The sequence below is a fragment of the Mycobacteriales bacterium genome (assembly GCA_035533475.1).
In the GTDB taxonomy this organism is placed as follows: Bacteria; Actinomycetota; Actinomycetes; order DATLTS01; family DATLTS01; genus DATLTS01.
The window spans coordinates 1-112,783 of sequence record DATLTS010000048.1 but is presented as its reverse complement, the minus strand read 5'-3'; the positions used below and the strand labels follow the sequence as shown (position 1 = coordinate 112,783).

The following is a 112,783-nucleotide window of genomic DNA, read 5'->3' as shown; positions in this document are numbered from 1 at the left end:
GGCGATCAGCTCGGCGATCTCGTCCAGCGTCTCCGCTGTGCTGCGCCGCAGATTGCGCCGGTTGTGCACGTCGGAGGCCGACACGACCGCCTCGATTTCCGCGACACCGGCCGCGAGCGCGCGGACCGCTCCCCGCAGGTTCGGGACCAAAGCGGAGTACCGGACCAGCGGATCCCGACGGATCGCCTGCCAGACCGCGTCGGCATCGGCCATCTGCGGAACCGCGCCCGGGTGGACGAAGGAAACCGCCTCGATCCGCCGAACCCCGGTCCGGGACAGCGCGTCGATGAGCCGAACCTTCGCCTCGGTCGGCACCGGGTCCTCGTTCTGCAGGCCGTCGCGCGGCCCGACCTCGCGCAGGCTGATCGACGCGGGAAGCTCGCTCACGCCGCGCCCCGACCCGTCTGCATCGTCGGTCTGCCAGCGCCGGTCACAGCTGGAGGCTACCGGCGCCGCGGCCACCGGTTCGTCATGGCGCTGCCGGGCGGCGGCGCAGCCGGGTCGGCGCCAGGTGCTCGTAACCGCCGACCGACCGGCGTCGCATGGGTCGCAGGTCGAACCGCTCGTCGTCGGCCAGCGCCGCAGCCAGCTCCAGATCGACGAGGACCGTATCGGACCGAGCCAGCGACGTCAGGCGACTGGCGATGTTCACCACCGAGCCGTAGACGTCCCCGAGCCTGGTCAAGACGGTCCCCCTGGCCAGGCCGGCCCGGACCGGCGGGAGTACCGGATCGGCCGCCATCTCCTCCACTAGCCGCAACGCGATCTCGGCGGCGGCTGCTGGGTCGTCGGTCACGAAGAGCACCTCGTCGCCGACGGTCTTGACGATGCGGCCACCGATCTGGGCGACGACGTCCGAGCTGACGCTCTCGAACCGATCGACGAGCACCGCCAGCCCGTCCTCGTCCAACTGGCGGGTCACGTCCGTGAAGCCGACCAGATCGGCGAAGCCGACCACCAGCTGGCCGGGGGACAGCTCGTCGGTGGAGGCAGCCAGCGCCCGGCCCGCCGCGGCCGCGAGCTTGCGCCGCCAGACGTAGACGAGCAGCCGCTCCATGATCGGGACGAGCCGCTGGGCAATGGCGAGCGCTTGTTCGGCGCTCGGCGGCTCGGCACGCTCGTTGAGCAGCACATCGAGCTCGCCGAGCTGCCAGTCGGCGAGTCGCGCCAGCGACTGGCCGAGCGCCCGGGTCATTGCGATCCGGGTCCGCTCGTCGATGAGGTTGTCCTCGGACAGCTCGAGCACTGTCCGCAGGGCATCGATGTCGCCGTCGGTGAAGACGACCGCGTCATCCTCGACGTCGGCGAAACCCATCGCCCGCCACAACCGCCGGCTCTCCGGCGGGGCAACCCCGGTGATCTCCGCAACCTGCTGGCGGGTGTAGCGCCGCTCGCCGCCGAGCAGGGCGCTTTCCAGCTCGGCCGGGCCGATCTCGCGGGCCGGCTTGGTCACCTGGGCACCTCGCCGGATTCGGTGACCCGGGCGCCGAGCCGGCTCTCCAGCAACTCGAGCAACGTGGTGTGCACCGACTCGACTCGCGGCACGTCGGTCACCACCACCCGGCCGGCTTCGCCGGTGGTGTCTACGACCAGCGTGCCGGAGCGCCAGATCCGTTCCACCAGGCGCTGTTGGAAGGACACGTCGCTGATTCTCGCCAATGGGATGTCGCGGCCACGCCGGGACAGGACGCTGACCCGGACCAGTACGCGCCGGTTGGTCACGAGGAGCCGGGTGCCACGCCAGCGCAGCCATGGGCGCAGGGACCCGAATGCGAGGACGAGCACGGCGACGAGCAGGACGGAGATGCGTTCCGCGGACCGAAGGCGCCCGGCGGGCATCGCCGCGAGGCCGTAGGCGGCCAGCCCGACGACAACCGGAACGAGGGCGGCCGGGCCGGCCAGCCGGCGCGGGTGCGGACGCAGGTCGAGGACGATCTCCTCGCCGCTGACCAGGCCGGCCCGCATCTCAGCCCGCCGGCCGGACGTGGACGACGTCTCCGCTGGCGAGGTGGTGCGGCTGCCCGGAGCCGTCCAGGACGACGAGACGGCCGAGGCCATCGACGTCGACCGCATCTCCGACCACCACGCCGCCCCCGGGGAGCTCGACCCGCACCGCCGCCCCGATTGTCCGGCACACCGCTCGGTAGTCCGGCCGGACCGCCTCCGGCGCGCCGCCGGACGCGACCCACGCGCCATACCGCGTTCCAAGCTCGTCCAGGACGGCGAGCAGCAGCGCCGTCCGGTCGCCGTCGACGCCCTCGGCGGCCACCGAGGTGGCCCCTTCCGGCAACCCGGCGAGGTCGTGGACGTTGAGCCCGACACCGACGACGACGGCCCCACCGGCCACGCGCTCGGACAGCAGCCCCGCCAGCTTGCCCCGGGACCCGTACACGTCGTTGGGCCACTTGAGTGCCAGCGGGAGACCGGTGCATCGGGCCACCGCGGCCTGGACCGACAGGCCGGCGAGCAGGGGCAGCCAGCCGAGCCGGTCGTCGGGCACCGAGGGGCGCAACACGACCGACACGGCGATCCCGGCGCCCGCCGGGCTGAGCCAGCGACGACCGAGCCGGCCGCGGCCGGCGGTCTGCCGATCGGCGATGACAACGAGGCCCTCCGGCTCGCCGGCGCGGGCCGCGGCGACGGCTGTCCGGTTCGTCGAGTCGATCTCGTCGAGGACGACCGGAGACCGCCAAGGCGGAGCGACGCCCGCGGCAAGCCGCGCCGCGTCGAGGTCGGAACGGTGGGCGTTCACGTCCCCGTACAGTACGGCGACGGAGGTGCACCATGGCCAGCGTCGCAGCCGACGACCCGTCCACGCCTGACGCCCATTCGACCGCCGGCAAGCTCGCGGAATGGCGTCGACGCACCGACGAGGCGTCTCATGCCGGTTCGGCCCGTGCGGTCGAGGCCCAGCACGAGCGCGGGAAGATGACCGCCCGCGAGCGGGTCGAAGCCTTCCTCGACGCCGGGTCGTTCGTGGAGACCGACGCCTTGGCGCGGCACCGGGTCACGGCGTTCGGGCTCGCCGAGCGCCGGCCCTACGGCGACGGCGTGGTGACCGGCTACGGCACGGTCGACGGCCGACCGGTCTGCGTGTTCAGCCAGGACTTCACCGTCTTCGGCGGATCGCTGGGCGAGGTCTTCGGCGAGAAGGTCGTCAAGATCATGGATCTCGCCCTGAAGACGGGCTGCCCCGTCGTCGGCATCAACGATTCCGGCGGTGCGCGAATCCAGGAGGGGGTCGTATCCCTCGGGCTCTACGGCGAGATCTTCTACCGAAACGTCATCGGCTCCGGGGTGATCCCGCAAATCTCGATCATCATGGGTCCGTGCGCCGGCGGCGCGGTCTATTCCCCGGCGATCACCGATTTCATCGTCATGGTCGACCAGACCTCGCACATGTTCATTACCGGGCCAGACGTCATCAAGACGGTCACCGGTGAAGACGTCGAGATGGAGGAACTCGGGGGGGCGCACGCCCACAACACCAAATCCGGCGTTGCCCACTTCCAGGCGGCCGACGAAAAGGACGCCCTGGCGATCGCCGCCGGGCTGTTGTCGTACCTGCCGTCGAACAACCTCGAAAACGCGCCCACCTACCGCGGTTTCCCCGACGAGATAGAGATCACTGCTGCGGACCTGGAACTCGACACCTTCATTCCGGACTCCTCGAACCAGCCCTACGACATGCACCGGGTCATCGAGCACGTGCTGGACGATGGTGAGTTTCTGGAGGTCCATGCGCTGTTCGCGCAGAACATGATCTGCGGCTTCGGCCGGGTAGACGGTCACTCGGTCGGCGTGGTCGCCAACCAACCGATGCACTTCGCCGGCACCCTCGACATCGACGCTTCGGAGAAGGCGGCGCGTTTCGTCCGAACCTGCGATGCGTTCAACGTGCCGGTGCTCACCTTCGTCGACGTGCCCGGCTTCCTGCCCGGTGCGGGGCAAGAGTGGCAGGGAATCATCCGCCGCGGTGCCAAACTCATCTACGCCTACTGCGAAGCGACCGTTCCTAAGGTCACCGTCATCACCCGCAAGGCCTACGGCGGCGCGTACGACGTCATGGGGTCGAAACACCTGCGCTCGGACATGTCCTTCGCCTGGCCGACCGCCGAGATCGCCGTCATGGGCGCCGCGGGGGCGGTCAACATCCTCTACCGACGCGACATCGCCGACGCGCCCGACCCCGACGCCCGACGAGCCGAGCTGATCACCGACTACACGGACCACTTCGCCAACCCCTACATCGCCGCCGAACGGGGCTACATCGACGCGGTCATCCCCCCCTCGCAAACCCGCCGGGAGGTTGTTCGTGCCCTGCGCCTCCTGCGCACGAAGCGGGAGTCGATGCCACCGCGCAAGCACGGGAACATTCCGCTGTGACGACGCCCGAGCAGCCGGCGATCCTCACCGTCGTGCGCGGCAATCCGACCGACGACGAGGTGGCCGCGCTCGTCATGGTGATCGCGGTTAGCGCCGCGGAGACGGCGACGGTGGAACCCGATCCGGTCGGGGGTTGGTCCGACCCGCAAGCCGCCGTCCGTGCCCCGGTCACCGTCGGGCCGGGCTCCTGGGTCGCCGCGGGCCGCGTCAGGGGATCGCGGACCCGAGCCGCTTGGTAGGTGGGTGTCCGGCACCGCGACCGGCCATAGGCGCGCCGGGAACCCTACCCACCACCTCAGGGACCCTCGTGCGCGCCCGCAACAACCTGATCGTGGCCTTGGCGCTCGATCTGCTCGCCGGCTGCTCCCCGGCTGCTCCCCGGCAGCGACGCCCACGGCCCGCCCCGCGCCACCCTGCCGGGGGCTGCCGAACCGGCCCGGAGCGGCAGCCCCACTCCGGAGGGGCTCTCGCCGCTGTCCGGGGACCGGGGTCACCCGGTGAGGATCCCGCGGTCCAGCTCGGCGATACCGGCGCATCCGCACAGCGCGAGGGTCAGGTCGAGATCCGCGAGCAGCGACCGAATGACGTGGGCCACGCCGGCCTCGCCGGCCAGGGCCAGCCCGTAGGCGTAGGGGCGGCCGATCAGCACGGCGTCCGCACCGAGCGCGAGTGCCTTGATGACGTCGGCGCCGCTGCGCACCCCACTGTCGAGTAAGACCGCCGCGCGCCCCGCAACCGCATCCACCACGGCGGGCAGCGCGTCGAGCGACCCGACGGCGCCGTCGACCTGCCGCCCACCGTGGTTGGACACGACCACGCCGTCCATCCCCACGTCGAGCGCCTGCCGCGCGTCGTCCGGGTGCAGCACACCCTTGAGCACGATCGGCCCGGACCAGTGATCCCGCAGGAAGGCGAGGTCGCTCCAGCTAGTCGTCGGGTCGTTGAACATGGCGAGGAAGTGCAGGACCGCGGCGCCGGGGTCCTCCTCGGGGGATTTCGCCAGCCCCGCGCGGAATGCGGGGTCGGACAGGTAGTTGGCGATCCCCTCGCTCTGCAGGAAGGGCAGATAGGCGAGGTCGAGATCGCGCGGACGCCAGGCGAGCAGCCTGGTGTCGAGGGTGACGAGGAGCACCTGGTAGCCGGCGGCGCCGGCTCGGGCCAGCAGGCTGAGCGTGACCTCCCGCTGCTTGGGCCAGTACAGCTGGAACCAGCGCGGGGTGTCACCGAGCGCGGCCGCCACGTCCTCGAGGGTCCGCGACGATGCGGTCGAGAGCACCATCGGGATTCCGACCTCGGCTGCCGCCCGCGCGGTGGCAAGCTCACCGTCCGGGTGCAGGATGGACTGCACCCCGACCGGCCCGAGCAGGATCGGCGCCGCCAGCGGCGTGCCGAGCACGTTGCGGGACAACTCCCGGACCGCAACATCGCGGAGCACCCGGGGGACGAGCCGCCACCGGTCGAATGCGTCCCGGTTGGCCCGGACGGTGGCTTCGGTCCCGGCTCCGCCCGCGACGTAACCGAACGGCCCGGGGGCGAGCCGCTCGGCGGCCAGGGGTTCGAGCCGGTCGAGGTTGGTCGGGATCTCCGGCCGTTCCCCGCCGAGGCCGCGCAGGTAGATGTCGTTCTGGTAGTTCGCGAACGGAACGGTCACCGGCACAGCATGGCGCAACCGTCGGCCGGAGGACGTAGCAGGCTCGCCTAGACTCGGCGACGGCGTCGGGACGGGAGATTCGCGTGCGCAAGGTGCTCATCGCAAACCGCGGGGAGATCGCGGTGCGGGTGATCCGAGCCTGCCGGGACGCCGGCCTCGGCAGCGTCGCGGTCTACGCCGACCCCGACCGGGAGGCGCTGCACGTACGCCTGGCCGATGACGCCTTCGCACTCGGTGGCGACACCGCGGCGGAGAGTTATCTGGACGCGGCCAAGCTCCTCGACGCCGCCCGGCGGGGCGGGGCCGACGCGGTCCACCCCGGGTACGGGTTCCTCGCCGAGAACGCCGAGTTCGCCCAGGCCGTGCTCGACGCCGGCCTCACCTGGATCGGCCCCCCACCGGCGGCGATCCGGGAACTCGGCGACAAGGTTCGAGCCCGGCACATCGCGACCAAGGTGGGGGCGCCGCTCGCGCCCGGCACCGCCGACCCGGTGACCGGCGCCGAGGAGGTACTCGCTTTCGCCCGGGAGTTCGGGCTGCCGGTCGCGATCAAAGCGGCCTTCGGGGGTGGTGGCCGTGGGCTCAAGGTGGCCCGGGACATGGCCGAGATCAGCGAGCTCTACGACTCCGCGGTCCGCGAAGCGACGGCGGCGTTCGGCCGGGGCGAGTGCTTCGTCGAGCGCTACCTCGACCGGCCCCGCCACGTCGAGACTCAGATCCTCGCCGACAGCCACGGCAATGTGGTCGTAGTCGGCACCCGGGACTGCTCCCTCCAGCGGCGGTACCAGAAGCTGGTCGAGGAGGCTCCCGCACCGTTCCTCGGGGAAGGGCAGATCGAGACGCTGTACTCCGCCAGTCGGGCGATCGTGTCCGAGGCCGGCTATGTCGGGGCCGGGACCTGCGAGTTCCTCGTCGGCCAGGACGGGACCATCTCCTTCCTCGAGGTCAACACCCGGCTGCAGGTCGAACACCCGGTGACCGAGGAGACGAGCGGGGTCGACCTGGTCCGTGCGATGTTCGCGATCGCGGATGGGCAGCATCTGGAATCCGTCGACCCGCAGCCACGCGGGCACGCCTTCGAATTTCGGATCAATGGCGAGGACGCCGGGCGAAACTTCCTGCCCACCCCGGGCGAGGTGACCGTCTGGCGACCGCCGGCCGGGCCCGGAGTCCGGATGGACTCGGGGGTCGAGGCCGGCAGCGTAATTGGGCAGAACTTCGACTCGCTGCTGGGCAAGCTCATCGTCACCGGGGCCGATCGGGAGCAGGCCCTCGAACGGAGCCGCCGCGCGCTCGACGAGTTCGTGGTCGAGGGCATGGCGACCGCGCTGCCGTTCCACCGGCTCGTCGTGCGGGATCCCGCCTTCACCGACGCCCCCTTCCGCGTGCACAACCGGTGGATCGAGACCGAGTTCGCGAACACCGTCGAACCGTTCGCCGGGACCACCTCCGCCCCGCTGACCGAGCCGGTCGAGCGCGAACGGGTGACCGTTGAGGTGAACGGGCGGCGACTCGAGGTATCCGTTCCGGCTGGTCTGGCGGGCACCCGGTCGGGGCCGAAGCCCGCCGCACCAGTGCGCCGACGAGGGCCCGCCGGCCCAGCCGCCGCGACCGGGGCCGGGCTGACCAGCCCGATGCAGGGGACCATCGTGAAGGTCGCCGTCGAGGAGGGGCAGGAGGTCGCCGCCGGGGAGCTGGTGGTAGTCCTCGAGGCGATGAAGATGGAGCAGCCGCTGACCGCCCACAAGGCGGGCACCGTGAAGAACCTCGCCGCCGGCCTCGGCGATGTGGTGCAGAGCGGGGCGCTGATCTGCGAGATCGCCGACTGAACCGGCCGGCTGGGAGCCCGAGCAGGCCCGAGCGGTTGCGCTACGCCCTGGGCGGCCGGTTGCCGCGGCGCCGGGAGTGGGTCTACCACGACCTGACCGACGCCGGCTGGCGGATGCGTGCGCTCGGCCGGCTGCTCGTCCAACTCGCGCCGGTCGTCGTCGTGCTCGCGCTGTTGCCGGGGCCCGGCTTCGTGCACTGGATGCTGCCGCTGTTCGTCGTGCTCACCAGCGGGTTCGTGGCGCTGGCCTACGGCGAGGACCTCAGGGATCGGCGGCTGCGCCAGCACGGGCTCGGGCCTAGGTCGGGGTCTGTTCCATGAGCTGGCGGGCCGCCTCGGTGAGACTCCCGGAAAGCGAGGGGTAGACCGCGAAGCTGTGCGCCAGCTGACCGACGGTGAGGGCGTTCTGCACGGCCATCGACAAAGGCAGGATGAGCTCACTAGCGTGCGGCGCCACGACGACGCCGCCGAGCACCGTCCCCGTCCCGGGCCGGGAGTACAGCTTGACGAACCCCTCGGCAATGCCCTGCATCTTGGCCCGGGCATTGGTCGCCAGCGGCAGCGAGACGACCCGGGCTTCGACGCCGGCCGCCACCGCGACATCCCCGGTGACCCCGACCGTGGCGATTTCCGGGTCGGTGAACACGGTGGCCGCGACGGTCGAGAGCCGCAGCGGCGCCACCGCGTCGCCGAGGGCATGCCACATCGCGATTCGACCCTGCATCGCCGCGACCGACGCGAGCGGGAGGACGCCGGTGCAGTCGCCGGCGGCGTAGATCCCCGCCGCCCCGGTGCGCGAGACCCGATCCACCGGCACGTATCCGCCGCGGTCGACGGTGATGCCGGCCAGCTCGAGCCCGAGCCCACCGGTGTTCGGAACCGAGCCGACCGCCATCAGCGCGTGCGAACCTTCGATCCGGCGACCATCCTCGAGCTCGACGACGACCCCGTCCGCCCGGCGGAGCACCCGGGCCGCCCGGGACCGGTCGTAGATCGTCATCCCCCGGCGACGGAAGACCCCCTCGACGAGCAGTGCGGCGTCCTCGTCCTCACCGGGCAGCAACCGTTGCCGGCTAGAGACCAGGCTGACCTCGACGCCCATCGCCTGGTAGGCGCTGGCGAACTCGGCGCCGGTCACACCCGAGCCGACGACCACCAGCCGCTCAGGCGGCTCCGGCACGTCATAAAGATCGCGCCAGGACAAGATCCGCTCGCCGTCCGGCTCGGCGCCGGGGATCACCCGGGGGGTCGCGCCCGTGGCGATGAGCACGACGTCGGCTCCGAGCTCCCGTTCGGCACCCGAGGCATCGCGCGCGAGGAGCCGACCGGGACCGACGAACCGTCCGGTACCGCGGACGACGCGCACCCCCTCACGGGCGAGCCGCGCCTCGATGTCCGCGGACTGGGCACGCGCCAGCGTCTTGACCCGGGCATTGACCGCTGGCCAGTCCACGGTGAGCCCCGTCGGTGCCCCCGCCGTGGCGCCGAGCCGCTCGGCAGCCGCGGACCCGAGCGTCTCGGTGGCCGCGATCAGCGTCTTGGATGGGACGCAATCGGTGCGGACACAGGAGCCGCCCAGCCCGTCGGGATCGACGACCGTGACCTCGGCGCCGAACTGGGCAGCGACGAGCGCGGCTTCGTAGCCCGCCGGCCCGCCACCGACGATCACGATCCGGGTCACCGCGGCATTGTCCCGTGCCCTCTAGTCTTTCCCCCCGTGACCCTGTACGCGGCGTACGGGACGAACCTCGATCCCGATCAGATGAGCGAGCGCTGCCCGCACTCGCCGTCGCGGGGGACCGGCTGGCTCGATGGCTGGCGGCTGACCTTCGGCGCCGAGGAACTCGGCTGGGAGGGGGCTCTCGCGACCGTGGTCGAGGATCCGGGCTCCCGGGTCTTCGTCATGCTCTACGACGTAAACGAGCGGGATCAGTCTGGCCTGGACGGACTGGAAGGCGGCGACACCGGCCTCTACCGGCGGATCCGGGTCAGGGTGGCCACCCTGGACGGGGAGATCCTCGCGTGGCTCTACGCGCTGGACGGCTACGAGGGTGGTGTTCCATCAGCCCGTTACCTCGGGCTGATGGCCGATGCGGCCGAGAAGGCGGGCGCGCCCGACGACTACGTCGCGGACTTGCGCCGCCGGCCCTGCCGCACGGTCGGGCTGTGACCGTCGGCAGCGGTCAGAGCAGGTCGCTGTCGGCGAGGTTCCGCTCGCGGGCGGCTTCGTCGGCGAAGACCGGTTGGGTCACCCCGGAGCGGGCCCAGGCCGTGGTCATGGCCCGGGCACGGTGGAAACGCTCGACATCGTCGAGTCGGTCATTTCGAAGCAGTCGTGGCGCCCAGACGGCAAGCCCGAGAGCGACGGCAACGGCGACTAACACCCAGATCACGGCATATTCCTCACAGCAGACGGCGGGGACGTCGCGCCCAGCCAAACACGCCGCCTCGGGGGTGCGTCAAGTCGGCGGCCGGGTCAGAACGTGTCTGGCGGCCGATATGTGCCCCAGACCTCGCGCAATGCCGAGCACACTTCACCGACCGTGGCCCGGGCCGCCAGGGCGGCCTTCATCGGGTAAAGGACGTTCGCGGTCCCCTCGGCCGCCGTCCTGAGCTGGTCGAGCCGCTCGTCGACCGCGGCGTTGTCCCGCGACGAGCGCAGCTCGGCGAGCCGGGCGCCCTGTTCCTTCTCGATCTGCGGATCGACGCGCAGTGGCTGGTACTCGTCATCCTCGGCCACGGTGAAGCGGTTCACCCCAACGACGGTTCGGGTGCGCTCGTCGATGCCCCGGGACACCTCATAAGCGGACTGCTCGATCTGAGCCTTTTGGAAGCCACGTTCGATCGCGGCAACCGCACCCCCGAAGTCCTCGATCCGAGCCATCAGGGCGCGCGAGGCGTCCTCCACCTCGTCGGTCAGTCGCTCGATGGCGTAGGAGCCGGCCAACGGGTCCACGGTGGCGGTCACGTCGGTCTCGAAGGCGAGGACCTGCTGCGTTCGCAACGCGAGCCGGGCCGCTTTCTGGGTGGGCAGCGCGATCGCCTCGTCGTAGGAATTCGTGTGCAGGGACTGGGTGCCCCCGAGGACCGCGGCGAGCGCCTGGACCGTGACCCGGACCAGGTTGACTTCCGGCTGCTGGGCGGTGAGCTGGACCCCAGCCGTCTGGGTATGGAAGCGCAGCATCATCGACTTCGGATCGCGGGCGCCGAACTCCTCGCGCATGATCGAGGCCCAGATCCGGCGGGCGGCCCGGAACTTCGCCACTTCCTCAAGCAGGGTTGTCCGGGCCACGAAAAAGAAGGCCAGCCGGGGCGCGAAATCGTCGATCTCCTGCCCGGTCTCGACCGCGGCGCGCACGTACTCGATGGCGTTGGCCAGGGTGAACGCGATCTCCTGGACCGGCGTGGCACCCGCCTCGGCCATGTGGTAGCCGGAGATCGAGATGGTGTTCCACTTCGGGATCTCGGCCCGGCAGTATCGGAAAATGTCGGTGATCAGCCGCAGTGACGGTTTCGGCGGGAAGATGTAGGTCCCGCGGGCGATGTACTCCTTGAGCACGTCGTTCTGCACCGTTCCGGTGAGCCCGGCGGCCGGGACGCCCTGTTCCTCCCCGACCAGCTGGTAGAGCAGAAGGAGCAGGGCCGCCGGGGCGTTGATGGTCATCGAGGTCGACACCTGGTCGAGCGGGATCTCGTCGAACAGCAGCCGCATGTCCTCGATCGAATCGATCGCGACACCGACCTTGCCTACCTCGCCGTGCGCCACCGGGTCGTCCGAGTCGTAGCCCATCTGGGTCGGCAGGTCGAACGCGACTGACAACCCGGTCGTTCCGGCCGCGATCAGCTGGTGATAGCGCTCATTGGACTCGCGCGCGGTCCCGAAACCGGCGTACTGCCGCATCGTCCATGGCCGCCCGGTGTACATCGAGGGGTAAACCCCGCGGGTGAATGGGAACTCGCCTGGCTCACCGAGCCGGCGGGCGGGGTCCCAGCCGGCCAACGTGGCCGGTCCGTAGAGGGGCTCGATCGGCAACCCTGACTCGGAGTTCCGGGTCACCGGCGGGCCGCCTGCGCACCCCGGGAGCTACCCACCCGGGAAGTATCGCCTGCGTGCGACCGGGCGCCTGGACCCGGTACCCTCGGCCGGATATGCGCGACCTACCCGCTCGCCGCGCGGCAGCCGCCGGGGCGTTCGTCCTCGCGGCGCTCACGGCGGGACCAGCCCTCGCGGTCGACTCCCGACCGATCGGCCTGGCGCACGCGCCCCTGTCCGGCCCGGTGGGCGGCCCCCTCCTCGGCTCGACCGGAGTCGTCGTGGACGGGTCGCCGGGGGTGCCGCGGCTGCCGGCCGGGATCACCGCATCCTCCTGGCTGGTTGCCGACGCCGGCAGCGGCGCCGTGCTGGCGGCCCGGGACGCGCACGGCCGCTTCCTGCCGGCGAGCACGCTCAAGGCGCTCACCGCCGTCACCCTGATCCCAATGCTGGACCCGAACCGGATCGTCACCGCGACGTTCGACGACGTCAACGTGGACGGCAGTAAGGTGGGCCTCGTCGAGGGTGGACGCTATCCCGTGCGCATGCTGTTCACCGCGATGCTGGTCGTGTCCGGCAACGACGCCGCCAACACGCTCGCCGACGCGGCCGGGGGGATCCCCCGGACCCTGAACCTGATGAACGCCGAGGCTCGGCACCTCCATGCCGACGACACCGTCGCGAAGACCCCGAGCGGGCTGGACGGCCCGGGAGAGTCCTCGTCGGCGTATGACCTCGCGCTGATCGCCCGGGCCGGACTCGCGATGCCGGCCTTCCGGCACTACGTCGCGACGGTCCTGTCCTACGTCAGCCAACCCCACGGCAAGCCGTTCCAGATCTACACCCATGACTATCTGCTGACCAGTTTCCCCGGGGCGATCGGAGTCAAGAACGGCTATACGGTGGCCGCCCAGGGCACCTACATCGGCGCCGCGACGCGTGGCGGACGGACGATCCTCGTCACGCTGATGCACACGAACCCGGACTTCTGGCCGGAGGCCCGGGCGCTCCTCACCTGGGGCTTCGCCGCCGACCCGGTAGCCACCCCGGTCGGCCAGCTGGTGCCGCCGCTTGTGCCTTCCGCTTCGGCGGCGTCCGCGGTCGACCCGATTTCGGCCAGCGCGAAGCTCCCGAGCGCGGGTCGGCTCGACAAGAACGGCGCCAGCCTGGCGCTCCCGCTCGGCCTCGCCGCCGCGACCGTGGTGTGCGCCGGTGGGCTCGCCCGGCGCGGCCGCCGCCATCCGCGGCGCCTTCGCTTGCCCCCGATCTGATCCAACCCATGGGTTGGATCAGCGGCGTTCACCAGGCGTCGTCGACGGGCTCGGGCGGCAAGCTCGGGCCCGGTCGCCCGTCCGCGGTGAACGCGAAGTCCCGCTGCGGGCGCCACCTGCCGTCCGGCCCCTGCTCGAACAGGGTGAAACCCCAGACCGGGAACCTCGCCTCATAGCCGGCGAGCTCCTCGTAGGCCCGGTCGAGCGCAGGATCGGGAAGATCGTGCGCGACGGTCACGTGCGGGTGGTACGGGAAGCGGGTCGATCGGCTCAGCGGACCGCTCCGCACCCGGCCCTCCAGCCGCTCGCAGTCACCGATGCCCTCGGCTAGCGGCACGAACACCACCGGCGACACGGGGCGGAAGGTGGCAGAGCCACGCAGGCGGATGAGGAAACGTTGCCCCGCCTCGGCCACCGCGCGCAAGTGCGCCTCGATCCCGGTGAGCGCATCGCCCGGGACGACCGTGGGCGGCAGCAACGTGACGTGCGGCACGATCGCGCCCGCGTTCGGATCGCCCAGGCGATCGCGCCAGGCCTGCAGCTCCCGGCCGTAGGGCTCCGGAATCCCGATCGCGACCCCGATGTTGCGCCTGGTCATCCGCGCGCGGGCAGGAGGCCGATCCGGTCACGGACCACCTCCATCGTGGCTGAGGCAACCGCACGCGCCCGCTTCGCGCCCTCGGCGACGATCGCCTCGAGGCCGCCCGGGTCGGCGAGGTACTCGAGGTAGCGGGCCTGCATCGGAAGCACGAGTTCGACGATCTGCTCGGCGAGCTCCGACTTGAACTCGCCATAGCCCCGACCGGCGTATCCCGCTTCGAGCTCGGTGATGCTCCGGCCCGTAACCGCGGCGTAGATCCGCAGCAGGTTCGTCATCCCCGGTTTGTCTTCGCCGGCTCGGATCTCGCGGCCGGTGTCCGTCACCGACGACCGGATCTTCTTCCGGATGACGTCGGGCGGGTCCTGGAGGAAGACAACCCCGGCCCCCCCGACGCTCTTGCTCATCTGCCGGTCGGGGCTGGCCAGGTCGAGCACCTTCCCGGTGTCCGGGGGGATGTGCGGTTCCGGGACGGTGAACGTCGGCCCGAACCGGGTGTTGAAGCGTTGCGCCAGGTGCCGGGTGAGCTCGAGGTGCTGGCGCTGGTCCTCCCCCACGGGAACCGCATCCGCCCGGAAGACGAGGATGTCGGCGGCCTGGAGGATCGGATAGGTGAACAGGCCGACGGTCGGGCCGTCCGCCCCTCCCGCCCGCTGGCTCTTGTCCTTGAACTGGGTCATCCGACCGGCCTCACCGAACCCGGTGAGGCAGCTCAGAACCCATGCCAGTTCCGTGGTTTCGGTGACGTGGCTCTGAACGAACAGCGTGCAACGCGTCGGGTCGACACCGACCGCCAGGAGCTCCGCTACCGATTCGAGCGTCCGCCTGCGCACGGCATCCGGCTCGGGCCCGACGGTTAGGGCGTGCAGGTCGACGACGCAGTAGTACGGGTCGTGGGTGTCCTGAAGCGCCACCCACTGACGGACCGCCCCGAGATAGTTCCCGAGGTGGGACCCACCACCGGTGGGTTGGATCCCGGAAAGCACTCGAAGGCGAGCCGCTGGCATGCCGGCCATTGTCGCAGTAACGACCCGCTCAGCCGGAGTCCTGGGCCTCCGTGGACTCGACGAGTCCGCTGACCCGAACCCGCCCGGCGCGCCGCCCGTCCATCTCGGTCACCGTCAGCCGAAGGCCGGCGACCTGCACGGCATCGCCGAGCCGCGGCACCTGACCGAGCGCCGCCATGATGCAGCCGGCGACGGTCTCGTACGGGCCGTCCGGAAGCGCTACGCCGGTCTCTTCGCGGAAATCGTCGAGGTTCAGCAACCCGTCGACCTCTACATCGCCACCGGCGAGTCGCTTGGGTGCGATCGCGCCGAGGTCGTACTCGTCGTGGATCTCGCCGACAAGTTCCTCGATCAGGTCCTCCAGCGTGACGATGCCGGCCGTGCCGCCGTACTCGTCGACCACGACGGCGAGATGGTGCCCACCGCGCCGCATCTCGGACAGCGCCGGGATGACTCGTTTCGTCGCGGGCAGATGGGCGATCGGGCGGCTGAGGTCGGCGACCTTGGCGGTCCGACGGGTTGCGGGCGACAACGTGGCCAGATCCCTGATGTGCACGAATCCGGCGACGTCGTCGTGCGAGCCCCGGTGCACGGGGAACCGGGAGAACGGCAGTCGTTCGGCGATCTTGAGTGCCCTGGCGGCGGGAAGCGCAGAGTCCAGGAACTCGACCTCGGTCCGCGGCACCATGACCTCGCGAAGTTGCCGTTCCCCGCTGGCGAACACCTCGTCGATGAGCGCCCGCTCCTCCCCCGTCAGCGACTCGTGGGCGGTCACCAGGTCCCGAAGCTCCTCCTCGGTGATCGATTCACGGTTCGCCGCCGGGTCCGCCCCGACCAGCCGGACGAGCAGGTTCGTGCTCACCGAGAGCAGCCAGATCACCGGGCGGCTGACCGTCGCGACCCGGGACAGCGCGGGTGCCACCGCGAGGGCGGTGCCCTCGACCCGCTGAAGGGCGAGCCGTTTAGGGAGCAGCTCGCCGACCACGATCGTGACGTAGCTGATCAGCATGGTTACCCCGAAGAAGCCGATCAGCCCGGCCGCGGTATGCCCCAGGCCCGCTCGGCGCAGACGGGTGGCCGCCGAATGGGACAGGGTCACCGCGCCGAAGGCAGCCGAGGTGAGTGCAGTCGTGGTCACCCCGATCTGCACGGCCGCAAGGAATCGGTTCGGGTCGTTGACCAGCCGGGCTAGCCGGCGGCCGCGCCGGCCGCGCTCGGCCAGGCCGCGGACCTGCCCTTCCCGGAGAGAGACCAGCGAGATTTCCGCGGCGACGAACAGGCCCTCGAGGCCGATCAGCGCGAGGACGACGAGCACATAGAGCCAGATCACCGGATCCCCGGGTCAGGTCGCACGACGCCCGATCCTCACAGATTCGCGACATCCGCCTGCTTGCCGCGGACCGCCTCGGCCGCCGCCCCGAGCGCGGCGTGTTCGCCGGCGGTGAGCTCTATCTCGACCACCCGGCGGACGCCGGTTCGGCCGAGCTCGGCGGGAACCCCGAGGTAGACACCGGCCAGGCCGTACTCACCGTCCACCCAGGCGCAAACCGGCATCTCGGCGCCGCTGTCCTCCGCGACCGCGCGCACCATCCGGGCCGCCGCGGCGGACGGCGCGTAGTACGCCGAGCCGGTTTTCAGCAACGCGACCACCTCGGCGCCGCCATTGCGGGTCCGCTCGACCAGCTCCGCGATCCGATCCGCCGGCAGCAGGTCGGTCAGCGGGCGACCCTCGACGGTGCAATGCGAAGGCACCGGGACCATCGTGTCGCCGTGCGAACCCAGGGTCAGCGTCCGCACCACCGCGATCGGCACGCCCAGTGCCTCGGCGACGAAGTTGCTGAAGCGCGCGGTGTCGAGCATCCCGGCCTGGCCCATCACCCGCTGACGCGGGAATCCGGACACGTTGGACGCCAACGCCGTCATCTCATCCAGCGGATTCGAGACCACGACGAGCACGGCGTCGGGCGAGGAGCGTGCGATGTTCTCGGTGACCTCGCGGACGATCTTGGCGTTGGTCTCGATCAGGTCCATCCGACTCATCCCGGGCCGACGGGGCAGGCCGGCCGTGATCACGACGATGTCGGAGCCCTCGGTCTCCGCGTAGCCGTTGGTGCCGACGACCTTCGTCTCGAAGCCTTCCACCGGCCGGGACTGGTTCAGGTCGAGCGCCAGACCCTGGGGCTTGCCCTCGATGATGTCGGTGAGGACGACCGTGTCGAACAGGTCGTATTCGGCGAGCCGCTGGGCGGTCGTCGAGCCGTAGAAGCCGCAGCCAACGACCGTCACCTTGCCGCTCCGTGCCATCGTCCGCGCCGTCCTTTCAGCCCTTCAGCTTCTCGATGATCGCGTCGGCGTACTCAGCGGTGCCGACCGCGCTGGGATCGTCGCGATCCGGCTTCATGTCATAGGTGACGCTTTTGCCCTCGGCGAGGACCGCGGCGACGGCCTGCTCGAGCCGGTCGCCCGCCTCCGCCTCGCCCAGGTGCCGCAGCATGAGCATGCCGGACAAGATCATCGCGGTTGGATTGACCCGGTTCAGTCCCTTGTACTTCGGGGCGCTGCCATGGGTGGCCTCGAATACCGCAACCTCGGTTCCGAGGTTGCCCCCGGGTGCCACGCCAAGGCCGCCGACCATGCCAGCGGTGAGATCGGAGAGGATGTCGCCGTAAAGGTTCGGCAGCACGAGCACATCCCACTCCTCGGGACGCTGGACCAGGCCCATGCAGGTGGCGTCGACCAAGTTCTCCCACGGCTCGATGTCCGGGTAGTCCTTGGCGACCTCCCGGAACACCGCGAGGAACAGCCCGTCGGTGTGCTTCATGATGTTCGATTTCGTGATGCAGTGCACCCGGCGCCGCCCGTTGGCCCGCGCGTAGTCGAAGGCGTAGCGGATGATCCGCTCGGAACCGAACTCGCTGATCGGCTTGATCGAGATTCCCGAGTGGGTCCGGATCTGCTTCGCTTGCAGCCGGTTGAGGAACTCGATGACCTGGTCGGCCTCCGCGGTGTCGTGGGCGTACTCGATTCCCGCGTACAGGTCCTCGGTGTTCTCCCGGACGATCACGACGTCGACGCTGTCGAACCGGCTACGCACCCCCGGGTAGGTCTTGCACGGCCGCAGGCAGGCGTAGAGGTCGAGCTCGGCGCGCAGCGCGACGTTCACCGAGCGGAACCCGGTCCCGATCGGGGTGGTGATCGGGCCCTTGATCGCCACCCGGTTGCGGCGGACCGACTCCAGGGTCTGCTCGGGCAGCGGGGTTCCGAACTCCGCCATCACGTCCACCCCCGCCTGCTGGACGTCCCAATCGAAACCGGAGCCCGCGGTAGCCGCGGCTGCCTCCAGCACGCGCCTGGTGGCCTCACTCAGCTCGGGGCCGGTGCCGTCGCCGGGGATGAGGGTCACGCGATGCGTCGTCATGGCTCCGGACTCCTCGAGGATGCGGCGGGCCCGCGGCCCCGAGGTTAGCGGTCAGGAGGCGGGTGGAGGGAACGGGGTCACGCTGGCGATGAGGACCACACCGGCGGCGAGGAGGAGGAGAACGACGACGTCGAACGTGCGCCCACGAACGACGAGCAGCCCGGCGTCGCGCGCCGGGAGGACAAGTCGCAAAACGCCGAGGACGCCGAGCACCACCCCGACGACATAGAGCCCCATTCGCGGATGGTGCAACCAGGCAAGCAGCAGGCCCACGACGATCCCGGCGACGGCTGGGTAGCTCGGGTCGGGCAGCCGGCGGCGCGGCGCGCGCGGAGCGGGGGGTGCCTCAGTCACCTCGCCGGCCGACGAGACGGTCACGGATTCGTGCCCGGTCGCTGAACCGGCGGCGGCCCGCCGCGGAGGGTCTGAACGGCGGGATCGGCGTGCGCCGCCCGGACCAGCGCGTGGTCGGTTGTGAATCCGGACATCGAGGTGAACGGGATCTGCGCCCCGGCCAACCGACCGGCCACGTCCGCGAGGAGACCGACGAGCTCCCCGGGCAACGGCCCGGCGAAGGTGATCCGGCGCCAACCCGGCTCGACTGCGATCGCCGGCGAGGAGTCGCCGATCGCTTCGAGGCCGTCCTCGCTGCACACCAGGGTCGTCCCCGAGTCGTCGCGAACGAGCGCACTGAATCCGGCGACCGACCCGGCCGGATACCACCCGGCCGCGAAACGCGCGACCGCCAGGCGGGCGGGGTCGAGCCGGGGCCCGAGATCGCGGCCAGCGGTCGCGGTCGGGTCTCCGGTGCTGCTCACCGATCCTCGATGGGGGTCCACTTCTTGTCCCGGTCGCCGACGTACTCGCTGTCGGGTCGGATCAGCCGGTTGTCGAGCTGCTGCTCGATGACATGACTGGTCCAGCCCGACATCCGGGAAATCGAAAAGACCGGCGTGAACAGGTCGGTGGGGATGCCGAGGGCGTGATAGACGCTGGCCGCGAAGAAGTCCACGTTCGGATAGAGACCCTTCGCCTCCATTACTACCTTCTCCATCGTGATCGACATCTCGTAGAAGCGACTGTCGCCAGCCAGCTCGCCGAGGCGCTGCGACAGTCTGCGCAGGTGGGTGGCCCGGGGATCCTCGGTTCGATAGACCCGGTGGCCGAAACCCATGATCTTCTCGCCCGCGTCGAGGCGCTCGAGGACCGCGGCCTCGACCCGGTCCACCGATCCGATCCCCTCCAGGGTGCGCATCACCTGCTCGTTGGCCCCGCCGTGCAGAGCGCCCTTGAGCGTCCCAATCGCGGCCGTGATCGCCGAATGCATGTCGGAAAGGGTCGCGGCGCACACCCTGGCGGCAAAGGTCGACGCGTTCATCGTGTGATCGGCGTGCAGCACCAGGCACTCGTCGAGAGCGGCCGCCTCCTCGGCCCCCGGCGGCTCGCCGAGCGCCTGGAGGAGGAAATTCCCGGCGATACCGAGCGCGGGATCCGGCGGCGGGACCTCCCGTCCCCCCCGGGCCGCCTCGTATCGGGCCACGAGGACGGGCATTTGAGCGACCAGCCGGAGTGCCTTGCGCTGATTGGCCTCCGGCGCGTTCGACGCGTCGTCGGGGTCGTCGACGGACAGCGCCGACACCAGGGTCCGCAGGGCCTCCATCGGGGTGGCCTTACCGGCGAGCTCGGGAATCAACTGCGCGGCGGTGGGGCCGATCTGACGGCCGCTCGCAAGCTCGGCCATCAGCTGCTCGAGCTCGGCCCGGGTAGGCAGCGTTCCGCGCTGGAGGAGGTGGATGCATTCCTCGAAGGAGATCCGGCCGGCCAGATCATGGATGTCGTAACCGCGGTAGAACAGCCGACCCGCCCGCCCGTCGATGTCGGAGATGGCCGTGGAGGCGGCGACGACGTCAGCGAGCCCGCGAGACGACTTGTCGGCCATGCGCGATGTCCTCCTTGATCCAACGGCGAGTCTAACCGGGGTCGCCTCGAACCGGCCATGGTCGTCGACCGGCACCGGGTTCCGGGTGCCGGGTTATGACCGGGGCCGCGGCGGGTAACCGGTGGTTAGGGTCCAGCCACTTCGGCACGGACCGCGACGGGAGGGTGACCCCGCGATGTCGACGCCGCTGCTGCGGGCCGAGGACACCGGAGACCGGTTCGAACTTCGCGGCGAGGTGACCTCCGTGGGCCGGGGCGGGGGGGTCGACGTGGCGCTCACCGACCCCAGCGTGTCCCGGCTGCACGCGGAGCTGATCCGACGTGGCCCGCACGTCTACATCTCGGACCTGGGTCTGTCGACGAACGGCACCCGGGTCAACGGCCGACCGGTAGGTCGCCGGCTGCTGGTCAACGGCGACGTGCTGTCCTTCGGTGCGGCCCGGCTCCGGTTCGAGAGCGACGCCGGCCCGGCTGAGCCCACCGTGGAGTTGGGGCGGGTCAGCACGCCCGACCTTACCCGGCGGGAGATGGACGTGATCACCGCGCTGTGCCGTCCAGCGCTGCGGCAGGAGGCATTCGTCGCCCCGGCCACCGCCCGGGAAATCGCCGAGGAACTGGTCGTCACCGAGGCCGCGGTCAAGCAGCACCTGCTCCGGCTCTACCAGAAGCTGCGGATCGGCGAGGGCACCAATCGCCGCGGCCGCCTCGCCAACGAGGTCATCGCCATGGGCATCGTCCGCCCGTCGCCGGAACCGGGCGAGGAGCCCGCGCGTCAGGTGGGCTGAGTCGAACCTCCGCCGGGCCGGCCCTCCGCCGCCTCCGCCGCCTCCGCCGCCTCCGCCGCCTCGACGACGTTGGACAGCAGCATGGCCCGGGTCATCGGGCCCACCCCGCCCGGCATTGGCGCGAGCCAACCCGCGACGTCGCGGACCTCCGGCGCCACGTCCCCCACCAGACCGGCGGAACCGTCCGCGCGTTCGATCCGGGTGATCCCCACGTCGAGCACCGCGGCGCCAGGCCGGACCATGTCGGCGGTCACCAGGCCGGGCACTCCGGCGGCCACGACCACCACATCGGCCGACCGGGTGTGCGCCGCGAGGTCCTTCGTCGCGGTGTGGCACAGGGTGACGGTCGCGTTCTCGCTGCGCCGGGTGAGCAGCAGACCGAGCGGCCGGCCGACGGTCACGCCGCGGCCGACGATGGTCACCTCCGCCCCGGCGAGGGGAATCCCGAAGGTCCGCAGCAACTCGACGCAGGCCCGAGCGGTACATGGCAGGGGACCTGGCTCGCCCAGGACCAACCGGCCGAGGTTGACCGGGTGCAAACCGTCGGCGTCCTTCGCCGGGTCCATCGCATCCAGCACCAGCCCGGCGTCCAGGCCGGCGGGCAGCGGCAGCTGAACGATGTAACCGGTGCACGCCGGGTCGGCGTTGAGCTCACGGACCGCCGCCAGGACCGCCTCCTGACCGGCATCGGCCGGCAGGTCACGTCGCAGCGACCCGATCCCCACCTCGGCGCAGTCTCGGTGCTTGCCGGCGACGTAGGCGCGGCTGCCCGGGTCGTCGCCCACCAGGACGGTGCCCAGCCCGGGAACCATGCCGCGCTCGCGGAGCCGGGCAACCCGATCCCGCAAGTCCGCCCGGATCGCTGCGGACGTGGCCTTGCCGTCGAGAAGGACTGCGGTCACGCGCGGCAGTCTCGCATGCGGGCCGCAGCCGTCAGTGCGCGAAGTGCCGAGTCCCGGTGACGTACATCGAGATCCCGCCCCGCTCGGCGGCCGCGATCACCTCGTCGTCGCGAATCGAGCCGCCGGGCTGCACGACGGCCCGGACCCCAGCGGTGATGAGCACCTCCACGCCGTCGGCGAACGGGAAGTAGGCGTCGGATGCCGCGACCGCACCGGGCGCGCGATCCCCGGCCCGGGCAACCGCGAGCCGGGCCGAATCCACCCGGTTGACCTGACCCATGCCGATCCCGACCGTCGCGCCGGCGGAGGCGAGCAGGATGGCGTTGGACTTGACCGCGCGGACGGCCCGCCAGGCGAAGCCGAGGTCGGCGAGGGTGGCGTCGTCGACCGGCGGTCCGGCCCGCAGCGTCCACTTGGCGGGGTCGTCCCCGGGGACGTCGATCCGGTCGACGGTCTGCGCGAGCAGTCCGCCGGAGATCTGCCGGTACTCAGCACCCGCTTGCCGCGGCGGGGGACAGACGAGCAGCCGGATCGAAGGCTTTCGCGAGAGCACCTCGAGGGCGCCGTCGGCATAGGCGGGAGCGACGACGACCTCGGTGAAGACCTCGGCGATCTGCTCGGCGAGGGGGACCGTGACCGGCCGGTTGACCGCGATGACGCCACCGAACGCGGAGACCGGATCGCAGGCGTGCGCCTTGCGGTGGGCATCGGCGGCATCCTCACCCACGGCAATCCCGCACGGGTTCGCGTGCTTGACGATGGCGACCGCGGGTGCGGAGAAGTCGTGGGCGGCCCGCCGGGCCGCATCCGCATCCACGTAGTTGTTGTACGACATCGCCTTGCCGTGCAGCTGCTCCGCACCGGCCAACCCGCCCGGGACGTCGCGGTCGATGTAGACGGCGGCCCGCTGATGCGGGTTCTCCCCGTAGCGCAACATGCCGGCCCGTTCGAAGCCGAGCCCGAGGAACGGCGGGAACTCGTCCGGACGGGCGAACCAGGAGGCGACGGCGAGGTCGTATCCGGCGGTGTGCGCGAAGGCCGCGGCGGCCAGCACGCGCCTGGCCTCGAGGTCGAAGCCACCGGCCCGGACGGCTTCGACGAGGCCCGGGTAGTCGGCCGGATCGGTGACCACGGCGACCGACGGATGATTCTTCGCGGCCGCCCGGACCATGGCGGGGCCGCCGATGTCGATCATCTCGACACACTCGTCGAAACCGAGGCCGCCGGCAACGGTCTCCCGGAACGGGTAGAGGTTAACGACGACAAGGTCGAACGGCTGGATCCCGAGTTCGTCGATCTGCCTGGCGTGCTCCGGGTTGCGCAGATCGGCGAGGATCCCGGCGTGCACCCCGGGGTGCAGGGTCTTCACCCGCCCATCCAGCACCTCGGGGAAGGCCGTGATCTGCTCGACGGTCGTCACCGGCACGCCCGCGTCGGCCAGCCGAGCGGCGGTCGACCCGGTGGACACGATCTCGACACCGGCGTCGGCCAGCGCCCGACCGAGCTCGATCAACCCGGTCTTGTCGTACACGCTTACCAGCGCGCGGCGGATCGGGCGGGTCGTCACGGCAGCTCCGTTCTCGGACTCACGGGAAACGCACGCTGCGCCCCTCCACGCTGAATCCTCCCGCGAGGCTGCGCACCGCGTCGACGAGGAGGGCGCGTTCCGCCACTTTGATCCGCTCGTGCAGGCTCGCCTCGTCGTCGCCCGGCGCCACCGGGACGCAGACCTGGGCCACCACCGGGCCGGAGTCGACACCCGCATCGACGAGATGCACGGTGGCGCCCGTCACCTTTGCACCATAAACGAGGGCCTCGCGGACAGCGTGTTTGCCGGGGAAGGCAGGCAGCAGGGCGGGATGGGTGTTGACGATCCGCGGCATGAAGCGGGCGAGGAACGCGGGCCCGAGGATGCGCATGAAACCCGCGCAGACGACGAGGTCGGGGCGGTGGGATGCGACCGAGCCGGCCAGCGCCGCGTCCCAAGCGGGCCGGTCCGGATGCTCGGCGGGCCGCACGACAAAGGTCGGGATCCCCTGGCGGGCGGCCCGCCCGAGTGCGGCCGCGTCCGGCCGGTCCGCGCCGACCGCCACGGTGCGCGGGAACCTCGGGTCGATTTCCGCGGCGTCGAGCAACGCCTGCAGGTTGGTGCCAGCGCCGGAGACCAGAACGACGAGCCGGGTCATGGTGGCCGGGAGCCTATTCGCTGCGGCCTCGCCACACGGCCAGTACGCCGACGGTCGCGGCCGCCGCCAGCCCTACTTCACCGGCCGATGCGAGGCCGAGCTGCCACGGGGAGGGGCCGAGCGCGGCGAGCAACCCCGGGCCCGGGCCGCCCGCCAGCGCAGCGAGCAGAGCCATGACCGCCCCGGTGACCAGCCCCGAGGACATCGCGACGCCCACGGTCTCCAGCGTGAGCGGCCCCGGGTAGCGGTGCCGGACGACCCGGGCGGCGACGATCCCGGCGGCGACCGGGACGACGAACGCCGCGAGCGACCCCGCCGGCGCCGGACCGGACTGCGGGAGGCCGGCGAACAGCGGTAGGGCCGGGACCGCGCCCAGATGCACACCGAACGGTGCCACCCGGGTTCCGACCCCCACCGCGAAGCCGGGTCCGACCGCGTAGGCCGCAGCGGCGAGGGCGGCATTCGGGAAGAACACCAGGCAGAGCAGGCTCAACCCCCCCACCCCGACGGCGCCCGGCTGGAGCGCCCCGGCCAGGTCCGCCGCGCGGCCGGCATGTCCGAGCACCGAACCGGCGGCGATCAGCGCCCCGCCAGCGGCGAGGACGCCGGTACCGGCCAAACCGCCGGCCAACATCGGACCGGCCCAGGCGGGGAAGGCGAGCCGCGGCAAGACCCGGGCACCGGCCTCCCGGTACACGCCGTAGCCGCCGGACAGGGCGGCGATCAACCCGGCGGCGAGGAACGCCTGGCCGGCCGCCGGAGCCACGGCCGGCGACCGGACGGCCAGCGCAAGCCCGCAGGCGAGCGCGGCGTAGCCCCCGGCGAGCGCCCCGACCGCCCGGGCTGCCTGCTCCGGGGTGGCCACCCGGCCGAGCCGGGCGAGGACCCGGCCGACCCGCACGAGCAGCAGGACGAGCAACGCGGTGAGTCCCAGCGGGGCGATGCCGAGGTGCCCCCCGGCAACGCGCAGACCAACGTGGTGCGCCAGCAACCAGCTGTCCACCGCCAGCCGCAGGGGCGCACCCGGCGGCGAACCGGAGCGCGGATCTGCCGCCCAGCCGAGCATGCTCACGACGACCGGGGCCGTGAGCCCGAGGGCGGCCGCCCAGCCGGCCAGCGCCAGGCCCAGCACGGGCAGGTTGGCCGCGGGCGGACGCCTCGACCTAGGTCGGGCCGCCGGCCGACGGACCGCCGGCCGACCGGGCCGGCTCAGCAAATCGGTCACACCGGTCACTCTGGCAGCCGGAGCACCACCAGCCCCGCTCCCACGCCGTCGGTCACCCGCCGGCGATCACCTCGGCCATCAGCCGGGCGGTCTCCGAGGGGGTCTTCCCGACCCGCACTCCGGCCGCTTCCAGCGCCGCCTTCTTCGCCTCGGCGGTGCCGGACGAGCCGGAAACGATCGCCCCGGCGTGCCCCATCGTCTTGCCCTCGGGTGCGGTGAACCCGGCGATATAGCCGACCACCGGTTTGGACACGTGCGCGCGGATGAACTCGGCCGCGCGCTCCTCCGCGTCCCCCCCGATCTCGCCGATCATGACGATGGCCGCGGTGTCCGGGTCCTCCTCGAAGGCCTGTAGGCAGTCGATGTGCGTCGTCCCGACGACCGGGTCGCCGCCGATCCCGACCGCGGTGGAGAAGCCGATCTCCCGCAGCTCGTACATGAGCTGATAGGTCAGGGTGCCGGACTTGGAGACCAGGCCGATCGGCCCGGGCGCGGTGATGTCGGCCGGGATGATGCCGGCGTTCGAGCGCCCGGGGCTCGCCACGCCCGGGCAGTTCGGGCCGATGATCCGGGTCGCGTTGCCGGTCGCGCACGCGTGCGCCCAGAAAGCCGTGGTGTCGTGGACCGGAACGCCTTCGGTGATCACGACGCACAGCGGGACCCCGGCGTCGATCGTCTCGAGGACCGCGGACTTGGTGAACCGCGGCGGGACGAACACGACGGAGGCGTCGGCCCCGGTCTCGGCCACCGCCTCGGAGACGGTGTCGAAGACCGGCACGCCGTCGACGTCCTGGCCGCCCTTGCCCGGCGTGACCCCCGCGACCACCGCCGCCCCGGACGCGGCCATCCGGCGAGCGTGCTTGCGGCCCTCGCCGCCGGTGATGCCCTGCACGAGGATGCGGCTCGACCGATCGAGGAAGATCGCCATGGTTCCGTCCGTCTCGGTGTCTGGGAAGCTCAGGCCGCGGCCAGCTCGGCGGCCAGCCGCGCCGCCCCGTCCATCGTGTCGACCGGGTGGACGACATCGAGGGCCGCGTCGCGGAGGATCCGCCGGCCCTCCTCGGCGTTGTTGCCGTCGAGGCGGACCACCAGTGGTTTGCGGACCGGATCTCCGGCCGCGGCCAGCGCGCCAAGTGCGGCGACGATGCCGTTCGCCACCTCGTCGCAGGCGGTGATCCCGCCGAACACGTTGACGAAGACGCTGCGCACCGACGGGTCGGACAGCACGATGGACAGCCCGGTGGCCATCACCTCGGCGGAGGCGCCACCCCCGATGTCGAGGAAGTTCGCCGGCCGGACCCCGCCGAACTCCTCGCCGGCGTACGCGACGACGTCGAGCGTGGACATGACGAGCCCGGCCCCGTTGCCAATGATCCCGACCGTGCCCTCGAGTTTGACGTAGTTGAGGTCGGCCGCCTTGGCCCGCTGCTCGATCGGGTCGACCGCCGACTTGTCCTCGAAACCGGCGTGCTCCGGGTGCCGATAGCCGGCGTTGTCATCGAGCGTGACCTTGCCGTCCAGCGCGACGACCCGGCCGTCGCCGGTGAGGACCAACGGGTTCACCTCGACGAGCGTGGCGTCCTCGGTGTCGAAGACGGCCCACAGCCGCACCAGCAGGTCCGCCGCAGCCGCCCGCGCGGCGCGCGGCAGCCCGGCCGCCTCCGCGATCTGTTCCCCGCGGGCCGCGTCGATGCCGCGGAGCGGGTCGATCGGCAACCTGATCAACGCCTCTGGTCGGGTGGCGGCGACCTCCTCGATCTCGACGCCACCCTCCCGCGAGCACATCGCGAGGTAGCCGCGGGCCGACCGGTCGAGAAGGAAGGATGCGTAGTACTCCTCGGCGATGTCGCCCGCCTGCTCGACGAGCACTGCCAGCACGGTGTGGCCCTTGATGTCCATGCCGAGGATCTCGCCGGCCCGGGCGGCGGCCTCCTCTGGACCGTCGGCCAGCTTGATCCCGCCGGCCTTGCCCCGGCCGCCGGCCTTCACCTGGGCCTTCACGACGACCCGTCCGCCCAGCTCGGCCGCGACCGTCCGGGCATCCTCCGGGGTGCGCGCGATCCGGCCGGCCGGCACCGGGACCCCGTGCCGACCGAACAGCTCCTTGGCCTGGTACTCGAACAGGTCCACGACGTCCCTTCGCTCGTCGGTCCGACTCGCAGGAGGTTATCGGCGCCGGTTCGGGAAGCCCCGGCCGGGCCAACTCGCGGGGGCCGGCACGGCAGGAGTCGACGCCAGCTGTGACGTATCCCATAGTGGGAGCCCTGATCGAGATCAGAGGAGGATCCGTGTCGCGGCACCGACTGTTCGCCATCGCCGCGACAGCCGCCACCGCCGCGCTGGCCGCCGGCCCGCTGGCGGTCGCCGGCGCCGCCGCACCGCCGCCGTACACCACCCACGACGAGGTGGTGAACGTCCACGACGGTCCGACCGACAGCCACGTCACGCTGATGGACACCCGGCTGTACCTGCCGAACTCGGCCACGCCGGCACACCCGGAGCCGGCAATCGTGATGACCAACGGGTTCGGGTTGAGCAAGGACGCCTCCGAGATCACGTCGACCGCGGATTTCTTCGCCCGGCACGGCTACGTCGTCCTCGCCTACACCGGTCAGGGTTTCGGCAACTCCAGCGGCTGCATCGAACTCGACTCCACGGACTACGACGTCAAAGACTCGATGGCGCTGATCACCGACATTCTCCAGAACGGGCCGGACAAGGCCGACGTCGCGCACGACGCGCGTGGGCCGATCGTCGGCCTGATCGGCGGCTCCTATGGGGGCGGGATCACCCTCAACGTCGCCGAGCATGACCGGCGGGTCCGGGCGATCGATCCGGGTCGGACCTGGAACTCCCTTCAGTACGCGCTCTACCCCGACAACTGGGTGGTGCCCGGAGACCCGACGGGGTTCAGCCACCAGCTGACCGAGCTGGGGGTGTTCAAGGCCGAGTGGACGTCCCTGTTCTACGTCGACGGGAACGGTTACGGAACCCGGTCCCCGTCGAACCCGGCGTTCAGCGGGGGAGCCAACGGCAACTGCGTCAGCGACAAGCCGGCCGCGGACCCGGGTGTGCTCGCCGGCTGCACCGGGTATCCCGACGTGCTCTGCACGGCCTACGACGAGATCGCGACGACGGGCACGGCACCGGCGAGCGCGGTGTCGCTGCTGGCCATGTCCTCCGCCGAAACCGACATCAACGCGCTCCGGGTCCCCACCCTGCTCATGCAGGGCGAGTCGGACACCCTCTTCAACGAAGACGACGCGCTGGCCACCTACCTGGCACTGAAGCGCAATGGCGTCCCGGTGTCGCTGATCTGGAACTACGGGGGTCACGGAGGGTACAACTCCCAGCCCGGTGAATGCGACGTGTACGGCGGCGGCGACTCCGGACTCGACCAGTGCTACCTGCCGCTGCGCTCGTTGGCCTGGTTCGACCGCTACCTCAAGGGCGAGGCGGTGAGCACCGGCCCGAACTTCGCCTACTACCGCGACTGGGTTCCCTACAGCGGCTCCGGCCCGGACACCGGGCAGTACGGCACCGCGTCGTCGTTCCCGGCCGAATCGAGCTACACCTGGGGGCTCGACGCCGGAGGCCAGCTGCTCCCGGCCGGGCTGGCGTTGGCCAGCGGGAGTACGTCGTTCGTGCGGGTCGCCGGCCCGGCGACGTCGTACTCGGAGACTTCGAACTTCACCGGGCCGGGCTCCTCCGGCGGGGGCAGCGCGGCCATGACCCCCTCCGACGCGGCCGGAACCGCGGTGAGCTTCACGTCCAGCCCGTTCAGCTCACCGGTCGTGTCGGTCGGCGTCCCGACCGCGCACCTGCTGCTCAGCCATGCCGACGGGCAGGACCTGATCTTCTTCGGCAAGGTTTTCGACGTCGCCCCGGACGGGACGGCGACGCTGATCAAACGCCTGATCGCTCCGGTCCGGATCCCGAACAGCGCCCTCGCGCGATTCGTCAACATCAACCTGCTCGGCTTCGCGCACCTTTTCCCGGCCGGGCACGCGGTGCGATTCACCCTCGCCGCGAGCGACCAGACTTCCGACGTGGGCGCAGCCACCCAGACCCCGGACGACATCACCGTCTACTACGGCGCCCCCCCGGGCACCCCGACTGCGACGCCGAACGAGAACCTGCTGGCCGAGATCCCGAAGGACTATTCCTGGTTCACGCTGCCGGTGAACACCCGGGCGGCCGTGACACCGACCAACGCGGAACTGGCGGCGAGCAGGGCAACCACGGCAGTGAGCGGACCGCAGCTGCCGAACACCGGCGGCAGCCCGCTACTCCCCGGGTGCGCGGTAGGGCTGACCGTCACCGGGCTGGTGGCGATCAGGCGGTGGCGACCGCGACCCGGCGCGTGATCCACTCCACGATGTCCTGAGTCGGTGTCCCGGGGGTGAAGATCTCGGCGACCCCCATCTGCTTGAGCTCCGGGATGTCGGCGTCCGGGATGATGCCGCCACCGAAGATCACGATGTCCTGCGCGGAGCGCTCCTGCATCAGGTCGAGGACCCGACGGAAGAGGGTCATGTGCGCGCCGGAAAGCACCGAAAGGCCGACGCAGTCGGCGTCTTCCTGGATCGCGGTCTCGACGATCTGCTCGGGGGTCTGATGCAGGCCGGTGTAGATGACCTCCATCCCGGCGTCGCGCAGCGCCCGGGCGACCACCTTCGCGCCCCGGTCGTGGCCGTCGAGCCCGGGCTTGGCGATGACGACTCTGATCGGTGCCTTTGCCAACTCGCCACCACCTTCTCGCCCCGGGCCGTCTTTTGGCAGAGTAGCCGCCCCGGTCCGACGAGGGAGGTGCTGCACCATGCCGGACGGTGACTGGCGCACCGGGCTGCTCGCCGGCGTGGCCCTGAGCGCGGCCGACCCAGGCGACCGCAACCCGATTGGCTGGCCCGGCTACCGTCCGCGGGCGGCGCTGAGCTGGGGCCCCGGCGAGCTCGGCGGCCACCCGATCGTCGCGGTGAGCTTCGACTTCGAGGTGCTCGGCGGGAGCTTCGGCGAGGCTGACGCCACCGGGTTCGGCTCGGCCTGCGCGCTGGCGGCGGACGGGGGACTCCCACTGGTCAGCGTCGCCCGCAGCGGCGGCACCCGGCTGCAGGAGGGGATGGCCGCCCTGGTGGGCATCCCGCGGGCGGCGCTCGCGCTCGAGCGGCTGGCTGCCGCGCGGGTGCCGCACCTGTCCGTCGCCGACCACCCGACGACCGGCGGGGTGTGGATCGCGGTGGTGTCGGCGGCGGACCTGCGGATCGGCGTCGCGGGCGCGACCGTGGGTTTCTCCGGACCCCGGGTCACCGAGGCCCTCACCGGCGAGATCCCCCCGGCCGGCAGCCACACCGCCGAGGCCGCGCACCGGGCGGGCCTGCTGGACGCCGTCTGTTCCGGAGATCAGGTGGCCGGCTGGCTGACCCGGGCGCTCGACGCGCTCGCACCCGGCACCGGGCCGGCCGGAGCGCCCCCTGCCGACCACGACCCGCCGGCCCGCGGCGGCTGGGCGCAGGTCCGGCACGCCCGTGACGCGAACCGGCCGGCCGGAGCCGCGCTGCTCCGCCGCCTGCTCGGGGGAACGGTCGAACTGGCCGGGGCCGACACCACTGTGACGGCGGTGCTCGGGCGCACCGCTGGCGGCCGTCCGGTGATCGGCGTCGCCGTCGCCACCGACCGGGGGGGCCGCCCTACCCCGGCCGGCTACGCGCTGCTCGGCCGGGCGGCGCGGCTCGCGGACCGGCTCGACCGGCCGCTGCTGACCCTCGTGGACACCCCCGGCGCGGACCCCGGGGCGGACAGCGAAGCGGCCGGCATCGCGCCGCGGATCGCCGAGGCGCTCGCCGGAGTGCTCGGGTGCCGCTCCCCGACCCTCGCGGTGGTCCACGGTGAGGGTGGCTCCGGCGGCGCGCTGGCCGCCGCCGCCTGCGACGAGGTTCTGGTGACCGACACCGGATATTTCACCGCGCTCGCCCCGGAGGGGGCGGCCAGCGCCCTGCATCTGGACCCCGCCGCGGCGGCCGACGCCGCCGGGCTGACCCCCGCTGCCTTGCGCCAGCTCGGGTTCGGGCGCCCGGTGGCGACCGGCCCGCTGCCCCAGACCGTCGCTGCGATCCTCGACCGGCTGGCCGGACAACCCGGCCCGGACCGGCTCGCCGGCCGACAGCGGCGCTGGTCGCAGCCGCTGCCCGGAACCCTGACGGGGGCGTAACACCACAAACCAGTCGGGTCGCGCGAGTCAGCACACCGGGGCACCCGGCTTCGGCTAGCGTGACCCGGTTCAGTGTCCAGCCGTGGAGGTCAGCGGTGAGGGATGTGCTCGTGCGCGCCGGCGCGGCCACCGGCCGTGGAATCCGGACGGTGTGCTCGCCGACCGGCATCCGCGGCACCGCAGTCGAGTTCGCCTGGACCGCCGCGCACCTGGCGACCTACCCGCTCGGCGTGGCCCGGGAGCGAGCCAGCGAGGCGACCCGAAGCGACCTGTACACGCTGGCCGGGCTGCCCCCGGTGCAGCGGGGACTGCTGCTCGGCGACGTCGAGGCGGCCGGGACCCCGATCCTGCTGATCCACGGGATCATGGACAACCGGTCGGTGTTCACCCTGCTCCAACGCGGCTTGAGCCGACGCGGCTTCGGCCGGGTGCGAACCCTGAACTACCAGGTGTTCACGCACGACATCAGGTCGGCGGCCCGGCGCCTGGCGGCCGAGGTCGAGCAGCTCGCGGTGGACAGCGGGCATGAACGGATCCACGTCATCGGCCACTCGCTCGGCGGCCTGATCGCGCGCTACTACGTGCAACGCCTCGGTGGCGACGAACGGGTACACACCGTGGTCACCCTCGGGTCCCCGCACGCCGGCACCCAGCTGGCCCGGCTGGCCCCCGGCCGGCTCCTCCGCCAGCTGCGCCCGGACAGCGACGTGATCGCGGAGCTCGCCGAGCCCGCGCCGGGCTGCCGGACCCGTTTCGTGGCGTTCTGGACCGACCTCGACGGGGTCATCCTGCCGAAGCACTCGGCGCGGATCGATCATCCCGATCTCGCCGCGCGGAACATCTTCGTTCGCGGCGTCGGCCACCTGTCGATGCCGATCCACCGTCAGGTGATCCACGAGATCTGCAGCACGCTGGCCCACCTCGACTCCGACGGCGGCCTGCGCACCGCCGGGGTGACGAACATCTCGAGCAGCCCGACGCCGGGACCGTCCCGGCTGCGTCGGCTCACCCGCCCGGCCCGGCGGGCCGACTCCGCCGGCTGACCCGCCGGCTACAGCTTCTCGACCGGCGCGTAGCGCAGGAGCAGCCGCTTGGCGCCGGTCTCGGCACCGAAGTCCACCGTGGCCTCCGCCGAATCCCCCATCCCCGCGGTCGCGACGACCGTGCCGAGCCCGAAGGTGTCGTGGCTCACCCGGTCCCCGGCCGAAAGCGAGGGCACCTGGCGCATCCCCGGGCCCGCCGCCCGGCCGCGCTCCATCGCCCGGCGGGCGAGCGCCGCCTGCGCCGGCTCCGGCCGGCGCGCCCACTCGACGAGCTCAGCCGGGATCTCGGCGAGGAACCGTGACTCCGGGTTGAACGCGGGCGTCCCCCACGCCGAACGGCGCAGCGCCCGGGTGAGGTAGAGCCGGCGCTCGGCCCGGGTGATCCCCACGTAGGCCAGCCGGCGCTCCTCTTCGAGCTCCCGGGGGTCGCCGAGCGAGCGCTGGAAGGGGAACACGCCGTCCTCCATGCCGGTGAGGAAGACGACCGGGAACTCGAGCCCCTTCGCGGTGTGCAGCGTCATCAGGGTGACCACCCCGCCGGACTCGTCCGCGCCGGGCAGGTCGTCGGCGTCCGCGACGAGCGCCACCCGCTCGAGGAACTCGGCGAGCCCGCCGCCGGTCCCGATCTGCTCGAACTCGCCGGCCACCGCCGCGAGCTCCCGCAGGTTCTCCACGCGCCCCTCATCCTGCGGATCCTCGCTCGCTTCGAGCTCGGCGAGCAACCCGGTCTGCTCGAGCACCGCCTCGACCAGGGTCGCCGGCCCACTCCCGGCCTCCAGCAGCCCGCGCAGGGCGCCCAGCAGGTCGACGAACCCGCGGATCGCCGCGAGGGACCGGGTCGCCAGGGCCGGCGCCTCGCCGGCCCGCTCGAGCGCCGCGGCGAACGAGATGCGCTCCCGGGCGGCGAACTCCTCGACCGCGGCCTCCGCCCGGTCGCCGATCCCGCGCTTCGGAGTGTTGAGGATCCGCCGCATCGACACGGTGTCCTCGGGGTTGACCAGAACGCGAAGGTAGGCCAGCGCGTCCCGAACCTCCCGCCGCTCGTAGAAGCGGACCCCACCGACCACCTTGTACGGCAGCCCGACCCGGATGAACACCTCCTCGAAGACCCGGCCCTGTGCGTTGGTCCGGTAGAACACCGCGACGTCCGACGGGCGGATGCCCTCCTCGTCCCCGAGCCGGTCCACCTCACCGGCGACGTAGGCCGCCTCGTCGTGCTCGTTGTCGCCGACGTATCCGAGGATCCGCTCCCCCGGTCCGGCGTCCGACCACAGGTTCTTCGCCGGCCGGTTCGGGTTGCGGGCGATCACCGCGTTCGCCGCGGACAGGATGGTCTGTGAGGAGCGGTAGTTCTGCTCGAGCAGGACAACCGAGGCGTCCGGGTAGTCGCTCTCGAACTGAAGGATGTTGCGCACGGTCGCGCCCCGGAAGGCGTAGATCGACTGGTCGGCGTCACCGACGACCGCCAGTTCGCTCGGCGCCACCTCCGAGCCGGCCCGCACCAGGTCCCCGTCGGCGGTGTACGCCGCCGACCGGCCGACGATCTCCCGGACCAGGACGTACTGCGCGTGGTTGGTGTCCTGGTATTCGTCGACGAGGACGTGCCGGAAGCGCCGGCGGTAGTGCTCGGCGACGTCCGGGAAGGCCTGGAGCAGGTTGACCGTAGTCATGATCAGGTCGTCGAAGTCCAGCGCCCGGGCCTGTAGCAGCCGCTGCTGGTAGGAGCGGTAGGCCTCCCCGATCAGCTGCTCCCGCATGTCCCCGGACCGTGACCTGTCGAGGAACGTCTCGAAGTCCACCAACTCGCTCTTCAACGCCGACACCCGCGCGCTCAGCGCCCGCGCCGAGAATTGCCGCGGGTCCAGTGCGAGCTCCCGCCCGACGAGGGTCATGAGCCGGTGCGAATCGCCCGCGTCGTAGATGGAGAAACTCGAGGGAAGCCCGAGCCGGGCCGCCTCCCGGCGCAGAATCCGAACGCAGGCGGAGTGGAACGTCGATACCCACATCGAGCGGGCCCGCGGGCCGACCAGGGCGGCGACCCGTTCCCGCATCTCGCCGGCCGCCTTGTTCGTGAACGTGATGGCCAGCACCTCGCCCGGGTCCACGCCGCGGTCGGCGATCAGCCAGGCGATCCGATGGGTCAGCACCCGGGTCTTGCCCGACCCGGCTCCGGCGACGACGAGCAGTGGGCCGCCGGCGTGCAGCACGGCCTGCCGCTGCGGCGGGTTCAATCCCTCGAGCAGGGTCGCCGGATCGACCGCGATCCGCGGACGGGGAACCAGCAGGTCGTCGAACAGGGAGCTCATCGGTGGGCCGAGCCTACGCCCGGCCACGTCGACGTCCGGGCCGGGTTTTCCGCGGGCCGCGGACCCCACATAGGCTCGACGTCGTGTTGGACGTTGCCGAGGTCGAGCGGGCGCTGGTCGTGACGGCGCACCCGGACGACGTGGACTTCGGGGGCGCCGGCACCGTCGCGACCTGGACCGACGCCGGAATCAAGGTGACGTACTGCGTCATCACCGACGGCGACGCCGGGGGCTTCGACCCGGTGGTTCCACGCGGCGACATCGCCGGCATCCGGCGCGAGGAACAGACCGCCGCCGGTGCCGAGGTGGGGGTCGCGGACGTCCGGTTCCTCGGCTATCCGGACGGCAAGCTCGTGACGAGTCTCGAGCTGCGCCGGGACATCTCCCGGGTGATCCGGGACGTCCGGCCGCAGCGGGTGATGTGCCCGTCCCCGCTGCGCACGTTCGGGCGGATCGGCGTCAACCACCCGGACCACCTGGCCGCCGGGGAGGCGGCGTTGTGCGCCGTCTACCCGGACGCTCGCAACCCGTTCGCCCATCCCGAGCTCGCCGCCGACGGTCTGGATGCCTGGGTGGTCAGCGAGGTCTGGGTGATGGCGGCCGACCAGCCCAACCACCACGTCGACATCACCGAGGTGTTCGACCGCAAGATCCGCGCCCTGCACCGGCATGCGTCGCAACACCCCGATCCGGCGGCGCTGGAACCCCGGCTGCGGCAATGGTTCTCCTCGATCGCCGAGAGCGCGGGCCTTCCGGCCGGACGGCTCGCCGAGGCCTTCCACGTCATGCCGACCGCCTGATCCGGCTCGGCCGGGTGGAAGACTCAGGGGCTCGTAGAAGACGATGATCGGGCGGCGAGCAGTGCGGCGAACCGCCGGGCGAACAGGTAGGCGTCGCCGGGCCATCTTGCCGAGAGGTAGCGTCCGTCCTCGACGACGAAGGCCGGTCGGTCGTCTGTGGCGGTCCCGCGCCGGCTCAGCACCCGCGGGCCGACCAGGAACTGTCGGTCCGGAGCGACCAGCGCGGCCCTGACCTCGTCGGCGACGTACGCCGGGTAGGTCCGGTAGTAGCGACCGAGCCGCCAGGCGGTGGCGAGGTAGGCCGCCCGCTCCAGGTATTTGGGCAGGCAGGTGGTCCGCGACCCGGCCAGGACGCTGCGGCCGGTGTCCGGATCGACGGACCGGGCCAGCACCAGCACCCCATGGCAGATCGCGGCCACCGGCCGGCCGGTGCGCCAGAACGCGACCACCTGGCGTTGCAGGTCGGCGCTGCCCAGGTACTGCCGCATCCCGGGTGCGTGCCCGCCCGGCAGCAGCAGGCCGTCGAAGTCCGCCGGGGACAGTTCCGACCACGGCGTCGGGGAGCGGAAGGAGGGCGCCCCGGTGAGCTCACCGTAGAACCGGCGGGGCTCCTCCGCCGCGCCCAGCTGGCCGAACAAGACGCCCTCGAGCAGCCGTGGGTCCGCAGCCGGCGTGGCGCCCGATTCGGTGGCGAACACGACGCTGTGGCCGGCATCGGTCAGCAGACGCCAGGGGACCGCCACTTCGGTGACGTCGAAATCGGTGTCCGGCAAGGGAATCAGGACCCGAGCCCCGCCGGCTACTCCCATTCGATGGTTCCGGGTGGCTTGCTCGTCAGGTCCAGGACGACCCGGTTCACCTCGCGCACCTCGTTCGTGATCCGGGTCGAGATCCGGGCCAGCACGTCGTACGGCACCCGGGCCCAGTCCGCGGTCATCGCGTCTTCACTCGTGACCGGGCGGAGCACCACCGGGTGGCCGTAGGTGCGCCCGTCACCCTGCACACCCACCGACCGCACCTGCGCCAACAGCACGACCGGGCACTGCCACACGTCCCGGTCGAGCCCGGCCCGGGACAGCTCCTCGCGGGCGATCGAATCCGCCTCGCGCAGGACGTCGAGGGAGTCCCTCGTCACCTCACCGACGATCCGGATCGCCAGGCCCGGACCGGGGAACGGCTGACGCCAAACGATGTCCGGGGGCAGCCCCAGCTCCTCGCCCACCCGGCGCACCTCGTCCTTGAACAGCCATCGCAGCGGCTCCACCAGCGTGAAGTCGAGGTCGTCGGGAAGGCCGCCGACGTTGTGGTGGGACTTGATGTTGGCGGCGCCGGTCCCGCCGCCGGACTCGACGACGTCGGGGTAGAGCGTGCCCTGGACCAGGAAGCGCACCGGGGCACCGGCTTCGGTGACGACCTCGTGCGCCGCCTCCTCGAAGACCCGGATGAACTCCCGACCTACGATCTTGCGTTTCGCCTCGGGATCACGGGCTCCGGCCAGCGCCCCGAGGAAGCGGTCGGTGGCGTCGACCACCTTGAGGCGCACCCCGGTGGAGGCGACGAAGTCCTTCTCGACCTGGGCCGCCTCGCCCTTGCGGAGCAGGCCATGGTCGACGAACACGCAGGTCAGCCGGTCCCCGATCGCCCGCTGGACGAGCGCGGCGGCCACCGCCGAATCAACCCCGCCGGACAGTCCGCAGACGGCCCGACCGGCGCCAACCTGCTCGCGGATGGCCGCGACCGAATCGTCGACGATGTTCAGCATCGTCCAGGTCGGTTGGCAGCCGGCAATGTCGTAGAGAAATCGGCGCAGCAGATCCGTGCCGTGCGGCGTGTGCACGACCTCCGGATGGAACTGAACGCCGTAGAAGCCGCGGGCCGGATCCTCGATCCCGGCGACCGGCGAGCCCTCGCTGGTGGCGGTCACCGTGAAGCCGGGCGGTGGCGTCCAGCAGGCGTCCCCGTGGGACATCCATACGGTCTGCCGCTCGGGCAGCCCGGCGAACAGCACGCTGGAGGTCCGGGCCTGAAGGGCCGTCGGGCCGAACTCGCTGACCCCGGTCCGGCGAACCTCACCACCGAGCGAGAGCGCCATCAGCTGGTGGCCGTAGCAGATACCCAGGGTCGGCACCCCGGTCTCGAACAGGCCCGGCGCGGCTGCCGGGGCGCCCTCCTCGTAGACCGATGACGGCCCCCCGGACAGAATGATCGCCTTCGGCCGGTGGGCGAGCAGCTCCTCGACAGTGGCGGTGGACGGGACGATCTCGCTGTAGACGTGGCATTCGCGGATCCGTCGGGCGATCAGCTGGGCGTACTGGGCGCCGTAGTCGACGACGAGGACGGTGTCGAACCCGTCCCGGGCCGTCATGCGGGGCGCTCGGCGGCCGGGGCAGGCGTCAGTCGCAGCGCGGCCGGCGCGTGCGCCGGCACGATCGGCGCGACCGGTTGCACCGGTGAAACCCGCCGGTACGGCGCGCCCAGCGGTGGCCGCGGGTCCGGCTCCGCACGGTTGGGCCAGAAGGCCATCGCGCGTTCGGCCAGGGCGGTGATGGTGAGCGACGGGTTGACCCCGAGGTTTGCGGAGACCGCCGAGCCGTCCACCACGTGCAGACCCGGGTACCCGTACACCCGGTGGAACGGATCGATGACACCGGCGTCCGCGCTGTCGCCTATGACGCAACCCCCGATGATGTGCGCGGTCATCGGCACGTTGGCGAGGTCGCCCCAGGCGCCGCCCGGCGCCCCCCCGATCTTCGCCGCGAGCCGGCGCACGGCGTCGTTGCCGACCGGGATCCAGGTGGGGTTGGGGTCCCCGTGCCCCTGCCTCGAGGTCAGCCGGGGACCGAACAGTCCGCGCTTTCGGGTGACGGTGAGCGAGTTGTCGAGCGACTGCATGACTAGGGCGATGATGGTGCGCTGCGACCAGCCCCGCGGGATGAGCGAGCGGAGGAAGTCCCGCGGGTGCCGCGCCACCGCCTGAAGCCACTTCCACCAGCGCGGGCCACCGGGGCCGCCGTCGGTGAGGACCGTCGCGAGCAGGCCCATCGCATTGCTGCCCGGCCCGTAGCGAACCGGCTCGATGTGCGTGCTGGGGTCCGGGTGAAACGACGAGGTGATCGCCACCCCGTGCGAATAGTCGATGTCGCGGGTTCGCGCCATCGCCCCGAGCAGCGCCTCGGAGTTGGTCCTGGTCAGCTCGCCGAGCCGCGTCGACAGGTTCGGTAGGACGCCCTCGTCGCGCAGCGCGTGCAGCAGCCGTTGGGTACCGAGCGCCCCGGCGGCGAAGACCACCTGACCCGCGGTGAAGGTGCGCGCCCCGTCCCCACCGCGCCGCCACCGGCGGCTCGGTGCCGTGCGCACGGTGTAACCGCCCTGCGGTCGGGGGGCGACCGAGGTCACGGTGGTCTCCGGGTGGACGACCGCACCCCCACGCTCGGCGAGATAGAGATAGGTGACGTCGAGCCGGTTCTTCGCCCCCACCCGGCAACCGATCATGCAGTTGCCGCATTCGGTGCATCCGGTTCGAGCCGGGCCCGCCCCACCGAAGTAGGGGTCCTCGACGGTACGGCCGGGCTCGCCGAAGAAGACCCCGACCGGGGTGCGGTGGAAGGTGTGCCCGACCCCCATGTCCTCGGCGACCGAGAGCATCGCCTCGTCCGCCGCGGTCATCGTCGGGTTCTCGGTGACCCCGAGCATCCGCTTGGCCTGGTCGTAGAAGGGCGCCAGCTCGTCCCGCCAGTCGGTGATGTGCTGCCACTGCGGATCGCTGAAGAACGCGTCGAGCGGCTCGTAGAGCGTGTTTGCGTAGACCAGGGAGCCACCGCCCACCCCGGCCCCGGACAGCACCACGACATCGTTGAGCAGGTTGATCCGCTGGATGCCGTAGCAGCCGAGCCGGGGGGCCCACAGGAAGCTGCGCAGGTCCCAGCTCGTCTTCGGAAGAGTCTCCGGGGTGAAGCGGCGGCCGGATTCGAGGACGCCGACCCGGTAGCCCTTCTCGGTGAGCCGCAGCGCGGTGACGCTGCCCCCGAACCCGCTGCCCACGACGAGCACGTCATAGTCGAGGCCGCCACCGAGACCGCTGTCGCTCATGCCGGGATGGTAGTCGCCGCGCCGGCCGCTCAGCTGTCGACGACGACCTCCACCCGCTGGAACTCCTTGATCGTCGAGTATCCGCAGGTCGCGAGCGCACGGCGCAGCGCGCCGGCCAGGTTCATCGAGCCGTCGGTGACGGTGGACGGGCCGATCAGGACCTGTTCCAGCGTGCCGATCGGCGTGGCCGGGATGCGGGCGCCCCGCGGCAACGTCGGGTGGGCCGCCTCCAGCCCCCAATGCCAACCGCGCCCCGGCGCCTCCGCGGCCCGGGCGAGCGGCGAGCCGATCATCGCCGCGTCCGCGCCGCACGCGATCGCTTTGGCGACGTCGGCCGCTCCAGTGATCGACCCGTCGGCGATGACATGGACGTACCGGCCGCCGGACTCGTCGAGGTAGTCCCGCCGGGCCGCCGCGGCGTCGGCGAGGGCGGTCGCCAGCGGGACACCGACCCCGAGCACGCCGCGGGTCCGGCGGGCGGCGCCACGTCCGACCCCGATGAGAACCCCGGCCGCTCCGGTGCGCATGAGGTGCAGCGCCGCCTGGTAGTTCGCGCAGCCCCCGACGATGACCGGCACGTCGAGGTCAGCGATGAACTCCTTGAGGTTGAGCGGCTCCGCTCCGGTGGAGACGTGCTCGGCCGAGACCAGCGTGCCGCGGATGACGAGGATGTCGACGCCGGCATCGAGCACCGCGCGGTGGTGGCGCACCGTGTGCTGCGGGGAGAGCGCCGCGGCGGTGGTGACGCCGGAAGCCCGCAGCTCCGCGACCCGCTTGCCGATCAGCTCCTCACGGATCGGGGCAGCGTAGATCTGCTGGAGCCGGCGGGTGGCGGTGGTCTCATCGTTGAAGTCGAAGGAAGCGATCTCGTCGAGCAACGGTTCCGGATCGTCGTACCTGGTCCACAGACCCTCGAGGTGGAGCACGCCGAGGGCGCCGAGCCGGCCGATCTCCGCGGCCGTGGCCGGCGACACCACGCTGTCGGTCGGGCTGGCGACGATCGGGATCTCGAACCGGTAGGCGTCGATCTCCCAGGCCAGCGACACGTCCTCCGGATCGCGGGTCCGCCGGGAGGGGACGATCGTGACGTCGTCGAGCCCGTAGGCCCGGCGGGCGGTCTTGCCCCTGCCGATCTCGACGTCAGCCATCGGTCGCTACCGCGCCGGGTAGTTCGGCGCCTCGACGGTCATCTGGATGTCGTGCGGATGGCTCTCGACGAGCCCGGCGGCGGTGATCCGCACGAACTGGGCGGCCTGCAACTCCTCGATCGACCGCGCCCCGCAGTAGCCCATTGCGGCCCGGACCCCGCCGACGAGCTGGTGGGCCACGGCGGCCAGCGGACCCCGGTACGGCACCTGGCCCTCGACCCCCTCCGGGACCAGCTTGTCGTCGGAGAGCACGTCGTCCTGGAAGTAGCGGTCCCGCGAAAACGACCGCGCCGCCCCTCGGCTCTGCATCGCCGCGAGCGAACCCATCCCCCGGTAGCTCTTGTACTGCTTGCCGTTGATGAACAGCAACTCGCCGGGGCTCTCCTCGACCCCGGCGAGCAGGCTGCCGAGCATCACGGTGTCCGCGCCAGCGGCGATCGCTTTGGCGATGTCGCCGGAGTACTGCAACCCGCCGTCGCCGATCACCGGGACCCCCGCCGGCCGGGCGACCTGAGCGCATTCGAAGATGGCGGTGACCTGGGGCACGCCGACGCCGGCGACCACCCGGGTGGTGCAGATCGATCCGGGGCCGACGCCGACCTTGATGGCGTCCGCACCCGCGCCGATCAGCGCCCGAGCCGCGTCCGCCGTCGCCACGTTGCCGCCGATGATGTCGATCCCGGTGTCCCCCTTGAGCCGGCGCACCATGTCGGTGACCGCCCGGGAGTGCCCGTGCGCCGTGTCGACAACGAGGAAGTCGACCCCGGCCTCGACCAGGGTCTGCGCCCGCTTGTAGGCGTCCTCGCCGACCCCGACCGCAGCCCCGACGACGAGGCGGCCGTCCGCGTCTTTGGTCGCGCCGGGGTACTGGTCCCGCTTGACGAAGTCCTTGACCGTGATCAGGCCGCGCAGCCGGCCACCGGCGTCGACGATCGGCAGCTTCTCGATCTTGTGGGCGCTTAGCAGCCGCAGCGCCTCGTCGTCCGAGACGCCTTCCGGTGCGGTCACGAGCGGCATCCGGGTCATGACCTCGAGCACCGAGCGACCGTGATCCCGCTCGAAACGGATGTCGCGGTTGGTCACGATGCCGAGGAGCACCGAATCCGGATCGGTCACCGGGACGCCGGAGATGCGGTAGCGGGACATGAGCGCGTTCGCCACGGCGATGGTGTCCTCGGGCGCGCAGGTGATGGGCGCGCTGACCATCCCGGCCTCGGACCGCTTGACCAGGTCGACCTGCATGGCCTGGTCCTCGATCGACAGGTTTCGGTGCAGCACACCCACCCCGCCCTGACGGGCCATCGCGATGGCCATCCGGGCTTCGGTCACGGTGTCCATGGCGGAGGAGACGAGCGGTACCCGCAGCGTGATCGATCGGGACAGCCGCGTCGAGGTGTCGACCTCGCTGGGGACGACGTCCGAGACCGCCGGGAGCAGCAGCACGTCGTCGAAGGTGAGCCCGTGAAGGGCGATCTTGCTGCTGAGGGCGGCGTCGATACTTCCGTCCATGGCACCTTCCGACATGGCACCTTCCGACATGGCACCTTCCGCTCGGTGTGATCGAGTGTACCGGGTGCCCGCGGCAAAACCGGGGGCTGTCGACCGCGCCGGCGCGGAGACGACGTCTCGGGTTACCGTGGACGGGTGAACGACGAGCCCCCTCCCGACCCGTTCGCGGACGACCCTGCGGACCCGGCCGCGCTCTTCGACGACGACGCGCCCGAGCCGCTGGCCCTGCACGAGCGCGAGGAGGTCCTCACCGACCTCCAGGACCTCGAGATCTTCCAGGCGCTCCTCGAACCGCGCGGCGTGCGCGGACTGGTCGTCGACTGCGACGACTGCGCGGAGCCGCATTACTTCGCCTGGGAACTGTTGCGGGGCAATCTGCGCCACCTACTCGACGCCGGACAGACCCGGGTCCACGAACCGGCGTTCGCGCCGGATCCGGTCGACTACGTGAGCTGGGATTACGCTCGCGGATTCGCCGACGGCGTACTCGACGCCGCCGAGGACGACCACCCGACCCGATCCACCCACTGACCCGGCCGGGCGTCAGCCTCCGCGCGGGGGGGTCCTGTCCGGGCCCGGGTGCGCCGGCTTGTGTCCGGCCCCCGCCGGGGACGGGACGGGCGGCGTGACGCTCGGCGGGCGCCTTGTGGAGCGCTGGCCGCTCGGCGTCGGCATCCGGGTCGGAGCGGAGCGGTGCCGGGAGGGCGATCCGGCGTCGGGCGTGGCCCGGACGGTGGGCGCCGGGCCGGCCGGGGAGCCGGTCGACGCGCCCGGCGGGACCGGAGCGGGGGAGGTCTTCCGCGGGGGCGTGACCCGGTGGTGGCCGGTCAGCACTTCGTGCAGCGGATATAGCAGGCTGCCCGGCCCGGCCGTGACCGCCGCTGCCACCCCACCCACAGACAGCACCGCGGCGGCGAGGCCCGCGACCACTGCGCCGCGGCGGCCCGAGCGACCGCGGGCGGCCGGTCGCTGGAGCGGGGTGAGGGAGGCGATTGCGGCGTCCGCTTCCATCGAGGTGCGTTCACGCAGCGCGCGGAGGACCATCTGGACGGTGTCCGGATCGGGTGGCTCGGGGCCGTCGTCGTCCCACGAGAGGGCATCGGTCGGCGCCCGCTGGCGGGCGATCTCCAGCCAGTCGACCCCGCCGTCGGGTTCGGGCTCGCCGGCCCGCGGCGGCGGAAGGCCGGCCGCAGCGGCCGGCTTGTCTGAGGCGTCGTCAGTCATGTCGGTCAGCGAACGAGACCCCAGCGGAAACCCAGCGCCACGGCCTGGGCGCGGTCGCCGACGCCGAGCTTGCGGAACAGTCGACGCGCGTGGGTCTTCACGGTGTCCTCGGACAGGAAGAGGTCCCGGCCGATCTGGTTGTTGCTCTTGCCGTCGGCCATGCCGTGCAGAACCTGCAATTCACGCTCGGTGAGCGGCGGGGGGAGCTCCGCGGCGACGACCGGCTGGGCTGGTGCATGCTCGGACGGGCCGGCCAGGGCGGTCGCAACCGCCGCCCCTAGTTCGGCCCGGGACGCATCTTTGGCCAGGTAGCCGCGGGCCCCCCCGGCAATGCCCTGGACCACCCGGTCCCGGTCGCCGGGGGCCGTGAGCATGAGGATCTGCGCGGCGGGATGGGTCCGGACAAGCCTTCGAATCGTCTCCAGGCCGCCGAGACCCGGCATTTCGACATCCATCAGAACCACGTCCGGGCGCACGCTCGAGAAGCGGGCGAGCACCTCTTCCCCGCTGGCCGCGGTTTCGACCCGGTCGACCCCCGGGAGGGTCGCCAGCGAGGCCCGCAACCCCTCGCGGGTGATCCGGTGATCGTCGCAGATCAGAACCGTGGTCACGCGTCTCCTCACTGACCGCCGTGGGGTGGTCGGACGCGCTCGCATCGCGCCTCGATTAGCTCATCGGCATGCCGCCCCGGGGACCTGAAGCACCCGGCGGGCCGGCTGACTCAGCCCTCGAGCAAGGCGCTGACGTCTGGACGGCTGAGCCATTCGTCGCGGATCTCCGGCGCCAGATCGGCCGCGATCGCCAGCACCGCGGATCGGGCCGACGCCAGGCAGCGGGCGCTCTCGTCTGGTGCCCGGTCCACGAGCAGCGCCCCGAGCAGCGCCCGGGCCGGCCAGATCAGCGGCAGGGTGCCCAGACCTTCGGCGAGGCTGGCCGCCCGGCGCAAAGTGCCGGTCGCCGCATCGGTATCGACCTGGACCTCGGCCACCCCTTGAAAGAGCAGGCCCTTCGCGACGTGGCGCGGCGCACGTGAATGTTCGGCCCGGTCGACCGCAGCGACCGCGAGACCCACGGCCTCGGTCGGTTCACCGACGAGCAGGGCGATCTCGGCGCGGACCCAGTCGAGCCGGACCCGCTGTCGCCACCAGTCCTCGCGGCCGGTGACCAGTTCGGCGGCGGCGTCGAGCCCGAGCCGGGCGGCCGACACGTCCTCCAGGCCGACGGCGTCGGAGGCCAGGCCGAGCCGGCAATCGAACGCCGCCTCGCCCCGACCTTCGCTCAGCCCCAGGCCACGCTCGTCGAATCCCCAGGCGACCTGGTGCCGCCCGAGCTGCCGGTGGACGCTGGCCATCGTGGCCGCGGCCAGCGAACCGAAGAGCCGTATCTCCGGCGCATCGGCCTGCTCACCGGCCCCGACCAGCGGCTCGAGCAGCGCCACGGCGCGGCCGAGCCGCCCCTGGGAGGCCAGGGCGACCCCAAGCAGCCAGCCGGCTGCGGTGACCTCGGCCCGGCGACCCTCCGCCTCGGCGAGTGCCATCGCCTGCTCGAGCAGACCGACCGCTCTGGCCGGCGGACCGTGGAACACCGCGCGTTCCCCGGCCGCCAGCAGCGACGGAAGGTCCTGGCTCACCGGCGCAGGCTAGTGCGTGTGCCCGTGCCCGTGACCGTGCCCGTGCCCGGTCGGCTCGTCGGTCTCCGCCGGCTTCTCCGCGACGAGGGTTTCCGTCGTCAGCAGCATCGCGGCGATCGACGCGGCGTTCTGGACCGCCGAGCGGGTGACCTTGACCGGGTCGACGACGCCGGCCGCGATCAGGTCGACGTACTGACCGGTCGCGGCGTTGAGTCCCTGACCGGCGGGAAGGTCCCGAACCTTGGCGACGACGACGTAGCCCTCGTGGCCGGCGTTCTGCGCGATCCAGCGCAGCGGCTCGATCAAGGCGGTGCGAACGATGCCCACACCGGTCGCTTCGTCACCGGACAGGCCACAATCGCCGTCGAGGGCACCGAGCGCGTGCACGAGCGCCGAGCCCCCGCCGCTGACGATGCCTTCCTCGATCGCGGCGCGGGTCGCCGAGATCGCGTCCTCGAGCCGGTGCTTGCGCTCTTTGAGTTCGACCTCGGTAGCGGCCCCGACCCGGATGACCCCGACCCCGCCGGCCAGCTTGGCCAGCCGCTCCTGGAGCTTCTCCCGGTCCCAGTCGGAGTCCGACGCCTCGATCTCGACCTTGAGCTGACGAACCCGGTCGGCAATCGCGGCCGAATCCCCACCCCCGTCGACGACCGTCGTGTCGTCCTTGGTCACCGTGATCCGGCGGGCAGTGCCGAGGACCTCCAGTCCCACCGAGTCGAGCTTGAGCCCGACCTCGGGGCTGACGACCTCGGCGCCGGTGAGGATGGCCATGTCCTGCAACATCGCCTTACGGCGATCACCGAAGCCGGGTGCCTTGACGGCGACCGCGGTGAACGTTCCCCGGATCTTGTTGACGACCAGGGTGGACAGCGCCTCGCCATCGACGTCCTCGGCCACGACGAGCAGCGGCTTGCCGGTCTGGACGACCTTCTCGAGCAGCGGCAACAGATCCGCGACCGCCGAGATCTTCCCGGCATGGATGAGGACGTGAGCCCCCTCGAGGATCGCTTCCATCCGCTCCGGATCGGTCACGAAGTAGGGCGAGATGTAACCCTTGTCGAACTGCAAGCCCTCGGTGAACTCCAGCTCGAGGCCCATCGTAGTCGACTCCTCGACGGTGATGACGCCGTCCTTGCCGACCTTGCTGAACGCCTCGGCGATGAGCTCACCGATCGCCGGGTCCTGCGCGGAGATGGCGGCGACGTGCGCGATCTCCTCCTGGGTTTCGATGTCGGCCGCGTCCTTGGCCAACCGTTCGGCGATCGCCTCCACCGCGCGCTCGATGCCACGCTTGAGCGACAGCGGGGCGGCCCCGGCCGCGACGTTGCGCAGGCCTTCCCGGACCATCGCCTGAGCCAGCACGGTGGCCGTCGTCGTACCGTCGCCGGCAACGTCGTTGGTCTTGGTGGCGACCTCTTTGGCGAGCTGAGCGCCGAGGTTCTCGTACGGGTCCTCGAGCTCGACCTCCTTGGCGATGGTCACGCCGTCGTTGGTGATCGTCGGGACGCCGTACTTCTTGTCGATGACGACGTTGCGTCCGCGCGGCCCGAGCGTCACCTTGACGACGTCGGCCAGCTTGTCGACACCGCGCTGCAACGAGTCACGGGCGTCGGAATGGAACTCCAGGATCTTCGGCATTGCTGTCCTTCCATGCATACGCCCCGGGGACCAACGGCCCCCGGGGCGTCGCGTCGGTGTCCTACTTCTCGATGACCGCGAGCACGTCACGGGCCGACAGCACGAGGTAGTCCTCGCCGCTGTACTTGACCTCGGTGCCGCCGTACTTGCTGTAGATCACGGTGTCGCCGACTTTGACGTCGAGCGGCACCCGCTGACCGTCTTCGAACCGACCGGGCCCGACCGCGAGGACGACGCCCTCTTGCGGCTTCTCCTTCGCGGTGTCCGGAATGACCAGACCGGATGCCGTGGTCTCCTCGGCATCCGAGGGCTGGACGACGATGCGGTCCTCGAGCGGTTTGATGGCTACTTTGGTGGCGGTCGTCACGACCTGACCTCCCCCTTCTCACGGGACGTCGTAGGGAACGCTTTCGACCTGGCTTCCTGCCGTCGCGGGTGTCAGTCAGCCTCGTCGCGTTGGCACTCTCACGTGCCGAGTGCCAGCCTATGCCACCCGCCCGGGACCGTCAATCCGGGTCGGATCCCGGCCCGGGGAACGCGGTCACGAGCTCGAACACCCAAGCCTGCGCGCGCAACAGGAGCCCGGCCGGCGGGTCAGGTTCGGCGAACCCGACCCCGGCCGGCCATCGGGTGACGAGGACGATGCGCTCGTCCGGCCCGGTGCTGGAGCAGAGCTCGTAGGAGCCGACTCCGGCGGCCCGCGCGGCCGCCACGATCTCGTCGGCGACCCAGGCCAGGGCGGCGTCCAGTCGACCGGGCGCGACCCGGGCCTCCCACATCCGCACCGCCGTACTCACCGGGCACCGGCCAAGAGCAGGCCCGGGTCCGCGGCGAACTCGAGATCGGAGGGGCTGGCCCCGGCGGCGCAGAGCGCGGCGCCGAGCACGGCGACCATGGCTCCGTTGTCGGTGCACAGGGCAGGGGCGGGCATCCGGAGGCGGAGCCCGGCGGCGGCGCAGCGCTCGGCGGCGAGGCTGCGCAGGCGGGAGTTGGCGGCGACGCCGCCGCCGAGGACAAGGTCACGGACCCCCTCCCGGCGGCAGGCGGCGACCGCCTTGGCGGTGAGCACGTCGGCTACCGCCTCCTGGAAGGAGGCGGCGAGGTCGGCGAGCGGCAGGTCCTGGCCGACCGCCCGGCGGGCTTCCACCCAGCGAGCCACCGCCGTCTTAACCCCGGAGAAGGAGAAGTCGAGGGAATCCCCGGGCCCGGTCAGGGCTCGCGGGAACGCGATGGCCGCCGGGTCGCCGCCGGCCGCCGCCCGGTCGATCGGCGGACCGCCCGGGAACGGCATCCCGAGCAGCCGGGCGACCTTGTCGAACGCTTCGCCGGCGGCGTCGTCCATGGTCGACCCGAGCGGTACCACCGGGTCGGTCAGCGACCGCACCAGAACCAGCGAGGTGTGGCCGCCGGATACGAGCAACGCCACGACCGGCACCGGCAGGGGGCCGTGTTCGATCGTGTCGACGGCGACGTGGGCGACGAGATGGTGCACCCCGTAGAGGGGGACCTCGAGCGCTAGCGCGTACGCCTTCGCAGCGGCCACACCGACGAGCAGCGCCCCGGCCAGGCCCGGCCCGGCCGTCACCGCGACCGCGTCGACGTCCCGGTGGCGTAGGCCCGCCTGGCGCAGGGCCCGGTTCACCGTCGGCACCATGGCCTCCAGGTGGGCCCGGCTCGCGACCTCCGGGATGACCCCGCCGAACCGGGCGTGGGCCGCGACGCTCGAGGCGACCGCGCCGGCGAGCAGAGACCGCCCCCGGACCAGACCGATCCCCGTCTCATCGCAGGAAGTCTCGATGCCGAGGACGATCGGCTCCGCGCTCACCCGATCTCCCGTTGCATGATGACGGCGTCCACGTTGCTCGGCTGGTAGTAGCCGCGCCGGGTCGCGATCGGCTCGAAGCCGAACCGTCGGTAGAGGTCCTGCGCTCGACGGTTGTCCGCGCGCACCTCGAGCCCGACCCGTCGGCGGCCACGCCGGGACGCTTCGGCGAGCATCCACTCGACGAGCATCCGCCCGACTCCGGCGCCCCAGCGGTCCCGGCGAACGGCCAGCGTCTGCACCCAGGCGTCGTCGGGATACGCGCACAGACCGGCGTAGCCGACGATCCCGGCGGGATCGGCCGCCACGACGTAGCCCCGGGTCTCGATCTCCGCGAGCTCGGACCGGAACAACACGCTCGACCAGGCCTCGGCCCCGAACAGGTCCCGCTCGATGTCCAGCAGCGCCGGGATGTCCGCCTCCGCCATCGGCCGCAGCCCAGCGGTCACCGGCGCAGCACCGCCTTGGGTGGGCCCGGTGGTGTGGCGTCCGGGCGACGCAGGTAGAGCGGGGTGAGCGGCTCGGTCGGGCAACCCGACTCCGCCCGCGGCAGGGCCAGCCGGGCCACCATGGCCGCCGCCGGGTAGTCGCTGTCCGGGATCACCGGGAAGCCCGCGAAGTCGCCCTCGTAGAGCCGAGCGCCGGCGCCGGCGAGCCGCTCGCCTGACGGCAACCGCCCGGCGAGCACCCGCGGAAGGTCGACAGCCGGCCCGGCAACCCGGGTCCCGCCCGGGTCGTAGCTCGCCCAGTAGACCTCCCGCCGCCGGGCGTCGGTGACCACGGTAAGGGGGCCCGGATGCGCACCGGCCAGCGCGTCGAGGGAGCCGACCCCGTACGTCGGGATGCCGATCGCATCGCCGAGCGCGGCGGCGGTCACCAGGCCGATCCGCAGGCCGGTGAACGGGCCAGGGCCGACGCCGGCCGCCACCGCCGTGAGATCGCCCGGGCGAGCGCCCGCGTCGCGCAGGGTGGCCGCGATCAGCGGCGCCAGCAGCTCGCCATGGCGGCGGGCGTCCACGGCGGTCCCGGACGCGAGCACCCGGGGGCCGTCGAGAACCGCCACCGTGGTCGCCGGCGTCGACGTGTCGAGTCCGAGCAGGAGCACGCGGGTCAGAGCGACGCCCGGGACCAGTCGACCGACTCGGCGGCGACGATCGGCGAGCCGACGTCGAGTTGGATGTCTTCGTGTGCGGTCAGCGGGATGGCCGCCGGATTTCCGGTGTAGGTCTTTCCGTTTACGAAGGCGGTGACCGGTCCGGTCGCGGCGCCAACCTGACTGGGACCCAGCGGCTGGCGCCAGATGTCGAAGAAGTTGCCCAGCGTGAACACCCTCTTGGTCGGTGACTCGATGTGGATGATGCCGTCCGTCGCATGGACGTGCAACCAGTAGTAGCAGCGGGAAGCCTGCGCGAACGCGCCCTGCGCCGACTGCTGGACGACCGGAGCCACGGTGCCGATCCCGACCGGCAACTGCCGCTGCTGGCCGCCGACGAAAACCAGCAGGTGTGCGTGGATGTGGTAGGCCACCTGCTCCTGGGCCGAGCAGGTGATCCCGTCGATGGTCTGGCCGGTGGCGGCGGTAGAAGCCGGGGCGATCAGCGGCCCGCTCTCGACCGGGATCTGCTCGGGGCCGATCGCGCCGATCACCGCCGGACCGGAGCTGGGGCTGCTGGTGACGCCGATCCCCACACCCGTGCCGATCGCGCCGAGGATGACCAGGCCGACGGTAATCAGCAGCAGTCGGCGCCGGCGCTCGGCTCGGCGTTGCGCAGCCTGAGCGGCCGCGAGTTTGCGCTGGCGGCTGGTTTGCGGTGCTCGGCCACGGTTTGCCACCGGACAACCCCCTCCCGATCGGATGTCTCTCAGGGTAGATGCCGAACGGTCAGCGGCCCGCCCAACGGGGACCGACCGCCCGGAAGGTGACCGTCCGTGCCTCACCGGCGGGCGCCCGCTCGAGCCGGATTTCCAGCCGGTCTCCCGCCAGGCGTTCGGCCAGCCCCTCCCCCCATTCGACGACGAGGACGGCATCGGTCAGCTCGGTGTCCAGGTCCAGAGCGTCGAGCTCGCGGCTGGGGTCGACGGCGTCGGTCAGCCGGTAGGCGTCGACGTGGACGAGCGGGACCCGGCCGCCGCGGTGTTCGCGGGCGAGCACGAAGGTCGGGGACAGCACCGGATCGGCCACCCCGAGTCCTGCCCCGATGCCCTGGACGAGCGTCGTCTTGCCGGCGCCGAGCGCACCGATGACCAGAACGAGGTCGCCCGGCCCGAGGTCGCCGGCCACCTCGGCACCGAGCGCTCGCATCGCCTCCGGGGTCGGCACCTGCCGCGCCCTCACCCGCTCTGACCCAGCCGGCGCGCGTACTCCGTCCAGTAACCATGCTCGGCAACGGCTTCGTAGCCTCGGCGCTGCCAGAAGGTCCGGGTCCGGTCCAACACCGAGCGCACGCCGACCCGGGTCTCCCGGAAGCCGAGTCCGGCCGCCCAGCGGTGCGTCCAGGCGAGCAGGCAGGTGCCCACGCCGGCGCCCTGCTCGGCCGGTGCGACCGCGACGCGACGCAGCCAGAGTGCCGAGCCGTCGGGCCGGCAGCGCAGGCCGGCAACCAGCTCGCCGTGCCGGTAGGCCGCAACGCCGGGATGCGCGGCCAACTCGGCCGCGACGATCCCTTCGGTTTCCCCGAAAAGGCTGGACGGCGGGTCCAGCGGCGGGAGCGTGCCGAAGCCGGCCAGGGCAACGGTCAGCAGGTTGGCCGCGATCTCCGGCCCGACCGCACCGAACGCGAGACCGCCGGCGCCCAGGTGTCGGAGCCGTCGCGCGGCGTGCGCCAGGTCCTCGGCGAGCCCGGCCCGTGGCGCACCCGACGGCCCGAACCGCAGCGCCGCCGACGGGTGGAACGTCGCCACGAGCACCCGGCCGGCCAGCAGATGGTCGCGGCCCCGGACGTCCACGAGCCGAACCGGTCGGCCGAACGCCCAGGCCGCGGCCGTGCCGCCCAGGGTGACGACGAGCGCCGGGTCAGCCAGCGGGAGCTGACGGTCGATCCAGCTCCGGCACTCCCGCAACTCGGCCCGCCGCGGCGGCCGGTTGTCGGGAGGGCGGCACTTGACGACGTTCGTGATCGAAACCTCGGCCCGACTGAGCCCGGCCCCGTCGAGCAGCTCATCGAGAAGTCGGCCGGCGCGGCCGACAAAGGGCCGACCGGACACGTCCTCGTCGTGACCGGGGGCCTCGCCGACGAGCATCAGCCGGGCGCCCGCGGGGAACTCGCCAGCCACCGCATGGGTGCGGCCCTCGGCCAGCGGGCAGGCGACACACGTGGCGACGGATGCGGCCAGGCCGGCCAGGCTCACGCGGACGCGGCGCGCCGGCGCCGAGCGCGTCCGGCCCGGCGGATGAACGCCCGCAGGTGCAGGTTGACCAGCGCCGGACGCTCGAGCGTGACCATGTGCCCAGCGTCGGCGAGTTGGACCAGCTCGGCGTCGGGCAGCACCTCGGCGATCGCCTGGCTGTGGTCGGGGGTGATCAACGTGTCCCGGGCGCCGGTGAGGATGAGCGTCTCGACACCGCGCAGAGCCGCCAGCGCCCCGACCCGGTCGTGGTCGAGGAACGTCGGCAGGAACTCGAGGATGACGTCAATCGGGGTGGCAGCCAGCATCCGCTCGAGGAAGGCCACGAGGGAGGGCGAGGCGTGCCGGCCGAACGCGAACCAGCGGGTGACCAGGAAGGACAGGTCGCCACTCACCGACCGGCCGCGTTCGAGCAGGGCGGAACGGCTGGCCAACCGCGGAACGACAACCGGCGCGGCGATCTTCAGCACCCGCCCGGCGCGCCGGGGCAGGCCGAACACGGTGTCCGCAATCTGCCCTGATGCGGTGGACAGCAGCGCGACGCCGACGATCCGCCGGCCGAACATTTCGGGGTGCTGCTCGGCGAGCGCCATGATGGTCATCCCGCCGAGGGAATGCCCGATCAGCACCACCGGCCCCTCGGGCGCGGTGGACAGGAGCACGCTGAACAGATCGCGGCCCAGCTGATCCAGCGTGGCGTGCTCCTTGGAGCCACGCCCCGACGCGCCGTGGCTGCGCTGGTCGTAGAACACCAGCCGGCCGACGTCGGGCAGGTCGCGCCGCTGGTAGTGCCAGCTGTCCATGGACAGGCTGAAGCCATGGACGAACACGACGGTCGGCCGGGCGGCGGGATCGCCGAGCTCCTCGACGTGCAGCGGAACGCCGTCGTCGGCCAGGACCACACGACCCCGGCTGTGCAGGGAGCCGAACGGTTCGCGGGCATCGGGGTCGGGCACGTGACGAATCCGGGACGCCAGCTGCCGCTGGGCGGCGAGGACCGCGGCCGTCGAGGCGACCAACCCACCCGCGACGACGCCGGCGACGGCGAACCTCCGGCGACGGCTCACGGTCGCTCGCCCAGGTAGCGGCGGGCCACCCGCGGCCCGATCCGGGTGACGATCTCGTAGCCGATGGTGCCGAGCACGTCGGCCCACTCGTCCGCGGTGGGCTCGCCCTGGCTGCCCGGGCCGAAGAGTACGACTTCGTCCCCGGCACCGACCGAGTCGGCGCCCGTGTCGACGACGAACTGGTCCATGCACACCGTGCCGGCGATCCGCCGGCGAGCACCGGCGAGGAGCACCTCGAGGGTGCCACCGCCGGCCCGGGGGATCCCGTCGCCGTAACCCAGCGGGATGAGCGCGAGCCCGGTCTCGCCGGTCGTCCGGTAGCGGTGGCCGTAGCTGACCCCCGAACCGCCGGGCACCCGCTTGGCCAGCGCCACGCGGGAGGTCAACGTCATCGCTGGACGCAGCTCGAACCGGGCGGCCGCCACGCCCGGTCCGGGCGACAGCCCGTACATTGCGATCCCGGGTCGGACCAGGTCGTAGCGCGCGGCGGGCTCGGTGAGCAAGGCCGCCGAGTTGGCGAGGTGCCGGACCTCCGGATGCACTCCGGCCCGGTCGGCGAGCTCCAGCGCAGCCGCGAAACCGGCCAGTTGCCCGGCGGTCGCCGGATGGCCGGGCTCGTCCGCGCAAGCCAGGTGCGACCACACGCCGACCACCGACACGGTCCCGTCCGCCTGAGCCTTGGCCGCAGCCTCGACGAGGTCGGCCCAGTCGGCGGCCGGGGCGCCGCCCCGGCTGAGGCCGGTGTCCGCTTCGAGGTGAACCCGGGCCGGGACGCCGACCGCCCGGGCGGCGGCGGCGAGGTCGGCGAGCCGAGCCCGGTCACCGACGGCGACATCGATCTGTCCGGTCAAGGCAGCGGGCAGGTCCGAGCCGGGGCCGACGATGAAGGCGACCAGCGGCGACTCGAGGCCGGCGGAACGCAGGGCGAGGGCCTCGTCAAGGAACGCCACACCGAGCCAGCCCGCGCCGCCGTCCAGCGCCGCCCGAGCGACGGGGACCAGCCCGTGGCCGTACCCGTCGGCCTTCACCACGGCGCACACCGCGGCCTCACCGGCCAGCTCGACGAGGCGGCCGACGTTGTCCCGGATCGCGTCGAGGTCCACGACTGCGACCGCGTGGGGCGACGAGCTCACGCAGGCATTCTCTCAGCCCCGCACGGTTGCCACCGCGCTACGCCAGTACCGGATCACGTCGAACGCCCGGATCGGGGCGCCGCCGCCCGGGCCGGCGGCCAATCGGGCCGCCAGACCGTGCAGGTAGGCGCCTACCGCCCCGGCCTCGAGCGGCTGGAGCCCCTGGGCGAGCAGCGCGCCCGCGGCTCCCGACAGCACGTCGCCGCTACCGGCGGTGGCCAGGTAGCCGGTGCCGGTCGGGTTGACGTAGGTGGCCCCGGCCGGATCGCAAACCACGGTTGTCGAGCCCTTCAGCAGGACCGTGGCCGCCAGATCCGCGGCGGCCCGCCGGGCGTGATCGAGCCGGTCCGCCGCTACGTCGGCGCGCTCCGCACCGGTCAGGCGAGCGAACTCGCCGGCGTGCGGGGTCAGCAGCGTCGGCCCACGTCGGCGCGCAACCCAGAACGGATGTGCGGCAAGCAGGTTCAGGGCATCCGCGTCGACGAGTACCGGTAGGTCCGTGCTGAGCACGGCCTTGAGGACCGACCGCGCGCCATCCCCGGTGCCGAGTCCTGGCCCGATCACCCAGGCCTGCACGCGCCCGGCTTCGAGCACGGCCTCCGGGTCGTCCGGCGACCCGGAAGCATCGTGGTCGACGACGGTGCACACCGCCTCGGGCCAACGCTGGCGGACCAGTTCGGCTGGGGCGGCCGCCCCCACGTACCTGATCATGCCCGCACCGGCGTGCAGCGCGGCGCCGACGGCGAGCACGGCCGCCCCGGGATAGGTGTCGCTGCCGGCGACCACGCCGAGCACCCCGCGGCGGTATTTGTCGCCATCCGCGCCCGGTACCGGAAGCAACCGGGCCACGTCCTCCGCGTCCAGGACCCGCACGGCCGGCGGCTCGCGGAGGTAACCGGCCAGCCCGATGTCGACCAGATCGACGGCCCCGGCCGCCTGCGCACCTGGAGCCACCAGAAGACCGGGTTTCAGGCTTCCGAACGTCACCGTCACGTCCGCCCGCACCACCGCACCCTCGACCCGGCCGGTGGTCGCATCCACCCCGCTCGGGACATCGACGGCAACGACGGGGGCCCGACCCGAAGATGCCAGCCCCGCCAGCCATTCGGCCGGCGGCCGCAGTTTGCCACGGGCGCCGATCCCGACCATCCCGTCCATGACGAGGTCCGCCCGGCCGATCAGCTCCCCGGCGGCCGCCGGGTCGTGCAGCAGGCCCCCGGCCTGCTCCAGAGCCGCCCGCCCCGCGGCGTGCATGCGATCGCCGGTCTGGATCGCGTCGACCCGCGCGCCCCGGACCGCCAACCGAGCGCCGGCGAACAGCGCGTCCCCGCCGTTGTCACCGGATCCGACCAGCAGCACGACCCGCGAGCCGTACACCCGGCCGAGCATCTCGGCGCACCGTCGGGCCAACCCGCTCGCCGCGCGCTGCATGAGGGCCCCGTCCGGCACCGCCGCCTGAAGAATCCCCTCAGCGGTCCGGACCGCCGCCACGTCGTAGGCAGCCCTCATCGCTGCGCCAACACGACCGCGATCGCCGATCCACAGTCGTGGCTCAGCGACACCTGCCAACCGGTCACCTGCAGGCCGGCCGCTGCCTCCGCCACCGTGCCACCGACCAGAAGCGCCGGCCGGCCGGAGGGCTCCGTGACCACCTCGACGTCGTGCCACCGCAGCCCGCGAGGGGCCCCCAACGCCTTCGCGACCGCCTCCTTCGCCGCGAATCGCGCGGCGAAGGAGGCCGCCGACCGGGCCCGGGAACCGACCGGCTCCCGCTCGGCACGGGTGAACAGACGCCCGGCCAGCGACGGGGTCCGCTCCAGGGCGTGGGCGAACCGGGTCACGTCGACGATGTCGATGCCGACCCCGACGATCACGCGGCCGACCGGCTACTCGACCGTGACGGACTTCGCGAGGTTCCGCGGCTGGTCGACATCCAGGCCCCGGGCCAACGCCAGCTCACAGGCGAACACTTGAAGCGGCACCGTGGTCACGAGCGGAGCCAACATCGTCGGGGTCCGTGGGAATCGGATGACGTTCGTCGCGTGCGCCAGTACCTCGTCGTCGCCCTCTTCGGCGATCGCGATCGTCCGCGCCCCGCGGGCTCGGACCTCCTGGAGGTTGGAAAGCATCTTGGCGTGCAACTCGCTGCGGGCCCGTCGTGGGGGGACGACCGCGATGACCGGAACCCCTTCCTCGACCAAGGCGATCGGGCCGTGTTTCAGCTCACCGGCCGGGAACGCCTCGGCGTGCATGTAGGCGAGCTCCTTGAGTTTCAGGGCGCCTTCCAGTGCCACCGGGTACCCGACGTGCCGCCCGACGAAGAGCACGGTCCGTGCCTCGGCCAGCTCGCGGGCCAGCGCACGCACCGGCTCGGCAGTGCCGAGAACCTGCTCGATCAGGGACGGCATCCGCTCCAGCTGGGCAACGATGGACATCACCTCGTCGCCGTCCATCGTGCCGCGGATCCGGGCGAGGGAGAGGCCGACTAGATAGGTCGCCGCGAGCTGGGCGAGGAACGTCTTCGTGGCCGCCACACCCACCTCGGGTCCGGCCCGGGTGTAGAGCACCGCGTCGGATTCCCGGGGGATCGTCGAGCCATTGGTATTGCAGATCGCGAGCACCTGCGCGTTCTGCTCGCGGGCGTGCTTGACCGCCATCAGGGTGTCGAGGGTCTCACCGCTCTGGCTGATCGCCAGCACCAGCGTCGACCGGTCGAGAACCGGGTCCCGGTAGCGGAACTCGGAGGCGATGTCGACCTCGCACGGGATCCGCACCCAGTGCTCGATGGCGTACTTGGCGACCAGCCCGGCGTAGAACGCCGAACCGCAGGCGACGATGAAGACCTTGTCCACCTCGCGCAGGTCCTGGTCGGAGAGCCGGACCTCGTCGAGCAGGATCGCACCGTCCCCGGTGAGCCGACCCCGCAAGGTGTCCGCGATGGCCGTTGGTTGCTCGGCGATCTCCTTGAGCATGAAGTACGGGTAGCCGCCCTTCTCGGCGGCGCTCGCGTCCCAGTCGATGTGGTAATCGCGGCCCTCGGCGGGTTCGCCGGAGAAAGTCGTTATGGAGAAAGAGTCGGCACGCAGCTCGACCACCTGATCCTGCCCGAGCTCGACGGCTCGGCGGGTATGGGCGATGAATGCGACTACGTCACTCGCGAGGAAGTTCTCCCCGTCCCCTCGGCCGACGACGAGCGGGCAGTTGCGTCGGGCACCGACCACGACCCCGGGCGCGTCGCGGTGGACGGCGACGATGGTGAAGGCGCCCTCGAGGTCGCGACAGACCGAGCGGACCGCCTCGGCGAGGTCGCCGGTGTAACGCTCCTCGAGCAGATGGGCGACGGTCTCGGTGTCGGTGTCGCTGCGAAACTCGTGACCGGTTGCCTCGAGGCCGCGGCGCAGGGCGGCGTAGTTCTCGATGATCCCGTTGTGTACGACCGCGATCGCCCCGTCACAGCTGACGTGCGGGTGAGCGTTCCGGTCGGTAGGTGCCCCGTGCGTGGCCCACCGGGTGTGCCCCACGCCGGTCGAACCGGGCAGCGGCCGTTCGGCCACCTCCTTGTCGAGGTTCGCCAGCTTCCCGGCCCGGCGCCGAACCTCGAGTTCGCCCGTGCCGACGACAGCGATCCCGGCACTGTCATATCCGCGGTATTCGAGGCGGCGCAGCCCGTCGAGCACGACGTCCGCCGCCGACCCCGCGCCCACGTACCCGATGATCCCGCACATGTCGATCGAGGGTAGCTGACCGAACCGGTTCGGCCGACGATCACGCTCAGTCGGCCGCAGCGGGATCCGGCAAAGTTCGAGCGATCCGCGCGGCGATCTCTTGGGCCCGCCGCTCCGTCGCGGCCTCGACCATGATCCGCACGAGCGGCTCGGTCCCACTGGCCCGGACAAGGATCCGGCCCTCGGCGCCGAGCTCCGCGCGGGCGGCCTGCACCGTGGCCGCGAGCGCCGGCGACGCCATCGCCGTCTCACGGTCGGCGACCCGCAGATTGAGGAGCACCTGGGGCAGCGGGCGGACAGCTGTGGCCAGCTCGGCCAGCGTTCGCCCGGAACCGGCAAGCTCCGCCAGCAACTGCAGGGCGGTCAGGATCCCGTCGCCGGTGGTCGCATGGTCGAGAAAGACCAGATGACCGGACTGCTCACCGCCGAGAACCAACCCGTGCGCGCGCATCGCCTCGAGCACGTACCGATCGCCGACCGCGGTCTCCACGACGCCGATCCCCGCCGCGCGCATCGCCTGGTGGAAGCCGAGGTTGGTCATAACCGTTGTGACGACCGTGTCGCCGGCCAGGGTGCCGGCAGCGTGGCGGGCCAAGGCGCACACCGCGAGGATGGTGTCGCCGTCGATGACGTTGCCCTCGGCATCGATCGCGATGCAGCGGTCGGCGTCGCCGTCATGCGCGATCCCGACGTCGGCGCCCGTCGAGCGCACCGTCGCGATCAGCTCGGCCGGGTGGGTGGATCCGCAACCCTCGTTGATGTTGTAACCGTCCGGAGTGGCGTGCAGGGCCGTTACCTCAGCCCCGGCGCGGGCCAACGCCGTCGGCGCGGCGGTCGAAGCCGCCCCGTTGGCACAGTCGACGACCACGCGCAGCCCCTCGAGCCGTCGCGGCACGGTGCCCACCAGGTGATCGATGTAGCGATCCAGTGCGGCCGACGAGTCGAGGAGGCGGCCGACCCCGGACCCGGTCGGGCGGGCCCAGCCTTCGCGCAACCTCGACTCGACCTCGTCCTCGATGGCGTCGGGCAGCTTGAACCCCGCGGAATCGAAGAACTTGATGCCGTTATCCGGCATCGGGTTGTGGCTCGCCGAAATCATCACGCCGAGATCCGCCCCGAGCGTTGCGGTGAGATGGGCCACCGCGGGCGTGGGGACGACCCCGACCCGGTGCACATCGACACCGGCACTGGCCAAGCCGGCCAGCACCGCGGCCTCGAGGAACTCCCCCGACGCGCGCGGGTCGCGGCCCACCACCGCCGCGGGCCGGCTGCCGCCGGTTCGCCGCTCGACGAGGACGTGAGCAGCCGCTACCGCGACGTCCAGAGCGAGCTCGGCCGTGAGCTCGGCGTTGGCCAGTCCGCGGACGCCGTCGGTGCCGAAGAGCCGACCCACCCCGAGTTACCGCTTCGAGTACTGCGGCGCCTTACGGGCCTTCTTCAGTCCGTACTTCTTCCGCTCCTTCACCCGGGCGTCCCGGGTCAGGAAGCCGGCCTTCTTCAACGGCGGCCGGTTCTCCGGGTCGGCCTCGGTGAGCGCGCGGGCGATGCCGAGCCGGAGGGCACCGGCCTGCCCGGTCACCCCGCCGCCGGACAGCCGTGCGATCACGTCGTACTGATCGACCAGCTCGAGCGTCCGGAACGGCTCGCCGACGATCTGCTGGTGCACCTTGTTCGGAAAGTAGTCGTCGAGGGCGCGACCGTTGACATCCCAGCGTCCGTTGCCGGGCACCAACCGGACCCGGGCAATCGCTTCCTTGCGCCGTCCGGTCGCCCCCGCCGGACCGGTCGCGACCCGGCGCACCGGTGCCGGCGCCTCCACGGTCGGCTCAGCCACCGTCGGCTCAGCCACCGTCTCGGCTACGGCCTCGATCGCTGGCTCAGCTTCGGGCTCGTCGGTGGCGAGCGCGGTTTCGGCGGGCGTTTCAGCCACGGTTTACGTCTCCTCGAAATGCAGCGGGATCGCGGTTACTGCGCGACCTGGGTGAGCTCGTAGGGCACCGGCTGCTGCGCCTGGTGCGGATGATCAGGTCCGGCGTAGACCTTGAGCTTGGACAGCATCTGCCGGCCGAGGGTGGTGTGCGGCAGCATCCCCCGCACTGCTTTCTCCACCGCTTTGTCCGGACGGGTGGCGAGCAGATGACCGTAGGACACCTGGCGCAGGCCACCCGGGTAACCGGAGTGCCGGTAGGCCATCTTCTGCTCCCGTTTGGCGCCGGTAAGCGCCACCTTCGCGGCATTGACGATGATGACGAAGTCCCCGGTATCGATGTGCGGCGCGAACATCGGCTTGTGCTTGCCGCGGAGCAGCCGGGCCGCCTGGCTGGCAAGCCGACCGAGCACGACGTCGCTCGCGTCAATGACGTGCCACTGACGCTGTACGTCGGCGGGCTTGGGGTTGTACGTGCGCACGGGAAGGCCTTACGTCGGTGTCGGTGGGGTCGTCGGTGGGGTCGTCGCCAGCGGCTGCCGGCTCATCGCGCGCAGGCTGACGCCAACGGCGCGACCAACCGAGGATACCGACGTCCCCCGCTGGGGGTCAAAGCCCGCCGGACTCGGCCGGCAGATCGCGCCACCGCCGGGTCTGTTCGGCCCGGGCGGCCAGCTCGGTGGGGCGAGGGTAGCGGACCCGCACCAGGGTGAGCCCGTGCGCCGGCGCCACGGTCAGCGCCGGGTCACGGCGGCGAGCGGCCAGCACCGCCGCCGGCCACTCGATCGGCTGTCGGCCATCGCCTACGGCTAGCAACGCCCCGACCAGGGCGCGGACCATCGAATGGCAGAACGCGTCCGCTTCGACCCGAACCTCGACGACGCCGTGAACCACCGGCACGACGTCGAGAACCAGCAGCCGGCGCACCGTAGTCCCGCCGGGCCGGCGCCGGCAGAACCCCGCGAAGTCGTGCTCGCCGATCAGCCCGAGCGCGGCGGCGGCCATCAGTCGGGCATCGAGCGGTCGTTGGTAGGCGAGTGTGTCCCCGCGCCGCAGCGGGTCGGGAATCCGATCGGTGAGGCGGTAGACGTACCGCCGCGATAGCGCGGAGAACCGGGCATCGAACCCCGCCGGAGCCCGGAGCGCACCGCGGATCCGAACGTCTGGGGGGAGCACGCCGTTGAGTCGACGGAGGAGGTCCGCGGCCGCCGCGACGGCGTCGGCGGGCAAGTCCACGTGGGCGACCTGCCCGGTGGCGTGCACTCCGGCATCGGTGCGGCCGGCCACCGTAACCTGCGCAGGGCGGGTCAGTCGGGTGACGCGTTGAAGGGCAACCTCGAGCGTTCCCTGGATCGTGCGTTCGGCAGGTTGGCGCGCCCAGCCAGCGAAGTCCGCCCCGTCGTACGCGAGGTCGAGACGCCAGCGAGTCGAGCCGGTGGTCAGGCTTTCTCGCCCTCACCATCGGCGGCCGGATGCTCGGGGGCGGCGGTGTCGTCCGGCGGCGTTTCGCCGACTGCCTCGGCCGCCCCATCTCCGGGCGGCCCCGTGCTCTCGGCTACCTCCGGGAGGTCCGCAGTTTGGACCGGCGCCGCTTCGGGAGCCACGTCCGCTTCGGGAGCCACGTCCGCTTCGGGAGCCGCGTCCGCTTCGGGAGCCGCGTCCGCTTCTTCCCCCTCGGGCACCGCCTCCCCCTCGGGCGCCTCCAACGTCTCGTCAACCTCGAACGTTTCGTCGACCTCGCCCGGCTCCGTGCCGGATCCCGCCGCCCCCGCGCCGCGGCGCCGCGCGAACCGGGTGCCGCGAGCGCGCTCGGCTTCGCCAACCGCCTCCTGGGCGAGCGTCGCGCCCTCCACGAGCTCGATCACCGCCATCGGCGCGTTGTCACCCTTGCGGGGGTTCAGCTTCGTGATCCTGGTGTAACCCCCAGCCCGCTCGGCGAACCGCGGCCCGATCTCGGCGAACAGGATGTGCACCACTCCGCGGTCCCGCACCACCCGCAGCACGCGACGTCGGGCGTGCAGATCACCACGCTTGGCGAAGGTCACCAGCCGCTCGGCGAGCGGTCGCAACCGCTTCGCCTTCGCCTGGGTAGTCGTGATCCGACCATGCTCGAACAGGGCGGTCGCCAGGTTGGCCAGGATCAGCCGCTCGTGCGCCGGGCCCCCGCCGAGGCGGGGGCCCTTGGTGGGCGTGGGCATCGAAGTCCACTCTCTCTTTCCGCAGGATCCGGCCGGTCAGTACTGCTCGGTCTCCACGAAACCGCCGTCATCGTCACCGACGTAGTCATCGGTGCCGTAGGTGTCCACCACGTTGCTCGGATCGAAGCCGGGGGGCGAGTCCTTGAGGGCCAGGCCCATGGTGACGAGCTTGGTCTTGACCTCGTCGATCGACTTGGCACCGAAGTTCCGGATGTCTAGCAGGTCGGCCTCGCTGCGCGAGACGAGCTCGCCCACCGAGTGAATGCCTTCGCGCTTGAGGCAGTTGTAGGACCTGACCGTGAGATCGAGCTCCTCGATCGGTAGCGCCAGGTCCGCTGCCAGTGCCGCGTCGGTGGGGGACGGCCCGATATCGATCCCTTCGGCATCGACGTTGAGCTCGCGAGCGAGCCCGAACAGCTCCACCAGCGTCTTGCCGGCGCTCGCCATCGCATCGCGCGGCGGCATCGAGGGCTTGGTCTCGACGTCCACGATCAGCCGGTCGAAGTCCGTGCGCTGCTCGACTCGGGTGGCCTCGACCTTGTAGGTCACCTTGAGGACCGGCGAGTAAATCGAGTCGACCGGTACCCGGCCGATCTCCTGGCCGGCCTGCTTGTTCTGAACCGCGGTGACGTAGCCGCGACCGCGCTCGACCGTGAACTCGATCTCGAGCTTGCTCTTGCTGCTCAGAGTGGCCATGTGCAGGTCAGGGTTGTGCACCTCGACACCTGCGGGCGGGGCGATGTCAGCCGCAGTGACCTCGCCGGGCCCCTGCTTGCGCAGGTACATGACGACCGGCTCGTCGTGCTCGCTGGAGACGACCAGTTCCTTGATGTTGAGGATCAGGTCGGTGACGTCCTCTTTGACCCCGGGGATCGTCGAGAACTCATGAAGCACCCCCTCAACGCGGATGCTGGTGACCGCGGCACCGGGGATCGAGGAGAGCAGGGTCCGCCGCAGTGAGTTACCGAGGGTGTAGCCGAAACCCGGTTCGAGTGGCTCGATGACGAACCGCGAGCGGGTCTCGCTGATCGGGTCTTCGGCGAGCATGGGACGTTGAGCGATAAGCACGGTGATGCATCCTTTCCGCGACATCCGCCATATGACGTCGCAGGTAACCGGTGCGGGCTCGGTCCGCCGCGCCGGGTGGTTACTTCGAGTAGAGCTCGACGATGAGCTGCTCCTGGACCGGCGTGTCGATGACCTGCCGGCTCGGCAGCGCGTGCACGAGGATTCGGAGCCGACCGGAGATCACTTCGATCCAGGCCGGCACCGGTCGGCTGCCCGCCTCGGCCCGGGCGATCACGAACGGGGTGAGCTCGCGGGAGGCTTCGCGAACCTCGACAATGTCGTTAGCGGACACCCGGAACGACGGGATGTCCACCTTGCGGCCGTTGACGAGGAAGTGGCCGTGCCGCACGAGCTGGCGGGACATGTCCCGGCTGTGCGCGAACCCGGCCCGGTAGACGACGTTGTCCAGGCGTGACTCGAGCAGCTGGAGCAGGTTCTCACCGGTCTTCCCGGTACGTCGGTTCGCCTCTTCGTAGTACGAGCGGAACTGCTTCTCGAGGATCCCGTAGATGCGGGCGCACTTCTGCTTCTCCCGCTTCTGCATGAGGTATTCGGAGTCCTTGGTCCGACCCCGTCCGTGCTCACCCGGGGGGTAGGGCCGGATCTCGATCGGGCACTTCGGCGTCTCGCACTTGGCGCCCTTGAGGAACAGCTTCATCTTTTCGCGCCGACAGCGCTTGCAGTCGGGACCGGTGTAGCGAGCCATGCTCTGTGTTCTCTCCTCGTCAGACGCGGCGGCGCTTGGGCGGACGGCAACCGTTATGCGGCACCGGGGTCACATCCTGGATCGAGCCGACCTCGAGGCCAGCCGCCTGCAGGGAACGGATCGCGGTCTCCCGACCCGAGCCCGGGCCCTTGACGAAGACGTCGACCTTGCGCATCCCGTGCTCCTGCGCCTTGCGTGCGGCGGCTTCCGCCGCCATCTGCGCGGCGAACGGCGTGGACTTACGCGAGCCCTTGAAACCAACGTGACCCGCACTCGCCCAGGAGATGACGTTCCCCATCGGATCGGTGATCGACACGATGGTGTTGTTGAACGTGCTCTTGATGTGCGCGTGCCCGTGGGCCACGTTCTTCTTTTCCTTGCGCCGGACCTTCTTGGGGCCGGCGGTGCGGGTCTTCGGGGGCATATCGGGTGAGGCTCCTGAGGTTGTCGGTTCCGGGCGGGCGGCCGCTCCGGACTACTTCTTCCCGGCCTTCTTCTTGCCGGCTACGGCCTTACGGGGACCCTTCCGGGTTCGAGCATTGGTGTGCGTGCGCTGGCCGCGGACCGGGAGTCCCCGACGGTGCCGGATCCCCTGATAGCAGCCGATCTCGATCTTGCGGCGGATGTCCGCGGCGACCTCGCGCCGAAGGTCTCCCTCGATCCGGTAGTTCGCCTCGATCCACTCCCGAAGCTTGACCAGGTCGTCGTCGCTTAGGTCGTGCACCCGAAGGTCGGGGCTCACGCCGGTCTCACGGAGGGTCTGCAGGGCTCGGGTCCGCCCGATGCCGTAGATGTAGGTCAAGGCGACCTCGAGCCGCTTGTCGCGGGGGAGATCGACGCCGACGAGACGAGCCATGGGCGGGCGGCGGTCCTTTCACTCGACGGAGGTCCTGCGCTCCCGTTCCGGCGACCCGCCTGGCTGCCGGCCCCGGCCTCCGACCGGGGGTGCCCGCCGGCCGGGGCCGGTGGGTTCGGAAACGCTGACTTGCGGTTTAACCCTGGCGCTGCTTGTGTCGCAGGTTCTCGCAGATGACCATGACCCGGCCATGCCGGCGGATCACTTTGCACTTGTCGCACATCTTCTTGACGCTGGGCTTGACCTTCATGAGAACTCCTCGGAAACAGGCGTCCGAGACGCCCTCCTTCGGTCGTTACTTGTAGCGGTAGACAATCCGGCCGCGGGACAGGTCGTAGGGCGAGAGCTCCACGACTACCCGGTCCTCGGGGAGGATCCGGATGTAGTGCTGGCGCATCTTGCCGCTGATGTGAGCCAGGACCCGGTGACCGTTGGCGAGCTCGACCCGGAACATCGCGTTCGGGAGAGGCTCGACCACCCGGCCCTCGATTTCGATGGCCCCGTCCTTCTTCGGCATGTCCTCCGCGTTCCGTGACTGGATCGGTGATCAACAGGGAGCGTCCGGTGCCGAACGCCCGCCCCGACGCACGTCGAACCGCCGCCCCTTTGGGTGGGCGGTCGGCAACAGCCGGAGCCAAGGGCAGAGTCTACGCGATCAGGGCGGCAAACTCCACCGGCGGCCCAGGGCTAGCGATGGACCCGGCGGGTGAGCAGCATGGCGCCCCACGGAACGGTCACCCATAGCGGCCACAGGCCGTCGAGGTGACCGCTGGTGGCCGCCTCGGTGCCCCAGATGGCCCAGCAAACGACGTTGGCCGAGAGGTAGGACGACCAGCTGGCCTGACGCCGGCGCCGGCGCGCCCGCCGCCCCCAGCCCGGCTGCGGCAACGAGCTCGTAGCCGGGATGGGCAACGGCTCGTCCAGATGCGGCAGATCGGCCAGTAGCGGACCGAGCTCACCGTGCGTTCGCGCCCGATAAGCGGCATCGAGCCGGTCGTGAAACTCCTCCATGGTCAACCGGCCGGCGGCGTAGTGCTCCTGCAACGCATGGGCCACACCGTCACGCTCGGCGTCGGATGCGCGAAGGGCCGGATCATTCGCCACGGCTGAGTATCCCTCGGCGGTCCGGTTACCCTGCCGCCGGCGACGCGAGCAGCGCCGCAAGCCGGCTCCGGCCGCCGTCGATCGCCGTGAGGACCCACGGACCGTCATCGGTCAGCGTGAACGTGTGTTCGAAGTGCGCCGAGTGCTGGCCGTCCCCGGTGACGACGGTCCATCCGTCGCTGAGCTGACGCGTCTGCCGGCCGCCCAGGTTGACCATCGGCTCTACGGCGAGCGCAAGCCCTTTCACCAGCTTGGGCCCGCGCCCCGGGCCGCGCGGGGCGTAGTTGTACACCTGCGGATCTTGATGCATCTCGGTTCCGATGCCGTGTCCTACGTACTCCTCGACGATGCCCCAACTCCCACCGGTCGGGTGCGGCTGACTGCGCACGTAGCTCTCGATGGCGTGGCTGATGTCGGTGACGCGGCCACCGAGCCGGGCGGCCGCGAGGCCCCGCCAGAGCGACTCCTCGCAGACCCGCATGAGTTGCTCGAGTTCAGGAGCGACCGGGCCGACCGGAACCGTGATCGCCGCATCGCCGTGGTAGCCGTCGACGATCGCTCCGCAGTCGATCGAGATGATGTCCCCAGCCCGAAGGACGAGCTCGCGGCTGGGGATGCCGTGCACGATCTGCTCGTTGACCGAAGTGCAGATGACCGCCGGGAAACCGTGGTAGCCCTTGAAGCTCGGGGTGGCTCCGGCGTCGCGGATCGCGGCCGCCGCAATGTCGTCCAGGTCGGCAGTGGTGACCCCTGGCGCAACCGCGGCACGAAGCCGCTCGAGGGTATGGCCGACGACGAGGCCGGCCTCGCGCATAAGCGCGATCTCAGGCTCGGTTTTGAGCTGGATCACCGGCTCCTCCTCCCCGATCAGTGTGCGAACGGACGCAATGAGGCGATCGCCCGCTCGGTGACGTCGTCGACCGGCCCGATCGCGTCGATGCCGACGAGGATCCCGCGTTCGGCATAGAACCCGACCAACGGCACGGTCTGTTCCCGGTAGACCTCGAGCCGATGCCGGATCGTTTCCTCGCGGTCATCGTCACGCTGGAACAGTTCACCGCCGCACAGGTCGCACCGCTCCTCGACGCTCGGCGGGTCGAAATCGAGGTGCCACACGTGGTTGCATGCCCGGCAGGTACGTCGCCCGGACAGCCGCCGGACCACTTCATCATCTTCAACGACCAGCTCGAGTACCACGTCGAGCTTGGTTCCAAGCTCGACGAGCATGTCGTCCAGCACTTGGGCCTGCGGCAGCGTGCGGGGGAAGCCATCGAGCAGAAAGCCCTTGCCGGCGTCGCCTTCAGCGAGCCGCTCGCGAACCATCTCGATGGTGATCTCGTCGGGGACGAGGTCACCGGAATCCATGAAAGCCTTCGCCTTGGTACCCAACGTGGTGTCCCGGCTGACATGGGCCCGGAAGATGTCTCCGGTGGAGATCTGCGGAACGTTGAGGTAGCCGGCCACGTACTGGGCTTGCGTGCCCTTGCCGGCGCCCGGTGGCCCCACGAGGACGAGGCGCACTAGCGGAGGAAGCCCTCGTAATTGCGCAGCATGAGCTGGCTCTCGATCTGCTTCGCGGTGTCGAGGCCGACGCCGACGAGGATGAGCACCGAGGTGCCGCCGAACGGGAACTGTTGGGCGGTGCCGAGGAAGCCCAGCGCGAGGATCGGGATGATCGCGACCAGCCCCAGGTACAGCGACCCGGGCAAGGTGATCCGGGACAGCACGTAGTCGAGATACTCCGCCGTCGGCCGGCCCGGCCGGATCCCGGGGATGAAGCCACCGTATTTCTTCATGTTGTCGCTCACCTCGACCGGGTTGAAGGTGATCGCGACGTAGAAGTAGGTGAAAAAGACGATGAGGAGGAAATAGATGATGACGTAGGACGCGCTGTCGTTCTTCGTCAGGTAGTTCGTCACGAAGTTCGTGAATCCCCGGTTCGACGTCCAGACCTTCGCCAACAGGGACGGCAGGTACAACAGTGATGCCGCGAAGATCACCGGGATCACGCCGGCCTGGTTGACCTTCATCGGGATGTAGGTCGAGGTGCCCCCGTACATCCGGCGGCCGATCATCCGCTTGGCGTACTGGACCGGAATCCGCCGCTGGGCCTGTTCGACGAAGACGATGGCGGCGACGATCAGGATCCCGATGACGAGCACCACGGTGAAGACGAACGAGCCCTTGGCGGCGAGGATCGCGGCGCCCTGAGAGGGGAACCGGGCCGCGATCTGCGTGAAGATCAACAGCGACATGCCGTTGCCGATCCCCCGGTCCGTGATGAGCTCGCCAAGCCACATGATCACGGCGGTCCCCGCGGTCATGGTGAGCACGAGCACCGTGATCCGGAAGACGGAGGTCGAGTAAAGAATCGGCTCCGTGCAGTTGGGGAAGAGCTGGCTGCCCTGCCCGGGTGAGGAGCGCGCCAGCGCGGCGATCCCGGTGGACTGCAGGATGGCGAGGGCGATCGTCAGGTAGCGGGTGTACTGGGTGAGCTTGGCCTGCCCGGACTGGCCCTGCTCCTTTAGCCGCTCGAGGCGCGGAATGACGACGATGAGCAGCTGGATGATGATGCTGCTCGTGATGTAGGGCATGATCCCCAGCGCGAAGATCGACAGCTGGAGCAGCGCGCCGCCGCTGAAGAGGTTGACCAGCCCGTACAGGCTGGAGCTCTTCACCAGGGTCAGGCAGGTGTGGATGTTGGTGAAGTTCACGTCCGGGCTGGGCAGCGTCGAGCCGAGGCGGAACACCCCGAGAATCGCGATCGTGAACAGCAGCTTCTTGCGCAGGTCGGGGGTCCGGAACGCCCGGACAAACGCGGTGAGCACGGGCTCTCCTCCTGCGCAGATACTCGTGCGGTCGGGCGCCGGCGGCCCCCGCCGGGGGAGATGGTCGAGTGGCCGTCCCGCCTACGGCGGGCCACCGAAGGACTGTAACAGCCGCGAGCCGATCAACGACGGCGAGCCGGCCCGGTCTGGCGCCGCCGGCCCCGGAGGGCCGGTCAGACCTCGGTCGCCGAGCCGCCGGCCTCCGTGATCTTGCGCCGCGCGCTGTCGGAAAAGGCGTGCGCGTGCACGTCGAGGGACACGGTCAGCTCACCGTTGCCGAGGATCTTGACCGGCAGGTCGGGGCGGACCGCCCCGCGGGTGACCAGGTCGTCGACGCCCACCTCACCGCCATCCGGGAACAGGACCGCCAAGCGGGCCACGTTGACCACCTGGAATTCGGTACGAAACGGGTTGCGGAAGCCCTTGAGTTTCGGGACCCGCATGTGCAGCGGCATCTGGCCGCCCTCGAAGTGGCGGGCCACGCTGCCGCGAGCCTTGGTCCCTTTGGTCCCGCGGCCCGCGGTCTTGCCCTTGGACCCCTCGCCGCGCCCGACCCTGGTCTTGGCGGTCCGAGCTCCGGGAGCGGGGCGGAGATGGTGAACCTTGAGCGTCATGTCCTCACTCGACTTCCTCGACGGCCACAAGGTGGGCCACCGTCGCGACCATGCCCCGGATCTCCGGGCGGTCCTCTTTGACCACGACATCCCGCAACCGCTTGAGCCCGAGGCTGCGCAACGTCTCCCGCTGGTTGCGAAGGCCGCCGATCTCCGAGCGGGTCTGGGTGATCTTCAGCCGCGGCATCAGCTCACAGCTCCAGCACGGGCTCGCAGCATGGCTGGTGGCGCGACGTCCTCGATCGGCAAGCCGCGCCGGGCGGCGATCTCCTCCGGACGGTGCAACCCCTTGAGCGCCGCAACGGTGGCGTGGACGATATTGATCGCGTTGGACGAGCCGAGCGACTTCGACAAGACGTCGTGGACCCCCGCGCATTCGAGGACGGCGCGGACCGGACCACCGGCGATTACGCCGGTTCCGGGGCTCGCCGGGCGCAGCAGCACGACTCCGGCGGCCGCCTCACCCTGGATCGGGTGCGGAATCGTGCCCTGGATCCGCGGCACGGCGAAGAAGTGCTTCTTGGCCTCTTCGACCCCTTTGGCGATCGCCGCCGGGACCTCCTTCGCCTTCCCGTAGCCGACACCGACGTTGCCGTCACCGTCGCCTACCACCACGAGCGCGGTGAAGCTGAACCGGCGGCCACCCTTGACGACCTTGGCCACCCGGTTGATCGCCACCACGCGCTCGAGGTAAGCGCTCTTCTCGGCGGGCGCGCCGCGGCCGTCCCGCCGTTCGCGCCGTTCCCCGCCGGCAGTGCCGCCACGGCGTTGGGCTCCAGGCATCAACTGTCCCTTTCGGTCATGACTCGGGTGTCCATCAGAAATCGAGCCCGCTCTCGCGGGCCGCATCGGCCAGCGCGGCGATCCGACCGTGGTACCGGTTGCCGCCTCGGTCGAACACCACTTGGGTAACCCCGGCCGAGGTCGCCCGGGAGGCGACCAGACGACCGACCTGTCCGGCCTTGCCCTTCTTGTCGTCGCTGCTAGCACGCACGTCGCTGTCCATGGTCGAGGCCGAGGCGACCGTGTGTCCCGTCGTGTCATCGACGACCTGGGCATAGATGTGGCGTGCCGAACGGGTGACGACGAGGCGCGGCCGGGATGCGGTGCCGTGCACCTTCTTCCGTACTCGAAGGTGCCGGCGGGTACGTCCGATCCGACGCAACCGAGAGGCGGTACGTGTGGACATAGCCTACTTCCCTGCCTTTCCGGCCTTGCGCCGGACTACCTCGCCCTGGTAGCGCACACCCTTGCCCTTGTACGGGTCGGGCTTGCGCAGCTTGCGGATCTTCGCAGCCACCTCGCCGACCTTCTGCTTGTCGATTCCGGAGACCATGAACCGGGTCGGAGACTCGACGGTGAAGCTGATCCCGTCCGGCGCCTCGACGAGAACGGGGTGACTGAATCCGAGGGCAAACTCGAGGTTCGACCCGCGCGGTTGGACCCGGTAGCCGGTGCCGACGATCTCCATGGTCTTGCTGTAGCCGTCGGTGACGCCGACGACCATGTTGGCGACGAGCGTGCGGGACAGGCCGTGAAGCGCCTTCGTGCGGTTCTCGTCGTTGGGCCGTATGACGTGCAACGTGCCATCTTCGTCGCGCGTCACGTCGATGGGTGCCACCACGGTGTGCGCGAGCGTGCCTTTCGGGCCCTTGACCGTGACGTCGCGCCCGTCGATCGCGACGTCGACGCCACCGGGCACCGGGATCGGGAGCCGTCCGATTCTCGACATGGTGCCGCCTACCAGACGAAGGCGAGGACTTCCCCGCCCACGCCCCGCTTGGCGGCCTGCCGGTCGGTCAGCAGGCCGGTCGATGTGGAGATGATGGCCACGCCGAGGCCACCGAGAACCTTCGGAAGGCCATGCGACTTGGCGTAGACCCGGAGCCCGGGCTTGGATATCCGCCGCACCCCGGCGATCGTCCGCTCCCGGTTCGGCCCGTATTTCAAGGTGACGACGAGGTTCTTGCCGACCTCGGCGTCTTCCACGTTCCAGCCGGCGATGTACCCCTCCTTCTGGAGGATCTCGGCGATATGCGTCTTGATCTTGGAATACGGCATGCTCACCGAATCGTGATAGGCGTGGTTGGCATTGCGAACCCGCGTGAGCATGTCCGCGATGGGGTCGGTCATCGTCATGAGAGGTTGCCTTTCTCGCCGTGGTTCCCCGCGGGGCCTTCGGCGAAGCGAGTCACCAGGAGCTCTTGGTCACGCCGGGAAGTTCGCCGGCGTGCGCCATCTGCCGGACACAGATCCGGCAAAGCCCGAACACCCGGTACACCGAACGGGATCGGCCGCAACGCGAACAGCGGGTGTATTTGCGCACGGCGAACTTGTGTTTACCGGCAGCCTTATTGATCAAGGCGGTCTTAGCCATCGAATCAGTTCTCCTTGAAGGGGAAGCCGAGGGCCCGGAGCAAAGCCCGACCCTCGTCATCCGTCGCCGCGGTGGTCACGACCGTGATGTCCATTCCTCTGACCCGGTCGACCTTGTCCTGGTCGACTTCGTGGAACATCGCCTGCTCGGTCAGGCCGAAGGTGTAGTTCCCGTTGCCGTCGAACTGGCGCGGAGAAAGCCCGCGAAAGTCGCGGATTCGCGGCAGGGCGATGGTCAGCAACCGGTCGAGGAACTCCCACATCCGAGCCCCCCGCAGGGTCGTGTAGGCACCGATCGGCTGGCCCTCGCGCAGCTTGAACTGGGCAATCGACTTTCGGGACCGGGCAACCGCGGGCTTCTGACCGGTGATGGACGTCAGGTCCCGCACCGCCCCTTCGATCAGCTTGGCGTCGCGCGCGGCATCTCCGACGCCCATGTTCACCACGATCTTGACCAGCGTCGGAACCTGCATGATGTTGCCGTAGCTGAATTCGCCTCGGAGCCCGGGGACGATCTCCTCGTGGTAGCGCTGCTTCAGCCGCGGCACGTAGTTTTCTAGCGTTGCGCTCATCGACCGGTCCTCACACGTCCACGCCGCAGCGACGGCAGGTCCGAACCGGCCGACCGTCCTCGTCCCGCCGGTGCCCGACCCGCGAGGGCTTGCCGCAGCCGGGACAGACGAGTTGGACATTGCTCACGTGCACCGGAGCCTCCTGGGTGACGATGCCACCGGACTGCGCGCCACGTTGATTTGTCGTGATCTTGGTGTGTTTTTTGATCCGGTTCACGCCTTCGACGAGCACCCGGTCGGCCTTCGGAAGGGTCAGGATCACCTTCCCCTTGGCGCCGCGGTCCTTGCCGCTGATCACCTGAACCAGGTCACCTTTGCGGATCGACAACCCGGACATCGTTACAGCACCTCCGGGGCAAGCGAGATGATCTTCATGAAGCGCTTTTCGCGGAGCTCGCGGCCCACCGGGCCAAAGATCCGGGTGCCGCGTGGGTCGCCGCCATCGCGGATGAGCACCGCGGCGTTCTCGTCGAAGCGAATGTAGGAGCCGTCGGGGCGCCGCCGTTCCTTGACGGTTCGCACCACGACTGCTTTCACGACGTCGCCACGCTTCACCCCCGCCCCGGGCAGGGCGTCCTTGACCGTGCCGACGATTACATCGCCGATCCGGGCATAGCGACGCCCGGAGCCGCCGAGCACCCGGATGCACAACAGCTCCTTGGCACCGGTGTTGTCGGCGACCCGGAGTCGGGTCTCCTGCTGAATCACGTCGGACTCCTACCTCGCGCAGACTCGCGCTACTTGGCCTTCTCGAGGACTTCCACGACCCGCCAGCGCTTCGTCGTTGACATCGGCCGGGTCTCCATCAGCAGCACGCGGTCGCCCACGCCACAGGAATTGGCCTCGTCGTGCGCCTTGAGCTTGTTGGTGCGCCGGATCGTCTTGCCGTATAGCGGGTGCTGCACCCGATCCTCGACCGCGACCACGACGGTCTTGTCCATCTTGTCGCTGACGACGAGCCCCTCCCGGGTCTTGCGGAACCCACGTGCGGTCGTCTCGGACTCGCTCATGCCACACCCTCATCGCTTTCCGTGGGTCGAACCGACAGCCCGAGCTCGCGCTCGCGCATGATCGTGTAGATCCGGGCGATGTCGCGCCGGACCGTCTGCAGCCGCTGGTTGTTGTCGAGCTGGCCGGTGGCCACCTGGAAGCGAAGGTTGAAAAGCTCCTCTTTCCCTTCGCGCAGCCGGGTTACCAGCTCCTCGTCGGCCAGCTCCCGCAGTTCCGCGGCCGTGGTTATGGCAGCCATTTACGCCTCCCCGACCTCGCGCCGGACAAATCGGCACTTCATCGGCAACTTGTGCATGGCCCGGCGCAGCGCCTCCCGAGCGATCGGCTCAGGCACCCCGGAAAGCTCGAACATGACCCGGCCGGGCTTGATGTTGGCGATCCACCACTCCGGGGACCCCTTGCCGGAACCCATCCGGGTTTCAGCCGGCTTCTTCGTCAGCGGACGGTCCGGGTAGATGTTGATCCACACCTTGCCGCCACGCTTGATGTGCCTGGTCATCGCGATCCGTGCGGACTCGATCTGCCGATTGGTCACGTAGGCGGGTTCTATGGCCTGGATGCCGTACTCGCCGAAGGTGACCTTCGTGCCGCCCTTGGCCGCGCCGGATCGGTCCGGGTGGTGCTGCTTGCGGTGCTTGAGCCTGCGCGGGATGAGCATGTCAGGCCCCCTCTCCGGTCGGCTCGTCCGTGGCGCTCGGCGCCTCCGGCTCGGGAGGAGCGGTGGGCTCCGCCGGCTCAGGCGCCGGGGGCTCGAGCGGAAGTTCGGCGGCCGGGGACTCCGGGCTGGGCGTCGGTGCCGCTGCTGATCGACCCTCGTCCCGCCGGACCGGTCGCGCGGCCCGGCCACGCTGCTGCGCGGCACGCAGGGTCGCCTGCATCACCTCACGTTCGGCACGACTCTGGACCACGTCACCCTTGTAGATCCACACCTTGACGCCGATCCGACCGAACGTGGTACGCGCCTCGTAGAAGCCGTAGTCGATGTTCGCCCGCAGGGTGTGCAGCGGGACCCGGCCTTCGCGATAGAACTCCGAGCGGCTCATCTCGGCACCGCCCAACCGGCCCGAACACTGCACCCGGATGCCCTTGGCGCCGCCCTTGATTGCCGACTGCATGGCTTTGCGCATGGCGCGCCGGAACGAAACCCGGCTCGACAGCTGCTCGGCAACCCCCTGGGCGACCAACTGCGCGTCGATCTCCGGGTTCTTCACCTCGAGGATGTTGAGCTGAACCTGCTTGCTGGTGAGCGTCTCGAGGTCGGCCCGGATCCGGTCGGCCTCGGCTCCTCGGCGCCCGATGACAATGCCGGGCCGCGCGGTGTGGATGTCGACCCGGACCCGATCCCGAGTTCGCTCGATGTCGACCCGGCTGATACCCGCGCGCTCCATACCCTTGGACATCATCCTGCGGATGGCGACGTCTTCTTTGACGTAGTCCTTGTAGAGCTTGTCCGCGTACCACCGCGACTTCCACTCGGTGGTGATCCCGAGTCGGAACCCGTGCGGGTTTACCTTCTGCCCCACTATCGGGTCCTGCCCTTCCGGTTGGCGGTGGCGCCGGCGTCGGTGACAGCGCGCGACTCGACGACGACCGTGATGTGGCTCGTGCGCTTGCGGATGCGGTACGCCCGACCCTGGGCTCGCGGTCGGAACCGCTTCATCGTCGGGCCTTCATCTACGTAGGCCTCGCTGACCCAGAGCGACTCCGGGTCCAGGTGCCCGTTGTGCTCGGCGTTGGCGATGGCCGAATCGAGCACCTTCCCGACCGGCTCGCTGGCCGACTGGGGAGCGAAGCGCAGGGTCGAGCGCGCCTCGACCGCGGGCATCCCGCGGATGAGGTCGACCACGCGACGCACCTTCATCGGGGTCACGCGGACATACCTCGCCCGGGCCATCGCGGTGGGCTGCTCGCCCACCGGATCGTGCATCGCCATAGTCCTTGCCCGTCCTGGTTGAAGTTCTACGCGCGGCGGCTGCGCCGCTCGTCCTTGACGTGGCCGCGGAAGGTCCGGGTCGGCGCGAACTCGCCGAGCTTGTGACCAACCATGGCTTCGGTGACGAATACCGGGATGTGCTTGCGCCCGTCGTGCACTGCGATCGTGTGGCCAAGCATCGTCGGCACGATCATCGAACGACGTGACCAGGTCTTGATCACGTTCTTGGTCCCCTTGTCGTTTTGAACGTCCACCTTCTTCTGCAGGTGGTCGTCGACGAAGGGCCCTTTCTTCAGGCTACGCGGCATCGCTCGTCCCGCTCCTAACGCTTCTTGTTCGTTCGGCGGCGGCGCACGATTAGAGCGTCGCTCGGCTTGTGTCGACGGGTTCGGCCCTCGGGCTTGCCCCAGGGGCTCACCGGGTGTCGACCGCCGGAGGACTTGCCCTCACCCCCACCGAGAGGGTGGTCGACCGGATTCATGGCAACGCCGCGGACACTCGGGCGCTTACCCTTCCAGCGCATCCGGCCGGCCTTGCCCCAGTTGATGTTCGATTGCTCGGCATTGCCCACCTCGCCGACGGTCGCTCTGCAGCGAACGTCGACGTTGCGGATCTCGCCGGACGGCATCCGGAGTTGGGCGAACCGGCCCTCTTTGGCTACGAGTTGAACCGCGGCCCCGGCCGAGCGTGCGATCTTCGCGCCACCCCCGGGACGCAACTCGATGGCGTGAACCACGGTGCCGACCGGGATATTGCGCAGCGGCAGATTGTTCCCCGGCTTGATGTCGCTCGCGGGTCCGGCCTCCACCACGTCTCCCTGACGGAGCCGCGCCGGGGCGACGATGTAGCGCTTGTCGCCGTCGGCGTAGTGCAGCAGCGCGATCCGGGCGGTGCGGTTCGGGTCGTATTCGATGTGCGCGACCTTCGCCGGCACCCCGTCCTTGTCGCCGCGACGGAAATCGATCACCCGGTAGGCGCGCTTGTGGCCGCCGCCCTGGTGACGGGCGGTCACCCGGCCGTGGACGTTGCGCCCACCTTTGCTGTGGACGGGGCGGGTGAGCGACTTCTCCGGCTCAGAGCGCGTGATCTCGACGAAGTCGGCCACGCTCGCGCCACGCCGTCCCGGCGTGGTCGGCTTGTACTTTCGGATCGCCATGTCGCTCGCTCAGTCCTGTCGTTTCGTCCCGGTCAGGCGACCGGGCCCCCGAAGATTTCGATCCGGTCCCCGGCCGCCACGCTGACGATGGCCCGCTTGGTGGCGTTGCGCTGACCGAAGCCCTGCCGGATGCGCTTGCGCTTTCCGGCACGGTTCACCGTGTTAACGCCGATCACCCGAACGTGGAACACCTGCTCGACGGCAATCTTGATCTGCGTCTTGTTCGCGTCCGGCCGGACAAGAAAGGTGTACTTATTCTCGTCGAGCAGGCCATAACTCTTCTCGGAGATCACTGGCGCGAGAAGCACGTCGCGGGGGTCGGGGATCACGGCTGCGCCTCCTCGTCTGGCACGGTCCCGTCGGCGTCCGCGCCGACTTCATCCACCGGTGCCTCGGGACCGACCTCGGTCCCGGTCGGGACCAGCGGGCTGTCGGCCACCGCAGCCTGGGCCCGAGCCTCTTCGACGACGGCCTCGGCCGCATCGTCCTGCGGCTCGCCGAGTTCGCTCTCCCGGGCCGTCCCGGTCACCGACCGCCCCCGACGTGGGCCGGCGAGGAACGCTGCCAGCGCCGACTCCGTAAACACCACATCGTCGCTGACCAAAACGTCGTAGGCGTTGAGCTGGTCCGGGGCGATCAAGTGAACGCTGGCGACGTTGCGCAGGCTCTTCCAGGTCAACTCGTCGTGCCGCTCGGCGACAACGAGCAGATGCCGGGCTGTGGTGATCCGGGTCAACGCGAGGACCGCCGACTTGGTCGACGGCAGCTCACCGTCGACGAAACCGGCGACAACGTGCAGACGGCCATGGCGCGACCGGTCCGACAACGCGCCGCGCAGAGCCGCAGCCTTCATCTTCTTGGGAGTGCGCTGCGCGTAGTCCCGAGGCGTGGGCCCGTGGACTACACCACCACCGGCGAACTGCGGCGCCCGGGTCGAGCCCTGCCGAGCACGACCAGTCCCCTTTTGCCGGTATGGCTTGCGCCCACCGCCGCGTACTTCGCCCCTGGTCTTGGTGTCGTGCGTACCCTGCCGGGCCGCGGCCAGCTGGGCAACCACCACCTGGTGGATCAGCGGCACGTTCACCTGGACGTCGAAGATGTCGGCCGGCAGGTCCACGGCGCCGGCTGGGTCACCGGTCACGGAGAGCACGTTGAGGCTGGTCACTGCGCGCCTCCGGTGACGACGCCGGATTTGACGGCGGTCCGGACCAGGACGAGGCCCCCGGTGGGCCCTGGCACCGCCCCCTTGATGAGGAGCAGGCCCCGCTCGGCGTCCACTGCGTGCACGGTGAGGTTCAGCGTCGTTGTCCGCACGCCACCGAGGCGACCGGCCATCCGGGTTCCCTTGAAAACTCGGGACGGCGTCGCGCAGGCACCGATCGAACCCGGTGAGCGATGCTTGCGCTCGACCCCGTGGCCGGCGCCGAGGCCCTTGAAGTTGTGCCGTTTCATCGGCCCGGCGAACCCCTTGCCCTTGCTGGTTCCGACCACATCGACCCGCGCACCCGCACTGAACACCTCGGCGGTGACCTCCTGACCGACCGTGTACGTCGATGCATCGAAGGTGCGGACCTCGACGAGGTGGCGGCGCGGCGGAAGCCCGGCCTTTCGGAAGTGACCGGTCACCGGCTTGGTGACCCGACGCGGATCGATCGCGCCGTAGCCGAGCTGGACGGCGGCGTAGCCGTCGCGTTCGGGCGTGCGGACCTGGGTGACGACGCACGGTCCGGCCTTGACGACCGTCACCGGCACGATCCGGTTCGCTTCGTCGAAGACCTGCGTCATCCCGAGCTTTTCGCCCAGGACGCCCTGGATTGATGTGGCCATGTCGCGGCGATCCCTAGAGCTTGATCTCGATGTCCACCCCGGCCGGCAGGTCGAGCCGCATCAGCGAGTCGACCGTGCGGGGGGTGGGATCGATGATGTCGATGAGTCGTTTGTGCGTACGCATTTCGAAGTGCTCGCGCGAGTCCTTGTACTTGTGCGGCGAGCGGATCACGCAGTAGATGTTCTTCTCGGTCGGCAGCGGCACCGGCCCGGCCACCTGCGCGCCGGTGCGGGTCACGGTCTCGACGATCTTGCGCGCCGAGCTGTCGATGACCTCGTGGTCGTAGGCCTTGAGCCTGATGCGGATCTTCTGTCCCGCCATCGTCTCGTACGTCCTTGTCCTCGGTGTTGCCGCCAGGCTTTCGGTACCCGGAGCGGTGGCCGGTGTCGCCACCGCTGCTCCGGGGTCGAACTACTTGATGATCTTGGTGACCCGACCCGCGCCGACGGTGCGGCCGCCCTCGCGGATCGCGAAGCGCAGGCCGTCCTCCATGGCGATCGGCTGGATCAGCTCGACCTTCATCTCGGTGTTGTCTCCCGGCATGACCATCTCGGTCCCCTCCGGCAGCGTGACCACGCCGGTCACGTCAGTCGTCCGGAAGTAGAACTGTGGCCGGTAGTTGTTGAAGAACGGCGTGTGCCGGCCGCCCTCGTCCTTGCTGAGGACATAGACCTGAGCTTCGAAGTCGGTGTGCGGGGTGATCGAGCCCGGCTTGCAGATGACCTGGCCCCGCTCGACCTCCTCGCGCTTGGTACCCCGCAGGAGGAGCCCGACGTTGTCGCCGGCGCGACCCTCGTCGAGCAACTTGCGGAACATCTCGACGCCGGTGACGGTCGTCGTCTGCACCTTCTCCTGGATTCCGACAATCTCGATGGTCTCGCCCACCTTGACGATCCCACGCTCGACCCGGCCGGTGACGACAGTGCCGCGGCCGGTGATCGTGAAGACGTCCTCGATCGGCATTAGGAAGGGCCGGTCGATATCCCGGACCGGCTCGGGGATGGACTCGTCCACCGCCTTCATCAGTTCGAGGATCGACTCGCCCCACTTGGCGTCACCCTCGAGGGCCTTGAGCGCGGAGACCCGGACCACCGGGACGTCGTCACCCGGGAACTCGTACTGGCTGAGCAGCTCGCGTACCTCGAGCTCGACCAGCTCGAGGATCTCCTCGTCGTCGACGACGTCGGCCTTGTTCAACGCGACGACGATGTAGGGAACGCCGACCTGCCGGGCGAGTAGCACGTGCTCCTTGGTCTGCGGCATCGGCCCATCCGCCGCGGAGACGACGAGGATCGCGCCGTCCATCTGGGCAGCGCCCGTGATCATGTTCTTGATGTAGTCGGCGTGCCCCGGGCAGTCGACATGTGCGTAATGCCGGTTGTCGGTCTGGTATTCGACGTGGGCGATCGAAATCGTGATGCCACGAGCCTTCTCCTCGGGCGCCTTGTCGATCTGGTCGAACGGCGTGAAGGGGTTCAGCTCGGGATGCTGGTCATGCAAGACCTTGGTGATCGCCGCCGTGAGCGTCGTCTTGCCATGGTCAATGTGACCGATGGTCCCGATGTTGACGTGCGGCTTGGTCCGCTCGAACTTGGCCTTCGCCACTGCTGTCCTCCTGTGGACGGTCTTTCGCCCTACGACGACTGAAGCTGATGGACGGGGTTACTCGCCGTGTGCCTTGGCGATGATCTCTTTTGCGATGTTCTGCGGCACTTCCGAGTACGACTCGAACTGCATGCTGTAGCTCGCTCGGCCCTGGGTCCGGGACCGCAGATCCCCGACGTAGCCGAACATCTCGGAGAGCGGCACCAGGGCCCGCACGACCCGGGCGCCGGCCCGCTCATCCATCGCCTGGATATGCCCTCGCCGGGAGTTGAGGTCCCCGATGACCTCGCCCATGAAGTCGTCGGGGGTGGTCACCTCGACCGCCATGAGCGGCTCAAGGATGACCGGGTCGGCCTGCCGCGCGGCCTGCTTGAACGCCATGGAGCCGGCGATCTTGAAGGCCAGTTCGGACGAGTCGACCTCGTGGTAGGCACCGTCCCGGAGCGTCACTTTGACATCCACCAGTGGGTAGCCGGCCAACACGCCGAACTCCATGGCCTCCTGGCAGCCGGCGTCGACGGCCGGGATGTACTCCCGCGGGATCCGGCCGCCGGTAATGCTGTTGACGAACTCATAACCACCACCGTCGCCACCGGACGGTTCGATGTCGATGAGGACCCGGGCAAACTGCCCGGACCCGCCGGTCTGCTTCTTGTGCGTGTACTCGACCTTGGCCACTTTGCGTCGGATCGTCTCCCGATAGGCGACCTGTGGCTTGCCGACGTTGGCCTCGACCTTGAACTCGCGACGCATCCGGTCGACGAGCACGTCGAGGTGCAGCTCACCCATCCCGGAGATGATCGTCTGACCGGTCTCTTCGTCGTTGCGCACCTGGAAGGTCGGGTCCTCCTCCGCCAGCCGCTGAATGGCGGTTCCGAGCTTCTCCTGGTCCGCCTTGGTCTTCGGTTCGATCGCCACCGCGATCACGGGCGCCGGGAAGTTCATCGACTCCAGGATCACCGGATTGGCAGGATCGCAGAGGGTGTCACCGGTGGTTGTGTCCTTGAGCCCCATCACGGCAACGATCTGACCGGCACCGGTCGCGTGCCGCTCCTCGCGATGGTTCGCATGCATCTGGTAGATCTTGCCGATCCGCTCTTTTCGCCCCTTGGTCGCGTTGAGGACCTGGGTGCCGGCCTCCAGCCGGCCGGAGTAAATCCGGATGTAGGTGAGCTTGCCAAGGTGCTGGTCGCTCATGATCTTGAAGGCCAGCGAGGAGAACGGCTCGTTCTCACCCGGTACCCGGGTCAGGAGGGTCTCCTCGTTGCCGACCGCATGCCCGGTAACCGCCTCGACGTCCAGCGGGCTCGGTAGGTAGTCAACGACCGCGTCGAGCATCGGCTGGACACCCTTGTTCTTGAACGCGCTCCCGCACAGGACCGGCGTGAGCTTGTTCGCGATCGTCGCCCTCCGGATCCCGGCAACCAGCTGGTCCCGCCCCGGCTCGCGGCCTTCGAGGTAGAGCTCCATCAGCTCGTCATCGTTCTCGGCAACGGTCTCGATGAGCTTGTCGCGCCACTCCCGGGCGGCCTCCGCGTGGTCGGCCGGGATCGAGACGACGTCGAACTTGTCACCCTTGCCCTCGGTCTGCCACAGCAGCGCACGCATGTCGACGACGTCGATGACGCCCTTGAAGTCGCTCTCGACCCCCCAGGGCAGCTGGACGACGAGCGGCGTCGCGGCGAGGCGAGTCACGAGCATGTCGACGGTCCGGTGGAACTCGGCACCGACCCGGTCCATCTTGTTGACGAAGCAGATCCGCGGCACGCTGTAGCGGTCAGCCTGGCGCCACACGGTTTCGGACTGCGGTTCCACGCCGGCCACGGCATCGAAGACGGCTACCGCCCCGTCGAGCACCCGCAGGGAGCGCTCGACCTCCACGGTGAAGTCGACGTGGCCCGGCGTGTCGATGATGTTGATGATGTGGCCGTTCCACTCCGCCGTGGTGGCAGCCGAGGTGATCGTGATGCCGCGTTCCTGCTCCTGTGGCATCCAGTCCATCGTGGCGTTGCCCTCGTGGACCTCGCCGATCTTGTAGTTGATACCGGTGTAGAACAAGATCCGCTCGGTCGTCGTGGTTTTGCCCGCGTCGATATGCGCCATGATCCCGATGTTGCGGACCTTGGCGAGGGTGGCGACGACGTCAGTGGCCACGATGCGTTGCGTCTCTCTCCCAGTGTCGGTAGTTACCAGCGGTAGTGCGCGAAGGCCTTGTTGGACTCGGCCATCTTGTGGGTGTCCTCGCGCCGCTTGACGCTGGCGCCCAGGCCATTGCTCGCGTCGAGCAGCTCATTCATCAACCGCTCGGTCATCGTCTTCTCCCGGCGCTGCCGGGAGTAGCTGACCAGCCAGCGCAACGCCAAGGTCGTGCTGCGGCCGGCCCGGACCTCGACCGGGACCTGGTACGTCGCGCCGCCCACCCGCCGGCTCTTCACCTCGAGGGTCGGCTTCACATTGTCCAGCGCCCGCTTGAGGGTGATCACCGGATCGCCGCCGGTTTTGGCCCGGCAGCCCTCGAGGGCTTCGTAGACGATGCTCTGCGCCCGCGAGCGCTTGCCGCGGAGCAGCACCTTGTTGACCAGGGTGGTGACCAGCGGCGAGTTATACACCGGGTCGACGAGGACGGGGTGGCGGGGAGCCGGGCCTTTGCGGGGCATCAGCTCTTCTCCTTCTTCGCTCCGTAGCGACTGCGGGCCTGCTTGCGCCCGCGGACGCCCTGGGTGTCCAGCGACCCGCGGACGATCTTGTAGCGGACCCCCGGCAGGTCCTTCACCCGGCCGCCACGCACGAGCACGATCGAGTGCTCCTGGAGGTTGTGACCGACGCCGGGGATGTAGGCCGTCACCTCGACACCGCTGGTGAGCCGTACCCGAGCGACCTTGCGCAGCGCCGAGTTCGGCTTCTTCGGCGTCGTCGTATAGACGCGCGTGCACACGCCACGGCGCTGAGGACTGCCCTTGAGCGCCGGGGTCTTGGTCTTGTCGACCTTGTCCTGCCGGCCCTTGCGGACCAGTTGCTGGATCGTGGGCAACGTTTCTCCGTCGTCTCTCGTGCGGCTCCCGGCACCGACCCCCGCGGTCGGGTGTGTCGCCCGAGCGGGCTCCGCCCACGCTTGGATGCGTCGGAGGAGAAGGGTCGGCGCCACCCCTCGTGGGGCGTGCCGGGAAGGCCCGGGTGACCCCGAGCACAAGGGCATACCCTACCGAGCCTTCAGCGCCCGGTCAAAGCCTGGGACGATCCCGGCTAGCGGTACTCCCGGTAGTCGAATTCGTCCAGCGGGATGGCCTGCCCCGAGCCGGTCCCGAAGTTGTACTCGCCGTCGTCGTAGGCACCCATAGTGTACGCGGCCGCCTTCGCCTCCTCGGTCGGCTCGACCCGCACGTTGCGGTAGCGGCTGATCCCGGTTCCGGCCGGGATGAGCTTGCCGATGATGACGTTCTCCTTGAGCCCGACGAGCGAGTCGCTGCGGGCGTGGATGGCCGCGTCGGTGAGCACCCGGGTGGTCTCCTGGAAGCTCGCCGCCGAAAGCCAGGACTCCGTCGCCAGCGACGCTTTGGTAATGCCCATCAGCACCGGCCGGGCGGACGCCGGAGTGCCGCCCTCGGCGACGACCCGGCGGTTCTCCTCCTCGAAACGCGGACGCTCGACGAGCTCTCCGGGTAGCAGGTCGGCATCCCCGGACTCCAGAACGTTCACCCGCTTGAGCATCTGCCGAATGATGATCTCGATGTGCTTGTCGTGGATCGACACACCCTGGGACCGGTAGACCTCCTGGACCTCCTTGACCAGATGCAGCTGAACCTGGCGGGGGCCGAGGATCCGGAGCACCTCGTGGGGATCGACCGCGCCGGCGTGCAGCTGCGCTCCGACGTCGACGTGCTGTCCCTCCTCCACCCGCCACTGGCCGCGGTCCCGCTCCTGCTCAGCGTCGTACCAGCGCCAGGCGAGCATGCGCTTGAGTAGCGGGTATTCCTTCGGGTCGCTCCCGTCATCGGGGACGACGACGAACTTCGCGAGCTTGTCGGTCTCCTCGATGTGCACCCGGCCCGCGACCTCTGTGATCGGAGCCACGCCCTTGGGTTTGCGCGCTTCGAACAACTCGACCACGCGGGGCAGGCCGTGGGTGATGTCCTCGCCGGCGACCCCTCCGGTGTGGAAGGTCCGCATGGTGAGCTGGGTACCCGGCTCACCGATCGACTGGGCAGCGATGATGCCGACCGCTTCGCCGACGTCGACGAGTTTTCCGGTCGCCAGGGAGCGGCCGTAGCACAGCGCGCACGTCCCGACCTTGGACTCGCAGGTCAGCACGCTGCGGACCTTGATCTGCTCGACGCCCGCCGTCACGAGCTCGCTGATCAGCAGATCACCGAGGTCGGTACCGGCGGAGGCGAGGGTCTTCTTGCCGACCGTCACGTCCTCGGCCAGGGTGCGGGCGTAGACACCGGTCTCGACGTCGTCATCACGACGCAGCTGACCGTCGCGACCCACCATGGCAATCGGCATGACGATCCCGCGCTCGGTCCCGCAATCGTCCTCACGGACGATGAGGTCCTGGCTGACGTCGACCAGACGCCGGGTCAGATACCCCGAGTCGGCGGTACGCAGGGCGGTGTCCGCCAATCCCTTTCGGGCCCCGTGCGTCGAGATGAAGTACTCGAGCACGGTCAGGCCTTCGCGGAAGTTGGTTTTGATCGGCCGGGGGATGATCTCGCCCTTCGGGTTCGCGACCAGTCCCCGCATACCAGCGATCTGCCGAACCTGCATCATGTTCCCGCGCGCGCCTGAGCCCACCATCATCGCGACCGGGTTGTACTTCGGGAAGTTCTCTTCCATCTTTTGGGCGACCTCAGCAGTCGCCCGAGTCCAGATCTCGATCAGCTCCTGGCGGCGCTCGTCATCGGTGATGACCCCCCGCTCGAATTGCTTCTGAACCTTGTCCGCCTGGATCTCGGTCTTCTCGAGGATCGCCGCCTTCTCCGGCGGCGTCACGACATCGTCGATCGCGATCGTGACCCCGGCGCGAGTGGCCCAGTGGAAACCGGCCTCCTTCAGCGCGTCGAGGGTGGCCGCCACCTGGACCTTCGGGTAACGCTCAGCCAGGTCGTTGACGATCTCTGATAGCTGGGGTTTGCGGACCTCGTAATCGACGAACTTGTAGTCGACGGGCAATGTCTCGTTGAACAGGCATCGGCCCAACGTGGTCTCGAGCAGCAGCGGCGCGCCCGGCTGCGCGTCCTCAGGCATGGCGAAGGGCCGCGCCGCGAGCTCCGTCCCACGGTCAACGTCCGGCACGTCCCGGAGCCGTATCTTGATCAGTGCCTGCAGATCGAGCCCACGGGCGTCGTGCGCCATGATCGCCTCGGACACGGACGAGAAGACCCGGCCCTCGCCGGCGGTCCCCTCCCGATGCGTCGTCAGGTAGAACAGCCCGAGCACCATGTCCTGGGTCGGTGAGGTGATCGGTCGGCCGTGTGCCGGCGAAAGGATGTTGTTGCTCGAGAGCATGAGAATCCGAGCCTCGGCCTGAGCCTCCGCCGACAGCGGCAGGTGCACGGCCATCTGGTCCCCGTCGAAGTCGGCGTTGAAGGCCGTGCAGACCAGCGGATGGATCTGGATCGCCTTGCCCTCGACGAGCTGCGGCTCGAACGCCTGGATGCCCAGTCGGTGCAGCGTCGGGGCGCGGTTGAGCAGTACCGGGTGCTCCCCGATCACCTCCTCGAGAACGTCCCATACCACCGGCCGGGCCCGCTCCACCATCCGCTTGGCGCTTTTGATGTTCTGCGCGTGGTTGAGGTCCACCAGCCGCTTCATGACGAAGGGCTTGAACAGCTCGAGCGCCATCTGCTTGGGCAGCCCGCACTGATGCAGCTTCAGCTGCGGACCGACGACGATCACCGAACGGCCCGAGTAGTCGACCCGCTTACCGAGCAGGTTCTGCCGGAACCTGCCCTGCTTGCCCTTGAGCATGTCGGACAGGCTCTTCAGCGGCCGATTCCCGGGTCCGGTGACCGGGCGGCCTCGGCGACCGTTGTCGAACAGCGCGTCGACGGCCTCCTGGAGCATCCGCTTCTCGTTGTTGACGATGATCTCCGGAGCCCCGAGGTCGAGCAATCGCTTGAGACGGTTGTTCCGGTTGATGACCCGCCGATAGAGGTCGTTGAGGTCACTCGTCGCAAACCGGCCACCGTCGAGCTGGACCATCGGACGCAGATCCGGCGGGATGACCGGGACGCAGTCCAGGACCATCCCCATCGGTGAGTTTCGGGTGTTGAGGAACGCCGATACGACCTTGAGGCGCTTGAGCGCTCGGGCCTTCTTCTGGCCCTTACCGCTGCGGATGGTCTCTCGCAGCGACTCGGCCTCGGCCTCGAGGTCGAACCCCTCGAGCAGCTTCTTCAGCGACTCGGCGCCCATCCCGGCCTCGAAGTACTCGCCCATCGTCCCGGGAGGGGTCTTCCAGTTCCCCGCGGCGTCCTTAACGCCCTTGGCGAACCGGTCGCGGAGCTCGCGGTAAACCCGCTCATCCGGGATCAGCTGCTTGACCGCCAGCTTCTTGAACTCGTCGAGAACGGCGTCGAGCTCGTCGAGCTGGCGCTGCGCGCGATCCCGGAGCTGGCGCATCTCGCGCTCCGCCCCGTCGCGCACCTTGCGCCGGACATCGCCTTTGGCGCCTTCGGCCTCCAGCTCGGCGAGGTCGGCCTCGCTCTTCTTCTGCCGCCCTTCGATGTCCGCGTCACGCTTGGCTTCGATCCGTTGCTTCTCGACCGAGATCTGGGCCTCGACACTGGGCAGGTCGCGATGGCGAGCCGTGTCGTCGACCTCGGTAACCAGGTACGCCGCGAAATAGATGATCTTCTCGAGGTCTTTGGGGGCGAGATCGAGCAGATAGCCGAGCCGGCTAGGCACGCCCTTGAAGTACCAGATGTGGGTGACCGGCGCGGCGAGCTCGATGTGGCCCATGCGTTCCCGGCGCACCTTCGCCCGGGTCACCTCGACGCCGCAGCGCTCGCAGATGATGCCCTTGAACCGGACCCGCTTGTATTTCCCGCAGTAGCACTCCCAGTCCCGGGTGGGGCCGAAGATCTTCTCGCAGAAGAGCCCGTCCTTTTCCGGCTTGAGCGTGCGGTAGTTGATCGTCTCCGGCTTCTTCACCTCCCCGTGCGACCACAGACGGATGTCGTCCGCGGTCGCCAAGCCGATGCGCAACTCGTCGAAGAAGTTGACGTCCAGCACAGTGCTTTTCTCCTAGGTCTCGTCGTGGTCCGTCGGGTGAGGAGGAGCTAGACCTCCTCGACAGACGACGGTTCACGACGACTGAGGTCGATACCCAGTTCTTCCGCAGCGCGGAAGACGTCTTCGTCGGTGTCACGCATCTCGATCTGCATGCCGTCACTGGAGAGCACCTCGACGTTCAGGCACAGCGACTGCATCTCCTTGATCAGCACCTTGAACGACTCCGGAATCCCCGGCTCCGGGATGTTCTCGCCCTTGACGATCGCCTCGTAGACCTTGACCCGGCCCAGGACGTCGTCGGACTTGATCGTGAGCAGCTCCTGCAGCGCGTAGGCGGCCCCGTACGCCTCGAGGGCCCAGACTTCCATCTCGCCGAACCGCTGCCCGCCGAACTGCGCCTTTCCGCCGAGCGGCTGCTGCGTGATCATGGAGTAAGGGCCGGTAGACCGGGCGTGGATCTTGTCATCCACCAGGTGGAGCAGCTTGAGAATGTAGATGTAACCGACCGCGATCGGCTCCCGGAAGGGCTCACCGGTTCGGCCATCGAAGAGGTTCGCCTTCCCCGCCCGGCCGATCAGCTGAACACCATCGCGGTTGCTCAATGTCGCATCGAGCAGCCCGGTCACCTCCTCCTCGCGGGCACCGTCGAAGACGGGGGTCGCCAGCAAGGTGTCCGGAGACGCCTCGAGCGCATCCACCTCGGCGAGCCGCTTCTGCCACGGTTCCGAGCGGCCGGTGATCTTCCAGCCGGTCTTCGCCACCCAGCCGAGGTGGGTCTCCAGCACCTGCCCGACGTTCATCCGACCCGGCACTCCGAGCGGGTTGAGCACGATGTCGACCGCGGTGCCGTCCTCGAGGAACGGCATGTCCTCCTGCGGCAGGATCTTCGCGATAACGCCCTTGTTGCCATGCCGCCCGGCCAACTTGTCGCCTTCGGTGATCTTGCGCTTCTGGGCGACATAGACCCGGACCAGCTCGTTGACTCCGGGCGGCAGCTCGTCGCCCTCATCCCGGCTGAACACCCGGACACCGATCACCTTGCCGGACTCGCCGTGCGGCACCTTGAGCGAGGTGTCTCGCACCTCGCGGGCCTTCTCGCCGAAGATCGCCCGGAGCAACCGCTCCTCGGGGGTGAGCTCGGTCTCCCCCTTGGGGGTGACCTTGCCGACTAGAACGTCCCCGGGCCCGACCTCCGCCCCGATCCGGATGATCCCCCGCTCGTCGAGGTCCGCGAGGACCTCCTCGCTCACGTTCGGGATGTCTCGGGTGATCTCCTCGGGACCCAGCTTGGTGTCCCGGGCGTCGACCTCGTGCTCCTCGATGTGGATCGAGGACAGCACATCGTCCTGGACCAGCCGCTGAGACAGGATGATCGCGTCCTCGTAGTTGTGGCCCTCCCAGGGCATGAACGCCACCAGCAGGTTCTTGCCGAGCGCCATCTCCCCGTTCGCAGTGCACGGCCCATCGGCGATGACCTGCCCGGCCGCCACCCGCTCCCCGTCGTGGACCATGGGCTTCTGATTGATGCAGGTGCCCTGGTTGGACCGGCGGAACTTGGCCAATCGGTAGGTCCGGCGGGTCCCGTCGTCGTGGTGGATCGTGATGTAGTCGGCACACATGTCCTCGACGACGCCGGCCTGCTCGGCAACTACCACGTCCCCAGCGTCCTTGGCGGCGCGCTGTTCCATGCCGGTGCCGACCAGCGGGGCCTCGCTGCGCAGCAGGGGCACGGCCTGGCGCTGCATGTTCGATCCCATCAGGGCCCGGTTCGCGTCGTCATGCTCGAGAAACGGGATCATGGCCGTGGCAACAGACACCATCTGCCGCGGCGAGACGTCCATGTAGTCGACAGCCGCCGGCTCGAGGTAGTCGACCTCGCCGCCCTTCTTACGAACCAGGACCCGCACCTCGGCGAACTTGCCGTCGGTCGTGAGCGGAGCGTTCGCCTGCGCGATGACGTAGCGATCCTCTTCGTCGGCGGTCAGGTAGTCGATCTGGTCGGTGACCTTGCCGTTCTTGACCTTCCGGTAGGGGGTCTCCACGAACCCGAAGGAGTTCACCTTTGCGTAGGTGGAAAGTGACCCGATCAGGCCGATGTTCGGGCCTTCCGGCGTCTCGATCGGACACATCCGCCCGTAATGGCTCGGGTGCACGTCGCGGACCTCGAATCCCGCGCGCTCCCGCGACAGACCGCCAGGGCCGAGCGCGGACAGCCGCCGCTTGTGCGTCAGGCCCGCCAACGGGTTGGTCTGGTCCATGAACTGGGACAGCTGGCTGGTGCCGAAGAACTCCTTGATCGACGCAACCACAGGGCGGATGTTGATCAGGGTCTGCGGCGTGATCGCCTCGACGTCCTGAGTCGTCATTCGTTCGCGGACGACCCGCTCCATCCTAGCCAGACCGATCCGGACCTGGTTTTGGATCAGCTCCCCGACGGTACGCAGCCGCCGGTTGCCGAAGTGGTCGATGTCGTCGGTTTCGAAGCCCGGCTCTGCGGCGTGGAGCCGGACGATGTAGTCGATCGCAGCCACGACGTCGTCCTCGGTCAGCGTGCCCGTCGAGTGCGGGAGGCTGAGGCCGAGCTTCTTGTTCACCTTGTATCGACCGACCTTGGCCAGGTCGTAGCGCTTCTCGTTGAAGTAAAGATTCGTCAGGAGCGCATCGGCCGCATCTCGCGTCGGCGGCTCGCCGGGACGAAGCTTGCGATAGATGTCGACCAGCGCCTCGTCCTGGGTCTGGGTGTGGTCCTTATCCAGGGTGATCCGCATGGACTCGAAGTCGCCGAAGCGCTCGAGGATCCGCGCGTTGTCCCAGCCGAGCGCCCGGAGCAGGACCGTGACCGGCTGCCGGCGCTTACGGTCGATCCGGACCCCGACGGTGTCCCGCTTGTCGACCTCGAACTCGAGCCAGGCGCCCCGGGAGGGGATCACCTTGCAGCCGTACACGTCCTTGTCCGAAGTCTTGTCGAGGGTGCGCTCGTAGTAGACGCCGGGCGACCGGACGAGCTGGGAGACGACAACGCGCTCGGTGCCGTTGATGATGAACGTGCCGCCCGTCGTCATCAACGGGAAGTCCCCCATGAAGACCGTCTGACTCTTGATCTCACCGGTCTCGTTGTTCGTGAACTCGGCGATGACGAACAGCGGCGCCGAGTACGTCATGTCCTTGTCCTTGCACTCCTCGATGGAGTACTTGGGCTCCTCCAGCCGGGGTTCCCGGAACTCGAGGGACATCGACTCGGAGAAGTCCTTGATCGGGCTGATCTCGGTGAGGATCTCCTCCAGACCCGGGATCACGTCCGGCCCAGCCTCGGCGCGCCATGCCTCCGCGCCGATCAGCCAGTCGAAGGACGAGGTTTGCAGGGCCAGGAGGTTCGGGACCTCGAGCGGCTCACGGATCTTGGCGAACGAGATCCGTCCGGAGTCGGTACGCGAGGGGCTGGTCGAAGCGGTGCGCGAGGGGGCCAAGAGGGGTCCTTCCAAGTGCTCGCGGGCGAAGCGCGCGCACGCCGGACGACCCGCCACAAGGCGAGGTCGTCAGAAGGCAGCGCAGAGGTGCAGTGTAGCCATAAGGCACACCGCTGTCGAGGCGAGCCACGTCGAGCTGCCGGGCTGCTGTTGTCACTGCTAGGACGAGGATGGCGGGTCGGGCCGGAATCGTCAACCAGGCTCGCCGGGAATCGCTGCCGCTCAGAGCGCCTGGAGGCCGGACACGAGCCAGCGGCCGTTCTGCTTGACCATGGTCACCAAGACCCGGTCCCGGTCCAAGCGGCCGGCTGCCTCGGCCGTGCCGGTCGTCAACTGGTTGAGGAACAGCAGCACGAAGCCCTGATTGGCCGTGAGATCACGGACTCCGCCGATGATCACCTGGCTGACGATCACCGAGTGGTTCGTCAGGTAGGTGGCTTCGATCTGACCGCGGAACTTGTCGTACCCCGCCCGGAACGCGGGGGTGAGGTAGGCGTTGGCGTTGGCGACGTCGCGGCCGAGATGCCGGTAGTCGACCGAGATGACGGCCGTCGCCCCGGCCTCGGCCGCTTGGAGCACCTGGATCCGCGAACTGCTCGCGGAGCTCAACGGATCAAGCCTTCCCTTGATCAAGAACCCTACGACGCCGAGCCCGACGGCCAGCAGGGCGGCGATCCCGATCGCTACCAGCAGGGGGGCGAGCCTGGGGTCCCGCGGGGGGATCACCGCCGGGGCGTCCTCGTCGTCCGCAACCTCGGCCGCTTGCGGCGCGAGGTCGCCCGTGCCCCCGGGAGGGGCTTCCGGCTCCGGCTCCGGTTCCGGTTCCGGTTCCGGTTCGGGCTCCGGCTCCGGCTCCGGCTCCGGTTCGGGCTCCGGCTCAGACGAGATGTCCGGCTCCGGGGGCGGCGGCAGATCCGTCTCCGGCGGCAGCTCCGGCACCCGCACCGCTTCGTCACTGTGCGGTTCGAACTCGTCACCTAGCGGCGCGGGAACCGGGTCGGCCAGCGGGGCGGATGTCGGTTCAGTGATCGTCTCAGTGATCGTCGGGGCGCTATCGGCTTCCGGCTCCGCCTCCGCAGGTCGCGGCGGGATCTGCGGCTCCTGTGGCTCGGCGGCAGCGGGCCCGGCCTCGGCCTCGGGCTGTTCCGGCTCGCCCTCGTCCGGATCCCTGGCCGCCCGATCCGGCCGCACCGGTTGCCCGGCCACCCGGATTCTGCGGCGCCTCGCGGATTCGTCGCTCATCTGATCACCGGGCCCGGGATCACGAGCTGTCCACGTCGCGGACCGAGTCGAGCAGCCAATGCCCGTTCGTCCGCACCATGACGACGACCAGCCGGAGCCGAAGGGGGTTGGTATCCGCAGTACCGCCCAGTACCTGAACGTAGTCCTCGCCGGCGACGATGAGGGTGGCGGTGCTGCCGCCAGAGGTAGCTATGGCGGCATCGTCGATGCGGCCTTGGGAGACCAGCTTGTTGCCGATGAAGTTGGCGCGGACGGAGGCCTCGTTCTTGATGAAGTCAGCCTTGAAGGGGCCGGTCGATTCCGCAGATACGAGCGCGAACTCGCCGTCCAGCTTTCGGAAGTCGAATGAGGTGAAGTTCAAGACCTCCTGCCGCGCGGTGGCCAGCAGGGCCTGCTCGGCGGACACCGTCGAGCGCAGCGACGAGAGCCGGTCAGACCAGAGGCCCACGAAGACGGCGAGCGCGATGATTCCCGCGACGAGCACACCCAACAGGCCCGCGAGAGCCGGCACGGCGGGACTCCGGCGCGGCAGGAGAGCATCGGTCGAGACGGCCATGCGCTCCCTCGGGCTGGACGGTCGAAGCCGTCGGACGACGTGTCAGCCGAGGACGGGAGCCAGCAACAGCCACTGCCAGGACTGGTTGCCCAGGTACTGCTGCTCGCCGCCGCTATCGCCGAGGACGTAGGTCTGTCCGTCGGGCGCCCGGATGACGCCGGTGAGCGGATCATACGGCGCGATCGTCATGCCGCGCGCCGCCGGGGCGGCGCTCGCGGACGGGTAACCCGAGGTGTTCGGGGGCGGTCCCGCGGACGGGCCCGACGGGTAGGTGGCGCCGGGTAGCTGCTTGTACCCGCCCGGCGGCGGATTCTCCGTGCTATCCCCCGGCGGCCGCGGCGAGTTGCGAGCCCCGCGGACGTCGGACGGGCCCGAAGAGCCACCGTTCGCCAGCACTGATTGGTTGCAGTAGGTGTTGAGATTGGCCGGTCCCCCGTAGTTGCTCGGGACGTTGGAACGGGGCGTCGTCCCGTAACCGGTCGTGCACACCGCCGGGTTCTGCGTCGTCGCGATGCCGAAGTGGGCATGGCCGAGCAAGGGTTGCCCGGGCGTCGTGCTCCCGGCGGTGAGGAAGCCGTTGGCGACGTTCGACGGGTATAGCGCGAGGATCGTCTTCAGCCCCGGGATCCTTACCTCCTGAACCTGCGCCAACGTGACCAGGTTCGAGAGCAGCACGGGCAGGTCCGTCTGGTTAGCCTGGAGCAGCTGCTGGAGTTGCTGAGCGCTGAGAACCCCGTTGTCCAAGAATGATCGCAAATCGGGATCGCTCGAGACCAGCTGTCCGGACAGACCGGCCAGGTTGGCGGTGAAAGCCTGCAGATCGCCGTTGAGCGCCTGCTGCGTGTCGAGCACGGTGCGGCCGGAGTCGAGCAGCGCGATGTCGGTGGGCAGGTTCTGCTTCGCCGTTTGGGTCAGAGCGTCCCCGGCGTCGATCAGGCGTTGCAAGGCGGGCCCGGTGTCCTGGAAGGCGTTCCCGAGCTCGGAGATCACCGTCTCCAGCTGCGGGATGTTGACTGAGGTGACGAATTTGTCCAGGTTCAGCAGGATGGTCGCGTCGTCCACCGGGATCGAGGTGCGATTCAACGAAATGACTCCGCCGTCGCGCAGATAGGGGCCGGACATCGTCTGCGGCTCGATGTCGACGTATTGCTCGCCGACCGCGGACAGGTCGGCGACCATCGCATTGCTGTCCGCCGGGATCTTGTTCTTGTATTTCGAGTCGATCTGCAAGTGAACGGCGACCCCGTTGGGGACGTTCTTGTCGAAGCTCAGCGAGCCGACCTTGCCGATCAGGACTCCACGCTCCGTGACCTGGGCGTTGGCGAAGATCCCTCCGGAGTCACGGAAATAGGCGGTGACCGTAAACGGCCCACCGAACGGGTGAATACCGACGTAGGTGAGGCCGGTGTAGATCACCCCTAGGAACGAAATGATCACGAAGGCGACAAGTTGAATCTTGACCCTGCGGCTGATCATGGCGTCCCTACCACACCGAGGAGGCGCTCCAGAGCCTGTTCGCCGGCGGCGACCGGTCCGGTCTGGGTCGGGACGAGCGGGCTCACGGTCGGAAGGAGCGGGCTCCCGTTCCCGGTCGCGCCTCGGCCCGTGGTACCGCCCTGACGGCTGGCCAGGGCCGTCGGGCAGACGTTGATCGGCAGCATGAGCACGGCGCAAGTCTGCGGGCTCACCAGCACCGTCGCGTAGAGGGCCGTGTAATCGCCTGGGATGGCTGCCACCGAGTCGAGCGGGAACGGGTAGTCGAGCAGCAGGTCCAGCGAACGCGGCAGCGAGCTGCCCGCCGCGGCGATTCGAGCGACGATGGGCTTCAGGTCGGCGAAATCAGCGGTGGTGGCGGCCTGGCTCGCGTTGATCACCCGGGTCGCGACGACACCGAGATTGGACAGACTAGACAGGAGCCCGACCAGTTGGTCCCGCTCGTCGGCGAGGACCTTGAGCCCGGGGCCGAGTTCATCGAGCGCAGTCGCGATGGTCTGGCGCTGTGCCTCCAGTTGACTGGACAGCGCCTCGGTCGCGTTCAGAGCGCGGACGATCTCCGACTTCTGGGTGTTGAGGCCGCCGAGCAACACGTTGAGCTGGTGGAGCAGGTCTCGAACGCTGGCCTCGCGGCCGGTCAGCGCCTGGGAGAGCTCGTAGTCGATCGTCTCGAGCTGGCCCAGACCGCCGCCATTGAGCAGGAACGAAAGCGCCCCGAAGACCGCTTCGATGTCGGGGTAGGAAGTGGTGTTGCCGTATTGGATCGTGATCGCGCCGTCCGGACCGGTCGGGCTGAGGAAACCGGCGGCGGGGGGCACCCCGGCTGGTGGCCCGAGCTCGACGAACTTCTCACCGAGCAGGCTAGTCTGCTGAAGGATCGCCACGGTGTTGCTGGGCAGGTGCGCCGACTTCTGGATCTGCATGACGACCTTGGCCGCCCACCTGGGCTGACCGCTCGGGTCGGTGACCTTCGCCAGGGTGATCTTCTCCACGGTGCCGACCGTCACGTCGGCGACCTTGACCGAAGATTGCGGGACCAGGTCGGAGACGTTGTCGAAGTAGGCGACAACCCGGACCGGGCCTCCGACCGATCCCGGCAGGGACACCCCGTAGAGACCTTGGGTGAGGGAGCAGCCGCCAAGTGCGAAGGCGAGGGCGAGCGCGGCGACGAGGACCCGGGGGAGCCGGCGGTAGGTCATTGGCCGGCTCCCAACAATGCATCGAGCGACTGCTGCGCGGACGGCACGCCCGCGGTGCCCGCGCTGACGCCAACCGCCGGGCCGGCCGCGAGGGTGCACGGCTGACCGAGCGCGGTCAGTAGCTGGCAGAACGGGCTCAGCGGACTGGTCGGGGGTCCGAAGCTCTGCCCGCTGTTGTTGCGTGTGCGCAGAGTCTGGCTGGCCGGGTCGTAGGTGAGAGCCAGGTCGGCGAGGGCGGTCGGCGCGTTGTCCAGGAACTCTTCGAGTGCCCGCTTCTCGCTCACCAGCCCGCTGGTCACCGATGTGAGACCGGTGATGTCCGCCGTGAGCTGGGACTTGTTCTCCTGAACGAACGAGGCGACCTGGCCGAGCGCGATGGCCAGGTTCTTGAGCGCGAGCCCGAGGTCCCGTCGCTCGTTGTCGAGTTGCGCGGACACCGTCGCCAGATCGGCGCTCACCCGACGGACGCCCCCGTCGTCCTGAGCCAAGGTCTGGCTGAACTTCTCGAGGTTGCTCAGCGTGCCGAACAGGTTGCTTCGGTTTGACGACAAGGTGCTGATCGCCTGGGAAAAGGCCTCGACCGTGTCGTGGAACTGCTGCCCGTTCCCCTCGAGATTCGCGGCACCGACCTGAATCAGTTGGGCCAGGGCCCCGTGCGCGTTCGCGCCGTTGGGCCCGAGCGCGACGTCGAGTTGGTTGATCTCACCGAAGATCTGGTCAAGTTCGACCGGGACCTCGGTACGGCTCATCGGAATCGGCTGGCTGGCATCGAACAGCGGTCCGCCGGAGTACACCGGTGCGAGCTGCACGTAACGGTCCGACACGATCGACGGCGGGACGAGGATCGCGTCGACGCCGGCGGGGAGCTTGTACTTGGCGTCGTAGCTGATCTCCACGACCACCTGGGTTCCATCCGGGGTGATTTTGGTGATCTTGCCGACGGGGACGCCGAGGATCCGCACGCTGGAATCGACGTAGAGTCCGGTGACCCGAGGGAAGATCACGGTGAGCCGTTTCTGCGGCGCACCGGAGGAAAGCGCCACCGCTACGGCGGCGATCAGCACGGCCACGGCGGCCGCAACCAACAGGGGCAGGCGCCTCATATCAGTGCCCCCCCGGCGGCCCGGACGAGGACTGGGGACCCAGCTGGACCTGGTTGGACGGCGGCGGGAGATTCGCGACCAGGGTGTCGAACCATTCCCCGTTGCCCAGGGTGTTCGTGAAGTCCCGCACGAAGGGGGCAAGCAGGTGCACCGAGTTCACGAGATCGAACTGGTCTTTCTGGAGGATGGTGATCACCGAATGCAGGTTCGTCAGGGCGGGTGTCAGTGCGGCCCGGTTCTCCGCCACCAGGGCGGTGAGCTGGCTGGCCAGCTCCGCGGAGTTGACGAGCAGGGCATGGATGACCGCGGACTGCTCGTTGAGGGTCTGCAGAATGAGGTCACCGTCGTTGATCAGTTTGGTCACCTCAGCGTCGCGCGCGGCCAACTCCGCGGTCACGTTCTGAGCATGACCGAGCAGGTCGGTGAGCACCGCGTCGCGGGAGGCAATGGTCGTGGATAGTCGCTGAAGGCCGACCAGGGAGGACTTCACCTCGGGCGGGGAGGTCGAGAACGCCGAGGCGATCGTCGTGAAGGCCTGCGCGAGCTGGGTGGTGTTGATCGCCTCGATGTGCTGCGCCAGACCGATGAACGCGGTCGTGACGTCGAAGGGTGTGGTGGTCCTGGTCACCGGTATCACGGCGCCGGAGGCCAGCTGACCGCTGCCCTCGGAGTCGATGAGGATGTACTTCTGGCCGAGCAGGGTCTTGATCTCGATCTCGGCATGGCTCTGACCGCCCAGGGTCGTTCCCTTGACCCGGAAAGCCACCCGCACGACTGTGCCGTGCAATGCGATGGACTCGACCGACCCGATCTTCACGCCGGCCAGCCGGACATCGTCGTTGGGCTGAAGGTTGCTCGCGTCGGTGAAATCGGCGTAGTAGGTGGTGCCCCCGCCGATCAACGGCAGGCTCTGCGCGTTGAAGGCAGCGAACAGGACGATCAGAATGGCGGTGAGCCCGATCAGTGCGATCGGGACCGGATTGCGCTCGCGGAACGGGGTCATCAGCCACCGCCCGCATTGCAGGCGGGGGCATTGACGTGCAGGCGAACGGTGCTGTATGTCAAGGTCCCGTTCGGGTTCTGCACCGCGTAGTCCGCGTTACACAGGTAGAAGTTGAACCAGGAGCCGTACGTCGCCGTGCTCGTGATCCGATTGAGCTTGTCCGGAAGGGTCGTCAGGAACTCGTCGAGGGTGGTCTTGCCGTCCTTGTTCTTGGTGGTCGCGAGCGAATTGGCGAGGCTACTCAACCCGAATAGGTCTGCGGGCAGCGGAGGCCGGATATCTGAGATGAGCTGAGCGGTCGAAACGGCCAGGCTGTTGATGTTGCCGAGCGACGCCGCAATCGTGCCTCGGTCCTGAGCCAGCCCGGTCACCAGCCGCTGAAGCTGGACGATCAGCTGATCGAGTCCCTGGTCGTGTGCGTCGACAGTGCCCAGGACCCCGTCCAGGTTGTTGATGACCTGACCGATCAGGGCGTCCCGGTCGGCGATCGTCGTGGTCAGCGACGCGGAGTTCGTCAGCAGCTGGTCGATGGTGCCGCCTTCACCCTGCAGCGTCTGGATGACGTCGTAGGAGAACGCATTGACATCCTGCGGCGACAGCGCCTGGAACAGTGGCTTGAAGCCGTTGAAGAGGTCCGTGAGGTTCAGGGCCGGAGACGTCTGGCTCAGCGGGATCAACCCACCGCTGGGAAGCAATCCGGCCGGGCCGGGGCTCTCCTGGATCTCGACGAACCGCTGGCCGACCAGGTTTCGGTAGCGCATGACCGCCCGGGCCGACGTGAACAGCGGGACGCTCTTCTGTAGGACGAACGTGACCTCGGCGTAGACCGGAAGGCACGTCGGGGTGGCGAACGGGCATTTGTTCCGGTCATCGACGATCTTGATTCCCTTGACCTGCCCGACCCGAACACCGGCGACCCGCACGTCGTCGCCCGGGATCAGGCTGGTTACGTCTTTGAAGTCCGCCCGGTAGGTCACGGTTGCGCCGCCGAGGCCGCCGTTCGCGATGGTGATCCCAAGCAACAAGGTGACGAAGCCCGTCAACACAGCGAAGATCACCAGCTTGACGAGGTTGCTCCCCGTACGCGGATTGAGCCTCACGAGTAGCTCACCGCCCCACCGCGGACCACCGGCCCGACGAGGAGGTCCGCGTAGTTCGGCACCTGGTCACTGGACACGCCGAGCAGCGGCGCGGTGACGGCGGCCACCGCGCTCACATCAGCCGGGCTGCCGTCGAGTCCCATCGAAGCCAGCGCCACCTTGCTCGAGTTCGGCGGCGGCGGCGCGATCCCCGGTGGGGCGGGGGCATTGGGCAACCCGTGGCAGTCCGGACCTGGGTCGCTCGAGTTCTGCGGCAGGTCGACCGGGTAGGTGTAGCCCGGTGGCTGCTGAATGGCCTGGACCGTGATGTGCAGCGCCGGCGTCGAGGCCGGGATGCCCGGTGACGCGCCGAGAGTCTGGAACGTGGAGGCGATCAGGGGATGGATCCTGTCCAGCCCGATCAGCAGGCAGGTGAACTCCGGCGAGTAGCGGGCGAGCGTGGCCAGGGTCGGCTCACTGAAGTCGGCCAGGTTGATCAGGTTGGATGCGTTCTGCGCGGTGATCTCCCGGGCGGTGTTCGCGAAGCCCGCGGTGCCGATCAGGAACTGCGCATAGACATCCTGCTTCTCGGTGATCGTCCGGGCGTTGACCGAGAAGTTGCGTGCCATGGCCAGCAGGTTGGGGGTGGCCTGGGCGTAGTTCGCGGCGAGGTCGGCCAGTCCTGAGATGTCGTGCTCGAACGTGCCCAGGTGCGGGTTGAACGAGGCGAAGTACTGATCGGCGAGGGTGAGGTTCTGGCCGAGTTCGCTCCCCCGGCCCTGAAGGGCGGTGGCGAGCGCGGTCAGGGTGTAGTTGAGCTGCACCGGCTTGAGCGCCTGAAGCAACGGCAGCAGGTCGTCGAAGACCTTCTCGGTCTCGATCGCCGTCGTTGAGTGGTTCTCGTCGATGACCGGGTTCTTGACCTCGCTGATGTTCGTCGCGGAAGGGTCGGCCGGAAGGATCAGATCGACGTACTTCTCGCCGAACAGGGTCTTCGGCAGGATCTCGGCGGTCACGTTGATCGGGATGATCGAGGCCTCGTTCGGGTCGATCTCCAGGTCGAGGAGCGCGTACTGCCCGTTCGTCGAGACGGCCCGGACCTGGCCCACCTCGATGCCGCGCAGCTTGACGTCCGCCGGGACGATCAGCTGATGCCCGATTCGATCGGCCTGCAGGACCACCTTGATCGTGTGATCCCAGGGCAAGGCCTTGTTGTATATGACGATCGTGAGCGCAAGGAGAAAGCCCACGACGACAAGGAAGGCGAGCCCCTGCAGCTTTCGCTTAGCGGCGATGAGAACACCGGCGGGCATAGTCCTGCTACCCCGCGACCTTGACGGTGGTGTTGGCGCCCCAGATCGCCAAGCTCAGGAACAGGTCGATGACGTTGATCGCGACGATCGCGGTCCGGACTGCGCGTCCCACGGCGACGCCGACACCGGCCGGTCCGCCACTCGCGTAATAGCCGTAGTAGCAATGGATCAGCATGATCACGATGGCGAAGATGACGACCTTGAGGAACGAATAGAAGACGTCGATCGGCGGCAGGAATTCATGGAACACGCTGTCGTAGGTGCCGGCCGACTGGTGGAAGTAGTCGATGACGATGAACCGAGTAGCGAAGTACGAGGCGAGCAGTCCGACCACGTAGAGCGGGACTACCGCGACGAGCCCCGCAATCAGCCGGGTGGTGACGAGGTAGGGAATGGACGGCACGCCCATGACCTCGAGCGCATCCACCTCCTCGGCGATCCGCATGGCCCCGAGTTGGGCGGTGAACCCGGCGCCGACGGTCGCCGACAGCGCCAGGCCGGCGACCAACGGGGAGATCTCACGGGTGTTGAAGTACGCGGAAATGAAGGCCGCGAACCGGGCTACGCCGATTTGGTTGAGCCCCTGGTAGCCCTCCAGCCCCACTTCGGTGCCGGTGAAGAAGGTGAGGAAACCGATCACGCCGACACTTCCCGCGATGATCGCGAGCGCGCCCGAACCGAGACTTACCTCGGCGATTAGCCGGACGATCTCCTTGTAGTACCTGACGACCGCGCGCGGCGCCCAAATGATCGACCGCCCGTAGAACGACAACTGTTCGCCCATGTCGTCCAGCGCGCCGAGCGGGATGTCGACGAAGGTGCGGCGCAGGAGGCGAAGGGGTGCGCGCAGTGGACGGGGAAGCGTTCCGGCGGTGGCCACTTAGGTTGCCTTCTGCGGGACGATCTGGAAGTAAATCGCCGTCAGGATGAAATTCGTCAGGAACAACAGCATAAAGGTGATGATCACGCTCTGGTTGACGGCGTCGCCGACCCCCTTGGGGCCGGCGCCCGGATTCAGCCCCTTGTAGGCAGCCACCAGCGCCGCGATCAGCCCGAAGATTGCCGCCTTGAATTCCCCGGCGAAAAGATCCTGGATCTGCGCGAGCGCGGTGAACGACGATAGGTAGGCGCCGGGTGTTCCGTGTTGGATGATCACATTGAAGAAATAGCCGCCGCAGACGCCGACAACCGAGACCAGGCCGTTCAGCAGAACGGCGACGATGATCGAGGCGAAAACCCTCGGCACTACCAGGCGTTGGATCGGGGAGATCCCCAGCACTTCCATGGCGTCGATCTCGTCCCGGATCTTGCGACTGCCCAGGTCTGCGCAGATCGCCGAACCGCCCGCGCCGGCGATGAGCAACGCCGTCACGATCGGCGAGGCTTCCCGGACGATCGCCAGCACCGAGGCGGCCCCGGTGAACGACTGTGCGCCGACCTGCCTGGTCAGGTTGCCGAGCTCTAGGGCGATGACGGCGCCGAACGGGATCGAGACGAGGGCGGTCGGAAGGATCGTCACGCTTGCGATGAACCAGGCCTGGTCGATCAGCTCCGCCCACTGGAAGGGCCGGCGGACGGTCGCCCGCATGGTGTCCAGCGCGAGAGCGAAGAAGCTGCCGGTCTGCCGGAACACCCCGAGCGGGAGGGTGCCGCTCACCTGGCCTCCGGGCTGCCCCGCCGCCGCGCGGCCGCCTTGGTCCCCGCGGCGGGCCTCCCCCCGGCGACGGAACCACGGCTCGTCGCACTCTTGGCCGCGCCACGACTCCCTGCCGCCTTCGCCGCCGCCCGTTTCGGCGCGGCCTTGGCCACCGCATGCTTCGCCTTCGGTTTCGCAGCGGCAGGCCCCGGCGCCCCGGAACGCCGGCCGGTGCCGGTCCGCTTCGACGGAACGACCCGCACCGACACCTCGCCGTCGTCGTCGGACTCGGCGGGACGTGCCACGGGGCGATTCGCCGGCCGACGCCGGGCCCCGTCGGCCGGAGCGCTAGCCGCGGGTGGCCCGGTCGCCCGGTTCCACCGGTCGGGGTCGCCCTCACCGACGTAGGAACCGGGTGGCGGGGTCACGCCGTTCTCGGTGAGCCACTTACCCGGGAGGCGCATCGTCGGCCGCGGCTGGCCGTCGCTGGGAAGGATCTGCGGGGGGATCGGTGGCAGGTCAGGGATAACCTCGCCCGACTCGGCCTCGGCGGCGAGCTCCGCGGCGTCCTTCTCCTCCGCCATCCCGATCGGCCCCTGTCGGCGGGCATTGAGGAACTGCCGGACAACCGGCTCTTGGCTCGACAGCAGCATCTCGCGCGGGCCGAACATGGCCAGGTGCCGACGGTAGAGCAGGCCGATGTTGTCCGGAACGGTCCGCGCCGTGTTGACGTCGTGGGTGACGATCAGCATGGTCGCCTGGATCTGCGAATTCAGATCGATGATCAGCTGGTTGAGATAAGCCGAACGGACCGGGTCCAATCCCGAGTCCGGCTCGTCGAATAGCAGGATTTGCGGATCGAGAACCAGCGCGCGGGCCAACCCGGCCCGCTTGCGCATCCCCCCGGAGATCTCCCCGGGGAGCTTGCGCTCGGCCCCGGTGAGGCCGGTGATCTCGAGCTTCTCCATGACAATGTCGCGAATTTCCTTCTCGCTCTTCTTCGTGTGCTCCCGCAGCGGGAAGGCGACGTTGTCATAGATATTCATCGATCCGAACAGGGCGCCGTCCTGAAACAGGACACCGAACAACCGACGCACCTCGTAGAGCTTGTGCTCGGAGAGCCTGGGGACGTCCTGCCCGTCCACATAGACGTGCCCACGGTCCGGCCGCAACAGGCCGATCAGATGTTTGAGGAAGACCGACTTGCCGGTCCCGGATGGGCCCAGCAGAACGGAGATCTCCCCGGCCGGCAGGGTGAGGGAGACGTCCTCCCAGATCATCTGGCGGCCGAACGACTTGGTCAGCCCCTCGACCCGGACCTCAACACCCACGCCGCCCGTCCCTTCGCCCTCGCCGGAGGGGCGAGCCTAGAGCCGGTCCGCGACTGTGACCGGCGCCACAACAAGCCGATGGTGACCGCAGGGTAGCCCATTCGCGCGGGGGCGCCCAGGACGGTTCGGTCGCTACCGCCGCTTGCCCCGCTCGGGCGCCACGGGGCGCACTGGCGTCCGATCGGCTACTTCACCGTGACCTTGGCGCCGGCGCCTTCGAGGGCCGCCTTCGCCTTTTCGGCGGTCTCCTTGTTCACCTTCTCGAGCAGCGCCTTCGGGGCCCCGTCGACCAGGTCCTTCGCTTCCTTGAGACCGAGGCTGGTCAGCGCGCGAACCTCCTTGATCACCTGGATCTTCTTGTCTCCGGCTCCTTCGAGGATTACGTCGAACTCGTCCTGCTCCTCAACGGCGGCATCGCCGGCGCCGGCGCCCCCGCCCGTGGCGGGCGCTGCTGCGACCGCCACGGGTGCTGCCGCAGTGACGCCGAAGGTCTCTTCGAACTCCTTTACGAATTCGGAGAGCTCGATGAGGGTCATTTCCTTGAATGCCTCGAGCAGGTCGGGCGTGCTGAGCTTCGCCATCAGTGGATCCTTCCTGGTACGGGTTGCGGGGAGGGGTGTGGGCTACTACGCGTCGGGTTCGGCGCCCGGCCCGGCGTCGCCGGTGGCCGCCGGGGGCACGTGATCAGGCTGCGGATCGGGGGGCGACTCGGCGCCGTCCTCGGCGTCGCTGGCCTCGGCGGCGGCGTCCGCCTCGTCGGATGCGGTTTCGGTGGCAGCGCCGTCCTCGGCGTCGCTGGCCTCGGCGGCGGCGTCCGCCTCGTCGGATGCGGTTTCGGTGGCAGCGCCGTCCTCGGCGTCGCTGGCCTCGGCGGCGGCGTCCGCCTCGTCGGATGCGGTTTCGGTGGCGGCGCCGTCCTCGGCGTCGCTGGCCTCGGGGCTCGCCTCAGCGGCGCCGCGACCGCCGATGATCGAAGGATCAACGGCCGCCTTCTGCTCGAGCGCACCGATGAGCCGGGCGACCTGAGCCAGCGGGGCCGCGAACAGACCGACCGCCTGCGACAGCGACGCCTTCATCGCTCCGGCCAGCTTGGCGAGCAAGACCTCCCGGGACTCGAGGTCGGCGAGCCGACGGATCTCGTCCGCGGTGAGCTCCCGCCCGTCGAGCACCCCACCCTTGACGATGAGCGCCGGGTTGCCCCGCGCAAAGTCTCGGATGCCCTTCGCGACCGTGACCGGATCCCCGGTGACGAATGCGATCGCCGAGGGGCCCTCGAGTAGCGGCTCGAGCATGCCTAGGCCGGCCTCGCGGGCAGCGATCCGGCCCAGCGTGTTCTTCACGACTGCATAGGTGGCGTCCGCGGAGAGGGTCCGGCGCAACTCCTTGAGCTGGGCCACCGTGAGCCCCCGGTACTCGGTGAGCAAGGCTGCCGAGGAACTGCGGAATGCCTCGGTGATCTCGGCCACCGCGGCGGCCTTGTCCGGCCTGGCCATGGGTCTCCTTCCGCTGCACAGGGCGCGCCGCCAACCAGGTCGCAAACGAGAAAACGCCCCGGCGCAGGTGCCCGGGGCGACGACGGTCAGACGACCGGCATGGTCGGATCACACCTGCGCAGGTCGCCCGCTCGTCGCGGAACCTTCTGCCGCCCTCACGGGCGGCGACCGGCGGTCTTCGGCTGGATGCAGGATAGCGCAACGGCGCTCAGCCGGCGGGGGCCGCCTCCTCGAGCAGGTTGCGCGTCCGGTTCGGATCGACCTGGATCCCGGGGCCCATCGTGGTACTCCAGGTGATCTTGCGAAGATAGCGGCCCTTCGCGGACGACGGCTTCGCGCGGACGAGCTCGTCGATGACCGCCGCATAGTTCTCGACCAGGGCCGATTCGCTGAACGAGGCTTTCCCGACGACGAGATGCAGGTTGGCCTGGCGGTCCACCCGGTATTCGATCTTACCGCCCTTGATGTCGGTCACGGCCTTGCCGACGTCGTTCGTCACCGTGCCCGTCTTCGGGTTGGGCATGAGTCCGCGCGGGCCGAGAACCCGCCCGAGACGTCCGACCTTCCCCATCATGTCCGGAGTAGCGACCGCAGCATCGAAATCGAGGAATCCCCCCGCGACCTTCTCGACCAGGTCGTCCGCGCCGACGACCTCGGCGCCGGCCGCCCGGGCCTCGTCGGCCTTCTCGCCGGTGGCGAACACCGCCACCCGGGCGGTCTTCCCGGTGCCATGCGGCAGGCTCACGGTGCCGCGAACCATCTGGTCGGCCTTGCGCGGGTCGACCCCGAGCCGCAGAGCGACCTCGACCGTGGCGTCGAAGCCACGGGTGGTGGTGGTCTGCTTGGCCAGGCGGGCTGCCTCGAGCGGGCTATACAGCCGCTCGTGGTCGATGAGCGCCTCAACCAGGCGATAAGACTTGCTGCGCTTCATGCGCTCTCCTTCGATTGCTGGGAAGAGTCGTGGTCAGCGGGCCAGCGCCTGGCCCTCCCACGCGGTCGTCCTAGTTCCGGATCGTGACGCCCATCGAGCGCGCGGTGCCGGCCACGATCTTCTCGGCCGCCTCCACGTCGTTGGCGTTGAGATCCGGCATCTTGGCTTCGGCGATCTCCCGAAGCTGGGCCCGGGTGATCGAGGCGACCTTGGACTTGTGCGGCTCGCCCGACCCCTTCTCGACCCCGGCCGCCTTGAGTATCAGCCGGGCCGCCGGCGGGGTCTTCGTGATGAAGGTGAACGACCGGTCCTCGAACACCGTGATCTCGACCGGGACCACCTGCCCACGCTGGGCCTCGGTGCTCACGTTGTACTGCTTGCAGAACTCCATGATGTTGACGCCGTGCTGACCCAGTGCGGGCCCGACGGGCGGTGCCGGCGTCGCGGCGCCGGCCTGGATCTGCAGCTTGATGATCGCCGCGACCTTTTTCTTCGGAGGCATGTGGTCCTTCGTTCGGTGGTGGCTGGGCCGAATCAGATCTTGCTGACCTGGCCAAAGGAAAGTTCGACAGGGGTCTCCCGGCCGAAGATCGACACGAGGACCTTGAGCTTCTGCGCGTCCGGATTGATCTCATTGATCGTCGCTGGCAGGGTCGCGAACGGACCATCCATGACGGTGACCGACTCCCCGACCTCGAAGTCCACGACCCGGGGCGCCTCGACCTTGCGCTCCTTGGTGGCCGGCGCGAGCTGAGAGGCGACCTCGTCCATGGTCAGGGGGGTCGGGTGGTTGGTCTGGCCGACGAACCCGGTGACGCCCGGGGTGTTGCGGACAGCCGACCAGGACTCGTCGGTGAGCTCCATCCGTACGAACAGGTAGCCGGGCAGCTTCTTGCGGGTGACCAGCTGACGTTTCCCGGACTTGATCTCGGTGACCTCCTCGGTGGGCACCTCGATCTGGTAGATGAAGTCCTCCATGTTCAACGAGGTGATCCGGCTCTCCAGGTTGGTCTTCACCTTGTTCTCGTAGCCGGCATAGGAGTGCACGACGTACCACTCGCCGGGCGCACTTTCGAGGGCCTGGCGGAAAGCGACCACCGGGTCCGCCTCCTCCGGCTCGGCTTCCGGCTCGGCTAGCGGCTCGGCTATCGGCTCGGCGTCGCCAACGGGGGCCTCGTCGGCGCCCACCGGGTCGACCGGAACCGGACCAGACCCGGCCTCCTCGGCGCCGCCATTGGGATCGGCGTCCCCAGCGACCAGGTCGTCGGCGTCCGCGACGATCTCCGTAACGTGACCCTGCCCGTCCGGCGTGGCCTCGGCCGGCACCGGCTCGACGGGGCCGCGCGAGCCGACCTCCGGGTGGGAGAACGCGCCGGGCACGACGCGGGCCTGGGCGCGAACCGGCTCGTCCCGGCCCAGGAGTTCCGGTGGATCGGTCGCCGGGTCCTCGGATCCGGCCGTCCCGGACCCGTCCGGGGCGGGCGCGGCCGCGTCGTCGCGGTCGGACGTCGTGGTGTACTCGGACACGAAACGATCTTCCTTATCGGGAGCTTGGCGGGTCAGCCGAAGACGCTTAGGACGGCCTTACCGAACAGGTAGTCGAAGCCGGCCACGATGAGGATCATCGCGGTGACGAAGACCAGGGACACGAGCGTGTAGGTGATCAGTTCGGAGCGGGTCGGCCAGATGACCTTCCGCAGCTCCGCGATTACCTGCTTGTAGTACAGAGACACCCGGCCGACCGGGCCGCGGGCACCGCGACCACCGGCAGCAGGCGTCGGCTGCGCCGGTCGCTCAGCGGTCTGAGTCACGAAACCTCACTCATCGGTCGGTCATCGGGGTGGCAGCGGACCTGGCAGGGCAGGAGGGACTCGAACCCCCAACCACCGGTTTTGGAGACCGGGACTCTGGCCAATTGAGCTACTGCCCTGTGTTGTCCGGATCGGGAGCGGCCCGACACGGGGCCTCAGTGTACGTGCCGTGACCGGGCCGGTCGACCGGCTCCAGGGATGATCCACCACCGCACCGGGCCGAACGCGCTGGACCGCATCGGGGACGATGCGCGAGCATCGCGTCATGGCACGCATCTCGGTCCGGATCGCCAGCATCACGGAATCCGCCACACTGGCCGTCGACGCCAAGGCGAAAGCGCTCAGGGCGGCGGGGCGCGATGTGATCGGGTTCGGAGCGGGCGAACCTGACTTTCCCACCCCGCAGCACATCGTCGAAGCAGCCGCCCGGGCATGCGCCGACCCCCGATTCCACCACTACACCCCGGCTGCGGGGCTGCCGGAACTTCGGGTAGCGGTGGCCGAGAAGACGCTGCGGGACTCCGGCTACGCGGTGGCTCCAGCGCAGGTGCTCATCACAAACGGTGGCAAGCAAGCGGTGTACGAGGCATTCGCGAGCCTGCTCGACCCGGGCGACGAGGTTCTGCTGCCCGCGCCGTACTGGACGACTTATCCGGAGGCGATCCGACTCGCCGGCGGGGTGCCGGTCGAGGTGGTGACCGACGACGCAGCTGGCTACCTGGCCACCGTAGAGCAGCTGGAGGCTTCCCGGACCGAGCGGACGAAGGCCCTGCTGTTCTGCTCGCCATCGAACCCGACCGGGGCTGTCTACCCTCCAGAGCAGGTCACGGCGATCGGCCACTGGGCACTCGACCATGGGGTGTGGGTGGTCGCCGACGAGATATACGAGCACCTGGTCTACGACGGCGCGACGCACGTGTCCATGCCGGCAGTCGTCCCGGGGCTCGCCGACACCTGCATCGTCGTCAACGGGGTCGCAAAGACGTACGCGATGACCGGCTGGCGAGTCGGCTGGCTGATCGGGCCCCCCGATGTGGTCGCCGGCGCGGCTAACCTCCAGTCCCACCTCACCTCCAACGTGGCCAATGTCTCGCAGGCGGCCGCCCTGGCCGCGGTCAGCGGCGACCTGGTCGCGGCCCACGAGATGCGGGTGGCTTTCGACCGACGGCGGCGCACGATGACCCGGATGCTCAACGAGATCCCCGGCGTGAGCTGCCCGGAGCCGCAGGGGGCTTTCTACTGCTATCCGTCGCTCCGGGCACTGCTCGGCCGTGAACTCCGAGGGCGCCGCCCGGTGAGCACGGCGGAGCTAGCCGAGCTCATCCTCGAGGAGGTGGAGGTGGCGATCGTGCCCGGCGAGGCATTCGGCACCCCCGGCTACGCTCGCATGTCCTACGCCCTCGGGGACGACGACCTGATCGAGGGGGTCACCCGGATGGCCAAGCTGCTCGCCGAAGCCGGCTGATTCAGCGCGGCGCCAGCAGGTCGGTCCGCCCGCGGTAGCGGCGGAGAAACCGCCGATAGTTTCGGCGCGATTCCCGGTCGCGATAATCGGGGTCGCTGTCGTGGTAGCCGCGATGCCGGCCCTGATGGCAAGGCAGGTCGGGGTCCGGCACGACGAGCCGGCCCGCACCGGTTTCCCGGAGCATGAAGGAGAACTCCATGTCGGCGTTCCGGTAGAACCGGGCCTTCGGATCAGGTCCCCCGGCCAGCCGGGCCGCAGAACGTCGCACGGCGAACAGGTACCCGAGCAGCGCGTCCACCTCGCCCGGCCCGGCCGGGTGGAAGGAGCGCCAGTCGTCGTCGAGGTCGACGTTGACGCCCTGCCAACCGGCCCCGGCAACCGTCCGGTCCGCGAAAGCCGCGAGCAGCGGCGCCAGGGCATCTCCGTCGAAGACCGTCGACGGGTCGCACCAGACATGCACGGCGGCGGTGTCGGCGCGCTGCATCGCCCGCCGCGCCGCGGCCCAGCCGGCCGGCGCCGCCACGTGCCACACCTCGAGTCGTGACGGATGGCCGGCGGCGGCCTCGTCGAGCACCGCCCCGGCTCCGTCGGCGCTGGCCAGGTCGAGTGCCTGCACTTTGACGTCCGCGGGGAGGTGCGTGATCAGCGCCGCGACGCTCGTGCGGACGTCGTCCGGCCAGCCCTCGACGAGCAGGCTCACGGTGGCCCGACCGTCGTCGGGGAGCCCGGACCGGTCCGGCAGATCCGTCACCGCGTCGAGGACGGCCCGGCTTTCCCGCGCTGTGAGCGCCCACCCATCAGCACCGTCGTGGACCGTCCAGCCCGCTTCGGCAATCTCCTCGCGGAGCCTGTCGGCGCCGGCGAAGTCGCGAGCCGCCCGGGCCGCAGCCCGAGCTTCGGCCAGCAATCGCACCGACTCCGGCGCGGTCACGCCAGCTGGACGACCGCGCTCGCCGCGGACAGAACCCGCTCGTCACCGACCCGGGCGGTCAGGGCCACCCGAACGCGGTTGTCGTCCAGCAACTCCTCGACCACGCCGGACACCTCGAGGAGCGCGCCCAGGTCGTCGTCGGCGACGATGACCGGCCGGGAAAAGCGGACCCCGTACTCGACGAGCGCCCCGGGGTCACCCGTCCAGTCGGTGACGACCCGAGCCGCCTCGGCCATGGTGAACATGCCGTGCGCTATCACGTCGGGTAGTCCGACCGCCTTCGCGATCCGCTCGTTCCAGTGGATGACGTTGAAATCCCCGGACGCCCCTCCATACCGGAGCAGGTGCAACCGCTGGATCGGGTAGGACCCGGTCGGCAGTTCGGTGCCAACCTCGACCGAGTCGTAGCGCACGCTGGCGGTCATCACCCCTCCTTACCGGCGGCGGTGCCGCGGGACACGATCGTCGAGGTGGCGGTGCAGACGCGCTCGCCCTCCTCGGTGGAGATCTCCATCTTCAGGGTCACGATCTCGTTGGCACCGGCGTCGCGGATGTCTTCTACGGTCGACACGAAGACCAGCCGATCCCCGGGCCGGGCCGGGCGGTGGTGGACGTAGCGCTGCTCACCGTGCACCACTCGTGCGTAGTCGAGACCGAAGTTCGGATCGGCGATCGGGCCGGCGAAGGGGAAGCGGAATCCGAGCACGGTGAGGAACGTCGGGGGGGCGATGACGTCGGGATGTCCGAGGGCCTTCGCGGCTTCGGGGTCCCGGTAGGCCGGGTTCTGGTCGCCGACCGCGTCGGCGAACTCGCGGATCTTTTCCCTCCCAACCTCGTAGAAGCCGTCGGCGCGGTACTCGCGGCCGATGAACTCTCGGTTGATCGGCATGAGACGTCCTTTCCCACCAGGGGCCGGGTGACGGCAACAACGGACGCTAGCAGTAGTTCACGGTCCGGCCAGCGGCGAGATCTCGAAGCTGCTGACCGGTTCGGTGAAACCACGGACCGTCTGCGGCGGCCGGGGGCGGATCGTCCAATCGGCACGACTCAGGGCAACCGTGAGTTCGTCGTTAACGAGGACGATGCCTGGACCGGCAATCGCTGTAAGCCGCGCAGCAAGGTTGACCGTGGGTCCGAAATAGTCGCCCTCCTGGGCGAGCACCGGCCCGAATGCGCAGCCCGCGCGGACCGGGAGGCCAGCGTCGCGGGCCCGAGGATGGTGGACAAGGGCGACCGCGATGGCGGCGAGCCGAGCCGCGGTCGGAGACACGAACATGACGGCGTCGCCGATGAACTTCACCACCCGCCCGCCGCCGTCTTGCACCGCCTCGGCGGCGGAGGCTTCGAAGGCGCTGAGCACTCGGGACAGTCCACCGAGCGGCAGCCGTCGGGATAGCTCGGTGAACCCAGACAGGTCGGCGAACCCGACCCCGAGGCGCAGCCCGACATCATCGAGGGAAGTCGGGACGAGGATCTCCTCGAAGTGCCGTCGCACCAACTCGACGTGGTGACGGTGGATGACGTCGAGGACCCGCCCGACGTCGGGGACGAGCCGGGCGACACCCGCCCAGGCCTGCGCTGTGACCAGTTCGCTCTGGGTGCGCGACACGTTGATCTCCGGCAGGGTCAGCCGGACCGCCGACGACTCGGCCTCGGCGACCCGTCCGGCGGCAGATCCGATCACCCGGCACATGCCGAGCGCAGCATCCTCACCGACCAGTTCGAGGACCGACCGGTAGATGCCGAAGACCTCGAGATCGGCCGGGGAGGCGACCTTCGCATCCGCCGCCGTGTCGGCCAACCCGAAGGCCCGCCAGGCCCGCAGCACGACGAAGATGTCGAGGTCGAGGGTCTCGGCCACCTCGGCAAGGCTGTGGGCGTCGGGGTCCGGGCGCACCACCCGATCGCCCGCCAAGGCGAACAGCCGGCCGCGTTGGTCTGCCGACGACATCTCCTCGAGGCTCGCCCCGTGCTCGCTCAGGAACCGGAGGAGGGCGAGGCGCTCGCCCGCATCAGGGGCGTTGGGGTCGTAAAGGCCAGCGTCCTGCCAGACGTCCGGGGCGGGCGTCCCCTGGCCGCCCGGCTTCGCGTCGGGGAGCCGGTCGGTCAGCGGGTCTCGCGGTGTGTCGTATGGCTCCGGCAGTTCGGGCAGAACTTCTTCAACTCGAGCCGATCCGGGTCGTTGCGACGGTTCTTGCGGGTGATGTAGTTGCGGTGCTTGCAGTCCTGGCAGGCCATGGTGACCTTGGGACGGACATCGGTGGCGGCCACGGCGCGGTGCCTCTTTCGCGGAAGTCAGTGCCGGAATCGACCCCCAGGGTAGCCCATCGGCGCCCGGCGACGGGTCGCCCGTTGCGGACCGGCGCGGCCCCGACCTGCCGCGGGAAGCCGACGTGACCCGGTCCGTAGCGGAGGCCGGATTTGAACCGGCGACCTAGCGATTATGAGCCGCTTGCTCTGCCTGGCTGAGCTACTCCGCCGCGCGCCGCGTTCGGCGCCCGGCAATGGTCGCACAACGGGAGCGCGCTCAGCCGCTGGGAAACCATGTCGGCGCTCGGCCTACGTTGTGATCGTGGCGACCCCCCCGCATCTGCCCGGGATCTTCGGCAGCCTCGCGCCGGTCTTGAACTCCTACGGCTATCTCGCGGTGGCCGGCCTGGTGCTCGCCGAGTCCTTCGGGCTACCACTGCCGGGCGAGACGGTGCTCATCGCCGCCGCGATATACGCCGGGGCCGGGCAGCTCAACATCGTGGCGGTGGCCACGGTCGCCTGGGCCGCCGCCGTCGCAGGGAACACCATCGGATTCGCCCTGGGACGGCAGGGGGGGCGCCGGCTGCTCGTCCGTTGGGGTCGCTACGTCCGATTGACCCCGGAGCGGATCGACCGGGCGAGTGATTTCCTCGCCCGTCGAGGGGTCCTGGTCGTCGTCGTCGGGCGCTTCGTCGAGGGGCTGCGTCAGCTCAACGGGATCATTGCCGGCATCTCCGACATGTCGTGGCTCCGGTTCCTCCTCGCCAACGCGGTCGGCGCCGCGCTCTGGGTGGGCGCCTGGACGGCGGTCGGGGACGTCGCCGGGGCGCACATCGACCCGGTCTACCGGGCCGTCCAGCGGTACACCGTCTACGCGCTAGTTGCCGCCGGGGTAATCATCGTCGGATTCGTCGTCCGCCACATCCGACGTCGGCGGGGCCGCCCGGCACGATAACGCCGCGCATTTCCGAGCCCCCTTACGGAATCGAACCGTAGACCTTCTCCTTACCATGGAGACGCTCTGCCGACTGAGCTAAGGGGGCGGCAGGCGACAGATTACACGCCAGCGCTCAACGCTTTAGCGGTCTGATCTGGTGGCAGGTGTTGGGTTCGAACCAACGTAGGCTTAGCCGACGGTTTTACAGACCTCCATCGTTGCGAGTTGTACCGGCGGATGGATGGCCTTGAAATGCTGGATTCTCGGCGCTTCGGACTCTGCGGCCGGACGGGGCCGTGCCAGTTACGTGCCAGCTGGGCAGCCGACGACGGCGGGGCCAGTAGCATGATCCTATGGCTGTGTCCGAGCTTGTGTTCGTCGTCGAAGAGGCCCCCGAGGGGGGGTATCTGGCCCGCGCCCTCGGTGAATCGATCGTGACCGAGGCGGACGACCTCGATGGCCTGCGGGCGATGGTGCGCGATGCGGTGCTGTGCCACTTCGACGAGGAGGACCGGCCGAAGGCGGTCCGGCTGCACTTGGTCCATGACGAGCTACTCGCCGTGGGAGGCTGCCCCGGGACCTGAGCGGGCGTGACGTGGCGACGCTGCTGCG

122 protein-coding genes, 3 tRNA genes and 3 pseudogenes (1 of these 128 cut by a window edge) are annotated in these 112,783 nt (G+C 69.8%); 15 read left to right on the top strand and 113 right to left on the bottom strand.

The window, feature by feature from the left end; genetic code table 11:
* From VNG13_12180 to VNG13_12165, 4 genes are all read right to left on the bottom strand, one after another.
* Window positions 1-387, bottom strand: partial view of a hydroxymethylglutaryl-CoA lyase gene (locus VNG13_12180; GenBank protein HVA61273.1) — the start only. It extends 546 nt beyond the left edge of the window; the window shows 387 of its 933 coding nt (coding positions 1-387); it begins with the start codon at window positions 385-387; the stop codon falls past the left edge of the window.
* A gap of 82 nt (window positions 388-469) precedes the next feature.
* Window positions 470-1,453 (bottom strand): adenylate/guanylate cyclase domain-containing protein, encoded by a 984-nt coding sequence (locus VNG13_12175; protein ID HVA61272.1) that lies wholly within the window; start codon window positions 1,451-1,453, stop codon window positions 470-472.
* Window positions 1,450-1,965, bottom strand: a complete 516-nt coding sequence (locus tag VNG13_12170; GenBank protein ID HVA61271.1) for a PH domain-containing protein — start codon at window positions 1,963-1,965, stop codon at window positions 1,450-1,452. Before VNG13_12170 ends, VNG13_12175 begins: the two co-directional genes overlap by 4 nt.
* 1 nt (window position 1,966) lies before the next feature.
* Window positions 1,967-2,752, bottom strand: coding sequence for a biotin--[acetyl-CoA-carboxylase] ligase (locus VNG13_12165; protein ID HVA61270.1), 786 nt, complete (start codon window positions 2,750-2,752; stop codon window positions 1,967-1,969).
* A gap of 32 nt (window positions 2,753-2,784) precedes the next feature.
* On the opposite strand from VNG13_12165, the gene VNG13_12160 reads away from it, so the two are divergent.
* Both VNG13_12160 and VNG13_12155 read left to right on the top strand, forming a co-directional pair.
* Complete coding sequence (locus tag VNG13_12160; protein ID HVA61269.1) at window positions 2,785-4,386, top strand: acyl-CoA carboxylase subunit beta; 1,602 nt, start codon at window positions 2,785-2,787, stop codon at window positions 4,384-4,386.
* Window positions 4,383-4,625, top strand: coding sequence for an acyl-CoA carboxylase subunit epsilon (locus VNG13_12155; protein ID HVA61268.1), 243 nt, complete (start codon window positions 4,383-4,385; stop codon window positions 4,623-4,625). Before VNG13_12160 ends, VNG13_12155 begins: the two co-directional genes overlap by 4 nt.
* Before the next feature lie 251 nt (window positions 4,626-4,876).
* Here the strand turns inward: VNG13_12155 and VNG13_12150 are convergent, their stop codons facing one another.
* Window positions 4,877-6,037, bottom strand: coding sequence for a lactate 2-monooxygenase (locus tag VNG13_12150; protein ID HVA61267.1), 1,161 nt, complete (start codon window positions 6,035-6,037; stop codon window positions 4,877-4,879).
* A 77-nt stretch (window positions 6,038-6,114) separates the two neighbouring features.
* On the opposite strand from VNG13_12150, the gene VNG13_12145 reads away from it, so the two are divergent.
* Both VNG13_12145 and VNG13_12140 read left to right on the top strand, forming a co-directional pair.
* Window positions 6,115-7,866 (top strand): biotin carboxylase N-terminal domain-containing protein, encoded by a 1,752-nt coding sequence (locus VNG13_12145; protein HVA61266.1) that lies wholly within the window; start codon window positions 6,115-6,117, stop codon window positions 7,864-7,866.
* A gap of 35 nt (window positions 7,867-7,901) precedes the next feature.
* Window positions 7,902-8,186, top strand: coding sequence for a DUF5313 family protein (locus tag VNG13_12140; GenBank protein ID HVA61265.1), 285 nt, complete (start codon window positions 7,902-7,904; stop codon window positions 8,184-8,186).
* Here the strand turns inward: VNG13_12140 and VNG13_12135 are convergent.
* The gene (locus tag VNG13_12135) at window positions 8,164-9,546 is read right to left on the bottom strand and encodes an NAD(P)H-quinone dehydrogenase (GenBank protein ID HVA61264.1); all 1,383 of its coding nucleotides are present in this window, start codon (window positions 9,544-9,546) and stop codon (window positions 8,164-8,166) included. The two genes, VNG13_12140 and VNG13_12135, sit on opposite strands and share 23 nt — an antisense overlap.
* A gap of 36 nt (window positions 9,547-9,582) precedes the next feature.
* Between VNG13_12135 and VNG13_12130 the strand changes: the two genes are divergently transcribed.
* Window positions 9,583-10,035 carry a gamma-glutamylcyclotransferase gene (locus VNG13_12130; protein ID HVA61263.1) on the top strand — a complete coding sequence of 151 codons (453 nt, stop codon included), beginning with the start codon at window positions 9,583-9,585 and terminating at the stop codon, window positions 10,033-10,035.
* A gap of 13 nt (window positions 10,036-10,048) precedes the next feature.
* On the opposite strand, the gene VNG13_12125 is transcribed toward VNG13_12130, so the two are convergent.
* Together VNG13_12125 and VNG13_12120 are read right to left on the bottom strand one after the other, a co-directional pair.
* Entirely contained in the window at window positions 10,049-10,258 is a 210-nt protein-coding gene (locus VNG13_12125) for a hypothetical protein (GenBank protein HVA61262.1), read from the bottom strand.
* Window positions 10,259-10,341: 83 nt separating this feature from the next.
* Window positions 10,342-11,898: a methylmalonyl-CoA mutase family protein gene (locus VNG13_12120; GenBank protein HVA61261.1), complete on the bottom strand. Its 1,557-nt coding sequence runs from the start codon at window positions 11,896-11,898 to the stop codon at window positions 10,342-10,344.
* A 116-nt stretch (window positions 11,899-12,014) separates the two neighbouring features.
* Here VNG13_12120 and VNG13_12115 point away from each other — a divergent pair, with 116 nt between their 5' ends.
* On the top strand, window positions 12,015-13,169 hold the full coding sequence (locus VNG13_12115) for a serine hydrolase (protein ID HVA61260.1): 1,155 nt from the start codon (window positions 12,015-12,017) through the stop codon (window positions 13,167-13,169).
* Between the two features lie 28 nt (window positions 13,170-13,197).
* Here the strand turns inward: VNG13_12115 and VNG13_12110 are convergent, their stop codons facing one another.
* From VNG13_12110 to VNG13_12075, 8 genes are read right to left on the bottom strand one after another with little or no spacing between them, the layout of a single operon-like run.
* Window positions 13,198-13,767, bottom strand: coding sequence for a 2'-5' RNA ligase family protein (locus VNG13_12110; protein HVA61259.1), 570 nt, complete (start codon window positions 13,765-13,767; stop codon window positions 13,198-13,200).
* Window positions 13,764-14,774 carry a tryptophan--tRNA ligase gene (trpS, locus tag VNG13_12105; protein HVA61258.1) on the bottom strand — a complete coding sequence of 337 codons (1,011 nt, stop codon included), beginning with the start codon at window positions 14,772-14,774 and terminating at the stop codon, window positions 13,764-13,766. The genes VNG13_12110 and trpS overlap by 4 nt, the downstream gene beginning before the upstream one ends.
* 28 nt (window positions 14,775-14,802) lie before the next feature.
* Entirely contained in the window at window positions 14,803-16,104 is a 1,302-nt protein-coding gene (locus VNG13_12100; protein ID HVA61257.1) for a hemolysin family protein, read from the bottom strand.
* 35 nt (window positions 16,105-16,139) lie between these two features.
* Complete coding sequence (gene mdh / locus VNG13_12095) at window positions 16,140-17,060, bottom strand: malate dehydrogenase (protein ID HVA61256.1); 921 nt, start codon at window positions 17,058-17,060, stop codon at window positions 16,140-16,142.
* A 34-nt stretch (window positions 17,061-17,094) separates the two neighbouring features.
* Entirely contained in the window at window positions 17,095-18,192 is a 1,098-nt protein-coding gene (locus VNG13_12090) for an isocitrate/isopropylmalate dehydrogenase family protein (GenBank protein ID HVA61255.1), read from the bottom strand.
* A 51-nt stretch (window positions 18,193-18,243) separates the two neighbouring features.
* Window positions 18,244-18,570 (bottom strand): DUF3017 domain-containing protein, encoded by a 327-nt coding sequence (locus VNG13_12085; protein HVA61254.1) that lies wholly within the window; start codon window positions 18,568-18,570, stop codon window positions 18,244-18,246.
* Window positions 18,567-19,010: an ACT domain-containing protein gene (locus tag VNG13_12080; GenBank protein HVA61253.1), complete on the bottom strand. Its 444-nt coding sequence runs from the start codon at window positions 19,008-19,010 to the stop codon at window positions 18,567-18,569. The genes VNG13_12085 and VNG13_12080 overlap by 4 nt, the downstream gene beginning before the upstream one ends.
* Window positions 19,007-20,131, bottom strand: a complete 1,125-nt coding sequence (locus VNG13_12075) for a citrate/2-methylcitrate synthase (protein ID HVA61252.1) — start codon at window positions 20,129-20,131, stop codon at window positions 19,007-19,009. Before VNG13_12075 ends, VNG13_12080 begins: the two co-directional genes overlap by 4 nt.
* Window positions 20,132-20,306: 175 nt before the next feature.
* Between VNG13_12075 and VNG13_12070 the strand changes: the two genes are divergently transcribed.
* Window positions 20,307-20,915, top strand: coding sequence for an FHA domain-containing protein (locus tag VNG13_12070; GenBank protein ID HVA61251.1), 609 nt, complete (start codon window positions 20,307-20,309; stop codon window positions 20,913-20,915).
* Here the strand turns inward: VNG13_12070 and VNG13_12065 are convergent.
* The 6 genes from VNG13_12065 to sucC are packed head-to-tail and all read right to left on the bottom strand — an operon-like array spanning window position 20,903 to window position 27,358.
* The gene (locus VNG13_12065) at window positions 20,903-21,817 is read right to left on the bottom strand and encodes a bifunctional methylenetetrahydrofolate dehydrogenase/methenyltetrahydrofolate cyclohydrolase (GenBank protein ID HVA61250.1); all 915 of its coding nucleotides are present in this window, start codon (window positions 21,815-21,817) and stop codon (window positions 20,903-20,905) included. The two genes, VNG13_12070 and VNG13_12065, sit on opposite strands and share 13 nt — an antisense overlap.
* A 31-nt stretch (window positions 21,818-21,848) precedes the next feature.
* Window positions 21,849-23,384 (bottom strand): bifunctional phosphoribosylaminoimidazolecarboxamide formyltransferase/IMP cyclohydrolase, encoded by a 1,536-nt coding sequence (gene purH / locus VNG13_12060; GenBank protein ID HVA61249.1) that lies wholly within the window; start codon window positions 23,382-23,384, stop codon window positions 21,849-21,851.
* Between the two features lie 19 nt (window positions 23,385-23,403).
* Complete coding sequence (gene purN / locus VNG13_12055) at window positions 23,404-24,003, bottom strand: phosphoribosylglycinamide formyltransferase (protein ID HVA61248.1); 600 nt, start codon at window positions 24,001-24,003, stop codon at window positions 23,404-23,406.
* A 13-nt stretch (window positions 24,004-24,016) separates the two neighbouring features.
* Window positions 24,017-25,228, bottom strand: coding sequence for a DUF6350 family protein (locus VNG13_12050; protein ID HVA61247.1), 1,212 nt, complete (start codon window positions 25,226-25,228; stop codon window positions 24,017-24,019).
* A 52-nt stretch (window positions 25,229-25,280) separates the two neighbouring features.
* Window positions 25,281-26,156: a succinate--CoA ligase subunit alpha gene (gene sucD, locus VNG13_12045; protein ID HVA61246.1), complete on the bottom strand. Its 876-nt coding sequence runs from the start codon at window positions 26,154-26,156 to the stop codon at window positions 25,281-25,283.
* Between the two features lie 29 nt (window positions 26,157-26,185).
* On the bottom strand, window positions 26,186-27,358 hold the full coding sequence (gene sucC / locus VNG13_12040) for an ADP-forming succinate--CoA ligase subunit beta (GenBank protein HVA61245.1): 1,173 nt from the start codon (window positions 27,356-27,358) through the stop codon (window positions 26,186-26,188).
* A 158-nt stretch (window positions 27,359-27,516) separates the two neighbouring features.
* Between sucC and VNG13_12035 the strand changes: the two genes are divergently transcribed.
* Window positions 27,517-29,595 carry a CocE/NonD family hydrolase gene (locus tag VNG13_12035; protein ID HVA61244.1) on the top strand — a complete coding sequence of 693 codons (2,079 nt, stop codon included), beginning with the start codon at window positions 27,517-27,519 and terminating at the stop codon, window positions 29,593-29,595.
* Here VNG13_12035 and VNG13_12030 read toward each other — a convergent pair.
* Window positions 29,564-29,971: a cobalamin B12-binding domain-containing protein gene (locus tag VNG13_12030; GenBank protein ID HVA61243.1), complete on the bottom strand. Its 408-nt coding sequence runs from the start codon at window positions 29,969-29,971 to the stop codon at window positions 29,564-29,566. The genes VNG13_12035 and VNG13_12030 overlap by 32 nt on opposite strands.
* A gap of 76 nt (window positions 29,972-30,047) precedes the next feature.
* Between VNG13_12030 and VNG13_12025 the strand changes: the two genes are divergently transcribed.
* Window positions 30,048-31,436, top strand: a complete 1,389-nt coding sequence (locus VNG13_12025; GenBank protein ID HVA61242.1) for a carboxyl transferase domain-containing protein — start codon at window positions 30,048-30,050, stop codon at window positions 31,434-31,436.
* Window positions 31,437-31,531: 95 nt separating this feature from the next.
* Window positions 31,532-32,479, top strand: a complete 948-nt coding sequence (locus VNG13_12020) for an alpha/beta fold hydrolase (GenBank protein HVA61241.1) — start codon at window positions 31,532-31,534, stop codon at window positions 32,477-32,479.
* 8 nt (window positions 32,480-32,487) lie between these two features.
* On the opposite strand, the gene pcrA is transcribed toward VNG13_12020, so the two are convergent.
* Entirely contained in the window at window positions 32,488-34,785 is a 2,298-nt protein-coding gene (gene pcrA / locus VNG13_12015) for a DNA helicase PcrA (GenBank protein HVA61240.1), read from the bottom strand.
* A gap of 83 nt (window positions 34,786-34,868) precedes the next feature.
* On the opposite strand from pcrA, the gene VNG13_12010 reads away from it, so the two are divergent.
* On the top strand, window positions 34,869-35,585 hold the full coding sequence (locus VNG13_12010) for a PIG-L deacetylase family protein (GenBank protein ID HVA61239.1): 717 nt from the start codon (window positions 34,869-34,871) through the stop codon (window positions 35,583-35,585).
* A 23-nt stretch (window positions 35,586-35,608) separates the two neighbouring features.
* Here VNG13_12010 and VNG13_12005 read toward each other — a convergent pair whose 3' ends face one another.
* From VNG13_12005 to guaB, 5 genes are read right to left on the bottom strand one after another with little or no spacing between them, the layout of a single operon-like run.
* Complete coding sequence (locus tag VNG13_12005) at window positions 35,609-36,394, bottom strand: type 1 glutamine amidotransferase domain-containing protein (GenBank protein HVA61238.1); 786 nt, start codon at window positions 36,392-36,394, stop codon at window positions 35,609-35,611.
* Entirely contained in the window at window positions 36,385-37,950 is a 1,566-nt protein-coding gene (gene guaA, locus VNG13_12000) for a glutamine-hydrolyzing GMP synthase (GenBank protein HVA61237.1), read from the bottom strand. Before guaA ends, VNG13_12005 begins: the two co-directional genes overlap by 10 nt.
* Window positions 37,947-39,674, bottom strand: a complete 1,728-nt coding sequence (locus VNG13_11995; protein ID HVA61236.1) for a GMC family oxidoreductase — start codon at window positions 39,672-39,674, stop codon at window positions 37,947-37,949. The genes guaA and VNG13_11995 overlap by 4 nt, the downstream gene beginning before the upstream one ends.
* A 29-nt stretch (window positions 39,675-39,703) precedes the next feature.
* The gene (locus tag VNG13_11990) at window positions 39,704-40,822 is read right to left on the bottom strand and encodes a GuaB3 family IMP dehydrogenase-related protein (protein HVA61235.1); all 1,119 of its coding nucleotides are present in this window, start codon (window positions 40,820-40,822) and stop codon (window positions 39,704-39,706) included.
* Between the two features lie 6 nt (window positions 40,823-40,828).
* On the bottom strand, window positions 40,829-42,331 hold the full coding sequence (gene guaB, locus VNG13_11985) for an IMP dehydrogenase (GenBank protein ID HVA61234.1): 1,503 nt from the start codon (window positions 42,329-42,331) through the stop codon (window positions 40,829-40,831).
* 135 nt (window positions 42,332-42,466) lie between these two features.
* Between guaB and VNG13_11980 the strand changes: the two genes are divergently transcribed.
* A complete protein-coding gene (locus VNG13_11980; GenBank protein ID HVA61233.1) occupies window positions 42,467-42,862 on the top strand; it encodes a DUF5319 family protein in 396 nt (131 codons plus the stop codon).
* Window positions 42,863-42,874: 12 nt separating this feature from the next.
* On the opposite strand, the gene VNG13_11975 is transcribed toward VNG13_11980, so the two are convergent.
* The 77 genes and pseudogenes from VNG13_11975 to VNG13_11595 all read right to left on the bottom strand — a co-directional run bounded on the left by VNG13_11975 (window position 42,875) and on the right by VNG13_11595 (window position 106,707).
* Window positions 42,875-43,555 carry a hypothetical protein gene (locus VNG13_11975; protein ID HVA61232.1) on the bottom strand — a complete coding sequence of 227 codons (681 nt, stop codon included), beginning with the start codon at window positions 43,553-43,555 and terminating at the stop codon, window positions 42,875-42,877.
* 5 nt (window positions 43,556-43,560) lie between these two features.
* Window positions 43,561-44,166 (bottom strand): response regulator transcription factor, encoded by a 606-nt coding sequence (locus VNG13_11970; GenBank protein ID HVA61231.1) that lies wholly within the window; start codon window positions 44,164-44,166, stop codon window positions 43,561-43,563.
* A gap of 110 nt (window positions 44,167-44,276) precedes the next feature.
* The gene (locus tag VNG13_11965; protein ID HVA61230.1) at window positions 44,277-45,185 is read right to left on the bottom strand and encodes a hypothetical protein; all 909 of its coding nucleotides are present in this window, start codon (window positions 45,183-45,185) and stop codon (window positions 44,277-44,279) included.
* Between the two features lie 9 nt (window positions 45,186-45,194).
* Window positions 45,195-46,823 (bottom strand): chaperonin GroEL, encoded by a 1,629-nt coding sequence (groL, locus tag VNG13_11960; protein ID HVA61229.1) that lies wholly within the window; start codon window positions 46,821-46,823, stop codon window positions 45,195-45,197.
* Window positions 46,824-46,884: 61 nt separating this feature from the next.
* Window positions 46,885-47,190, bottom strand: a complete 306-nt coding sequence (gene groES, locus VNG13_11955; GenBank protein HVA61228.1) for a co-chaperone GroES — start codon at window positions 47,188-47,190, stop codon at window positions 46,885-46,887.
* Between the two features lie 139 nt (window positions 47,191-47,329).
* Window positions 47,330-47,620: a hypothetical protein gene (locus VNG13_11950; GenBank protein HVA61227.1), complete on the bottom strand. Its 291-nt coding sequence runs from the start codon at window positions 47,618-47,620 to the stop codon at window positions 47,330-47,332.
* Window positions 47,617-48,648, bottom strand: a complete 1,032-nt coding sequence (gene tsaD / locus VNG13_11945; GenBank protein ID HVA61226.1) for a tRNA (adenosine(37)-N6)-threonylcarbamoyltransferase complex transferase subunit TsaD — start codon at window positions 48,646-48,648, stop codon at window positions 47,617-47,619. Before tsaD ends, VNG13_11950 begins: the two co-directional genes overlap by 4 nt.
* Entirely contained in the window at window positions 48,645-49,094 is a 450-nt protein-coding gene (gene rimI / locus VNG13_11940) for a ribosomal protein S18-alanine N-acetyltransferase (protein HVA61225.1), read from the bottom strand. Before rimI ends, tsaD begins: the two co-directional genes overlap by 4 nt.
* Complete coding sequence (gene tsaB / locus VNG13_11935; protein ID HVA61224.1) at window positions 49,091-49,750, bottom strand: tRNA (adenosine(37)-N6)-threonylcarbamoyltransferase complex dimerization subunit type 1 TsaB; 660 nt, start codon at window positions 49,748-49,750, stop codon at window positions 49,091-49,093. Before tsaB ends, rimI begins: the two co-directional genes overlap by 4 nt.
* A gap of 5 nt (window positions 49,751-49,755) precedes the next feature.
* Complete coding sequence (locus VNG13_11930; protein HVA61223.1) at window positions 49,756-50,478, bottom strand: hypothetical protein; 723 nt, start codon at window positions 50,476-50,478, stop codon at window positions 49,756-49,758.
* Between the two features lie 49 nt (window positions 50,479-50,527).
* The gene (gene tsaE / locus VNG13_11925; GenBank protein HVA61222.1) at window positions 50,528-50,947 is read right to left on the bottom strand and encodes a tRNA (adenosine(37)-N6)-threonylcarbamoyltransferase complex ATPase subunit type 1 TsaE; all 420 of its coding nucleotides are present in this window, start codon (window positions 50,945-50,947) and stop codon (window positions 50,528-50,530) included.
* 29 nt (window positions 50,948-50,976) lie between these two features.
* Window positions 50,977-51,993 (bottom strand): GNAT family N-acetyltransferase, encoded by a 1,017-nt coding sequence (locus VNG13_11920; protein ID HVA61221.1) that lies wholly within the window; start codon window positions 51,991-51,993, stop codon window positions 50,977-50,979.
* A complete protein-coding gene (locus VNG13_11915; GenBank protein HVA61220.1) occupies window positions 51,990-53,057 on the bottom strand; it encodes an alpha/beta hydrolase in 1,068 nt (355 codons plus the stop codon). Before VNG13_11915 ends, VNG13_11920 begins: the two co-directional genes overlap by 4 nt.
* Window positions 53,054-54,190 carry an alanine racemase gene (gene alr, locus VNG13_11910; GenBank protein ID HVA61219.1) on the bottom strand — a complete coding sequence of 379 codons (1,137 nt, stop codon included), beginning with the start codon at window positions 54,188-54,190 and terminating at the stop codon, window positions 53,054-53,056. Before alr ends, VNG13_11915 begins: the two co-directional genes overlap by 4 nt.
* Window positions 54,191-54,202: 12 nt before the next feature.
* Window positions 54,203-55,699 carry an NAD(P)H-hydrate dehydratase gene (locus tag VNG13_11905; GenBank protein HVA61218.1) on the bottom strand — a complete coding sequence of 499 codons (1,497 nt, stop codon included), beginning with the start codon at window positions 55,697-55,699 and terminating at the stop codon, window positions 54,203-54,205.
* Window positions 55,696-56,064: a holo-ACP synthase gene (locus tag VNG13_11900; protein ID HVA61217.1), complete on the bottom strand. Its 369-nt coding sequence runs from the start codon at window positions 56,062-56,064 to the stop codon at window positions 55,696-55,698. Before VNG13_11900 ends, VNG13_11905 begins: the two co-directional genes overlap by 4 nt.
* A 12-nt stretch (window positions 56,065-56,076) precedes the next feature.
* Entirely contained in the window at window positions 56,077-57,915 is a 1,839-nt protein-coding gene (gene glmS / locus VNG13_11895; GenBank protein HVA61216.1) for a glutamine--fructose-6-phosphate transaminase (isomerizing), read from the bottom strand.
* 46 nt (window positions 57,916-57,961) lie between these two features.
* Entirely contained in the window at window positions 57,962-59,308 is a 1,347-nt protein-coding gene (glmM, locus tag VNG13_11890; protein ID HVA61215.1) for a phosphoglucosamine mutase, read from the bottom strand.
* Window positions 59,309-59,314: 6 nt separating this feature from the next.
* Window positions 59,315-59,785, bottom strand: coding sequence for a 30S ribosomal protein S9 (rpsI, locus tag VNG13_11885; GenBank protein ID HVA61214.1), 471 nt, complete (start codon window positions 59,783-59,785; stop codon window positions 59,315-59,317).
* 95 nt (window positions 59,786-59,880) lie between these two features.
* On the bottom strand, window positions 59,881-60,324 hold the full coding sequence (rplM, locus tag VNG13_11880) for a 50S ribosomal protein L13 (protein ID HVA61213.1): 444 nt from the start codon (window positions 60,322-60,324) through the stop codon (window positions 59,881-59,883).
* 127 nt (window positions 60,325-60,451) lie between these two features.
* The gene (gene truA, locus VNG13_11875; GenBank protein ID HVA61212.1) at window positions 60,452-61,285 is read right to left on the bottom strand and encodes a tRNA pseudouridine(38-40) synthase TruA; all 834 of its coding nucleotides are present in this window, start codon (window positions 61,283-61,285) and stop codon (window positions 60,452-60,454) included.
* Window positions 61,282-62,040 carry a 50S ribosomal protein L17 gene (gene rplQ, locus VNG13_11870; protein ID HVA61211.1) on the bottom strand — a complete coding sequence of 253 codons (759 nt, stop codon included), beginning with the start codon at window positions 62,038-62,040 and terminating at the stop codon, window positions 61,282-61,284. The genes truA and rplQ overlap by 4 nt, the downstream gene beginning before the upstream one ends.
* Window positions 62,041-62,076: 36 nt before the next feature.
* A complete protein-coding gene (locus tag VNG13_11865; protein HVA61210.1) occupies window positions 62,077-63,108 on the bottom strand; it encodes a DNA-directed RNA polymerase subunit alpha in 1,032 nt (343 codons plus the stop codon).
* Window positions 63,109-63,187: 79 nt separating this feature from the next.
* The gene (rpsD, locus tag VNG13_11860) at window positions 63,188-63,814 is read right to left on the bottom strand and encodes a 30S ribosomal protein S4 (protein ID HVA61209.1); all 627 of its coding nucleotides are present in this window, start codon (window positions 63,812-63,814) and stop codon (window positions 63,188-63,190) included.
* Window positions 63,815-63,833: 19 nt separating this feature from the next.
* Window positions 63,834-64,238 carry a 30S ribosomal protein S11 gene (gene rpsK, locus VNG13_11855; protein ID HVA61208.1) on the bottom strand — a complete coding sequence of 135 codons (405 nt, stop codon included), beginning with the start codon at window positions 64,236-64,238 and terminating at the stop codon, window positions 63,834-63,836.
* Window positions 64,239-64,289: 51 nt separating this feature from the next.
* Window positions 64,290-64,670, bottom strand: a complete 381-nt coding sequence (gene rpsM / locus VNG13_11850) for a 30S ribosomal protein S13 (protein ID HVA61207.1) — start codon at window positions 64,668-64,670, stop codon at window positions 64,290-64,292.
* 136 nt (window positions 64,671-64,806) lie between these two features.
* Complete coding sequence (gene rpmJ / locus VNG13_11845; GenBank protein ID HVA61206.1) at window positions 64,807-64,920, bottom strand: 50S ribosomal protein L36; 114 nt, start codon at window positions 64,918-64,920, stop codon at window positions 64,807-64,809.
* Between the two features lie 45 nt (window positions 64,921-64,965).
* A complete protein-coding gene (infA, locus tag VNG13_11840; GenBank protein ID HVA61205.1) occupies window positions 64,966-65,187 on the bottom strand; it encodes a translation initiation factor IF-1 in 222 nt (73 codons plus the stop codon).
* 170 nt (window positions 65,188-65,357) lie between these two features.
* The gene (locus VNG13_11835; GenBank protein HVA61204.1) at window positions 65,358-65,774 is read right to left on the bottom strand and encodes a DUF1707 domain-containing protein; all 417 of its coding nucleotides are present in this window, start codon (window positions 65,772-65,774) and stop codon (window positions 65,358-65,360) included.
* 25 nt (window positions 65,775-65,799) lie between these two features.
* A complete protein-coding gene (map, locus tag VNG13_11830; protein HVA61203.1) occupies window positions 65,800-66,624 on the bottom strand; it encodes a type I methionyl aminopeptidase in 825 nt (274 codons plus the stop codon).
* Window positions 66,625-66,641: 17 nt separating this feature from the next.
* Window positions 66,642-67,295: an adenylate kinase gene (locus VNG13_11825; GenBank protein ID HVA61202.1), complete on the bottom strand. Its 654-nt coding sequence runs from the start codon at window positions 67,293-67,295 to the stop codon at window positions 66,642-66,644.
* Window positions 67,295-68,602, bottom strand: a complete 1,308-nt coding sequence (secY, locus tag VNG13_11820) for a preprotein translocase subunit SecY (protein HVA61201.1) — start codon at window positions 68,600-68,602, stop codon at window positions 67,295-67,297. Before secY ends, VNG13_11825 begins: the two co-directional genes overlap by 1 nt.
* A 173-nt stretch (window positions 68,603-68,775) precedes the next feature.
* Window positions 68,776-69,216 (bottom strand): 50S ribosomal protein L15, encoded by a 441-nt coding sequence (gene rplO / locus VNG13_11815; GenBank protein ID HVA61200.1) that lies wholly within the window; start codon window positions 69,214-69,216, stop codon window positions 68,776-68,778.
* 4 nt (window positions 69,217-69,220) lie between these two features.
* Complete coding sequence (rpmD, locus tag VNG13_11810; protein ID HVA61199.1) at window positions 69,221-69,403, bottom strand: 50S ribosomal protein L30; 183 nt, start codon at window positions 69,401-69,403, stop codon at window positions 69,221-69,223.
* A complete protein-coding gene (gene rpsE / locus VNG13_11805) occupies window positions 69,403-69,999 on the bottom strand; it encodes a 30S ribosomal protein S5 (GenBank protein HVA61198.1) in 597 nt (198 codons plus the stop codon). Before rpsE ends, rpmD begins: the two co-directional genes overlap by 1 nt.
* A 34-nt stretch (window positions 70,000-70,033) precedes the next feature.
* Window positions 70,034-70,405: a 50S ribosomal protein L18 gene (gene rplR / locus VNG13_11800; protein HVA61197.1), complete on the bottom strand. Its 372-nt coding sequence runs from the start codon at window positions 70,403-70,405 to the stop codon at window positions 70,034-70,036.
* Between the two features lie 3 nt (window positions 70,406-70,408).
* Window positions 70,409-70,948, bottom strand: coding sequence for a 50S ribosomal protein L6 (gene rplF, locus VNG13_11795; protein ID HVA61196.1), 540 nt, complete (start codon window positions 70,946-70,948; stop codon window positions 70,409-70,411).
* Window positions 70,949-70,956: 8 nt separating this feature from the next.
* Window positions 70,957-71,355 (bottom strand): 30S ribosomal protein S8, encoded by a 399-nt coding sequence (gene rpsH / locus VNG13_11790; GenBank protein ID HVA61195.1) that lies wholly within the window; start codon window positions 71,353-71,355, stop codon window positions 70,957-70,959.
* Between the two features lie 52 nt (window positions 71,356-71,407).
* On the bottom strand, window positions 71,408-71,593 hold the full coding sequence (locus tag VNG13_11785; protein HVA61194.1) for a type Z 30S ribosomal protein S14: 186 nt from the start codon (window positions 71,591-71,593) through the stop codon (window positions 71,408-71,410).
* A 4-nt stretch (window positions 71,594-71,597) separates the two neighbouring features.
* Window positions 71,598-72,164: a 50S ribosomal protein L5 gene (rplE, locus tag VNG13_11780; protein ID HVA61193.1), complete on the bottom strand. Its 567-nt coding sequence runs from the start codon at window positions 72,162-72,164 to the stop codon at window positions 71,598-71,600.
* A 10-nt stretch (window positions 72,165-72,174) separates the two neighbouring features.
* Window positions 72,175-72,492 (bottom strand): 50S ribosomal protein L24, encoded by a 318-nt coding sequence (gene rplX / locus VNG13_11775; GenBank protein HVA61192.1) that lies wholly within the window; start codon window positions 72,490-72,492, stop codon window positions 72,175-72,177.
* Between the two features lie 11 nt (window positions 72,493-72,503).
* On the bottom strand, window positions 72,504-72,872 hold the full coding sequence (rplN, locus tag VNG13_11770) for a 50S ribosomal protein L14 (GenBank protein ID HVA61191.1): 369 nt from the start codon (window positions 72,870-72,872) through the stop codon (window positions 72,504-72,506).
* A 29-nt stretch (window positions 72,873-72,901) separates the two neighbouring features.
* Window positions 72,902-73,174 (bottom strand): 30S ribosomal protein S17, encoded by a 273-nt coding sequence (rpsQ, locus tag VNG13_11765; protein HVA61190.1) that lies wholly within the window; start codon window positions 73,172-73,174, stop codon window positions 72,902-72,904.
* Window positions 73,171-73,413, bottom strand: coding sequence for a 50S ribosomal protein L29 (gene rpmC / locus VNG13_11760; GenBank protein HVA61189.1), 243 nt, complete (start codon window positions 73,411-73,413; stop codon window positions 73,171-73,173). The genes rpsQ and rpmC overlap by 4 nt, the downstream gene beginning before the upstream one ends.
* Window positions 73,414-73,833 carry a 50S ribosomal protein L16 gene (rplP, locus tag VNG13_11755; protein ID HVA61188.1) on the bottom strand — a complete coding sequence of 140 codons (420 nt, stop codon included), beginning with the start codon at window positions 73,831-73,833 and terminating at the stop codon, window positions 73,414-73,416. It abuts the gene before it with no gap.
* A 1-nt stretch (window position 73,834) separates the two neighbouring features.
* Window positions 73,835-74,698 (bottom strand): 30S ribosomal protein S3, encoded by an 864-nt coding sequence (rpsC, locus tag VNG13_11750; GenBank protein HVA61187.1) that lies wholly within the window; start codon window positions 74,696-74,698, stop codon window positions 73,835-73,837.
* Entirely contained in the window at window positions 74,698-75,069 is a 372-nt protein-coding gene (rplV, locus tag VNG13_11745; GenBank protein ID HVA61186.1) for a 50S ribosomal protein L22, read from the bottom strand. The genes rpsC and rplV overlap by 1 nt, the downstream gene beginning before the upstream one ends.
* A 65-nt stretch (window positions 75,070-75,134) precedes the next feature.
* Window positions 75,135-75,416 carry a 30S ribosomal protein S19 gene (rpsS, locus tag VNG13_11740; GenBank protein ID HVA61185.1) on the bottom strand — a complete coding sequence of 94 codons (282 nt, stop codon included), beginning with the start codon at window positions 75,414-75,416 and terminating at the stop codon, window positions 75,135-75,137.
* A gap of 14 nt (window positions 75,417-75,430) precedes the next feature.
* On the bottom strand, window positions 75,431-76,264 hold the full coding sequence (gene rplB / locus VNG13_11735; protein HVA61184.1) for a 50S ribosomal protein L2: 834 nt from the start codon (window positions 76,262-76,264) through the stop codon (window positions 75,431-75,433).
* Between the two features lie 32 nt (window positions 76,265-76,296).
* The gene (gene rplW, locus VNG13_11730) at window positions 76,297-76,593 is read right to left on the bottom strand and encodes a 50S ribosomal protein L23 (GenBank protein HVA61183.1); all 297 of its coding nucleotides are present in this window, start codon (window positions 76,591-76,593) and stop codon (window positions 76,297-76,299) included.
* A gap of 215 nt (window positions 76,594-76,808) precedes the next feature.
* A pseudogene (gene rplD / locus VNG13_11725) lies at window positions 76,809-77,429 on the bottom strand (50S ribosomal protein L4).
* Complete coding sequence (gene rplC / locus VNG13_11720; GenBank protein ID HVA61182.1) at window positions 77,426-78,091, bottom strand: 50S ribosomal protein L3; 666 nt, start codon at window positions 78,089-78,091, stop codon at window positions 77,426-77,428. The pseudogene rplD and the gene rplC overlap by 4 nt, the downstream one beginning before the upstream one ends.
* 13 nt (window positions 78,092-78,104) lie before the next feature.
* Entirely contained in the window at window positions 78,105-78,413 is a 309-nt protein-coding gene (gene rpsJ, locus VNG13_11715; protein ID HVA61181.1) for a 30S ribosomal protein S10, read from the bottom strand.
* Window positions 78,414-78,503: 90 nt separating this feature from the next.
* Window positions 78,504-79,697: an elongation factor Tu gene (tuf, locus tag VNG13_11710; protein ID HVA61180.1), complete on the bottom strand. Its 1,194-nt coding sequence runs from the start codon at window positions 79,695-79,697 to the stop codon at window positions 78,504-78,506.
* 57 nt (window positions 79,698-79,754) lie between these two features.
* A complete protein-coding gene (fusA, locus tag VNG13_11705) occupies window positions 79,755-81,851 on the bottom strand; it encodes an elongation factor G (GenBank protein HVA61179.1) in 2,097 nt (698 codons plus the stop codon).
* Between the two features lie 32 nt (window positions 81,852-81,883).
* The gene (gene rpsG, locus VNG13_11700) at window positions 81,884-82,354 is read right to left on the bottom strand and encodes a 30S ribosomal protein S7 (GenBank protein HVA61178.1); all 471 of its coding nucleotides are present in this window, start codon (window positions 82,352-82,354) and stop codon (window positions 81,884-81,886) included.
* The gene (rpsL, locus tag VNG13_11695; GenBank protein HVA61177.1) at window positions 82,354-82,728 is read right to left on the bottom strand and encodes a 30S ribosomal protein S12; all 375 of its coding nucleotides are present in this window, start codon (window positions 82,726-82,728) and stop codon (window positions 82,354-82,356) included. Before rpsL ends, rpsG begins: the two co-directional genes overlap by 1 nt.
* A gap of 212 nt (window positions 82,729-82,940) precedes the next feature.
* Entirely contained in the window at window positions 82,941-86,930 is a 3,990-nt protein-coding gene (locus VNG13_11690) for a DNA-directed RNA polymerase subunit beta' (protein ID HVA61176.1), read from the bottom strand.
* A gap of 47 nt (window positions 86,931-86,977) precedes the next feature.
* A complete protein-coding gene (gene rpoB, locus VNG13_11685; GenBank protein ID HVA61175.1) occupies window positions 86,978-90,412 on the bottom strand; it encodes a DNA-directed RNA polymerase subunit beta in 3,435 nt (1,144 codons plus the stop codon).
* Window positions 90,413-90,619: 207 nt separating this feature from the next.
* On the bottom strand, window positions 90,620-91,639 hold the full coding sequence (locus tag VNG13_11680; GenBank protein ID HVA61174.1) for a hypothetical protein: 1,020 nt from the start codon (window positions 91,637-91,639) through the stop codon (window positions 90,620-90,622).
* A gap of 19 nt (window positions 91,640-91,658) precedes the next feature.
* Entirely contained in the window at window positions 91,659-92,150 is a 492-nt protein-coding gene (locus VNG13_11675; GenBank protein ID HVA61173.1) for a hypothetical protein, read from the bottom strand.
* Between the two features lie 87 nt (window positions 92,151-92,237).
* Window positions 92,238-93,671, bottom strand: coding sequence for an MlaD family protein (locus VNG13_11670; GenBank protein HVA61172.1), 1,434 nt, complete (start codon window positions 93,669-93,671; stop codon window positions 92,238-92,240).
* The gene (locus VNG13_11665) at window positions 93,668-94,888 is read right to left on the bottom strand and encodes an MCE family protein (protein HVA61171.1); all 1,221 of its coding nucleotides are present in this window, start codon (window positions 94,886-94,888) and stop codon (window positions 93,668-93,670) included. The genes VNG13_11670 and VNG13_11665 overlap by 4 nt, the downstream gene beginning before the upstream one ends.
* Window positions 94,885-95,991: an MCE family protein gene (locus tag VNG13_11660; GenBank protein HVA61170.1), complete on the bottom strand. Its 1,107-nt coding sequence runs from the start codon at window positions 95,989-95,991 to the stop codon at window positions 94,885-94,887. Before VNG13_11660 ends, VNG13_11665 begins: the two co-directional genes overlap by 4 nt.
* 1 nt (window position 95,992) lies before the next feature.
* Entirely contained in the window at window positions 95,993-96,994 is a 1,002-nt protein-coding gene (locus VNG13_11655; protein HVA61169.1) for an MCE family protein, read from the bottom strand.
* Window positions 96,994-98,094, bottom strand: coding sequence for an MlaD family protein (locus VNG13_11650; protein HVA61168.1), 1,101 nt, complete (start codon window positions 98,092-98,094; stop codon window positions 96,994-96,996). Before VNG13_11650 ends, VNG13_11655 begins: the two co-directional genes overlap by 1 nt.
* A complete protein-coding gene (locus tag VNG13_11645; protein HVA61167.1) occupies window positions 98,091-99,386 on the bottom strand; it encodes an MCE family protein in 1,296 nt (431 codons plus the stop codon). Before VNG13_11645 ends, VNG13_11650 begins: the two co-directional genes overlap by 4 nt.
* 7 nt (window positions 99,387-99,393) lie before the next feature.
* On the bottom strand, window positions 99,394-100,170 hold the full coding sequence (locus VNG13_11640) for an ABC transporter permease (protein HVA61166.1): 777 nt from the start codon (window positions 100,168-100,170) through the stop codon (window positions 99,394-99,396).
* 96 nt (window positions 100,171-100,266) lie between these two features.
* Window positions 100,267-100,974: an ABC transporter permease gene (locus tag VNG13_11635; protein HVA61165.1), complete on the bottom strand. Its 708-nt coding sequence runs from the start codon at window positions 100,972-100,974 to the stop codon at window positions 100,267-100,269.
* 599 nt (window positions 100,975-101,573) lie between these two features.
* Window positions 101,574-102,353, bottom strand: a pseudogene (locus VNG13_11630) (ABC transporter ATP-binding protein).
* 185 nt (window positions 102,354-102,538) lie between these two features.
* The gene (gene rplL, locus VNG13_11625; protein ID HVA61164.1) at window positions 102,539-102,934 is read right to left on the bottom strand and encodes a 50S ribosomal protein L7/L12; all 396 of its coding nucleotides are present in this window, start codon (window positions 102,932-102,934) and stop codon (window positions 102,539-102,541) included.
* A 417-nt stretch (window positions 102,935-103,351) separates the two neighbouring features.
* Window positions 103,352-103,846 (bottom strand): annotated as a pseudogene (gene rplJ / locus VNG13_11620) (50S ribosomal protein L10).
* A gap of 208 nt (window positions 103,847-104,054) precedes the next feature.
* Window positions 104,055-104,777 carry a 50S ribosomal protein L1 gene (gene rplA, locus VNG13_11615; protein HVA61163.1) on the bottom strand — a complete coding sequence of 241 codons (723 nt, stop codon included), beginning with the start codon at window positions 104,775-104,777 and terminating at the stop codon, window positions 104,055-104,057.
* Window positions 104,778-104,847: 70 nt separating this feature from the next.
* Window positions 104,848-105,279: a 50S ribosomal protein L11 gene (rplK, locus tag VNG13_11610; protein ID HVA61162.1), complete on the bottom strand. Its 432-nt coding sequence runs from the start codon at window positions 105,277-105,279 to the stop codon at window positions 104,848-104,850.
* A 32-nt stretch (window positions 105,280-105,311) separates the two neighbouring features.
* Window positions 105,312-105,965: a transcription termination/antitermination protein NusG gene (gene nusG / locus VNG13_11605; protein ID HVA61161.1), complete on the bottom strand. Its 654-nt coding sequence runs from the start codon at window positions 105,963-105,965 to the stop codon at window positions 105,312-105,314.
* 371 nt (window positions 105,966-106,336) lie between these two features.
* Entirely contained in the window at window positions 106,337-106,588 is a 252-nt protein-coding gene (gene secE, locus VNG13_11600) for a preprotein translocase subunit SecE (protein ID HVA61160.1), read from the bottom strand.
* 42 nt (window positions 106,589-106,630) lie between these two features.
* Window positions 106,631-106,707: transfer RNA gene (locus VNG13_11595), tRNA-Trp, on the bottom strand.
* Window positions 106,708-106,853: 146 nt separating this feature from the next.
* On the opposite strand from VNG13_11595, the gene VNG13_11590 reads away from it, so the two are divergent.
* The gene (locus VNG13_11590) at window positions 106,854-108,053 is read left to right on the top strand and encodes a pyridoxal phosphate-dependent aminotransferase (GenBank protein ID HVA61159.1); all 1,200 of its coding nucleotides are present in this window, start codon (window positions 106,854-106,856) and stop codon (window positions 108,051-108,053) included.
* 1 nt (window position 108,054) lies between these two features.
* Here the strand turns inward: VNG13_11590 and VNG13_11585 are convergent, their stop codons facing one another.
* From VNG13_11585 to VNG13_11560, 6 genes are all read right to left on the bottom strand, one after another.
* A complete protein-coding gene (locus tag VNG13_11585) occupies window positions 108,055-108,984 on the bottom strand; it encodes a hypothetical protein (protein HVA61158.1) in 930 nt (309 codons plus the stop codon).
* Window positions 108,981-109,409 carry a MaoC/PaaZ C-terminal domain-containing protein gene (locus tag VNG13_11580; protein ID HVA61157.1) on the bottom strand — a complete coding sequence of 143 codons (429 nt, stop codon included), beginning with the start codon at window positions 109,407-109,409 and terminating at the stop codon, window positions 108,981-108,983. Before VNG13_11580 ends, VNG13_11585 begins: the two co-directional genes overlap by 4 nt.
* Complete coding sequence (locus tag VNG13_11575; GenBank protein ID HVA61156.1) at window positions 109,409-109,873, bottom strand: MaoC family dehydratase N-terminal domain-containing protein; 465 nt, start codon at window positions 109,871-109,873, stop codon at window positions 109,409-109,411. Before VNG13_11575 ends, VNG13_11580 begins: the two co-directional genes overlap by 1 nt.
* A 57-nt stretch (window positions 109,874-109,930) precedes the next feature.
* The gene (locus VNG13_11570; protein ID HVA61155.1) at window positions 109,931-111,094 is read right to left on the bottom strand and encodes an adenylate cyclase regulatory domain-containing protein; all 1,164 of its coding nucleotides are present in this window, start codon (window positions 111,092-111,094) and stop codon (window positions 109,931-109,933) included.
* Window positions 111,091-111,222 carry a 50S ribosomal protein L33 gene (rpmG, locus tag VNG13_11565; protein ID HVA61154.1) on the bottom strand — a complete coding sequence of 44 codons (132 nt, stop codon included), beginning with the start codon at window positions 111,220-111,222 and terminating at the stop codon, window positions 111,091-111,093. Before rpmG ends, VNG13_11570 begins: the two co-directional genes overlap by 4 nt.
* Window positions 111,223-111,390: 168 nt before the next feature.
* A tRNA-Met gene (locus VNG13_11560) sits at window positions 111,391-111,464 on the bottom strand.
* A gap of 92 nt (window positions 111,465-111,556) precedes the next feature.
* Here VNG13_11560 and VNG13_11555 point away from each other — a divergent pair.
* Complete coding sequence (locus VNG13_11555; protein ID HVA61153.1) at window positions 111,557-112,189, top strand: DedA family protein; 633 nt, start codon at window positions 111,557-111,559, stop codon at window positions 112,187-112,189.
* Window positions 112,190-112,204: 15 nt separating this feature from the next.
* Here VNG13_11555 and VNG13_11550 read toward each other — a convergent pair.
* Window positions 112,205-112,277 (bottom strand) — tRNA-Thr (locus VNG13_11550).
* Between the two features lie 247 nt (window positions 112,278-112,524).
* On the opposite strand from VNG13_11550, the gene VNG13_11545 reads away from it, so the two are divergent.
* Entirely contained in the window at window positions 112,525-112,755 is a 231-nt protein-coding gene (locus tag VNG13_11545) for a hypothetical protein (GenBank protein ID HVA61152.1), read from the top strand.
* Window positions 112,756-112,783: the final 28 nt, after the last annotated feature.

What these genes read in the sequence shown, in the direction of transcription:
- VNG13_12110 (HVA61259.1), bottom strand. Translation starts at nt 13,767, where the DNA reads ATGACCAGGCGCAACATCGGGGTCGCGATCGGGATTCCGGAGCCCTAC.
- rplP (HVA61188.1), bottom strand. Translation starts at nt 73,833, where the DNA reads ATGCTCATCCCGCGCAGGCTCAAGCACCGCAAGCAGCACCACCCGGAC.
- rpsE (HVA61198.1), bottom strand. Translation starts at nt 69,999, where the DNA reads ATGCCTGGAGCCCAACGCCGTGGCGGCACTGCCGGCGGGGAACGGCGC.
- VNG13_12070 (HVA61251.1), top strand. Translation starts at nt 20,307, where the DNA reads ATGTCGACGCCGCTGCTGCGGGCCGAGGACACCGGAGACCGGTTCGAA.
- rplA (HVA61163.1), bottom strand. Translation starts at nt 104,777, where the DNA reads ATGAAGCGCAGCAAGTCTTATCGCCTGGTTGAGGCGCTCATCGACCAC.
- VNG13_12160 (HVA61269.1), top strand. Translation starts at nt 2,785, where the DNA reads ATGGCCAGCGTCGCAGCCGACGACCCGTCCACGCCTGACGCCCATTCG.
- VNG13_11645 (HVA61167.1), bottom strand. Translation starts at nt 99,386, where the DNA reads ATGCCCGCCGGTGTTCTCATCGCCGCTAAGCGAAAGCTGCAGGGGCTC.
- infA (HVA61205.1), bottom strand. Translation starts at nt 65,187, where the DNA reads ATGCCGAAGAAGGACGGGGCCATCGAAATCGAGGGCCGGGTGGTCGAG.
- guaB (HVA61234.1), bottom strand. Translation starts at nt 42,331, where the DNA reads ATGGACGGAAGTATCGACGCCGCCCTCAGCAGCAAGATCGCCCTTCAC.
- rpsH (HVA61195.1), bottom strand. Translation starts at nt 71,355, where the DNA reads ATGACGATGACCGACCCCATCGCGGACATGCTCACGCGGGTTCGCAAT.
- rpsK (HVA61208.1), bottom strand. Translation starts at nt 64,238, where the DNA reads ATGCCCCCGAAGACCCGCACCGCCGGCCCCAAGAAGGTCCGGCGCAAG.
- VNG13_11975 (HVA61232.1), bottom strand. Translation starts at nt 43,555, where the DNA reads ATGACTGACGACGCCTCAGACAAGCCGGCCGCTGCGGCCGGCCTTCCG.
- rpsS (HVA61185.1), bottom strand. Translation starts at nt 75,416, where the DNA reads ATGCCGCGTAGCCTGAAGAAAGGGCCCTTCGTCGACGACCACCTGCAG.
- VNG13_11990 (HVA61235.1), bottom strand. Translation starts at nt 40,822, where the DNA reads ATGGCTGACGTCGAGATCGGCAGGGGCAAGACCGCCCGCCGGGCCTAC.
- guaA (HVA61237.1), bottom strand. Translation starts at nt 37,950, where the DNA reads ATGACGGCCCGGGACGGGTTCGACACCGTCCTCGTCGTCGACTACGGC.
- VNG13_11580 (HVA61157.1), bottom strand. Translation starts at nt 109,409, where the DNA reads ATGACCGCCAGCGTGCGCTACGACTCGGTCGAGGTTGGCACCGAACTG.
- rpsQ (HVA61190.1), bottom strand. Translation starts at nt 73,174, where the DNA reads ATGAGCGAGTCCGAGACGACCGCACGTGGGTTCCGCAAGACCCGGGAG.
- VNG13_11635 (HVA61165.1), bottom strand. Translation starts at nt 100,974, where the DNA reads ATGCGGGCGACCGTCCGCCGGCCCTTCCAGTGGGCGGAGCTGATCGAC.
- rplL (HVA61164.1), bottom strand. Translation starts at nt 102,934, where the DNA reads ATGGCGAAGCTCAGCACGCCCGACCTGCTCGAGGCATTCAAGGAAATG.
- sucD (HVA61246.1), bottom strand. Translation starts at nt 26,156, where the DNA reads ATGGCGATCTTCCTCGATCGGTCGAGCCGCATCCTCGTGCAGGGCATC.
- rplE (HVA61193.1), bottom strand. Translation starts at nt 72,164, where the DNA reads ATGAGCGCAACGCTAGAAAACTACGTGCCGCGGCTGAAGCAGCGCTAC.
- VNG13_11545 (HVA61152.1), top strand. Translation starts at nt 112,525, where the DNA reads ATGGCTGTGTCCGAGCTTGTGTTCGTCGTCGAAGAGGCCCCCGAGGGG.
- VNG13_11590 (HVA61159.1), top strand. Translation starts at nt 106,854, where the DNA reads ATGGCACGCATCTCGGTCCGGATCGCCAGCATCACGGAATCCGCCACA.
- groL (HVA61229.1), bottom strand. Translation starts at nt 46,823, where the DNA reads ATGCCGAAGATCCTGGAGTTCCATTCCGACGCCCGTGACTCGTTGCAG.
- VNG13_11670 (HVA61172.1), bottom strand. Translation starts at nt 93,671, where the DNA reads ATGATCAGCCGCAGGGTCAAGATTCAACTTGTCGCCTTCGTGATCATT.
- VNG13_11680 (HVA61174.1), bottom strand. Translation starts at nt 91,639, where the DNA reads ATGAGCGACGAATCCGCGAGGCGCCGCAGAATCCGGGTGGCCGGGCAA.
- rpmG (HVA61154.1), bottom strand. Translation starts at nt 111,222, where the DNA reads ATGGCCTGCCAGGACTGCAAGCACCGCAACTACATCACCCGCAAGAAC.
- pcrA (HVA61240.1), bottom strand. Translation starts at nt 34,785, where the DNA reads ATGAGCTCCCTGTTCGACGACCTGCTGGTTCCCCGTCCGCGGATCGCG.
- VNG13_11905 (HVA61218.1), bottom strand. Translation starts at nt 55,699, where the DNA reads ATGAGGGCTGCCTACGACGTGGCGGCGGTCCGGACCGCTGAGGGGATT.
- purN (HVA61248.1), bottom strand. Translation starts at nt 24,003, where the DNA reads ATGACCCGGCTCGTCGTTCTGGTCTCCGGCGCTGGCACCAACCTGCAG.
- VNG13_12025 (HVA61242.1), top strand. Translation starts at nt 30,048, where the DNA reads ATGCCGGACGGTGACTGGCGCACCGGGCTGCTCGCCGGCGTGGCCCTG.
- rplR (HVA61197.1), bottom strand. Translation starts at nt 70,405, where the DNA reads ATGTCCACACGTACCGCCTCTCGGTTGCGTCGGATCGGACGTACCCGC.
- VNG13_12090 (HVA61255.1), bottom strand. Translation starts at nt 18,192, where the DNA reads ATGACGACGCATCGCGTGACCCTCATCCCCGGCGACGGCACCGGCCCC.
- rplO (HVA61200.1), bottom strand. Translation starts at nt 69,216, where the DNA reads ATGACGCTCAAGGTTCACCATCTCCGCCCCGCTCCCGGAGCTCGGACC.
- rplK (HVA61162.1), bottom strand. Translation starts at nt 105,279, where the DNA reads ATGCCTCCGAAGAAAAAGGTCGCGGCGATCATCAAGCTGCAGATCCAG.
- rplQ (HVA61211.1), bottom strand. Translation starts at nt 62,040, where the DNA reads ATGCCCACGCCCACCAAGGGCCCCCGCCTCGGCGGGGGCCCGGCGCAC.
- rpsJ (HVA61181.1), bottom strand. Translation starts at nt 78,413, where the DNA reads ATGGCGGGACAGAAGATCCGCATCAGGCTCAAGGCCTACGACCACGAG.
- VNG13_11665 (HVA61171.1), bottom strand. Translation starts at nt 94,888, where the DNA reads ATGACCTACCGCCGGCTCCCCCGGGTCCTCGTCGCCGCGCTCGCCCTC.
- VNG13_11660 (HVA61170.1), bottom strand. Translation starts at nt 95,991, where the DNA reads ATGAGGCGCCTGCCCCTGTTGGTTGCGGCCGCCGTGGCCGTGCTGATC.
- trpS (HVA61258.1), bottom strand. Translation starts at nt 14,774, where the DNA reads ATGCCAGCGGCTCGCCTTCGAGTGCTTTCCGGGATCCAACCCACCGGT.
- VNG13_11995 (HVA61236.1), bottom strand. Translation starts at nt 39,674, where the DNA reads ATGAGCGACAGCGGTCTCGGTGGCGGCCTCGACTATGACGTGCTCGTC.
- VNG13_12005 (HVA61238.1), bottom strand. Translation starts at nt 36,394, where the DNA reads ATGGGAGTAGCCGGCGGGGCTCGGGTCCTGATTCCCTTGCCGGACACC.
- VNG13_11575 (HVA61156.1), bottom strand. Translation starts at nt 109,873, where the DNA reads ATGCCGATCAACCGAGAGTTCATCGGCCGCGAGTACCGCGCCGACGGC.
- rpsG (HVA61178.1), bottom strand. Translation starts at nt 82,354, where the DNA reads ATGCCCCGCAAAGGCCCGGCTCCCCGCCACCCCGTCCTCGTCGACCCG.
- glmS (HVA61216.1), bottom strand. Translation starts at nt 57,915, where the DNA reads ATGTGCGGGATCATCGGGTACGTGGGCGCGGGGTCGGCGGCGGACGTC.
- rpmJ (HVA61206.1), bottom strand. Translation starts at nt 64,920, where the DNA reads ATGAAGGTCAAGCCCAGCGTCAAGAAGATGTGCGACAAGTGCAAAGTG.
- VNG13_12075 (HVA61252.1), bottom strand. Translation starts at nt 20,131, where the DNA reads ATGGCCGACAAGTCGTCTCGCGGGCTCGCTGACGTCGTCGCCGCCTCC.
- rplF (HVA61196.1), bottom strand. Translation starts at nt 70,948, where the DNA reads ATGTCGAGAATCGGACGGCTCCCGATCCCGGTGCCCGGTGGCGTCGAC.
- rpmC (HVA61189.1), bottom strand. Translation starts at nt 73,413, where the DNA reads ATGGCTGCCATAACCACGGCCGCGGAACTGCGGGAGCTGGCCGACGAG.
- VNG13_11655 (HVA61169.1), bottom strand. Translation starts at nt 96,994, where the DNA reads ATGACCCCGTTCCGCGAGCGCAATCCGGTCCCGATCGCACTGATCGGG.
- rplB (HVA61184.1), bottom strand. Translation starts at nt 76,264, where the DNA reads ATGGCGATCCGAAAGTACAAGCCGACCACGCCGGGACGGCGTGGCGCG.
- rpmD (HVA61199.1), bottom strand. Translation starts at nt 69,403, where the DNA reads ATGCCGCGGCTGAAGATCACCCAGACCCGCTCGGAGATCGGCGGCCTT.
- rpsD (HVA61209.1), bottom strand. Translation starts at nt 63,814, where the DNA reads ATGGCTCGCTACACCGGTCCCGACTGCAAGCGCTGTCGGCGCGAAAAG.
- VNG13_12115 (HVA61260.1), top strand. Translation starts at nt 12,015, where the DNA reads ATGCGCGACCTACCCGCTCGCCGCGCGGCAGCCGCCGGGGCGTTCGTC.
- rpsM (HVA61207.1), bottom strand. Translation starts at nt 64,670, where the DNA reads ATGGCTCGTCTCGTCGGCGTCGATCTCCCCCGCGACAAGCGGCTCGAG.
- rplC (HVA61182.1), bottom strand. Translation starts at nt 78,091, where the DNA reads ATGGCCACATCAATCCAGGGCGTCCTGGGCGAAAAGCTCGGGATGACG.
- VNG13_11785 (HVA61194.1), bottom strand. Translation starts at nt 71,593, where the DNA reads ATGGCTAAGACCGCCTTGATCAATAAGGCTGCCGGTAAACACAAGTTC.
- VNG13_12170 (HVA61271.1), bottom strand. Translation starts at nt 1,965, where the DNA reads ATGCGGGCCGGCCTGGTCAGCGGCGAGGAGATCGTCCTCGACCTGCGT.
- VNG13_11640 (HVA61166.1), bottom strand. Translation starts at nt 100,170, where the DNA reads ATGGGCGAACAGTTGTCGTTCTACGGGCGGTCGATCATTTGGGCGCCG.
- tsaE (HVA61222.1), bottom strand. Translation starts at nt 50,947, where the DNA reads ATGCGAGCGCTCGGTGCCGAGGTGGCCGGCGACCTCGGGCCGGGCGAC.
- rplV (HVA61186.1), bottom strand. Translation starts at nt 75,069, where the DNA reads ATGGCCCGGGCGAGGTATGTCCGCGTGACCCCGATGAAGGTGCGTCGC.